General features: G+C 50.8%; 106 protein-coding genes, 1 tRNA gene and 4 pseudogenes (1 of these 111 only partly in view). 40 read left to right on the forward strand and 71 right to left on the reverse strand.

Annotation, left to right across the window (positions count from 1 at the left end; genetic code table 11):
* Positions 1–425: 425 nt before the first annotated feature.
* The 8 genes from K3T83_RS05605 to K3T83_RS05640 form a co-directional block, all read right to left on the reverse strand.
* Positions 426–1,361, reverse strand: a complete 936-nt coding sequence (locus K3T83_RS05605; protein WP_220201992.1) for a helix-turn-helix domain-containing protein — start codon at positions 1,359–1,361, stop codon at positions 426–428.
* Positions 1,362–1,533: 172 nt separating this feature from the next.
* Positions 1,534–2,406, reverse strand: a complete 873-nt coding sequence (locus K3T83_RS05610) for an RnfABCDGE type electron transport complex subunit D (RefSeq protein WP_220201993.1) — start codon at positions 2,404–2,406, stop codon at positions 1,534–1,536.
* A 5-nt stretch (positions 2,407–2,411) separates the two neighbouring features.
* On the reverse strand, positions 2,412–3,440 hold the full coding sequence (locus tag K3T83_RS05615; RefSeq protein WP_220201994.1) for a hypothetical protein: 1,029 nt from the start codon (positions 3,438–3,440) through the stop codon (positions 2,412–2,414).
* Entirely contained in the window at positions 3,437–5,239 is a 1,803-nt protein-coding gene (locus K3T83_RS05620) for a CRTAC1 family protein (RefSeq protein ID WP_220201995.1), read from the reverse strand. The genes K3T83_RS05615 and K3T83_RS05620 overlap by 4 nt, the downstream gene beginning before the upstream one ends.
* 15 nt (positions 5,240–5,254) lie before the next feature.
* Entirely contained in the window at positions 5,255–5,677 is a 423-nt protein-coding gene (locus K3T83_RS05625) for an acyl-CoA thioesterase (RefSeq protein ID WP_220201996.1), read from the reverse strand.
* A 5-nt stretch (positions 5,678–5,682) separates the two neighbouring features.
* Positions 5,683–7,794, reverse strand: a complete 2,112-nt coding sequence (locus K3T83_RS05630) for an SDR family oxidoreductase (protein WP_220201997.1) — start codon at positions 7,792–7,794, stop codon at positions 5,683–5,685.
* A gap of 74 nt (positions 7,795–7,868) precedes the next feature.
* Positions 7,869–11,372 carry a type I polyketide synthase gene (locus K3T83_RS05635; RefSeq protein ID WP_220201998.1) on the reverse strand — a complete coding sequence of 1,168 codons (3,504 nt, stop codon included), beginning with the start codon at positions 11,370–11,372 and terminating at the stop codon, positions 7,869–7,871.
* Between the two features lie 181 nt (positions 11,373–11,553).
* Entirely contained in the window at positions 11,554–12,516 is a 963-nt protein-coding gene (locus tag K3T83_RS05640; RefSeq protein ID WP_220201999.1) for a DUF1702 family protein, read from the reverse strand.
* Between the two features lie 357 nt (positions 12,517–12,873).
* Here K3T83_RS05640 and K3T83_RS05645 point away from each other — a divergent pair, with 357 nt between their 5' ends.
* The 3 genes from K3T83_RS05645 (at position 12,874) to K3T83_RS05655 (ending at position 15,576) form a co-directional block, all read left to right on the forward strand.
* Entirely contained in the window at positions 12,874–13,230 is a 357-nt protein-coding gene (locus tag K3T83_RS05645; RefSeq protein ID WP_220202000.1) for a hypothetical protein, read from the forward strand.
* Between the two features lie 244 nt (positions 13,231–13,474).
* The gene (locus K3T83_RS05650) at positions 13,475–13,714 is read left to right on the forward strand and encodes an acyl carrier protein (RefSeq protein WP_220202001.1); all 240 of its coding nucleotides are present in this window, start codon (positions 13,475–13,477) and stop codon (positions 13,712–13,714) included.
* A gap of 80 nt (positions 13,715–13,794) precedes the next feature.
* On the forward strand, positions 13,795–15,576 hold the full coding sequence (locus tag K3T83_RS05655; RefSeq protein ID WP_220202002.1) for an HAD-IIIC family phosphatase: 1,782 nt from the start codon (positions 13,795–13,797) through the stop codon (positions 15,574–15,576).
* Here K3T83_RS05655 and K3T83_RS05660 read toward each other — a convergent pair.
* Entirely contained in the window at positions 15,568–16,056 is a 489-nt protein-coding gene (locus K3T83_RS05660) for a cupin domain-containing protein (protein WP_220202003.1), read from the reverse strand. The two genes, K3T83_RS05655 and K3T83_RS05660, sit on opposite strands and share 9 nt — an antisense overlap.
* 256 nt (positions 16,057–16,312) lie before the next feature.
* On the opposite strand from K3T83_RS05660, the gene K3T83_RS05665 reads away from it, so the two are divergent.
* On the forward strand, positions 16,313–17,554 hold the full coding sequence (locus K3T83_RS05665) for an NAD(P)-binding domain-containing protein (protein WP_220202004.1): 1,242 nt from the start codon (positions 16,313–16,315) through the stop codon (positions 17,552–17,554).
* Positions 17,555–17,595: 41 nt separating this feature from the next.
* Entirely contained in the window at positions 17,596–19,011 is a 1,416-nt protein-coding gene (locus K3T83_RS05670) for an NAD(P)/FAD-dependent oxidoreductase (protein WP_220202005.1), read from the forward strand.
* 64 nt (positions 19,012–19,075) lie between these two features.
* Here K3T83_RS05670 and K3T83_RS05675 read toward each other — a convergent pair whose 3' ends face one another.
* From K3T83_RS05675 to K3T83_RS05700, 6 genes are all read right to left on the reverse strand, one after another.
* Positions 19,076–19,558 (reverse strand): pentapeptide repeat-containing protein, encoded by a 483-nt coding sequence (locus K3T83_RS05675; protein ID WP_220202006.1) that lies wholly within the window; start codon positions 19,556–19,558, stop codon positions 19,076–19,078.
* 21 nt (positions 19,559–19,579) lie between these two features.
* On the reverse strand, positions 19,580–20,800 hold the full coding sequence (locus K3T83_RS05680) for an MFS transporter (RefSeq protein WP_220202007.1): 1,221 nt from the start codon (positions 20,798–20,800) through the stop codon (positions 19,580–19,582).
* A 16-nt stretch (positions 20,801–20,816) separates the two neighbouring features.
* A complete protein-coding gene (locus K3T83_RS05685) occupies positions 20,817–21,863 on the reverse strand; it encodes a methyltransferase (protein ID WP_220202008.1) in 1,047 nt (348 codons plus the stop codon).
* An 89-nt stretch (positions 21,864–21,952) separates the two neighbouring features.
* On the reverse strand, positions 21,953–23,185 hold the full coding sequence (locus K3T83_RS05690; RefSeq protein WP_220202009.1) for a cytochrome P450: 1,233 nt from the start codon (positions 23,183–23,185) through the stop codon (positions 21,953–21,955).
* 33 nt (positions 23,186–23,218) lie between these two features.
* Positions 23,219–24,802 carry a pentapeptide repeat-containing protein gene (locus K3T83_RS05695; protein ID WP_220202010.1) on the reverse strand — a complete coding sequence of 528 codons (1,584 nt, stop codon included), beginning with the start codon at positions 24,800–24,802 and terminating at the stop codon, positions 23,219–23,221.
* Positions 24,803–24,829: 27 nt separating this feature from the next.
* Positions 24,830–25,261, reverse strand: coding sequence for an iron-sulfur cluster assembly scaffold protein (locus K3T83_RS05700; RefSeq protein ID WP_220202011.1), 432 nt, complete (start codon positions 25,259–25,261; stop codon positions 24,830–24,832).
* Between the two features lie 273 nt (positions 25,262–25,534).
* On the opposite strand from K3T83_RS05700, the gene K3T83_RS05705 reads away from it, so the two are divergent.
* Positions 25,535–26,023, forward strand: a complete 489-nt coding sequence (locus K3T83_RS05705; protein ID WP_220202012.1) for a hypothetical protein — start codon at positions 25,535–25,537, stop codon at positions 26,021–26,023.
* A gap of 32 nt (positions 26,024–26,055) precedes the next feature.
* On the opposite strand, the gene K3T83_RS05710 is transcribed toward K3T83_RS05705, so the two are convergent.
* From K3T83_RS05710 to K3T83_RS05720, 3 genes are read right to left on the reverse strand one after another with little or no spacing between them, the layout of a single operon-like run.
* Positions 26,056–26,940 (reverse strand): SCP2 sterol-binding domain-containing protein, encoded by an 885-nt coding sequence (locus K3T83_RS05710; RefSeq protein ID WP_220202013.1) that lies wholly within the window; start codon positions 26,938–26,940, stop codon positions 26,056–26,058.
* A gap of 47 nt (positions 26,941–26,987) precedes the next feature.
* Positions 26,988–28,205 (reverse strand): cytochrome P450 family protein, encoded by a 1,218-nt coding sequence (locus K3T83_RS05715; protein WP_220202014.1) that lies wholly within the window; start codon positions 28,203–28,205, stop codon positions 26,988–26,990.
* Between the two features lie 29 nt (positions 28,206–28,234).
* Complete coding sequence (locus K3T83_RS05720) at positions 28,235–29,407, reverse strand: aminotransferase class V-fold PLP-dependent enzyme (RefSeq protein WP_220202015.1); 1,173 nt, start codon at positions 29,405–29,407, stop codon at positions 28,235–28,237.
* 296 nt (positions 29,408–29,703) lie between these two features.
* On the opposite strand from K3T83_RS05720, the gene K3T83_RS05725 reads away from it, so the two are divergent.
* The 6 genes from K3T83_RS05725 to K3T83_RS57820 all read left to right on the forward strand — a co-directional run bounded on the left by K3T83_RS05725 (position 29,704) and on the right by K3T83_RS57820 (position 33,165).
* A complete protein-coding gene (locus tag K3T83_RS05725; RefSeq protein ID WP_220202016.1) occupies positions 29,704–30,453 on the forward strand; it encodes a thioesterase II family protein in 750 nt (249 codons plus the stop codon).
* Between the two features lie 508 nt (positions 30,454–30,961).
* Entirely contained in the window at positions 30,962–31,567 is a 606-nt protein-coding gene (locus tag K3T83_RS05730) for a DUF6073 family protein (protein ID WP_220202017.1), read from the forward strand.
* Positions 31,568–31,605: 38 nt separating this feature from the next.
* Positions 31,606–31,962: a VOC family protein gene (locus K3T83_RS05735; RefSeq protein ID WP_220202018.1), complete on the forward strand. Its 357-nt coding sequence runs from the start codon at positions 31,606–31,608 to the stop codon at positions 31,960–31,962.
* Positions 31,963–32,288: 326 nt separating this feature from the next.
* Entirely contained in the window at positions 32,289–32,645 is a 357-nt protein-coding gene (locus K3T83_RS05740; RefSeq protein WP_220202019.1) for a carboxymuconolactone decarboxylase family protein, read from the forward strand.
* Positions 32,626–32,829: a carboxymuconolactone decarboxylase family protein gene (locus K3T83_RS57815; protein WP_236064828.1), complete on the forward strand. Its 204-nt coding sequence runs from the start codon at positions 32,626–32,628 to the stop codon at positions 32,827–32,829. Before K3T83_RS05740 ends, K3T83_RS57815 begins: the two co-directional genes overlap by 20 nt.
* A gap of 57 nt (positions 32,830–32,886) precedes the next feature.
* A complete protein-coding gene (locus tag K3T83_RS57820; protein WP_236064829.1) occupies positions 32,887–33,165 on the forward strand; it encodes a carboxymuconolactone decarboxylase family protein in 279 nt (92 codons plus the stop codon).
* A gap of 177 nt (positions 33,166–33,342) precedes the next feature.
* Here the strand turns inward: K3T83_RS57820 and K3T83_RS05750 are convergent, their stop codons facing one another.
* From K3T83_RS05750 to K3T83_RS05760, 3 genes are all read right to left on the reverse strand, one after another.
* Positions 33,343–33,759: an ester cyclase gene (locus K3T83_RS05750; RefSeq protein ID WP_220202021.1), complete on the reverse strand. Its 417-nt coding sequence runs from the start codon at positions 33,757–33,759 to the stop codon at positions 33,343–33,345.
* Positions 33,760–33,859: 100 nt separating this feature from the next.
* Complete coding sequence (locus K3T83_RS05755) at positions 33,860–34,570, reverse strand: hypothetical protein (RefSeq protein ID WP_220202022.1); 711 nt, start codon at positions 34,568–34,570, stop codon at positions 33,860–33,862.
* Between the two features lie 435 nt (positions 34,571–35,005).
* Complete coding sequence (locus K3T83_RS05760) at positions 35,006–35,776, reverse strand: alpha/beta fold hydrolase (RefSeq protein WP_220202023.1); 771 nt, start codon at positions 35,774–35,776, stop codon at positions 35,006–35,008.
* Positions 35,777–36,007: 231 nt separating this feature from the next.
* Between K3T83_RS05760 and K3T83_RS05765 the strand changes: the two genes are divergently transcribed.
* A complete protein-coding gene (locus K3T83_RS05765) occupies positions 36,008–36,622 on the forward strand; it encodes a TetR/AcrR family transcriptional regulator (protein WP_220202024.1) in 615 nt (204 codons plus the stop codon).
* A 184-nt stretch (positions 36,623–36,806) separates the two neighbouring features.
* Here K3T83_RS05765 and K3T83_RS05770 read toward each other — a convergent pair whose 3' ends face one another.
* The 4 genes from K3T83_RS05770 to K3T83_RS05785 form a co-directional block, all read right to left on the reverse strand.
* Complete coding sequence (locus tag K3T83_RS05770; RefSeq protein ID WP_220202025.1) at positions 36,807–36,962, reverse strand: hypothetical protein; 156 nt, start codon at positions 36,960–36,962, stop codon at positions 36,807–36,809.
* A gap of 193 nt (positions 36,963–37,155) precedes the next feature.
* Complete coding sequence (locus K3T83_RS05775; protein ID WP_220202026.1) at positions 37,156–37,650, reverse strand: hypothetical protein; 495 nt, start codon at positions 37,648–37,650, stop codon at positions 37,156–37,158.
* 17 nt (positions 37,651–37,667) lie between these two features.
* Entirely contained in the window at positions 37,668–38,288 is a 621-nt protein-coding gene (locus tag K3T83_RS05780; RefSeq protein ID WP_220202027.1) for a hypothetical protein, read from the reverse strand.
* Positions 38,289–38,294: 6 nt separating this feature from the next.
* A complete protein-coding gene (locus tag K3T83_RS05785; RefSeq protein ID WP_236064830.1) occupies positions 38,295–38,645 on the reverse strand; it encodes a VOC family protein in 351 nt (116 codons plus the stop codon).
* Positions 38,646–38,929: 284 nt separating this feature from the next.
* Here K3T83_RS05785 and K3T83_RS05790 point away from each other — a divergent pair, with 284 nt between their 5' ends.
* The gene (locus K3T83_RS05790; protein WP_220202029.1) at positions 38,930–39,409 is read left to right on the forward strand and encodes a MarR family winged helix-turn-helix transcriptional regulator; all 480 of its coding nucleotides are present in this window, start codon (positions 38,930–38,932) and stop codon (positions 39,407–39,409) included.
* 173 nt (positions 39,410–39,582) lie between these two features.
* On the opposite strand, the gene K3T83_RS05795 is transcribed toward K3T83_RS05790, so the two are convergent.
* The 6 genes and pseudogenes from K3T83_RS05795 to K3T83_RS05820 form a co-directional block, all read right to left on the reverse strand.
* Positions 39,583–40,023 carry a hypothetical protein gene (locus K3T83_RS05795; RefSeq protein ID WP_220202030.1) on the reverse strand — a complete coding sequence of 147 codons (441 nt, stop codon included), beginning with the start codon at positions 40,021–40,023 and terminating at the stop codon, positions 39,583–39,585.
* Positions 40,024–40,167: 144 nt separating this feature from the next.
* Complete coding sequence (locus K3T83_RS05800; RefSeq protein WP_220202031.1) at positions 40,168–41,154, reverse strand: NAD(P)-dependent alcohol dehydrogenase; 987 nt, start codon at positions 41,152–41,154, stop codon at positions 40,168–40,170.
* A 48-nt stretch (positions 41,155–41,202) separates the two neighbouring features.
* On the reverse strand, positions 41,203–41,895 hold the full coding sequence (locus tag K3T83_RS05805) for a DUF4386 domain-containing protein (RefSeq protein WP_220202032.1): 693 nt from the start codon (positions 41,893–41,895) through the stop codon (positions 41,203–41,205).
* Between the two features lie 246 nt (positions 41,896–42,141).
* On the reverse strand, positions 42,142–42,522 hold the full coding sequence (locus K3T83_RS57825) for a helix-turn-helix transcriptional regulator (protein ID WP_373324583.1): 381 nt from the start codon (positions 42,520–42,522) through the stop codon (positions 42,142–42,144).
* Positions 42,508–44,759, reverse strand: a pseudogene (locus K3T83_RS05815) (winged helix-turn-helix domain-containing protein); the annotation flags it as partial. The gene K3T83_RS57825 and the pseudogene K3T83_RS05815, both read right to left, overlap by 15 nt.
* A 26-nt stretch (positions 44,760–44,785) precedes the next feature.
* Positions 44,786–46,339 carry a COG3415 family protein gene (locus K3T83_RS05820; RefSeq protein WP_220202035.1) on the reverse strand — a complete coding sequence of 518 codons (1,554 nt, stop codon included), beginning with the start codon at positions 46,337–46,339 and terminating at the stop codon, positions 44,786–44,788.
* Between the two features lie 305 nt (positions 46,340–46,644).
* On the opposite strand from K3T83_RS05820, the gene K3T83_RS57135 reads away from it, so the two are divergent.
* On the forward strand, positions 46,645–46,770 hold the full coding sequence (locus K3T83_RS57135; RefSeq protein ID WP_268963440.1) for a hypothetical protein: 126 nt from the start codon (positions 46,645–46,647) through the stop codon (positions 46,768–46,770).
* Here the strand turns inward: K3T83_RS57135 and K3T83_RS05825 are convergent.
* Entirely contained in the window at positions 46,755–46,892 is a 138-nt protein-coding gene (locus K3T83_RS05825) for a hypothetical protein (protein ID WP_220202036.1), read from the reverse strand. The two genes, K3T83_RS57135 and K3T83_RS05825, sit on opposite strands and share 16 nt — an antisense overlap.
* 396 nt (positions 46,893–47,288) lie before the next feature.
* Complete coding sequence (locus tag K3T83_RS05830) at positions 47,289–47,501, reverse strand: helix-turn-helix domain-containing protein (RefSeq protein WP_220202037.1); 213 nt, start codon at positions 47,499–47,501, stop codon at positions 47,289–47,291.
* Between the two features lie 727 nt (positions 47,502–48,228).
* Here K3T83_RS05830 and K3T83_RS05835 point away from each other — a divergent pair.
* Positions 48,229–49,938, forward strand: coding sequence for an XRE family transcriptional regulator (locus tag K3T83_RS05835; RefSeq protein ID WP_220202038.1), 1,710 nt, complete (start codon positions 48,229–48,231; stop codon positions 49,936–49,938).
* Positions 49,939–49,983: 45 nt separating this feature from the next.
* Here the strand turns inward: K3T83_RS05835 and K3T83_RS05840 are convergent, their stop codons facing one another.
* The 8 genes from K3T83_RS05840 to K3T83_RS05875 all read right to left on the reverse strand — a co-directional run bounded on the left by K3T83_RS05840 (position 49,984) and on the right by K3T83_RS05875 (position 56,305).
* Complete coding sequence (locus K3T83_RS05840) at positions 49,984–51,840, reverse strand: ABC transporter ATP-binding protein (protein WP_220202039.1); 1,857 nt, start codon at positions 51,838–51,840, stop codon at positions 49,984–49,986.
* Position 51,841: 1 nt separating this feature from the next.
* A complete protein-coding gene (lepB, locus tag K3T83_RS05845) occupies positions 51,842–52,828 on the reverse strand; it encodes a signal peptidase I (protein ID WP_220202040.1) in 987 nt (328 codons plus the stop codon).
* Positions 52,829–53,283: 455 nt separating this feature from the next.
* Positions 53,284–53,877, reverse strand: a complete 594-nt coding sequence (locus K3T83_RS05850; RefSeq protein WP_220202041.1) for a peroxiredoxin family protein — start codon at positions 53,875–53,877, stop codon at positions 53,284–53,286.
* A 35-nt stretch (positions 53,878–53,912) separates the two neighbouring features.
* Entirely contained in the window at positions 53,913–54,443 is a 531-nt protein-coding gene (locus K3T83_RS05855; protein ID WP_220202042.1) for a MauE/DoxX family redox-associated membrane protein, read from the reverse strand.
* 119 nt (positions 54,444–54,562) lie between these two features.
* A complete protein-coding gene (locus tag K3T83_RS05860; protein ID WP_220202043.1) occupies positions 54,563–55,105 on the reverse strand; it encodes a hypothetical protein in 543 nt (180 codons plus the stop codon).
* Positions 55,102–55,377, reverse strand: coding sequence for a hypothetical protein (locus tag K3T83_RS05865; RefSeq protein ID WP_220202044.1), 276 nt, complete (start codon positions 55,375–55,377; stop codon positions 55,102–55,104). The genes K3T83_RS05860 and K3T83_RS05865 overlap by 4 nt, the downstream gene beginning before the upstream one ends.
* A 252-nt stretch (positions 55,378–55,629) precedes the next feature.
* Positions 55,630–55,788 (reverse strand): hypothetical protein, encoded by a 159-nt coding sequence (locus tag K3T83_RS05870; RefSeq protein ID WP_220202045.1) that lies wholly within the window; start codon positions 55,786–55,788, stop codon positions 55,630–55,632.
* Between the two features lie 130 nt (positions 55,789–55,918).
* Positions 55,919–56,305: a hypothetical protein gene (locus tag K3T83_RS05875; protein ID WP_220202046.1), complete on the reverse strand. Its 387-nt coding sequence runs from the start codon at positions 56,303–56,305 to the stop codon at positions 55,919–55,921.
* A gap of 166 nt (positions 56,306–56,471) precedes the next feature.
* Between K3T83_RS05875 and K3T83_RS57830 the strand changes: the two genes are divergently transcribed.
* On the forward strand, positions 56,472–56,594 hold the full coding sequence (locus K3T83_RS57830; protein WP_220208173.1) for a helix-turn-helix domain-containing protein: 123 nt from the start codon (positions 56,472–56,474) through the stop codon (positions 56,592–56,594).
* Here K3T83_RS57830 and K3T83_RS57835 read toward each other — a convergent pair.
* On the reverse strand, positions 56,591–56,893 hold the full coding sequence (locus tag K3T83_RS57835; RefSeq protein WP_220202047.1) for a TIR domain-containing protein: 303 nt from the start codon (positions 56,891–56,893) through the stop codon (positions 56,591–56,593). The genes K3T83_RS57830 and K3T83_RS57835 overlap by 4 nt on opposite strands.
* Positions 56,894–56,987: 94 nt before the next feature.
* On the opposite strand from K3T83_RS57835, the gene K3T83_RS05890 reads away from it, so the two are divergent.
* The 6 genes from K3T83_RS05890 to K3T83_RS05915 all read left to right on the forward strand — a co-directional run bounded on the left by K3T83_RS05890 (position 56,988) and on the right by K3T83_RS05915 (position 65,111).
* A complete protein-coding gene (locus K3T83_RS05890; protein WP_220202048.1) occupies positions 56,988–60,179 on the forward strand; it encodes a winged helix-turn-helix domain-containing protein in 3,192 nt (1,063 codons plus the stop codon).
* Between the two features lie 208 nt (positions 60,180–60,387).
* Entirely contained in the window at positions 60,388–61,425 is a 1,038-nt protein-coding gene (locus K3T83_RS05895; protein ID WP_220202049.1) for a WD40/YVTN/BNR-like repeat-containing protein, read from the forward strand.
* Positions 61,426–61,455: 30 nt separating this feature from the next.
* A complete protein-coding gene (locus K3T83_RS05900; RefSeq protein WP_220202050.1) occupies positions 61,456–61,857 on the forward strand; it encodes a nitroreductase family deazaflavin-dependent oxidoreductase in 402 nt (133 codons plus the stop codon).
* Positions 61,858–62,008: 151 nt separating this feature from the next.
* Positions 62,009–62,755 (forward strand): SDR family NAD(P)-dependent oxidoreductase, encoded by a 747-nt coding sequence (locus tag K3T83_RS05905; RefSeq protein ID WP_373324585.1) that lies wholly within the window; start codon positions 62,009–62,011, stop codon positions 62,753–62,755.
* Positions 62,756–63,332: 577 nt separating this feature from the next.
* Positions 63,333–64,685, forward strand: a complete 1,353-nt coding sequence (locus tag K3T83_RS05910; protein ID WP_220202052.1) for an alkaline phosphatase family protein — start codon at positions 63,333–63,335, stop codon at positions 64,683–64,685.
* Positions 64,686–64,895: 210 nt separating this feature from the next.
* Complete coding sequence (locus tag K3T83_RS05915; protein WP_220202053.1) at positions 64,896–65,111, forward strand: hypothetical protein; 216 nt, start codon at positions 64,896–64,898, stop codon at positions 65,109–65,111.
* 8 nt (positions 65,112–65,119) lie between these two features.
* Here the strand turns inward: K3T83_RS05915 and K3T83_RS05920 are convergent, their stop codons facing one another.
* The gene (locus tag K3T83_RS05920; protein WP_220202054.1) at positions 65,120–66,316 is read right to left on the reverse strand and encodes a substrate-binding domain-containing protein; all 1,197 of its coding nucleotides are present in this window, start codon (positions 66,314–66,316) and stop codon (positions 65,120–65,122) included.
* Positions 66,317–66,492: 176 nt separating this feature from the next.
* Between K3T83_RS05920 and K3T83_RS57840 the strand changes: the two are divergent.
* The 3 genes and pseudogenes from K3T83_RS57840 to K3T83_RS05935 all read left to right on the forward strand — a co-directional run.
* A pseudogene (locus K3T83_RS57840) lies at positions 66,493–66,579 on the forward strand (helix-turn-helix domain-containing protein); the annotation flags it as partial.
* Between the two features lie 86 nt (positions 66,580–66,665).
* On the forward strand, positions 66,666–67,007 hold the full coding sequence (locus K3T83_RS05930) for an ArsR/SmtB family transcription factor (protein WP_220202056.1): 342 nt from the start codon (positions 66,666–66,668) through the stop codon (positions 67,005–67,007).
* The gene (locus K3T83_RS05935; protein ID WP_220202057.1) at positions 67,004–67,867 is read left to right on the forward strand and encodes a PhzF family phenazine biosynthesis protein; all 864 of its coding nucleotides are present in this window, start codon (positions 67,004–67,006) and stop codon (positions 67,865–67,867) included. Before K3T83_RS05930 ends, K3T83_RS05935 begins: the two co-directional genes overlap by 4 nt.
* 134 nt (positions 67,868–68,001) lie before the next feature.
* On the opposite strand, the gene K3T83_RS05940 is transcribed toward K3T83_RS05935, so the two are convergent.
* From K3T83_RS05940 to K3T83_RS05955, 4 genes are all read right to left on the reverse strand, one after another.
* Entirely contained in the window at positions 68,002–69,510 is a 1,509-nt protein-coding gene (locus K3T83_RS05940) for an alpha/beta hydrolase family protein (protein ID WP_220202058.1), read from the reverse strand.
* 249 nt (positions 69,511–69,759) lie between these two features.
* Positions 69,760–71,187 (reverse strand): LuxR C-terminal-related transcriptional regulator, encoded by a 1,428-nt coding sequence (locus tag K3T83_RS05945; RefSeq protein WP_220202059.1) that lies wholly within the window; start codon positions 71,185–71,187, stop codon positions 69,760–69,762.
* Positions 71,188–71,219: 32 nt separating this feature from the next.
* Positions 71,220–72,506, reverse strand: a complete 1,287-nt coding sequence (locus tag K3T83_RS05950) for an ATP-binding protein (RefSeq protein WP_220202060.1) — start codon at positions 72,504–72,506, stop codon at positions 71,220–71,222.
* A gap of 98 nt (positions 72,507–72,604) precedes the next feature.
* A complete protein-coding gene (locus tag K3T83_RS05955; protein ID WP_220202061.1) occupies positions 72,605–73,897 on the reverse strand; it encodes an MFS transporter in 1,293 nt (430 codons plus the stop codon).
* 393 nt (positions 73,898–74,290) lie between these two features.
* Here K3T83_RS05955 and K3T83_RS05960 point away from each other — a divergent pair, with 393 nt between their 5' ends.
* Both K3T83_RS05960 and K3T83_RS05965 read left to right on the forward strand, forming a co-directional pair.
* Complete coding sequence (locus K3T83_RS05960) at positions 74,291–75,445, forward strand: TDT family transporter (protein WP_220202062.1); 1,155 nt, start codon at positions 74,291–74,293, stop codon at positions 75,443–75,445.
* Between the two features lie 119 nt (positions 75,446–75,564).
* A tRNA-Thr gene (locus K3T83_RS05965) sits at positions 75,565–75,636 on the forward strand.
* A gap of 61 nt (positions 75,637–75,697) precedes the next feature.
* On the opposite strand, the pseudogene K3T83_RS57845 reads toward K3T83_RS05965, so the two are convergent.
* The 4 genes and pseudogenes from K3T83_RS57845 to K3T83_RS05990 all read right to left on the reverse strand — a co-directional run bounded on the left by K3T83_RS57845 (position 75,698) and on the right by K3T83_RS05990 (position 77,703).
* Positions 75,698–76,147 (reverse strand): annotated as a pseudogene (locus K3T83_RS57845) (group I intron-associated PD-(D/E)XK endonuclease).
* Positions 76,147–76,578, reverse strand: coding sequence for a group I intron-associated PD-(D/E)XK endonuclease (locus K3T83_RS05980; protein WP_220202065.1), 432 nt, complete (start codon positions 76,576–76,578; stop codon positions 76,147–76,149). The pseudogene K3T83_RS57845 and the gene K3T83_RS05980 overlap by 1 nt, the downstream one beginning before the upstream one ends.
* A 341-nt stretch (positions 76,579–76,919) precedes the next feature.
* Positions 76,920–77,081, reverse strand: coding sequence for a hypothetical protein (locus K3T83_RS05985; protein ID WP_220202066.1), 162 nt, complete (start codon positions 77,079–77,081; stop codon positions 76,920–76,922).
* 13 nt (positions 77,082–77,094) lie between these two features.
* Positions 77,095–77,703, reverse strand: coding sequence for an aminoglycoside adenylyltransferase domain-containing protein (locus tag K3T83_RS05990; protein WP_220202067.1), 609 nt, complete (start codon positions 77,701–77,703; stop codon positions 77,095–77,097).
* Positions 77,704–77,944: 241 nt separating this feature from the next.
* Here K3T83_RS05990 and K3T83_RS05995 point away from each other — a divergent pair, with 241 nt between their 5' ends.
* Both K3T83_RS05995 and K3T83_RS06000 read left to right on the forward strand, forming a co-directional pair.
* Positions 77,945–78,460 carry a DinB family protein gene (locus K3T83_RS05995; protein ID WP_220202068.1) on the forward strand — a complete coding sequence of 172 codons (516 nt, stop codon included), beginning with the start codon at positions 77,945–77,947 and terminating at the stop codon, positions 78,458–78,460.
* Between the two features lie 108 nt (positions 78,461–78,568).
* Positions 78,569–80,335, forward strand: a complete 1,767-nt coding sequence (locus K3T83_RS06000; protein WP_220202069.1) for a CocE/NonD family hydrolase — start codon at positions 78,569–78,571, stop codon at positions 80,333–80,335.
* Here the strand turns inward: K3T83_RS06000 and K3T83_RS06005 are convergent.
* The 10 genes from K3T83_RS06005 to extP form a co-directional block, all read right to left on the reverse strand.
* Positions 80,302–80,901 carry a DnaJ family domain-containing protein gene (locus K3T83_RS06005; protein WP_220202070.1) on the reverse strand — a complete coding sequence of 200 codons (600 nt, stop codon included), beginning with the start codon at positions 80,899–80,901 and terminating at the stop codon, positions 80,302–80,304. The genes K3T83_RS06000 and K3T83_RS06005 overlap by 34 nt on opposite strands.
* A 41-nt stretch (positions 80,902–80,942) precedes the next feature.
* Positions 80,943–82,136 carry a nickel pincer cofactor biosynthesis protein LarC2 gene (gene larC2 / locus K3T83_RS06010; protein ID WP_220202071.1) on the reverse strand — a complete coding sequence of 398 codons (1,194 nt, stop codon included), beginning with the start codon at positions 82,134–82,136 and terminating at the stop codon, positions 80,943–80,945.
* 47 nt (positions 82,137–82,183) lie between these two features.
* Positions 82,184–82,846: a hypothetical protein gene (locus K3T83_RS06015; protein WP_220202072.1), complete on the reverse strand. Its 663-nt coding sequence runs from the start codon at positions 82,844–82,846 to the stop codon at positions 82,184–82,186.
* 6 nt (positions 82,847–82,852) lie between these two features.
* On the reverse strand, positions 82,853–83,650 hold the full coding sequence (locus K3T83_RS06020; RefSeq protein WP_220202073.1) for an RNA polymerase sigma factor: 798 nt from the start codon (positions 83,648–83,650) through the stop codon (positions 82,853–82,855).
* 204 nt (positions 83,651–83,854) lie between these two features.
* The gene (gene glgA / locus K3T83_RS06025) at positions 83,855–85,375 is read right to left on the reverse strand and encodes a glycogen synthase GlgA (RefSeq protein WP_220202074.1); all 1,521 of its coding nucleotides are present in this window, start codon (positions 85,373–85,375) and stop codon (positions 83,855–83,857) included.
* Between the two features lie 307 nt (positions 85,376–85,682).
* Positions 85,683–87,188 (reverse strand): hypothetical protein, encoded by a 1,506-nt coding sequence (locus tag K3T83_RS06030; protein WP_220202075.1) that lies wholly within the window; start codon positions 87,186–87,188, stop codon positions 85,683–85,685.
* Between the two features lie 111 nt (positions 87,189–87,299).
* Positions 87,300–88,307 (reverse strand): cupredoxin domain-containing protein, encoded by a 1,008-nt coding sequence (locus tag K3T83_RS06035; RefSeq protein WP_220202076.1) that lies wholly within the window; start codon positions 88,305–88,307, stop codon positions 87,300–87,302.
* Positions 88,308–88,527: 220 nt separating this feature from the next.
* Positions 88,528–89,223 carry a QcrA and Rieske domain-containing protein gene (locus K3T83_RS06040; protein WP_220202077.1) on the reverse strand — a complete coding sequence of 232 codons (696 nt, stop codon included), beginning with the start codon at positions 89,221–89,223 and terminating at the stop codon, positions 88,528–88,530.
* 50 nt (positions 89,224–89,273) lie between these two features.
* Positions 89,274–89,816 carry a cytochrome b family protein gene (locus K3T83_RS06045; RefSeq protein WP_220202078.1) on the reverse strand — a complete coding sequence of 181 codons (543 nt, stop codon included), beginning with the start codon at positions 89,814–89,816 and terminating at the stop codon, positions 89,274–89,276.
* A 56-nt stretch (positions 89,817–89,872) separates the two neighbouring features.
* Complete coding sequence (gene extP, locus K3T83_RS06050) at positions 89,873–90,676, reverse strand: selenite/tellurite reduction operon b-type cytochrome ExtP (protein WP_220202079.1); 804 nt, start codon at positions 90,674–90,676, stop codon at positions 89,873–89,875.
* 459 nt (positions 90,677–91,135) lie between these two features.
* On the opposite strand from extP, the gene K3T83_RS06055 reads away from it, so the two are divergent.
* Positions 91,136–92,233 carry a sensor histidine kinase gene (locus tag K3T83_RS06055; protein WP_220202080.1) on the forward strand — a complete coding sequence of 366 codons (1,098 nt, stop codon included), beginning with the start codon at positions 91,136–91,138 and terminating at the stop codon, positions 92,231–92,233.
* Entirely contained in the window at positions 92,230–92,937 is a 708-nt protein-coding gene (locus K3T83_RS06060) for a response regulator (protein WP_236064832.1), read from the forward strand. Before K3T83_RS06055 ends, K3T83_RS06060 begins: the two co-directional genes overlap by 4 nt.
* Positions 92,938–92,963: 26 nt before the next feature.
* On the opposite strand, the gene K3T83_RS06065 is transcribed toward K3T83_RS06060, so the two are convergent.
* The 8 genes and pseudogenes from K3T83_RS06065 to K3T83_RS06095 all read right to left on the reverse strand — a co-directional run bounded on the left by K3T83_RS06065 (position 92,964) and on the right by K3T83_RS06095 (position 103,565).
* A complete protein-coding gene (locus K3T83_RS06065; protein WP_220202081.1) occupies positions 92,964–93,314 on the reverse strand; it encodes a hypothetical protein in 351 nt (116 codons plus the stop codon).
* 652 nt (positions 93,315–93,966) lie between these two features.
* Positions 93,967–95,586 carry a hypothetical protein gene (locus tag K3T83_RS06070; protein ID WP_236064833.1) on the reverse strand — a complete coding sequence of 540 codons (1,620 nt, stop codon included), beginning with the start codon at positions 95,584–95,586 and terminating at the stop codon, positions 93,967–93,969.
* Between the two features lie 108 nt (positions 95,587–95,694).
* Positions 95,695–95,760: pseudogene (locus K3T83_RS57850) on the reverse strand (zinc ribbon domain-containing protein); the annotation flags it as partial.
* 181 nt (positions 95,761–95,941) lie between these two features.
* Positions 95,942–97,177, reverse strand: coding sequence for an NAD(P)/FAD-dependent oxidoreductase (locus K3T83_RS06075; protein ID WP_220202083.1), 1,236 nt, complete (start codon positions 97,175–97,177; stop codon positions 95,942–95,944).
* Between the two features lie 134 nt (positions 97,178–97,311).
* A complete protein-coding gene (locus tag K3T83_RS06080) occupies positions 97,312–98,025 on the reverse strand; it encodes a metal-dependent transcriptional regulator (protein ID WP_220202084.1) in 714 nt (237 codons plus the stop codon).
* 162 nt (positions 98,026–98,187) lie between these two features.
* The gene (locus K3T83_RS06085) at positions 98,188–99,693 is read right to left on the reverse strand and encodes an MFS transporter (protein ID WP_220202085.1); all 1,506 of its coding nucleotides are present in this window, start codon (positions 99,691–99,693) and stop codon (positions 98,188–98,190) included.
* Between the two features lie 261 nt (positions 99,694–99,954).
* Positions 99,955–101,790, reverse strand: a complete 1,836-nt coding sequence (locus K3T83_RS06090) for an ArnT family glycosyltransferase (RefSeq protein WP_220202086.1) — start codon at positions 101,788–101,790, stop codon at positions 99,955–99,957.
* Positions 101,791–101,804: 14 nt separating this feature from the next.
* The gene (locus tag K3T83_RS06095; RefSeq protein ID WP_220202087.1) at positions 101,805–103,565 is read right to left on the reverse strand and encodes a hypothetical protein; all 1,761 of its coding nucleotides are present in this window, start codon (positions 103,563–103,565) and stop codon (positions 101,805–101,807) included.
* 373 nt (positions 103,566–103,938) lie between these two features.
* Here K3T83_RS06095 and K3T83_RS06100 point away from each other — a divergent pair, with 373 nt between their 5' ends.
* The 8 genes from K3T83_RS06100 to leuA all read left to right on the forward strand — a co-directional run bounded on the left by K3T83_RS06100 (position 103,939) and on the right by leuA (position 113,556).
* On the forward strand, positions 103,939–106,020 hold the full coding sequence (locus tag K3T83_RS06100; protein ID WP_220202088.1) for an arginine--tRNA ligase: 2,082 nt from the start codon (positions 103,939–103,941) through the stop codon (positions 106,018–106,020).
* 18 nt (positions 106,021–106,038) lie between these two features.
* Positions 106,039–106,623, forward strand: coding sequence for a putative glycolipid-binding domain-containing protein (locus tag K3T83_RS06105; protein WP_220202089.1), 585 nt, complete (start codon positions 106,039–106,041; stop codon positions 106,621–106,623).
* Between the two features lie 6 nt (positions 106,624–106,629).
* A complete protein-coding gene (locus tag K3T83_RS06110; RefSeq protein ID WP_220202090.1) occupies positions 106,630–107,502 on the forward strand; it encodes an LLM class F420-dependent oxidoreductase in 873 nt (290 codons plus the stop codon).
* A 39-nt stretch (positions 107,503–107,541) separates the two neighbouring features.
* The gene (locus K3T83_RS06115; RefSeq protein WP_220202091.1) at positions 107,542–107,898 is read left to right on the forward strand and encodes a MazG nucleotide pyrophosphohydrolase domain-containing protein; all 357 of its coding nucleotides are present in this window, start codon (positions 107,542–107,544) and stop codon (positions 107,896–107,898) included.
* Between the two features lie 98 nt (positions 107,899–107,996).
* The gene (locus K3T83_RS06120; RefSeq protein WP_220202092.1) at positions 107,997–108,800 is read left to right on the forward strand and encodes a cyclase family protein; all 804 of its coding nucleotides are present in this window, start codon (positions 107,997–107,999) and stop codon (positions 108,798–108,800) included.
* A 316-nt stretch (positions 108,801–109,116) separates the two neighbouring features.
* Positions 109,117–110,913, forward strand: coding sequence for a M23 family metallopeptidase (locus K3T83_RS06125; protein WP_220202093.1), 1,797 nt, complete (start codon positions 109,117–109,119; stop codon positions 110,911–110,913).
* A 135-nt stretch (positions 110,914–111,048) separates the two neighbouring features.
* A complete protein-coding gene (locus tag K3T83_RS06130; protein ID WP_220202094.1) occupies positions 111,049–111,789 on the forward strand; it encodes a FadR/GntR family transcriptional regulator in 741 nt (246 codons plus the stop codon).
* Positions 111,790–111,825: 36 nt separating this feature from the next.
* A complete protein-coding gene (gene leuA, locus K3T83_RS06135; protein ID WP_220202095.1) occupies positions 111,826–113,556 on the forward strand; it encodes a 2-isopropylmalate synthase in 1,731 nt (576 codons plus the stop codon).
* A 61-nt stretch (positions 113,557–113,617) separates the two neighbouring features.
* Here the strand turns inward: leuA and K3T83_RS06140 are convergent, their stop codons facing one another.
* Positions 113,618–114,544, reverse strand: a complete 927-nt coding sequence (locus K3T83_RS06140) for an acyltransferase domain-containing protein (RefSeq protein ID WP_220202096.1) — start codon at positions 114,542–114,544, stop codon at positions 113,618–113,620.
* Positions 114,545–114,772: 228 nt separating this feature from the next.
* Positions 114,773–115,343: the 3' portion of a dihydroorotate dehydrogenase gene (locus tag K3T83_RS06145; protein WP_220202097.1), read on the reverse strand. 383 nt of this gene lie beyond the right edge of the window; the window shows 571 of its 954 coding nt (coding positions 384–954); its start codon lies off the right edge, out of view; it ends in the stop codon at positions 114,773–114,775.

Here is a 115,343-nt window from a genome sequence, read left to right on the forward strand (position 1 = left end):
CCGGGGCCTGGGGCGTCCCCAGTTTCCTTCCCTCCTTCGCGCGCCGCCTGCGGTGGCGCGCAAAAGAGAAGAAAAAAGGTTTTTGCGGGGACACCCCGCACCCCGGCAAAGGGCTGCCGCCCTCTGCACTCCTGCTAGATGGGAGAATTGGAAAGCCCTGCGCGACAGCGGCTCCCGGCGCTTCTCAAGAAGGTTGCCTTTCTGACCCCCTTTGTAAAAGAGTTCAAAGGAGTTCGGAAAAATTCAAAGAATGACGCCAAAACGTGTGTCAACACTGATGTCAACTACGAACGCGTCAATCGTCTCTAGAGGCTGCTGCTAGAGAATGTAATCGGGTTTGTTGATAAGCAAGGCCGAGGAATGGAAGGAGAATTATTCCTCGGCCTTAATTTGCACGAGCGCTTTAATCAAGCCTACCAAGGTTTCTACCAACCATAGCTGTTCTTCCCTACTGCTGCAACTTCTTGATAACCCGAAGGCACCTGAGAAAACTTCGCGAATCGCGAAATAAGGAGCCAGGGCAACGCGATAAGGATAGGAGCATCCGTCCAGTGCATGGGTTTGAGTACCAGATCAATAGACTTTCGCGTACCCTCATGCTGAAGAGAAAGCGGTTGTTGGGCGGTGCAGCGCAAAGAAGACCTGGCCTCAAGCATTCCAATAAAGTCGTCTGTCCTTGGGAGGGCAGCCGCGAAGAGATAATATTTCCCTTCGGGAATTGACGTAAGATAATAGTCTCCAGGTTCTGTTAAAACTGTGCAACTGACAGGAGGTCCCTGAGGAATGGGATCGGTAAACACACCAATAAAAATCAGGCCCTCGAAGGGTTGAGAAACACTAATCTTCCCCTCAATCGTGCTTTTCTCCAGACGCTGCCCAAGCAGGGCGAGGCTATCTTTGAGTAGCTCCCAATCTTGAAGTAAGGAATGCAGTCCTTTATCCTGACTGATCTGTCGTAATTGTGTAGGAGTTGCTCCAACAAACTGAGTAAAACGGGTAGTAAATGTTCCAAGGCTGTTATACCCAACGTCGAAACAGATGCAGGTCACGCTGAGATCGGTCTTCATGAGCAATTTTTTGGCCTGTTCAATACGCAAAGCCGCCAGGTAAACACTCGGGGGAATGCCTGTAATACTGCGGAAAACACGATTAAAGTGAAAAGGGCTGAGTTGTGCTGAATCAGCTATTTCCTGTAGTGTGAGTGGATTCTGAAAATGAGAGCGCATCATGGCAATAGCCTGTCTTACAGCATGGTGGCGGGATCTCTCTGTGCCTATCTTGCGGCTACCGCTATTAAAAAGATGAGAAGGCACTTCTACGCTCTGATCGTAGATAGAAAGCGACGTTATAACTTTTGACAATGTTATCACTCTCTTTCTCTATAGTTCTCTCTACGTAGTCATGTACCTACAAAGTTTACTATATTCCTATGTTTATGTACCAGAGAAGATTTACATAGAACCTATACTTACAGGTCTATTCTTATGAGAAACCTTCTCTCCCACACAATATCATCAAAATCTCACTATCGTTTTACAATAAAATCTGTTCTTTCTCACTTTCTTTAATTACTTTTCCTGTATAATATCTCTTTGCCCGTATAGCATCAAACACTGTCTGATACAAGGGGAAACAGGCGGCAACAATAAAGAGAGCAATAAACGGCGAATACTGGTTATTTACCAGGCGCAACAGACCATCAATCACGGCAATACTTAAGCCAAAAATAATGCGTTGGCCTCGTGTAGCCGGGGTTGTTTTGGGATCGGTGATCATGCTCAAGATGAATAGCTGGAGACCTGCCCCCAGCAACGGACCGTAGGCGAGCGCAAAACCATTGTGCCGGATCATCTCTTCGATGAAGGCCATCACGCAAAATCCTCCAATGAACGAGAAGACCAGGTCCAGGCGAGAAACGCGATACGCTGAGAAGCTTCCGACCAGGAAGATGATCGCAACCATTACAAGCGATCCAGTCCACTGTGTCGAAGTAGTCGTGACCTCAGTAGGAAAGAGCAATAGGAGAACAGTGAGGCCAAAATTGGAAGGGTTAAAAATGTGTCGCCCTTTTACTTGAATGAATGGTTTGGAGAGAATCGCCAGAATCGGTGCTACGACATACGGCCACAGCAAAGTGGGCGATGTGGACTCGACCAGCAACCCGAGTCCGAGTCCAGTAATCACGCCGCTGATTGGTAAAATGATCTGCCGCGTCTTCCAGTAGTTCAGAAGCATATCTGTTGCACAAGCAACGAACAGTGAAAGGAGAATCTGGAACCATCCATGATCAAAGGTCAGTATAGTTTGCCCGACGATTGTATACACAATCAACACGCAGCTCATAAAGACGCGTGGATCGCGCAGCTTGAAACCAACAATAGTCAGTCCGTGGAAATTCCAAATCATAAAAGCTATCCTTTCATCCAGAAGAGAGAGAGATCGGTATTGACGTACACACCAAGGCCGCGCAATTGCTGATTTTCCATCGAGGTCAGTTGATCTTGCGGTATGGCGAGTCGCTGTTGTAATGGTGTCTGTTCTCGTGTTGAGACAGCATTTAAGCCGTTCAGCCAGACATTGCGAGCTACTTTGATGTCGCCAGCTTTGCCAAAAACATCGCCGAGCGCTATATAAGCTTGAGGAGCAAAACCCGGACTGATCTTCATCTGGAAGCGACTCAGCGCGACGGCATACTGGAGGTCTTCCTGCGCGTTTGGCAAATGTCTCATTTGGGTCGGCCAGTAGATGTGATTCAATCCACGAACATAGCGGGCGACAATATTGTACGGATTTTTCTCAAGCAGCCCATTGAGGATACCAATAGAACTGTACGAATCTTGAGCCTGGCAAACAAGGCCGTCAGGGGGCTTTGGGCAGGAACGCATGAGATCGACGTAGGCCAATGCATACTGGATAGTCGTATTGGGAGTCTGCAATTTGCGGGCCAGCGCCATGAAAAAGGCCAGCTCGTCCTGATAAAGCTGATGGTCACGGAGAGCTAAGCGGTAGTCATTACTATAGCGAAGGTTGTCAGGCACTGCCAGAGCAGCAGCTTTCAGGTAAGCCAGGCCACGCGTGAGATCTCCTTGCTTTATGAAAGCCTGACCCGCTGCATCTTCCAGCGAAGCCAATCCTGGCGTAACCTGGGGTCTGGCTGGCAGAGAGGGGTTACTCAGAGGATGAGCGGGAAGTGGCAGTTGATACTCTTGCCATTGCGCCAGGCCGATTTGATCGTCAGATAGGTTGGCTGGCAGCATTGGAAGCTTCAAAGGCGTAACCTGAGTACCTAACAGTACATAAGCAACGACGGCTCCAATGATAATGAGGACGCCTGCACAGGCTCCAATCAACCAGCGTTTGCGACTTTTATGCTTTGGCACACTCTTTTTGGGCAATACAGGGAGACTGGTGTCAGTTCTCGGCGAGGATGTGCTGCTCATGCGACTGATTCTCCTTCGGTGATAGTGTGATAATGGTCAATGGGAAGAGATGGGAGATGCTCTACACGCCCATCAGGCCAGCGAATCTCTATTGCCTCAACTGCTCGCAGTGGACCCAGGCCAAAGATAAGACGACGATCTGACTGGGAGGCAAATCCACTGCCTGGATCAACCCATTTGACGAAGCGGCGGCTGCCAGCGGTGAGCGTCACACGAGCACCAATAGCGTCGCGATTGCTCTTTCCTGTTCCAATCAGTCGCAATCCAATCCAGTGGTTTCGATGCGCAGGATAATTCTTGTAGAGGAGGAAAGGAGCACCCTGGTTGGCGACAAATAACTCAGGAAGACCGTCATTATCGAAGTCGGCAACGCACACCCCCCGCCCATCGTACAGATCGGTTATACCGGCATCTTGAGCAATCTCGATATAGCGATTACCGTCTTTGACAAAGAGGCGCGATGGTTGGTAGCCAGAAATGCTCATATTGCCAATGGGGGGCCAGTTGCGTGCATCTGCGACAATAATGCCAGGAGTTGTCGCCATTGTGCCGAGATAGTACCAGTAGTCTTCTTTGCCAGCCGAAACGAAGCCATTGAGGGCGACGATTTCCATCTCTCCATCGTTATCTAAATCCACAAACTTTGCTCCCCAGCCCCAACCACCATCGGCCACGCCGAGTTTAGGAGCAACATCAGTAAAGGTTCCATCGCGGTTGTTATGCCAGAGGAAATTTCCTTCGACCAGATAGCCAGGCTGTGTCACGTTCGCTACGTAGATATCAGGATAACCATCACCATCCAGATCAGCGAAGTCAACGTTCATCCCCTTTCTCGTGTCAATTGGGAGAGCCTGCTTGGTGATATTGGTGAAGGTGCCATTGCCGTTGTTTTTGTAGATAATATCCTGACCGAAGTCGTTGGCAAGATAGAGATCCATGTGCCCTGTATTGAAAAGATCACAGGCACCAACATCAAGGGTCCAGCCAGTATCATCGACCCCCAGTTCATGCGCAACATTGGTGAAGGTGCCGTTACCATTGTTGCGAAACAGCACATTCGGCCCGGCATTGCGGGCATTCTCAAAGTCATTATGCATAATCAGCGTTGTATGAAGATCCCAGAGATTATCCTCTGGACGGAAATAATTTCCTATATAGAGGTCCAGGAGTCCATCACCATTGTAATCGAGCCAGATGGCCGCATTCCCATTCGAGGCCTCACCCGTTCCCGATGAGACAGTCACATCCGTAAATGTCCCATCGTGGTTATTACGGAAAAGGCGATTTGGTGCACTCCATTTGACAATGTAGAGGTCCGGCCAGCCATCGTTGTCAAAATCTCCCCATACTGCATCCATGACACCACCCCTTTCGTTCAGATTGGCAATGCCTGCCTCTTCTGCAACGTCAGTGAAGGTGCCGTCACCGTTGTTGCGAAAGAGATGACAGGGGGTATTATGGCCTGATGAAGAGACGAATATGTCGATCAAACCATCATTATTGTAGTCGGCAGCGGCAGCAGCAGCGCCAACAGATGCCATCCACGGCATGATATTGCTCAGCTTCTCATCAAGAAAAACCTTATGGTGTACAACGTGGACTCCAGCCTGCCTGGAAATATCGCGCAGTTGAAACATTGGGTAGTTACTTCTACTTTTTCCGCCGGATTGTGTAGAGGTGGCGAAGACCCCTGTCTCGCGTGCCACCCAGAGCGCACCAACCGTTGCAACACCGATGCTTGCCTGTGCAGCCCGCGAGAGGAATTGTCTGCGAGTAAATGGATAAAAAAGTTGTTTCATTACTACAATCCTTTCTCATTCATATCGCTTCAAAGCTTCGCGCAACTCCTGGGGAACAGGAGCCGGTTCCATCCGTTCACTTCTTCGCCTCATACAGGCAACCTGTTGCTCTCCTCGTGCAATCAATTCTTCTCCTTCTAGCGTTTTGCGCCAGTACTCAAAGAGTAGAGAGATACGGCTCTGCGTAAGCTCTCCCAGACTCATGCGGAGAATAAGTCGATCAAAAGCGTATAACTCAGCGAAGTAGTCGCATGAACAGCGAGTCGTGACAAGGGCGAGTCCCTCCTGGAACTGAGCAACAACTGTCGGAGCATGGTCTAAAAGGAACATTTCTCGACAGCGACCTTGCCAACGAATGTGGTTCGCGTAGTAGACGTTGCCAACCAGGTTTGTGTCTTCAAATGAAACAATGTAATGATACTCATAAACACGTTTCAAAATCTTTATCCTCTCTGGGCATCAACGACAAGGTTGAGCCGCTCAACGTCTGTCATGCTCTGATGACAGAAGATGAAAGCAAGTGGCTGAAGCTGAGATCGCACGTGTGTAACAAACGTCAGAAGCACATATGGTCCTGCTTCTAGAATCTGCCAGCCGTCATGTTCAGTCTTGACAAGAACAAGTGAAATATCGAGCGGTAACGCAACTTTTTTCAGAACTTCGCTCGCCGCTAGAACGCGCGTTGCGGCACTATCGAAGTCTTCTAGACTTTCCTCTGCAAGTTGTTCTGCAAGCTCATACTGCTGTGCATTGAGAATATTGTTCCAGTCATCCTTTGATCGTGGCACGACTATGTCGATGCGAACACTCTCCTGATCTGAATTGTTCAGATTCACGGTCAGAGAAGCATTTGCAGCCCTGTGAAGCGCGAGATAAAGCTGCATCTGAGGGTAGAATTCAGGTATGCGGCGCTCAAAGTACGGTCCAAGCAGAACCTCAGCCCATCGTTTGTGAGGGAGGAGCGCACCTACAAGTTGCAAATGTAGACCACTCCATTGCTCAAGCAATTGCCCATCGCTATTTCTAGCTTCTACATCGTAGATAAAGGAGTCTCCCTGTCTTTCGCGTTCACGTGCGTAAACTCTTATCTTTTCTCCTGGTACAAAGGGCTGTTCCGCAAAGGAAAGAGACTCCACGCGCACAGGCAGAAGAGTAGCCTGGGGGATACAAGCCTGGATGGCATGGATGATGGCATCTCTACTTGCTGGATCTCCCAGAATGAACTCTGATGGAAGATAGCGTGCAAACCAGGCTCCACTCGTGTATGGGGCAATCTCGGCGATACATTCCCTGGCATGAAGGTAGGTATAGCGCAGAATCCTCTGGAAACGACCGCGATGAAAGAGAAGTTGCCCGTAGAGGTCATCTGGTAGCTGCAACTGCACGATAGTCTCTCCCGATGCAGGCCATTGGAGGGATCTTTGTTCCACGCATTGCTGCGAGAAGTGGCAAACAGCCTGGAAGTGGTTGGTTTGATAGGTCGTTTCTGAACAACGAATGGCAACTTCTACAGAACCGTCGTGTTGAACCAGAGCCATCATGCGCAACGTCACAGATCTTTGCTCTGGAATCACAAGAGGCCTGACAAACCGTACGTCGGTGAACGACGGTCTGACCTGCTTCCCGGTCACAGCCATAGCGATCTGCGCCATCGCTTCCAGACCAATCACAGCTGGAACGAGTCGTTCATCCTCCAACTGATGATCATTGAGATAAAGGTCTGTCGTTGTGGACATCTCCACATCGACAACTAGCTCAACACCTGGATAAAAGATCAAAGGTTTCTCCAGAAAACGTAAGAAAGGAAGCTGCCAGGTCGCCATTTTCAAGGTAGGAACGGTGCTAAAACGTCCACTGACAACGATCCTGGCTGTTGTTTGACGTTGTGAGAGCAACTGGCGGAAGAGGGCAATACCTGCCTCGACAGGAATGGGCATAATGCCCTCTGCACGTAAAGCTTCAACGCGGCCAAGGCGTTCCCCCATTCCTACTCCCGACCAGACAGACCATTCAATACAGAGGCAGAAGCAAGCAGGATAGGCACGCTGGAACGCTTCTGTGATGTGTCCCAGCCATTCGTTTGCAAGAGCGTAGTGTGCCTCTCCTTGCATACCAGTGCGCGCAATGATAGAGCCGAAAGCAATCAAGTATTTGATCCGCTGGGGCGAGATCGCAGAAAGAATATTCTCTAGCCCTCTTACTTTGGGCGCAAGTGTCTTCTTAAACGTCTCTTCATTGAGCGTACTTAAGAGGGCGGGATCATTAACACCAGCCCCGTGGAGGATCGCAGTGATTGGACCAAGACGCGCCTCAATCTCATGGATCGCCTGCGCAACTCCGAGCGCGTCCTGCACATCGATAGATACATAGTGGTAATGAATGCCAGCGATTTCCAGCTTCGTGAGATGTTCCGCCAGGATGGGGTCGTACTGTGGATGCGATCTTCCCAGGAGAGCAAGTGTAACACCAGTCTCCTGAGCCAGCGCAAAGGCACACTCGGCAGCGATACCTTTCCCACCACCTGTAACGAGCAAAACATCGTTCGAGTCAAGCATTAAAGGTTCACTTTTAACTATTGATGCACACGGGACGAGGACCGGCTCTGTTCGCTTTCCCTGCATGTCATAGCTCACCTCAACGAAGCTCGTGGCTGCTCGCACTTCGGCGGCAACATATGTAATGAGAGACGGGAGATCGGGGGCAGATGAATGATGCAAACCGTCAGGCGTGGATGTTCGAGATAGAGGGTCCGGGCGAAGGCCGCGCCGACGCTCCCATGTTGAATAAGAACAAAATGTGTTGCCTCCTGTCGCGCAATCGTAGCTTGTGCTCCCTGTAACAGCAGGTCCACAGAATGAACTTCCAGGTCAGCAGGAAGGCAGACCACAGAACCGACCCCTTTGAGCGATGCAAAGACGCGTGTAAAGTCCTGTGTGAACCGATAGTTTCGTGGCGCGAAAATCTGCCAGTCTCCTGGCTTCTGATCGATCAGAGGGGCTGAAAGCGCTTTCTCTTGCTCGACGACAGAGAAACATCGTATCCATGGAGAAAGGCCATCCGGCTCCTTTTTCTGCTCTTGCTCGTCTGCTGATGAGATGGACTGCTGTTGTAAATCTTCAAGCAGCTGAACAATTTCACCTAATCGAGCATCCGCATACTGCAGGAGGGAACCTGAACGTGCGATGCCAAGCGCTCGACTGGCCTCAGCGAGAATTTGCCCAACAGTGATGGAATTGAGATGTAAATCACTGAGCATTCTACTCTCAAGGTCAAGCAGCTCCAATGAAAGCTCTGTACGAGTGGCGATAATCTGTCGCACTAGCTCAAGGGTTGTCCCTGTGGAGGAATACATGACTTCCTGTCGCATGGATGTGTTCTCTTGAGTATTTGTAGTATGTTCGATGTCAGAGAGCGCTACTTGCTCACAGGGATTGATGAGAAATGAAGGATTCCAGTTGAGGTCGATTGGACGGGTGAAACGGTGCGCGAAGAGACCTGAAGTATCTATAGGAGTTCCGAGGACAAAAGCTGCCGCACTCGCTGAAAGTATACCACTGATTGACGGACTACCAGCATCTGTAGCCACACCTGGCTTTTGAGTAATGTCAAGCAGGAGTTTAGTCAATGCTTTTCCTGGACCTACCTCAATGAAGAGATCCGTATTGCTCTGTATGCGCTCCACTGCTTCAAGAAAGCGTACTGGTGCTGTTACCTGCGTGCAGAGCAACTCTTCAATGCGGTCATTTTTCACAAAATCGCCGGTCACCGTTGAGACAATGCTACGGCAAGCAGGAGCAAAATATTCCTGCCGCAAGCTGGCTGCTAGCATGTCTACCGCTGGGGCAACAAGCGGCGAGTGAAAAGCGTGAGAGACCGCGAGGCGCACACACGGGAATCCCATGGCATGAGCTCGTGCGGCAATTTTATTGACTGAGAGCACATCCCCAGCAACAACGGTCTGGCGAGGCGAATTCAAGCCTGCGAGCACAACAGGAGCGTTACGTATAAGTTCTCTCACCGTCTGTGCGTCGGCCTGCACGCTGAGCATCGCTCCCTCTTGTGTTCTCACCTGTGCCATAGCCGCTCCTCTCGCTCGCGCCAGGCGCAAGAGGGCTGGAGCATCAATGACCCCTGCCCATTGTAAAGCGGTGAGTTCTCCCAAGCTATGGCCGAGTCCGATGTCTGCTTGCACTCCCAGCTTTTCCAGGACTATGAGACCGGCTAATGAAGCGGTAGTGATCGCAGGTTGTGCAATTTCCGTGCGCTTTCCATCGGCATGCTCAGGAAGATCAGCCTGAAGGTAGAGGGCATCAACCTCACGGAAACAGGATCGTAAGATGCCACCGCTCAGGTAAGATGGAGCGCCCTGACCTGGAAAGAGAAATGTAATGCGGGGTGTGGCAGTTCCATGGCCCAAATACACATGTGACTTTGGATCGATATGTGTAAGAGCACCTGCGGATATAATCTCTTGAAGTTGTTTGAGGCGTTGCTCGAATTCGCGGGGCTTTGAGACAACGAGAGCGGCACGCACTGATCCAGGTTGGAGGTGGTTAGCGAGAAATGCTGCGAGATCCGTCAATTCCGCATAGGAAAGGCGAGGTGCCAGCGCTAAAAGTTGAGCAATCTGCTCTTGCAGGGCTTCGGCGTCTGGGGCACGCAGCAGCAGAAGTTCCGCATCCTGAAAAGAAGTGAGGAGTCTCTGTTCGGGGGGAGTAAGTGTGTGCCGTCGCTCCTGAGCAACACCTTCCAGAACAACATGTGTATTGATCCCTCCAAAGCCCATTGAACTGATTCCAGCTCGAAGGGGTGCCTCAGCAGGCCAGAGCTTCCCCTGCTGAAGCGCCTGAAGCTTGGCATGAGGGCGAGTCAGTTCTCGATGAGGTTCAACCATTCCGGTTGTAGGCGGAATGATCTGATTAGAAACTGCCATAGTCGCTTTGATCAATCCAGCGATCCCCGCTGCGGCTTTTGTATGACCAATGTTTGCTTTAATGGAACTGATATATGCTTTCTTCGTCGGAGAGAGATCTGATACCTGATCCCAGGTAAAGGCAAGCGCCTGCAACTCTGTTGCGTCACCAACCTCGGTTCCCGTACCATGTCCCTCAAAGTAAGGAACGGTATCAATGCTCAATCCGCTGCGCTGATAGGCACGTTTCAGAGCCAGATGTTGCCCCCCCACCTCTGGACGCGTGATACCACCACTTCCATCAGATGATATGCCCCATCCACGAATCACCGCATAAATACGGCAATTCTGGGCTATGGCATCTTCATAGCGCATCAGAACAATAAAACCGCACCCCTCGCCGGGAAGAAATCCACGGGAATGAAGGTCGTAGACACGCATCTCCTCAGCCGCCAGAGCCGATGTTTTGGCAAAACCAATAATCTCAAAAGGATCAATGCTCAGATCAACCCCGCCAGCAAGCGCAACATCGAGATCAAAGGATTCGAGAGCTTTGCAAGCATGGACGAGAGCAAGTAAAGAGGAAGAACAGGCACCATCAACAGTATACCCTCCTCCTTTCAAGTTAAAGTAGTTACATATTCTTCCCGCAATAGTATTGGAGAGGCCGCCCGCCAACGTTTCCTCTCCTACCGGGGCAAAGGGTCTCTTATACTCCTGCTCAAGCTGGACGAGAAAGTCTTGTATAGCATTGGATTGCCAACCTTGCTTGAGGAGCGCATGTGTGACCACGCGTGCAACATAGGGCCAGCGCAGGCGAAGCAACTGAGCACGGGAGAACTCACCAGTAAGAGTATTGCCAACGAGCACTCCTGTTGAGGTAGCCGGAAGCATACGTTCTTTGGAAAAACCCGCATCGGCAATGGCTTGCTCTGCTATATCGAGAGCTAACCAGTGCGTCAGATCACTTGAGCGATACGTTTTCCCGGCGATGCGGAAATGTTCACGGTCAAAAATATAATCAGTCAGAAAAGCGCCCTGTGAGGAATAAGTGCGGTCAGGCATATTTCGATCAGGATGATAGTAATCATCGAGATTCAGGCGTTCTGATGGAATCTTGCGAAACGCTCTACGCTGTGCGAGTGCATTTTCCCAGAGTTCTTGCGGTGAGCGTGCATCAGGATAACGACATGCCATTCCAACAATAGCTATAGCCTGCATAAGAATGTTTCCCCTCTCGTTGCCCGCGCTTATCAAAGGATTTGGAACGGGCAAGACACTTTTGCAACAAGAAAGTATTTTCTTAGAAAGACTCTCCCTGCTAATGTTTCTTCAGGAGAATATGATTTCTGTAAAACAGAAAGATATGATGAGCAAGCCCGTGGCCGGTTGGCTCCAGGAGTCACCTAGAGGCCACTGGAATGTCAAAAGAAGCTCGGATGCGCTGACGCCACAGTTCAAACGCAGGTTCAAGACGACCAGGAGGCAGATTATTGAGAGACGAATCCACAAGGTGAACGATCTCTTCGGTAGGAAGTCCACAGATGATATCGCTCGCGAGTCTCGTATGTGCTCCCAGGTTACCCGCTCGCTGCCGGGCTTTTGTCGCGAAAGCAGCTCCTTGTGCCAGATGTGAGTGGAATGAAGCAGAGACCTCACAGAGTTGCTGTATCTTTTCAGCAGTGACTCCCCCTGCATAAGTGCAAGCAAGCCCCACGCCGCTCCATAAATCTGGTTGCCGAATAGATGAAAAAGCACGAATACAGTCGGCAATGTAGGAGATATCCCCACCTCCAACAAACCATAAGCTTCGACCGAGTCCTTGATCGAAAGCGCGACGAGCATATCCTTGTGGAAGGGTAAACGGCCAGCGCTGCCGGAGAAGCGTCTGTTTCCAGGAGAAATAGCCCTCATGAAAGCCGTAGCCGTCGTAGGCTAACCAGCTGAGAAGAGGGTCATAAGGAGTTCGTTTTGTAGTTTTTATGTGTTTCCGTGGAAGACGTCCCATAGTCCACCCCCATCCCACATACAACATATAAATGTGAGCATTGCCTTCCAGCCGGGTAAATGGCAAAAAACGTTTCTTCCAGGGGAAAAGGAAATCGAGTAAGGCAAGACCCATTCCAGCCCCCTCGTAGGCGAAGCCCCTCAATTCACGATCTATTTGCTCAAGTTGAACGGCCAGCATCTTATTGCTGTCACTTGAGAGGGCAGTGTGATACCCAAGGATAAATGTGGAGGCACTGCGTTCCAGTTGTTCTTGCGTAGAGAAGGCACCTGTGTGAAAACCACGTCTGGTGAAATCAGTTTCTTCTGGCGGTATTTTAAGAAATTTTTCGAGTAATCCCTTCGTAGAGAACAACATGCTTTCTTCCTTTATATATACTTCTATGTATCGCACTACATCTAAAGCTCTCCATTAAGGGTACATCTACAAACAAACATGAACAGGAATAGAAAAAGCTCTGACGTTAATAGCAGAGTTTTTCTATTTCACGGTCTTCGCTTTTTTGGATTATCACATCTACCAATTAGCAGTATAAACTGCACTTCCTGAATCATGCTTCTCCGATATTGCTAAATCTTGAATTTCTGTTAGAGAGAATAAAGGTAGTCTCAGTAAATCTTGACAATATTTATAAAATGATGTTACTATCGTAACACATAATTTAAGGACATGATTGGATCATGCTTGTGATCATAGTAAAAGAAAAGATAGAATATGTCACAGGAGAATCCACAGGTAGAAGAAGAAAATATCGAGAATCTTAGAAAACAGCTAATTTCTTTTCTCGGTGAGCAAGTAGCAACTCGTTCTATCGAACAGCGAGACATGTTAATCCTTTCGCTTCGTCTCGGCCTAAAAGATGAAAAGTGCTACACACTGGTCGAATCTGGTCGAATCCTACATACTTCGCCTGAGTGCATTCGCCGCAGACAACACTTGCTTTTACATAAGCACATCAAGGATCCTTCCTTCTTCAAGCTTCTGCAAACTTATGCTCTGATCAAACGATTACCTCGTGGGTTTGATTTGTATTATCCTTCAGCAAACACATTTGATAGTATATCTTTATGAGACGGCAAAATCACCTTGCAACGTGAAGCCGTGCGTTCCTGGCACCAGATGCCTCATCATGCGTTCTCACTAATAATCGTTACCTTCCTCACAATTGACCATCACAACCAGCTATGGGTAGATGCGGAAGAAAACTTATTCCCCCAAAAAAGCAATCTGCAAGAAGCTTTCTCGCCAAATAGCCGGTATGCTCTGATTAACATACTGTTCGTTCTCTAGAAGCAGTTGAGAATAGTGGTGATTTATGGAAAGTCTCATAAAAGTAGAAGAGCTGGTTGCAACCGTAATGAACGTCCCGTTATCGCTGATAACCGATTCTACGGGACCGACCACATTGCAGACCTGGAATAGCCTAAAACATCTGGAACTGATAGCGGCTCTTGAAGAGATCTATAGCATTAAATTGACGACACATGAGATGCATACGCTAACTTGTGTGGCCGACATACACCGTATATTACAGCAGAGATCGTTAAGCACATAAGCATTTAATTATTTAATTATAGCTGAGATAACATAATAGCTGTGTATAATACAAATGCTATTTATATAAAAGGGGAAAACATGAGTTTGTGGCAGAAACGTCAGCGTTGGCAAACGCTTGCCTACTCCAAGCGCATGCTTCGAGAACGCATAGCCGTCTTGAGTACTTTCACCGCGAATCCGATAATTCCATATCTGGGCCTTGCTCTAAATGACGCAGGCTTGCCTGCAGATGTCTGGATAGGGCCGTATAATCAGATGGCACAACAGTGTCTGGATGAGAGGAGCGAGACTGCCGGTTTCAAGCCAACGATCCTTATTGGCTGGGCACGATTGGAGGAACTGTGGAGTGGACGACCTCTTCCCTTACTTGAGCCAGAGACGAATTTTGTTCATGAAGCCCTCGAACTAGCTGATATTCTCCTGAACGCAGCGCGCCACTGGCAGGCAACACTCATATTTGTCTTGCCTGCTATCCCTGAAGAACGCCCCCTGGGCATTGGCGATGCATGTAATGTGACAGGAGTCTTTGCCATCGCTACCTCGATCCGCGAAGCACTCCGCCATCGACTTGCCGGACAGCCAGAAGTGCTACTCTTCGATTTGGAGGAAGTAATCCGCTCGATTGGTAGTGCATCTTCTTACAATCAACGTTTGCTTGCTCTGGCTCACATTCCTTTTACAGAAGAGCTATTTCACCTGATGAGTGAGCACCTAGCACGCCTGATCCTGTTAAGCAGACGGCCAGCCCGGAAGGTTATTGTACTTGATGGAGATAATACACTGTGGGGTGGCATTGTAGGTGAAGATGGAGCATTGGGGGTTGATTTAAATGCCAACGGGCCAGGGGCAAGCTATAGAGAATTTCAGTCTTTTTTACTTGAACTACGGCGAGCAGGTGTACTTCTCACATTATGTAGTAAAAATGAAGAGGCAGATGTCTGGGAGGTCTTCGCTCGCCCGGAAATGCGTTTGAAGCCAGAGATGCTCTCTGCATGGCGAATCGGCTGGCAGCCAAAGCCAGCCAGCATCCGGGAACTTGCTGACGATCTCAAGCTTGGGATCGAGAGTTTTGTGCTTATAGATGATAATGCCGCCGAAATTGCTGAGGTACGGGCCGCATTTCCCCAAATCGCCTGTATACAGATGCCTGCTGATCCGGCTGGTTGGTTAACAGTACTTACATCAGCAGGACTATTAGACAGATTGCCACCGCTTCCTGAAGATCTCGAACGAGCAGTCTACTATCAGCAAGAGCAGCAGCGTGCTGCTTCTGGCAAGGGGATCACGTCACCAGAAGTCTATCTGGGGCAACTGAATATCGAGGTTGCAATGTTTTCACCAACTGTAACTGATATGCCCCGATTAACTCAGCTTGTTGCAAAGACAAATCAGTTTAACCTCAATTGTCGCCGTCGCTCTGCTCCCGATTTATCTCAGCTTTGTGCTGATGAACACTATATTGTGCGCCTGACACGCGCCAGTGATCGCTTTGGAGACTACGGCATTGTTGGAGCCTGCATTGCCAGGCTCCATCCGGAATACGCGGAGTTAGATACTTTTATCATGAGTTGTAGAGTTATGGGTCGTGGCATTGAAAGGGCTATGCTCAACGATCTTTTTGCAGTTGCAGCCGAGCAAGACAGAACAAAACTTGTAGCAACTGTAGAAGAATGTCCACGCAATGAACCTGCGCGAACATTCTTCTACAGCCTGGGCTGCGAAACATTGGAGACCGGCTATAGCCTTCAACAGCCAGAGTGGCCGTCCTATATTGGGCAGCAGGAACAAGCAGTTGACAGGATTTTGCCAGGTCAAAGTATAGTTGGACCTGGCAAAGACGGTAACACCCGACTAAGATGAAGGAGGAGAGGGTGGCAGGGCAGGTTTGATGCCGTAGCGCTTCATGACCTCCATCATTTTGGCTCCATCGGGTGGCCCACCCGCTGCGGCAGAAATCACCGCAATTAGCTCGTGGAAGAACTCAGGCCCGATCTTTGCAGGGGTCACAATGGTCAGCACCTTAGCATCGACATCGCCGTGGTTACCAAATCCATGGACCGCGCCACGCGCAATACATAGTACCTGTCCTGGTCCCAACTCAACTGGTACACCATTGACTGTCCAGGTGGAAATGCCCTCCACTCCGTAGATTGTCTCTTCATAGGCATCATGGCTATGTGGAAGAGCAGGATTTTTTGCTCCAGCTGGGATGACCATTTCAAAGGTGGCCAGGCTGCCATTGGACTCGGCCCCCGTGACCAGAAACCGAAGCTGAGTCACACCAACCTGAATCGTTTCTTCAGCTGGATTCAGCTGAATATGCTCATTTTGCTGAACCATTAACTTCTCCTTCCTTAAAGCAATTAATATACTATTTTACATCGATAAAACAATTATACATGATAATCACACGTATATCAAGCTGTTCCTTTTGCACGTGAAGTATAATAGCCAAAATTTACTACGTTTTTGCTCGTCGCTGCATCATAGCCAGGAGTGCAACAATAAGGAAGCAAGGTAGAAGAAGCTTTTTTTATATGGAAAACTTTATACTGTAACAGTGCTTTCTGACGCATCTTTTGAAAAGGAGAGATATATGACGACCAAGCATATTGAAACTGTGATCATCGGAGGCGGACAAGCAGGACTTGCTCTTAGCTACTACTTAACCCAACAGGGACAGCCACATATTGTGCTTGAACGCGGGCAGGTGGGCGAAACATGGCGAAGTCAACGCTGGGATTCATTTACCCTTATCACACCGAACTGGACGATACAGCTTCCTGGCTTTGAATATCAAGGAGACGATCCTGGTGGCTTTCTTACGCGTAAGGATATTATAAAGTACCTGGAGCAGTATGCTCAGTCCTTCAATGCGCCTCTCCAGAGCGGAGTTCGGGTCACGGCACTGCGGCCACAATCTGGAAGCAATGGATACCTGGTAGAGACAGAGGAGACAACTTTCAAAGCTAACAATGTTGTGCTTGCAACCGGTGCTTATCAAAAGCCAAAACTTCCCAAAGGCAGCGATACACTACCCGCAGATATTTACCAGATTCATTCTAGCCAATATAAGGAGCCTGAATCACTGCCTTCTGGAGCAGTGCTGGTCGTGGGCACAGGTCAGTCAGGCTTTCAGATCGCCGAGGAGTTACATGAGAGTGGACGACAAGTCTATTTGTCCATCTCAAGTTGCGGCAAAACGCCTTTGAACTACCGAGGTAAGGATGTCGTCTGGTGGCTTACCAAAATGGGCTTTTTCGACAGAACTGTCGATCAACTTCCTTCACCGATGGCAAAATTCGCGTGTAGTCCGCATGCCTCAAACAAACATGGAGAGAGAGATGTCACCTTGCGACAATTTGCCAGACAGGGGATGATTCTACTTGGACATCTAGAAGCCATTGAGGGCAAAAAGCTCATCATTGCACCAGATGTAAAAGAAAACCTCGCCAAATCAGAAGCATTTACGGCACAAATTATGCAAATGATTGATGGCTACATCGCGAAGACTGGCATAGAGGCTACTGCTCGCAAGGAGACAGACGAACCAACCCCTACCGTGTTAATCAATGCGAAACCCATTCTAACGCTGGATCTGCCCTCGGCGAATATTAAAACAGTCATCTGGGCTACCGGCTATCAGCTCGATTTTGGCTGGGTCCAAATACCGGTCTTCGATAAGACAGGATATCCTGTTCACAGGCGCGGCGTTACTGACTCACCTGGACTGTATTTTCTGGGCCTACACTGGCTCTATAAGACGAAATCTGCGTTATTATCCGGTATTGGAGAAGACGCCGCGTTTATTGCCTCCGCAATCGCAGCACGAAATTAAAATGACAGGCATAGTCTCTCAAGAGGCAAGAGGAGAAATCAATGAGCTTTTCCCAATCCTGTCGTTCTCCGTCTCATCACGCCGTCGTCATAGGTGGAGGTATCGCCGGGCTGCTTGCAGCCCGCGTCCTGCTTAATTACTTTGACCAGGTGACTCTGATTGAACGAGATCACTATCCAGAAGAGCCAGTTGCTCGCTCTGGTATCCCTCAAGGAACACATGTCCATATTCTGTTTATGCGAGGTCAACAAATTCTGGAAGATTTTTTTCCAGGAATCAAGGATAAATTAGTGAAACGGGGGGCTATAGAAGCTGATTTCTCTAACGATTATCTGTACCGCTTTCAGTCGGGCTGGCTGCCCCGTGCGCCATCTCAATTGCAAGGATATGCCTGTACACGTCTGCTGTTGGAATGGCAGATACGCCAGGAGTTGCAAGCCTACCAGCGTGTACAGATCATTGAGGGGCATGAAGTCGTCGGCCTCCTCTCCAGCAACAATCGACAGGCGGTTACAGGAGTGCGTTTACGAGAGCGTCAGCCGGAGAGAGCAGGAGAGAGCCAGAGCAGACCGCTTCATGCCGACCTGGTGATAGATGCCAGCGGACGTTTTTCTCATGCGCCCCGCTGGCTGGAAGAACTTGGGTATCAGCCTCCTCTGGAGACCGTAGTCAATGCCTTTTTGGGATACGCAACTCGCGTCTATGCACCTCCCACCGATCATTCTCGAACATGGAAAGGAATGCTTATCCAGAGTAATCCGCCTGAAAACCTGCGGACTGGCTTTGTCTGGTCAGTTGAAGGCAACCGCTGGCAGGTGCTACTGGTGGGAGCTGGCAAAGACTATCCTCCTACACAGGAAGCTGACTTCCTCACCTTTGCCAAAGGCTTAATCGATCCTTTGCTCTACGAAGTCATCCGGGATGCGCAGCCTTTGTCGCCGATCTACAGCTACCGACGAACAGAAAATCGTCTGCGGCATTTTGAGCGACTTAAACGACAACCGGAAAAGTTTATAGTCCTGGGCGATGCTTGCTGCGCACTTAACCCTATTTATGGCCAGGGAATGACTGTGGCGGCGTTAGGAACTGTAGCGCTTGATACATGGCTCGGTGACAAACATTCTGACGGTAGTCAACGTGGACGATCTCAAGATTTCCAGAAAAAGCTAGCGCGAGTCAATGCACTCGCCTGGCAATTCGCAACGGGATCAGATTACCGCGTCCCTGGTAACGAGGGAAAAGCGTTAAACTGGGCATCCAGGCTGCAGCACCGTTATATGGACAGTCTTATGGAGATGTTGCCCACCGATAAGGAAGTACATGATGCCTTTATGGAAGTACTCCATCTGAAGCAGCCTCCTGGTATTCTTTTGCATCCAAACTTTCTCCTAAAAGTTTTGGGGCATCGGCAACGTCCACGAGATACAGAACCGACCTCTTCAGTAAAACACTCTTAATGGACAGGCTTCCTGGTAGATACGTCTGCCAGGAAGCCTGTCCATTAAGAGAACCTCTATTTCTTTAGGCATATTTTGAGCCATCAGGCATGGTCGCACCTGCAAGCGAATGAACTTCTTTGAGCTGCTCGTCAGTTATAATCGCCTCCGCCAGATTAGCTCTGCGGAAGTCGGCAGCCGTAAGATTAGCCTCGTCCAGGTTGGCTCTACTAAGATTAGCCCAGCGCAAATCAACCCGCAGGAGATTAGCCTTGCTCAGATTAGATGCTATCATCTCAGCACTGCTGAGATTGGCATCCATCAGTTCAGCACTGCTGAGATTAGCACCGTTGAGGTATGCCCTGCGAAAATCAGCCTTGCTCAGCTTAGCGCTACTGAGATTGACGTTACTGAGATCCGCATGGAAAAGATTAGCAGCGCTAAGATCACACTTGCTGAGATCTGCCCCGGCGAGATCAGGCTCAATATCTGGATTCTGGGATCTCCATATGTTCCAGGCGTTCGATCCCTGTAGTTTCAGTATGCTAAGCTGGTCCTGATTAGCCATCAAACGCTTCTCCTTCCCGTATTAATCTTCATTCCCCTGTAACAGAACCGCAGAACCCCTATCTGACGCTTGCTGATTAACACTGGCTACTTTGGACACGCTCACGAGAACAAGCCCCAGCGCCAGAGCTTCAATCACGCCGACAACTACACCCAGATATGCAATACTTCCTATCGTTAAAACCAGACCACCTATAATTCCTCCACCTGCAATACCCAGGTACAATGCCGTCATATTCAGAGAAAGCGCAACCGTGGCCGACTGTGGCGCGAGCGAAACGAGGTAGCTATTCAGTGCAGGAGCACCCAGCCATCCCACCAGCCCCCAGACAACGAAGGCCACCACAACCACAATATCGAGCAGAACAGATTTTGTGGCAAGCATCAAGAGGGAGAAGCATAATGCGTTGAGCATCATGAAAGTAAAAACTCTCACGAGAAGGCGTCTTGTCCCCCAACGATCAGACAGCAAACCCCCAAGGAGATTGCCAGCCACCGAAGCGACACCAGAAGCAAAGAGGACCAGGCTCAGCGCTACAGCCGTGAATGTTGTCAGTCGCAGTAACAGAGGCATAATATAGGTCAGGACACTATTTGCGCCGACCAGTGCCACAAAGCTAATAGCCAGGGCCAGCAAAACATTCCGCTGTGAGAGGAAGTTCACACGTTCTCGCCACGTAATCACATGGTCGGAGGGTGTAATACGCGGCAACACAAAGGCAATCAACAGTGTCACAATCACACCTATAGCGGCAACCATAGCAAACGCTGTGCGCCAACCAAACAGGTTACCAACCCAACTCCCAAGAGGTAATCCCAGAACAATGGCACCTGTTATTCCTGCCATAATTGCGGCGATAGCCTGTCCTTGCCGTTTGGGATCGAGCAGTTGCGTTGCCGTCGCCATCGCTGTCGGTGTATAGATGGAAGCTGCCAATGCAGCTACGAAGCGAGTGACGAAAAGCCAGCGCGCTGTAGGAACAAACACTGCGGCCAGATTTGCCAGTGCAAAAATCACGATAGCACTCAGCAGAAGGCGTTTCCTATCAACATGAGCCGTCGTCAGGGCTAGCACAGGTGAACCTACCGCGTAGGTGATACCAAACAATGTCACCAGTTGTCCAGCAACCCCCACTGGAACCCCCATGTCAGCGGCTACATTTGGTAAGAGTCCAGCAACAAGATATTCATCAGTTCCCACAGCAAAGGCACCCAGGGCCAGAATAAACAACGCAAAAGGCATAAATGCTTCTCTCCTCTCAACCTTTGACGCACTCGACAATGCTTAGTGGACTCCGTGTTGGGATAATCTGCTTCAATTTCAAGTTTGCAGCGCCCAACAATGCCTCAAATTCTGCGGCGGTTCGCTCACAGCCTCCGAAGGATACCAGCATATTGAGGTCCATAAACTTGCTGGGATCAGGCACATTAGCAGGAGCTATTACTTCCGAGATCAACAGGAGTTTGGCATGCGAAGGCATTGCATTGTAGCACTGTTTTAATAGCGCTAACGCCTGTTCGTCTTGCCAGTCGTGAATAACGGTCTTGGCAATGTAGGCGTCGCGTCCTGCGGGAATAGAGGCAAACATATCTCCACTGACAACTTCGCAGCGCTGCGCGACTCCTGCGGCCTTAAAAACTCCTTCCGCCTGTCTGACCACCTCTGGCAGTTCCAGGAGGGTGCCCCGCATCTCAGGATAGGCTTGTAGGATAGCAACCAGCAACTGGCCGTGCCCGCCAGCAATGTCAACAACGCTCTGAAGACCAGAAAAATCATAGGCTTGCAGAATGGCATGCGTCTCTGCTGCCGAAAAGCTGCTCATGGCATATTGGAAGATATCATGTTCCTCTGGATGACTCATATAGTATTCCCATAGAGTCATGCCAAAGTGATGATCGAAAGCGGGTTTGCCTGTCTGAATGCTGTAAAGAAGTTCTCCCAGTGCAGGCCATTGCAGCGTTGAGCCAAAAAGCAGCCCCGCAGCCGCCATCGAACCAGGAACATCTCTTCGCAATAGCTCACCCAGGGGAGTGAGTGTAAAACGGCCTTGTTCATCTTCGACGAACAAACCAGCTCCAGCCAGCGCACGGAGTAGCCGATACAACGAAGGTGCATGTGTCTCGGTGGCCTGGGCCAGTTCTGTTGAATTCTTTGGCCCATCCTTCAAGAGACCTGGAATATTTAGTTTCGTCGCAACGTGAATTGCCTGTGAAAGCAAGCATCCGCTGGTCATTCGCCAGAGGACCTCCTGCGGCATTTCCTTTGTTGCATGCTGTTCGACTGTAGTTACATGCTGATCTACCATTATTACTTTCCTTCCTTTAATATCAGTATAATGTGCCAAATACTGATTTTCTCGCTTTTCTCCGATCATTCAAATTTTTCTGCTTTTTCTCACCACTCTGCTTCAATCTTTTGGTAGCCACGGAACGCAAGCACAGGAGTGCGGGTTAACTTCTGTCCGGATTTCAACCGCAGATTAGGGATTCGCTGACTCAGCACCTCAAAAGCAATGCGCACTTCCATGCGAGCTAAGGGCGCTCCCGCGCAAAAATGCGGACCATAGCTGAATCCGAGATGATGATTAGGGTGGCGTTCCATCTCGAAGAGATGCGCGTTGGGAAATTGCTCTTCGTCCCGGTTTGCCGAACCAAAAAGGAGCAAGAGCCTTGCCCCCTGGGGCAATAGTACGTTTTCTATTTTCACTTCGCGCGTTGTGGTACGAAACAGCGCATGTACAGGTGAGTCGTAGCGCAGCACTTCCTCGATGGCGGGGCGAATCAGTTCAGGATGTGCACTCAACTTTTGCCAGCGCGTATTAGGCTGCAAGAGGAGAACCAGACCGTTGCCAATTAAATCTACTGTAGTGCGATGACCTGCCATAATGAAGCCACAAATAACGGCAATCAGCTCCTCAAGAGAGAGAGGATCAGCTCCCGGAGTTTGATGGGTAATATGGAACCCGATCAAGTCCTCCTTGGGATTTTTCCGCTGCTCGTTGACAAATTCGGCAATATAGTGCTGAAAGGCAACCACGCTTTTTGCGCATTCCACCTGGCGCTCTTCGGTTAAATTACCATAGAGGAGATCGACCAGATCCAGGCACCACTGCTTGGTCTCAGCCATGCGTTCTTGAGGGATATTAAACAGACGAAACATGACTTCGAGCGGCAACGGATAGGCAAACTGCTCAAGCAGTTCCGCCTGCCTGTCATCGATAAAGGTATCTATCAAGCGATTGACGAGTGCACGAATAAAATCTTCATATGGTGCTAGCCGCGCTGGAGCTAGACCTTGCAAATGGGGTTGACGAAAGCGCTGGTGATTAAGCCCATCACTATCGATGGAGATGGGAAGCATCGGGTATCCCCGCATAAGAACAGCCAACGCAGCCGGTGACAAGGCAGTCACAGGGTTTTTCACATCGCGTGACGAAAATATCTCCGGCTGCGAGAGTACAGAGCGCATATCCTTATAGCGCGTGATCAGCCAGGCTCCAAGTTCAGGGCTGAAGGTAATGGGTTCTTTTTCGCGCATCTGTCCATACAACCGATAAGGATTTTCTAGCTGCTCTTCCTGCAGAGGATGATACTCCTGACCAAGCTGATACTCATTTGTCTGCGTCACCGACTTGATTCCTTTCTCCTGAACAACAAACACTTACTGTTCTAAAAAGCGTCTGGTGAAAACGACGATGTAACAGATTTCGATCAGCAAGCCTACTACTGCCTCAAGGACAAGCAGGATTTCGGACGCACCTACAACAGCTCCGGCAGCGAAGAAACCGCGTCCGTGAAATCCTGCGAGGCTCAAGACCAGCGCATTTGGTAGCAACGCAACATGATCGAAAACAGCATAGGCGAGAGCAAAGACTATGATGATAAGCAGGTAAGTAATGACGCTGCGCCAGGGCTTGTAGCCATAGCCAGTAGCGAGGTGGAGAAATAACGAAGAGAGATATTTGCTCAGCTGCCAGAACCAGGAACTACCAGATTGGTCCCCTCGCTTCTTTGCATCTCGTTTTAATCCTATCTGACGCCGCAGAACTTCGCATTGCAGAACATGGGCGCGGTAGGAGAAATACGCGGCCTCTTCGTAGAGACCCTGCTCTTTCAGAGCAAGGGCAAGCTGGCGATATGCTCTGACAGCTTGCTTGAACATATTGAGCCGTGTAAGCGCATCTTTCTGCTCTCCATGCTCTTCCTTTTCCTCGTAAGCCACATGCTCATCATCGAGCTGCTTGACCTGCGACCAATCTACAGTCGAAAGATCTATCTTGCCCCATTGCACAGCTGCCAGGCGTGGGCCTATCCCATTCTCATCTACGAGGACAGCTTCGGCGAAATCACTTCCCTCTAAAGTACCGCTCAAGATGGCTCTCCCCAGCATGGCCCGGCGCAGATTAGTTCCCCCTAATTGAGCGCCAGTAAGGTTGGCTTCCTCTAATTGAGCGCCAACAAGATAGGCATCCTTGAGCTGCGTACCAAAGAGGGTGGCGCAAGCAAGACGTGCACCATGCAAATTGGCCTTTGCCAGTTCTGCTCCGGTGAGATAGGCTCTCTCTAACTGAGCTCCGGTGAGGTTAGCCCCCTCTAATTGAGCTCCGGTGAGGTTAGCCCCCTCTAATTGAGCTCCGGTGAGGTTAGCCCCCTCTAAACCTGCCAGGCGCAAATCTGCCTGATTTAAGTGTGCTGCTGTAAGACAGGCTCCTTCCAGGTGCGTACCAAAAAGGTCAGCCTCCTCCAAATCCACCGCTGCCTGATCGAGCAGTTCCTTATTTGTCTTTACCCACCCACTCCACTGCTCCCTGGACAATCCTCCCTGGAGACGAGAAAGCGGCAAGCCACGCAGATTGATTCCCCGACTTGAGTCGCCAGAAAGAACTGCGCCACGCAGATCAAGTCCTTGCCGCCGCTGCTGAGCCTGATCCCGCCAATCAATCGGCCCTTCGCCATTCTCATGTGTTGCCAGGAGCCATTCTACATCGGCGCGACCAAGTTTTATCCCTTTAAAAGGATAGATACTCTTCTGGGGATCAGGGGGCAGAGCGCGCCGGGCTTCCAGCAGTTCCTGGCGTGCACGATCAATCTCAGGCTCGGTTCGCCAGGGATATCCCAGACTGCGCCAATAAGCCTTCCAGGCAGCGGGCTGATCGTTACTGGGTCGCTCTCCGCACGAATCCTGCCCGTTATGCATGTGCTGGGCAACGCTACCATCGTGCGATGGCTGTTGTCTCTGTGTCATGAGGCATCTTCCCTTCCATGTTTATGCTCACTGATGAGCTGAAGCTCTATCCGGCATCTTTGAGGAAGATATGTCCGCTATAGATGTCGTCTGCACATCTGCCAGACATTGGTGCAATACGCGCAAAGAAAGGAAGGCGCATTTGGAGCGAGCAGGGCTAATAGGAATACCGAGAGCATCAAGAAGATCATCTTCACTAAGGTCAAGCACTTCTTGCAAAGGTCTACCTTCGACCATCTCCGTCAGTATCGAAGCAGAAGCCTGGCTAACAGCACAACCCTTGCCCTGAAAATAAATTGTAGCAATCTTTCCCTCATCGATCTGAAGGCCGATTTCTACTCGATCTCCACATAGCGGATTGATGTCCTCAGCCCGGACATGAGGATGCTCCAGAATATTCTGGTTACGTGGATTAGCACAGTGATCAAGGAAATACTCACGATCAAAGTTTAGCGACATATTCCTACTCTCCCTCAATACGATCTTTAATCCGGCTGGAGTGCCAGTAGATCTACCTGCTACTTGATATAGTGATAACAGTTTTTTCTGTTTAATGCTTCTCCTATCTTGCTCCGTCTCCCCACGTTAGATATGCGTGTCCTGAGGAGTCACTGAAAAGAGCAGCCTGGAAGAAGATCTTTCTCAGGAAACACTTTATACTTTATTGATGAATGCTCAGAGGATGCAGTCCCACCTGATCAAATAACGGAGCACTTTGAAAGGTAGAACTCTATGCAAAAACAACCGGTGACTATTAAAGTCTGGTGTCGAGAAGCAGACCTATACCGGACTGCTGACTTGCTTTCGTGGGCGGTTGGACATCGAGTTGAAATACCTCCTGTCTCAACTGGCATGATCAATACCTACTTTTTTATCATCACTGACATTAAGCAGTACGAGGATGAAGATACAATTCGTAAAACTATGGGATTCGATATCATTGGCAAGATATCAGGAGTGATTGATTGGGAAATTATGCTTAAAGAAAACGCTTCCGCCAGGCCTATCCTGCCTGAAAATGACAAAATAGATAGAACCCTGATGGCTGTGCTGGATGACCTACCAATACCCCTTTCAATTGTAGCGAGAAGCGATGGTTCGTATACATGGAAATGGCAGAACGCCAGCGGCCAGAACCCGACCTTTATGGGCGCAGTGAAAGCCGCTCTTACCCATGTGATGCATGCCTACACTTTCATTCGTAATGAACTCGTCCGGTAGATCTGGTCGCTTCACTCATTGCAGGAAGCGCCTCAAGTGGGCGAGAAAAGCTGTGAAAGTTTTGTCGCCAGAAGAAGATTACCTCTAACGACAAGTTTCCTGCGCAGCAAGGCCTGCCCAATACTGATCTGGTCAGTGAAGAGCAGGCAAAGAGCATCTGCGTTCGCGGCCCAAAGGGTCACCTGCGGTTTTAGCACTCTGCCCTCACCGGCTTGACCACCTCCAGGAGAGACGCTGACATACCACTCACCGCCGGCATCTCCAGCTACGAGAAATTGAAAGGTCGCGCGCAGGTTGCCGCCCCGTTCCGGCCAATAGGTCAGGCTGATTAAACGAAAGAAGCGTCCCAGCGTGCGATGCAGAGCAGGGGGATCATACCTCCGCCAGAGAGGTTCTTTGTTAGCTGGACGGGCAATCTGTGCCACATGAACCATGCTGGAGTGCATTATTTGTGTCTCCAGGAGTTCGATAACAGTGAGTGGTCGATTAAAGATAGGTACAGCAACAGGCCACGCGAACTGTTCTGGAGCAAGTTGCTGCGCAACCGCGAGAGTCTCTTCAAGTGCTTGTTGTAAGGCTGCGATAAGCTCTGGTGGTTGCTGATGATGACGGAGTTGAATCTCGCGCTGATTATATGCAGGTAGATCTCTCCGCTGCTGCAAATCAGGCACAGTCATCTTTTCACGCAATACTGCTCGCTGGAGTGCTGCGCGATAAAATTCAGCGCTTGCGGCCAGGTGTGCTACGGTTTGATGCAATGTCCACTCGCTTCTGCGCACATGCCGCCCACGTTGTTGCCACACTTCTGATGCTGTCTCCTCAAGGAAATTTAACAGAATCTTCGTATGTGTGGACAGATCCAGAATCACATCAGAGCAACGAATTGCTTGAGAGACTGGAACCAGATCCCTCGACATGAGTAGACTCCTCTTCCCTTTTCTGATGATTGCGATGAAAGCAGATGCTAGAAGACAACTGGCAGATGGCGCAGACCCTGGATCAACGATCCAGGCCTCCATTCCAGAGCCTCCGGCTCGACCTGTAAGCGCAGATTGGGCAGACGGCGCAGTAGTGTGCTAATCGCCACCTGCCCCTCCAGGCGCGCTAACGGCGCTCCCAGACAATAGTGAATGCCTTTGCCAAAGGCAATATGGGCATTTTCCAGGCGTGCAATATTGAGGGTATCAGGTTCGGCAAATACCTCTCCATCGCGATTCGCCGAGGCGGGTGAGACGAGCACCGAATCTCCGCGCTGAATCAGCACGCCGCCAAGCTCTACATCTTCGCTGGCCCAGCGCATAGTAGCGAGCATAAAAGGGCTACGATAGCGTAGCAACTCCTCCACAGCAGATTTGAGCAGTCCGGGATTTGCCTTGAGCAACGCCAATTGCTCAGGATGTGTCAGCAGTGCCAGCATGCCGTTACCAATCAGGTTGTCTGCCGTATCATGTCCGGCAGTAATTAACAGAAAGGTCATAGTCACGACCTCTCTTGCGGAGATCTGGTTATCTTCGGCCTCTGCATGAATCAACCTGCTTATCAGGGTTCCATCGGACATTTTGCGCTTGTCTTCGATCAATGCTAGCAGATATGCGTAAAAGTCCTGCAGGACACCACCAATTTGCTGGGAGGCAACGGGATCGCCTAACGAATCCGCCACGACCCTGGTCCACTCATGCAACATTGGACCATCTTCAGCCGGTACGCCCAGGATTTCCAGAATGATTCTGAGCGGAAGGATTGCAGCGAAGTCTTCGATCAGATCCATACTACGCTTTGTCTCAACTGAGTCAATCAGCTCATCAACAACCTCCTGAGCGCGGTTACGCCACCGTTCCATCTGACGAGGGGTAAAAAAAGGATTGACCAATGAGCGCAGGCGGGTATGATCAGGAGGATCGAAATCGACGATGCTCATATCCATGAGATCTGTAAATGAAGGAGGCGAGCTTGCAACATGCGGCAGCCTCGCCGAGGAGAACACATGTTGCCTGTCTTTGACGAAGCGTTCATCGCGCAATACTAACTCTGCCTCAGCATAGCGAGTAATCAGCCAGGTACGTTGTTGACCGAACGAAGTAAGCTGGTGAATCGGATCATAAGCACGTAAGCGAGCAAAGGCAGGATAGGGATTTGCCTTAAAAACCGACGAGGCAAGATTCAGTTCAGTTGATTGGCTCATAGCATTCTCCTTTGGCACGAAGCCGTCCGTCAGGCATTTTTCCACTCACACAACGCCTGAGCCAGACAGTCTATCTCTTCCTCTGTGTTATAAAATCCTGTCGAGATGCGCAAGGCATTATGTTCAAAAATAGCGCGAACATAGATATTGTGATTATGCTGGAGCCACGCTTCAATAAAACCCACGTCAGAGGCATCCAGGGTGAATGTAAGCAATCCACTTGCCCCAGGATGAGGTGTGAGCACGCTGACACCTGCAACATTTTTGATTGCCTCATAGGCATAGTTATTTAAATACGAAATGCGTTCAAAAACCCAGCGATACGTGGCAGTTTCTTCTAACCAGCGCAAACTTGCGATCTGTCCAGCAACGGCTGCCGTGTGCCGTCCTCCCAGTTCAAAGCGTCGAGCAGCGTTCTGAAAGCCCCATCCTCCCGATTCTTTGCGTAGCAGCGAGAACCATCCTCCCACATAGGAGAGTTGCAGATGTTCAAGAAACTTGCGCCTGACATAAAGCGCGCCAGTACCATCCGGTCCGCACAGCCATTTTTGCATGGGGAGCGCATAAAAATCGATATCCAGTTCTTTGACATCGATTGGAATAACTCCTGCTGATTGTGCTCCATCCACCAGGACTGGAATATCAGATCGATGGGCCAGTTCGGCGACAGCTCGTACATCCAGGACTACTCCTGTCATGAAGGAAACATGTGAAAGAACTATCAAACGTGTACGCGGGGTAATCAAACTGGCAATCGCTTCTTCCGCAGGCACCGTTGCTCCCGGCCCCAACTCAGCGACACGTATCGTGATCCCATAACGATCTCGAAGATAGTGAAGCAGGATAATCACGCTGACATGTTCATGATCTGTAATGATCACCTCGTCTCCTGGTAACCATTTGAGGCCCTGGCAGACGATATTCATCCCTTCTCCTGTATTGCCAGTCAGTGCGATTTCATCTGTTTCGGCATTCAGGAGACGTGCCAGATAATTACGCGCTTCGGCATATAGCACTCCAATGGTCTCAAATGTCGCCATACCAGGCCGTCCCTCACAGCACTCTTTCTGTAGCCATGTATTCATGGCCTGGGGAACACAACGGAGGAGGGGGCCAAAGGAGGCCGCATTCATATAAATATGAGATGTAACGCTCGGTAATTCCTGGCGAATGGATGTTATGTCCAGGGTGGATTCAAGCATGAAACCTCCTTAGTAAACGCGAGGATGTCAGTTAAAACGAGTATAAGCTCCAGGATGTTTCTGTGCTTCTTCTAGTTTGCCAAATTCTCTCATCCTGCTTTTGAAGACATATTGCTGCATTAAGATTTCAGCCAATAAAGCAATGTAAGAGAAGCAATAAAACTAATCTGTGGATTATAGTAGCAAAGAGAAGATGACTGAAAGGCAGTCTTCGCCAATCAGGCAATTGCTTTTCTTGTAATACATCATTTAGCTATTTAAATTGTGCTGTGAATATTTTGAATGGAGAATTTTTCATGTTCCTTTCACCTGACGGTTTGCTCCGTATCCCCCGCCCAAACGAAGAAGCACAGGTACGCCTTATCTGTTTTCCTCCTGGCGGAGCAGATGCTTGGATTTGGGATTCCTACTCTACATTTTTGCCAGAAAGCATTGAGCTATGCGCCATCCAACTACCCAATAGAGGACCAGATCTGTTACATTACAAGGATCGAGACCAAATTATCGAAGCAGTTGCTCAGTCGCTTCTCACTCATGCACGTGATGGGCAGAAGCTAGTTTTTCACGGATATTGTGTCGGAGCATTATGGGGCTATGAGGTGGCACTCTATTTGCGCGAGCGGACCAGTGTGCAACCTGACCATTTTATTATCGCTGGCTGTATGGCTCCCCATGAGCGAGCCTCACAGGTAGCATTCATGAAAACACCGGCCTTTATAGATATCATGACGAGCTTCTTTAAGCCCAACTCAGCCGAGTACAATTACATCCTCTCAACCATTCCAGCTGTCAAACATGATGCTGAAATGCTGGAACAGGAGATGCCTCCGCTGGAGAAGCCCTTTACATTCCCTCTCACAGTTTTTGGAACGGAGCATGATCAATTCGTTGCGGACCCTAAGAATCTCTGGGCCTGGCAAGGCTATACGGCAAACTCATTTCGCGTCCAGCTCTTTGAGGGGGATCACTTCTTCGGCCTGCATCACCCGGAATTCCTGATGAAGTTGCTCACAGAATGTATTCAGGCAGAACTTTTTCCGGTATAGCTTCCTGCACTTAGCTGGTTGGAGAGCCAAATGACGGAACACCTCCCATTTTAAAGGTAGAGATGGAGAAATTAACCATCTCATAGCTCAGCTACTAAATGCGGGGTGTTCCATGTTCCAGGTATCTCAGCATCAGCACCGCATCGACCCTTTTTTCGGGGAGCAGCACGAATCCAACATCACTAGACTGCTCTCATCCACTCACTCACTTCGTTCATCGTGCTCTCAAAAAATACCGCTCAATTTAACGGCTGTGACCATCGCTGCCTGATCTAGTATTCGCTCAAAAAAAGGTATTTTGCGATTGTAAGAAGGGCGCAAGGTATGAGAAGCGCATGGGGCTTCTCATACCTTATAGTATCATATGTAGGCACGAGAGAAGCTTACCGTGCATCACTTGAGTTATTTCCTGCAAGATTCGGGACAACTCTCACAGGAAGGCGAATGCGAGGCACGTTCTCATGATCGTTATGTTTGTTTGGTATTCGATACCCTCAAGGAGGTTTCCATGCTCGAACAGAAACAGGTCACCAAATCTCTTGTCCCCAGTCCCAAATCGCTTGCTGAACTTCAGCTCTTTACCATGCCTGAGGGCGGCACAGATCGCCTGAGCTTCATCACCTGGGATACTATCGAGATCATCGGCCAGGGCGAAGAAGTCATCGAGTTTCATGGTCACTACGCCATTGAGCGCGCGACCCCTACTTCCGCCGATTGGCACGATGCCTCCATTGACATCACAATGCGCGAACTGAGCGTTGATGGGGTAAGCGCTTATGTTGGGCGCGTTCATGCCAGCGTCAATCCCGATCTTGGTAAGCCATCTGGAGGTCAGGTGCGCACAGGCACTACCTATAATGCTCCTGATTCTCCCAAGTTGTGCCAGATGTACGGTTACATGCAGTTCGAACTATTGGACATGGGCATGACCGTATTTAACAAAGAGCCTATCGCTCTTGAGCACAATATCACCCACATTCCTCCTGTTGGTCAGGGTGGTGGGACGAAAGAGCGCGTCGATATTCTGCTGTATCGTAAAGATGCCCCCGATAGCGATCCGGTGGCGATTTTACATCGGGTGAAAACACACATCGGCGCATGGCTGGAGAGCTAGTCAACGTCTCAACATAACAAGGAAAAAGGAGTACTCTCATGTCTCAACACTCGATTGTACATGTTGAAATTCCAGCGCAAGACCCCGAAGCAGCTCATGCTTTTTACTCCAATCTTTTTGGCTGGAAGCATGAATATTACGGCAATCTTAATTATCACCGCTTCTACACCGAAGAAGGTCCCGGTGGTGGGTATGTTTCGGTGGGTGATCAGGCTGGTCATAAGATCAACCAGGTGCGGGTTTCCGTTTTAACCGACGATATTGATAGCACCCTGGCTAAAGTCGAAGAACTCGGCGGCCAAACAGTCACTCCAAAAACTGAAATCCCCGATATGGGTTGGTTTGCTGTCTTCAAAGACCCACAGGGCAATCTTATTGGTTTGTTCACCTACTAACTTGACATAAGATCCCCAAATTTTGATACTGATGGGGAATCACTTTAGCGAGTCAAATCAACAGCGCGAAAGCGGCGAGGCGTGCATCTCACGTCTCGCCGTCTTTTTATCGACCAAAGAGTATCGAGTCGAAGCAGATCGAGAGTTCCAGAATTATCTGCCAATGCAGTTCTGGCTAGCCCTTTTCCATACGGCTGGATGCTACATACATCAGGTTAAGATACAGCAAGATAAAAGAAGGATTACCAGCGCAAAAATGCTATGCTTTTATCAGATCACTGAGTGTTACAGAGATCATGTCAAGGGTAAAAGGATCATGAACGTTTATGGATGATCGACATGCAGAATATATGGACCAACTTGTGAAAGCGGTAGAGACGCAACCAGGAGAGACGCCAGAATCTCTCCGCAACAGAGTTATATTAGAAGCGGTGAGATTGCAGGAAGCCCCGCAAGGGTTATCGGATGAACTTCCCTCTGCTATACAGAGCTACATAACTAAGGTGGCATTACACGCCTATCGCGTCACGGACGAAGACGTTAAAGGGCTGCAAGAGATCGGCTACGGGGAAGACGCTATACTCGAGATCACGCTGAGTACTGCGCTAGGTGCGGGACTGGCACGATTGCAGCGAGGTCTCGCCGCACTACAAGGAGCGAACGATGCGCAACAAACGTATTGAGCAAATGATGCGTGACGAACAGGTCTCGGATATCAGACGTATATTTGCCTATCGACCAGAACTCTTTGGAGAACCATTCTCAATTTGTCTGCAAGATGTCATGCGAGGATCATCTGAATGGACTGTAGGAGAACGTGAACTGATCGCCACCTTCACCTCTTCCAAGAACAAATGTGTATTTTGAATAGGTGCTCACGGTGCAGTTGCATCGAAAGCACTTTCTACCGAATGCGTACAAAGCGTGCTGACAGACTGGAGAATTGCTCCCATTTCGGAAAAGTTACGTGCCATGCTCGGTTTTCTAGAAAAGCTGACGCTGGCGCCAGAGCAAATTGGAGTCGAAGATATAGCACCATTACATGCTGCAGGGATAAGTAATCAGGCTATCGAGGATGCGCTCTATATTTGTATGTACTTTCATTGTATCAACAGAATAGCAGACGCACTCAACGTAGATATTCCATCTGCTGAAATGTTCATCTCAGGTGCAGAGCGGCTGTTAAAAGATGGATACCTTTGAAAATTGTCAACAGTCTCCATCCATTTGATTGGCACTGGCGCATCAGTAAGAGCGATGGGAGCTTAACGGGCACAGGTAAATATACGATACGCCTACAATAATTCGGCTCATAGTGGGATAACTCGTCAAGGTTGCTCAAGCTGCCATTCTTCTAGCAGCTTGAGCAACCTTTCTGATCTAGCTCAAACGAAGGCCAAGTTGTCGAATGAAGGTAAGTCCGTCGTAGTAGGTGCGCACCTTAACAATCTTACCATTACTAATCTCGTAGATATTAACGAAATGCATGCTAATATTTTTATTTGTCGCTGGGAAAAAGCCAAATGCACCGGTCTGTGTCCCCGTACATGAGAACTCCAGAGTCACCTGCTGATCTGTGGCTTGCAAATTAGTCACTGTAATCTTGCTGTCAGGGAAGGCTACATGGAGATCTTCGGTGAATTGTCTAAAGCCCGCTGGCCCGTGCTGGGTTACGTTCCTTGGCAAATCCCGTACTTCAATGCTGTCTGCTGCGGCAGCAATAAATGGACCGTAATCTCTAGTGTTGAAACCGTCAACAATAGCCTCAATAAGCTTAACATTGTCTTGCGCGCTCATCGTTCACTTTGCCTTTTTGAATTATGTCCACAATCAGGTCATTCTTGACAACGCCAGCAATACTTATCCAAAACTACCAATACTCACTAAGAGGCACATCCTAACTAACAGTAAATTGAATTGCATTTGTTTGCAGTTCCTGTGTTGGCTTGAGTTTTCTCCGCTCTATAAAATAGATCATTAGAAGCATTACCTCTTCTAGGACAGCATAGAGAGCATGGAGGTCCGGGCGACTAATAGGAAGTCCGCCTCCAATCAGCCCTCCGTGTGCGAGCAAGCCAGGATCGCCTGCCATACCTGTTTTGATATACATAGCTACCATATAGATATGCTCTATCTCATGATAGATAGCAAAAATGAACAGGATCCACAACCATACATTGCTTCGATACGCAAACAACAACATGAATACAGCTACCAGCACCCAGGAATTCCAGATGAGGTGTACCCATTCAACATTGAGAAAACCAATGATCCCATTCGCTTGGGGGCCACGCAACCCCAATATATGCAGTTCGACCATCTGCGCGAGATGCTCTATCATATGTGCTGCCTGAGCTACTACCAACAAGTAGAGAAAGGCCAGCCAGCGGTGCTGATGATAAATTGCTTTCATCGTTGAGATAACGAGAGGCATCCAGGCTGCAATAATCAGAAATCCCAGAATCCAGATCGCCCACGCTTCCGTCCAGAAGACGAAAATGAGCAGGGCAGAAAGCAAGCAAGCGAACACAAGCAAATAGAAAAAAAAGGACTGAACATCAAAGATCTGCCTATACAATGGCTTCGTCCAAGGAATCTTTTGGCCCATTGCGTTCTCCTTACTGATCGTACAGCACACGCTTACTCAAATTCATTCGATCATATAATAGAATACCTGCAATCGAAACAAAATACTTCTTTTTACTTGCTTTTTTGCAATCAAAATACATTGTCGCTTTTGATATCTAGGAATGTAATAGCAGACTCATTATAATGGAGTCGGTTTTCTGGTTCATCGCCACTTTCAGATCTGTTGTGTATGCTTTTCTCGTCTCCATAGCCACTCTTTTCCCCTCTCTCGCGATCTTTTGGGGATGTAGTAAGTAATAGGGAAACATATGATGCTGCTGCTTTTTTTTCTGCAAGAAGTGATCCCCAAGAGAAGAAGTACGCCTTCTCAAGTCGGTGCTCTCCTGTGCCTCAGGCAATAGCGTGCTCAGATTGAACATGTCCCCTCTCCTGAGGCGGAGAGGGGACGTCTCGCTTACGAGGAGTGTTGCGCCCAAAATTGTTCTAAGCAGGTATTGAAGGGTTCCCCACTGGCCTGGGGAACATGGCCGTATCCTGGAAAGACCGCTCGTTGTGCTCCAAGGATCCCTGCCAGGATATCGCAGAGGTTCTCAAAAGCTTGACGATGTCCCCCGGAAATAACCAGAGAAGGGATACCGGCGGCAACAATCTGTTCGGCCAGTTGCCGCGAAGAAAGGCTGGGCGCGCCAGAAGTTGAGAGCTTTGGCAGATCTTCAGCCAATCTGCGATATGTCTCGGAAAGTGGGTCCTGCCATGTTTTGCTTATACCCACGGTTGTCGCAAAGGCTTCGAGCCTCTCGCGTGGATCTGCAATGGAGATGGCTTTGGCCATCTCTGCAAGCATCTTGCGGACCTCCGGGTCATCCTGCGCAATATCGAGCGTGGCTGGTTCAATGAGTGTGAGGGAGTGAACGGCTGCGGGTCTCCTAGCTGCTGCTGTCAAGGCTACGGCTCCGCCATAGGAATGCCCGACCAGATATGCCCCATCACCAAGCAACTCGGCAATGAGCACCGCATCGCGCTCGACATTCTTCGGCCCTTGTGCAGGGGATTGGCCATGCCCTGGGAGATCAGGCAAGATCAACGTAAACGTGTGCGCGAGCGGAAACTGAGGGGCGAAAGCAATCGAACCTCCCGCTTGCTCACCTCCATGGACAAAAACGACCCGTGGTCCACTCCCTTGTATCTCAACATGGAGTTGTGAGAGGGGATAGGTATCGGTCATGGTGGTTTCTCCTCCTTTTTACTCGAAAGACAGTATGCCCTCTGACCTTGAACGGAGAAGGCTAGGCAACTGCTTTTTGTCATCATTGAATAGTATTCAATGCCAAGATGGTAACATAGCATTGAATAAAAGTCAATCTATTGAATAAAGGTCAATCATACGTTATACTCTCTCAAAAGAGGGTCTCTGGCTCACCCATGAGGTTGCCAGAAAGGAAAAGGAGCGTCTGTTATGCGTCCATCGTCCTCTGCCAAGCCAAAGAAGCGAGAAGTGCTCTCACGCGATGCTCGGATACAATCTATTCTGGAGGCCAGCCAGAGAGTGTTTGCGAGATGTCCTTATGACGAAATTTCGATTGATGACATTGCGCTGGAGGCGTCGATGTCCAAGGGGCTACTCTATCATTATTTTGTCAGTAAACGCGATCTTTATCTGGAAACCTTACGTAGTGTATTAACGACAATGAGCCAAATCCCCGAGGACTTTCCCGATCTGCACGCCTGCTTAAATGCCTTCCTGGCTCGTTTTGAGGCGTCTCCAGCTCTGACAAGAATGGTTTTTCGTGGAGGGATCGGCTCGGATGCTGAGGCCGAAGCTCTGCTTACGGACTATCGGCAACGCCAATTTACGCTCTTCTGCCAGAGTCTTGGCAGCAATGAGGCAGATCCTCTGGTACGACTTGCTCTTCAGAGTTGGATCAGCTTTTTTCAAGAGGTGTGTCTCCAATGGCTCGAGCATCGAGATATCCCACGCGAACAGATTCTTGTCCTTCTTGAACAAAGTTTGCAAGCGATCCTTTCCAGCACAAAGCGGCGGATACCTCCAACTGAGGAAACATCTGGATGAGGAGAAGCGAGGCGAAGGCGCGGGCAGACACCATTTCACACACCCTGGAGTTCAAGATTCGCTTTTTTACAGGCTCTCACGGAAAACCTGGGCACCTCAGACGAACGGGCGTTGTGTGCCAGCCGCTGCTCCCAGGAAAGACGCCAATGTGCACGCCTAGCTCGGCTCAGAATTTCTTCAACAGCTAGGGGGATAGGTGGTGATGCTGGTGTGGCGTCGAAGTGAAGATAATTGTTTCGCGGCGAATGACTTTCAGCCACTGCCGGCGGATGTAACAGCGCGGCCAGTCTTTCCACAGCACCGGGGCAAGAGGCAGTGATGCTGGCGTATCTGTATGCATGGGAGAACCATCCGAACGAGAGGATTCGAGTGGCCAAAACACCGCACTCACTCGTCGAGGTTTGATCGTGTCACTGCATTCTTGACACTGCGCACGCACGGGACAAGAGCGACAATGGCCAATGCGAGCAGCATACAGAACCCGCAGGGAGCCATCACGCTCCGAGCGCCGTTCTTGTGGATAGAGCGGATGATCAGCGGGGCAACGCAGCATCCCATCCGGTTGTGGGATAAAAGCAGAGCCTGGAAAGCCCCCGTGAAAGAGGGGCCGCCCATTGAGGCGAACCATATTGAATCTGCGGAGTCGGTTTCTCAGGAGGCATAGGTTCCACGGCAGGAGTAGATTCGACAACACTGGCTCCGGCAAACTCCATCGTGCGCAGCTCGGACGAAGAGAGATGTTGCCCCAGTTCCAGACGGAGGTTCCAGACCCATTGGCAAAGTATTTGCCAGAATTCCTGCCCATTGGGAGTATGGGAACACCATCGGTCGGAATCTTGCTCGTGATCTTCATCGGCCAACACCGTTTCAAACGAGCCGCGATGCAGATACAGATCAAGGACCTCCGAGGCGGTGAAGGCAGGGGAGGGCAGGGTACTGACAAACAACTCATAGATCGTCCCGTCCCGCTCTATGCCGACAGCGGGAGAAGAGGACGTGGCGGGATGGGTGGCCACCACTAGGCGCACATCTGGTCCGGTTGGGGTCAAGGGGATGACACGAGCACTGTATGTACGATTGCTCGTGTCATCCCGCTTTCTGGATGGGTGCTGAATTGAACGGGGACACGAGCCTGGGCCTGTTTGACCACCTCCAGATCCAACAAATGATAGGCACGACTTCTGGCAAGCACGCCCAAGCCAGCCGTAAGCACATCGAGAAGAGGAGCCGCGTCGCCATACAAGCCGTCCAAACGAAGAAGCACAGAGGCGGGGAGAAGCTTGAGATTGGCAGCATAGCTCGTAATCACCTGGGTAGCCCGTCGCAAGTCGCCGCGGTAGTCCCCGTTGCCAGGCGCTCCAAACGTGCCGAGAAATTGTTGCGTATGCGCCTGGAGGATCACAGTGCGGGTGCGTGCGGACAACTTCTCCCCGCTTGCGGCCCTGATAGCCCGGCGCGCAGACCTGCTCAAGCCGGCGATGGAGAGCAGGCAGGGCATCCGTTTGCGGTAATGCTCGTTGGCGAGCCGCTTGTCGAGTCCTATCCACGTCGATGACCACCCACTGCACACCTCTTCTCCCAGAAAGGTCGGCATAGAGGGAACTGACGTGGGAGTAATCTGGATGGTGACGGCGGATGGTGTCATAATCGCCAGTTCGCAGTGCATAGGCACCTAGGACTGAACCACCAGCCACCGGTTGCCATCGGGATCTGTGATCTCAAACCACTTGATGCCAGAGCCTGGGCCATACAGGTCATCCTTCACTTCGTTGACCGCAACGCCCTTTGCTTTGAGCTCCTGGTACGCGGCTTCAATATGTGAAGTCGAGAGATAGAGCTTCATCGTCCCCGGTTTCATGTTTTCACGCATCGTCGTCAAAGTCAGCGAGGCACCTCCTCCTGGGAGTTCAAGACCAACCCAATGCCGATCTCCCTGCCCGACGTCATTGGTGACAGACCAGCCCAATTGCTCCGCGTAGAACGCTTTGGCCTTCGCCATCTCGGTGACGGCCATTGACAACATCAGAAGTTTTTCATCAGCCATGGTCATAACCTACCTTTCATCTGTAGTAAAATAGCGTGTTGTGTGTCCTTTTCGCGCGGATTGAGCAGTCGGCGCGGTTTCGCCTGACTCTGGTGTCGCGCGTCACTCCGTCTTTCAGAAGAAATCCTCCCGCGCTGGCCCGAGAGCTGCGAGAAAAGAGCTTCCTTTCTATGCTATACTGAAGATAGACAAAAATTTTGTCCATCTCATATGCATATAGTAAAAAAATTTGTCTAATTTGTCAAGGGAGGGGAAGATATCAGATGCAGACTCAGGGTGAGGATTTTCTCCTTGGTTCACTGCTCAGCATTCCAGCTGATATTCTTGAGCACGAAGTGTTTGAACAGTACGCCAAGGCCGGATATAGTGAGGTGCGACTCATGCATAGTGCTATCCTTCGCTACCTGCCACCAGAGGGATGCCGCGTCACGGAGCTCGCTCGTCAGGCACGCATGACGAAGCAGGCCGCCGGATATCTTGTCGATTCCCTGGTGCAGTCCGGGTATTTAGAACGCATTCCTGATCCAACAGATGGCCGTGCTCAGATCGTGCGCCGAACAGCAAAAGGATGGGAGATTCATCGGCTCGCGCGACACACTGTTCAGCAGGTCCAGGAGGAGTGGACGCGTATCTATGGTGAGGAAAACATGCAGCAATTGCTCTCGCTCCTCCGAGATCTGGTCCATCGCGTGCTGGGTCTCTCCTATCGGAGGAGCATTTCCGCGCGGAACCTTGAGGAGTAGCCCGAAGATCCAGCAGAGGAGCGCTCATCTGAGAGCCTAGACCATTGACCTGTGGCCTTTTCATGAGGCTCGGGGTGTCAGGCCATAGAGCGATCCAGTTTATTAGGCATAAGATTAACAACCCATTTCCTTTCCAGAGAGGCACAGTTTTTCTCTGTTCGCCAGTGTCTCTATTATTGCTCAGCTTTACAACCTCGTTGCGCAACCCGTAGGATTGTCCAGTTGGGCAGTCGCTTCTTTCCCATAAGCAGCATCGAGAAGCTGATGGGAGCCTGCGTGTGGTGTATGGGGCCAGTATTCGCAGTTGCCGCCCTTGTCCATTCCGCAACCAGTGTCAATGGAATGGCACCCAGACCGCGAAGCCGCGCCAGGTGAGTGTGCTCCTGCATCCTCTCCGCATCGGGAGTGAACCGCTCTTCTGGCAGGACTGGAGCCGTCGCGTGCATCGGTGCGCGTGCATACAACTGCTTCAGCATCAACGTGTCGAGGTGAGCATACCACCTCCCGCCGTCACTTTGCCCGCTCGGCAGACACGATCCTCTCTCGTGCCGAGCGGGCACACTCGCGCCTTGCGTGGGATACTCCTTTCTACCACCGTCTTCGGGGTTTTTCAACAGGCTGCGCTCTTTTTTGAGAAAGGGAATCAGCACCGAATCTGGTTTGCCCTCCGCTCTCTCGCGATCCGCATGGAGGTATCCATGAGACCGCAGAGACGGGAAAGGCGGACCAGCGCTCGCAGCCTGAGCCATAGAGTGTTGTCAAATGTGATTGCTCTGTTGCACTGTGATGACGACATCTCCTTTTTTGTGCCCCTGGTCAACATACCTGTGAGCCTCGACGATCTGCTCCAAGGGATAGCGTCGATCAATGACCGGTTTGATCTTGCCTGCTTCAACCAGTTCTTTCAGGAAGATGAGATCCTCCGTCTTTGGAGTTGCTTCTCCACCTATGAGCGTCTTGCTGCTTGTCACTCCCGCAAGACGCATGCGCAGACTGAGTGCCGGCGCAGCGAGCGGTTGCAGATAGACTCCTTCTTTCTTCAGCACTTTCAGACAGTCTGGAAAGGACGTCTTGCCGACCGCGTCAAACAGCACATCATAGGTCTCACCGCGGCGGGTCCAATCCTCTTGTGTGTAATCGATGACCTGATCAGCTCCCAACGATTTCACCAAGGCGACATTGCTCGTACTGCACACTCCAGTAACACGAGCACCAAAGTGCTTAGCAAGCTGGACGGCAAACGTCCCGACGCTACCAGAAGCGCCATAGATCAGCACATGTTGTCCGGCTTCGATCTTGCCTTGTTTGAGGAAGTGCAAGGCGGTGATGCCTCCATAAGGAATGGCGGCGGCCTCCTCATAGGTGACAGCCGATGGTTTGAGTGCGATCGCGCTGTTTTCTGGCAGACAGGTATATTCGGCATACGTCCTGAATCTGGTAATGTCATAGGCAAACACCTGATCCCCACGTTGAAAGCGCGTGACCGAATTCCCGACCGCTTCCACTTCTCCGGCTGCGACCATCCCCAGGATCGCTTTTCTGGGTTTACTCCAGCCAATCGCGAGTCGAGCAAGGAGCCAATACGAGAGAGGCACCGCGAAACGTCGTACCAGGGATTCCCCTGCGGTGACGGTGGTCGCAGAGACTTTCACTAATATTTCATTGTCGCTGGGGACAGGTTTGGCAACCTCCTGGAGTTGAAGAACCTCGGGTGGTCCGTATTTGGTACAGATGACGGCTTTCATGTGATGATCCTTTCTTCGCGTGAAGACGCTCATGTTATCCTGTTACTGCTATTTTGCCGACAGTGAAGCGATGGCCGAGGGGTTGAAGCCCTTGAAAATGAGCCAGCCCTCCAGAACGATTTCTTGGAAGAAGATGGGAAGAATCAGTACGGTGAAGAAGGGCGAAAGAGGCTTGAGGCCGAACATCACGAGGAAAGCCGAGGCGCCTGAGAGGGTAGCGGCAATCAAACCCCACACTGAGAGCCAGCGAGGAATGAGTCGTGATTGATAGAAGACGACATAATACATCAGAGCACCCAGGCTAAAAGTGCTGACCCCAAACGCATAGCTTGCATACGCTCGCGCGGCCTGGATGACCGCGCCGACGATTTGATAGGTAGAAGCGGCTGGTGCTCCTGCTCTGACAAAGTCCTGGCTTATCGTCACGAGCGAGAGGATGCCTATGATATTCACGATATAGAAGACGGGCTCAAGCAGCCGGAAACCAACCGCTCCCAGAGCCAGAGCTTCATTATATTTCTTCAAGACGGGATACAACGAAATGGCAATACTCCCAGAGAACACCGCCGCGAGAAAACCCAGAAGCGCTCCGATGAGCACCTGGGTACTGTTTGCAGCAATGCCCGTGAGATAGTTTGGAGCATTCACAATCGATTCGGTGAAAGACATAGGGAGAGCCGTCACCGTCCCGGCGAGAAACAAGAGTCCCGCAATTCTTGCCGTATTTCTGTTTGAATTCATTTCTTTCTCCTCTTTGTTGATGTTGATCACTTTTGTGTGTTTATTTCTTGTTATGTGCCACGTACATCATATATCTTCATGTAAGGAGTATAGCTTCTCGGGAGCAGGAACAGAGAGAGACGAAAGTGCTGTTCGGAGTAATGTTCTCTCTTCTCTGCAGGAGGAACAGAGCACTACTAAAGTCATGTTTGGAAAGTGTGGTGGGGGACGAACCGTTCCATGCGGGGAAAACGACAATCGATCGGCTTAGAGCAGCCCCAGCTCACGGGCTCGTGCGATCGCTTCGGTGCGCCGCTGGACTCCTAGCTTGCCAAAGATTTTCAGATTGTGGCCTTTCACGGTCCCCAGAGCCAGAAAAAGCCGCTCGCTAATCTCCTGATTGGAGAGTCCGGTAGCAACAAGACGCAGGACTTCCAACTCACGCTCTGAGAGTGGCTCGAGAAGGGACTGGGCAGGAGGGGGCGGAGACGAGGTGTTTTCGCTCTGCTGCTTCTCGGCCTCCCATGCAGCGAGCAGCTTCCTGAGATAGTCGGGCATGCTCCCAAGAGCCATCGCTTCGGACAAGAGGGAAGCCATAGGGAGACCTTCGTCGAGAAAGAGACGGATGAAACCGGCAGGCTCGGCCATCGCCAGAGCATCAACGAGCAGGTGCAGCGCCTGATCCTTTTCGCCCTGAGCGCGAGCCGCGACCGCCTGGAGGACCATCACCTTGAGTTGCTCATCCTTCCAATCCTTCGCCTCCACCAGCTCTCGCTGGCGAGCGAGCACCGCCAGTGCTGTAGATGGGTCGCCCTGAGCCAGATGGACCCGGGCCTGGCTAAGAGGGAGTTGGTGTGCTTGAGCCAGATGGGCTGCCGCTGAAAGACTCCCCTGGCGAAGGAAGATGAGCACTTGCGCGGCGGCAATCTCAGGCATGCGAGACACAACGTTGTGCTGCTGCGCGGACTGACTGGCCTCTGCGAGCAAAGCAGCAGCATCGGACACCTCTCCCCGGGCAAGAGAGAGGCGGGCCAGAAAGACCTCACAGGCAATGGAGTACTCCACTGCATGACCAGACTGCCGCGACAGGTGGAAGCTCTGTCGCCTGTGCTGCTCGGCGGCCTCCAGATCGTTCCATTCGTAGAGGACACGGGCCAGGCCCAGATGCGCTTCGCAGAAATGAGGAAGTGGCTGATCCCCTGCTAATTGCAGAACGCGCTGGTAGGTCTGGACCGAAAGATGGAGCTGGTTGTCTGCTTCCTGGAGGATGCCCAGGCACATCGTCGCCAGGATGGTGGTGAAAATATCCTTGGAGGCCTGGCTGTTCTCGACGACTTCGGTATAGGCCCCCTCGCCGCAGCACGATCTCCCTGGAGTTGGTAGGCCGCCCCCAGCGTCCAGTGAGCAGTCGCGCGGGAAAACAGATTCTCGGGGTCCAGATACTCCAAGGCGCGGCGTGACTGGGCAAGCACCGTTTCTGGCTGGTAGGGAGTGAGAGCCAACGTCGCCCTGACAGCGGCGATTTGCCCGATCAGGTCGCGGGTCCTGTCATCCAGATTGGCACCTTGCAGTGCGGATTCAGCCGCCTGGAGTTTCTCTTCCACACTGCTCATCTCGGCACTCACCAGCAGCAACGTGGCATACCTCACCCACAGCGAGGGCCTGGCATCCAGGATCGTCTTTGGCAGCGAGCCCAACCAGGAGAGGACAGTGGTCACCGCGCCAGGAAAATGCCGGGGAATCTCCTTTTCTTCAATCAAACGCTCGGCGCGCTCCACATCGTTAGCGGCCGCCGCATGGTGAAAGGCTTCCATCGTGAGGCCCTGGTCTTCATACCAGCTACTTGCCCGCAGGTGCAACTCGTGTATCTGGCTTTGCGCAATGGCTGGAGAGGAGGAAATGCTCTGGGGGAGGCGCAGCCTGAGCATTTCTGCAAAGAGATGGTGATAGCGATACCAGCGCCGCTCGTTGTCCAGGGGGATAAGGAACAGATTGGCGCGTTCGAGGTCTTGCAGGGTGGCTTGCCCTGGAGTAGTGGAGTCGAGCACCACGGCATCACACAAGGGTCCTGACATCCGGTCGAGGATGGAGGTGTGCAGCAAGAACGTCTGGATGCGTTCGGACTGCTGCCCGAGGACTTCTGCCATCAAGTAGTCCAGCACGAAATGGTGGCTGCCGGTGAACGATGCGATGAGCCTGGTGGTATCTTCCTGTCCCTGGAGGGAAAGCGCAGCCAATTGCAGACCGGCAATCCAGCCTTCGGTGCGCCTTTCCAGGGCAGCGATATCTCCGGCTGAGAGGGTCAGGCCCATCATCTGGTTGAGAAAGGCTGCGGATTCGGAGGCTGTAAAACGCAAGTCGGCGGCGCGCAGTTCGGTCACGTGGTCCCGGGCGCGCAGACGGGCCAGGGGCAGGCGTGGGTCTTCACGAGTAACGATAACCAGGTGCATCTGTGGCGGCAGGTGCTCGACCAGAAAGGTGAGGGCCTGGTCAACTGCCTGCGCCTCAATCAGATGATAATCGTCCAGAACGAGGACGATCTGATCGGGAAGGGTGGTCAGCTCATTGAGCAGGGTCGTCAAAATCGAATCGGGTGGCGGTGGCTGAGGAGATTGAAGTGCTCCCCATACCCCTTTCCCAAGCTTGGGCGCAATCGTCTGCAAAGCTGCGACGAGGTAGGTCAGAAAGCGGGTGGAATCGTTTTCCCCTTCGTCCAGGGACAGCCAGGCAGCCGGTCGCTCGATGCCCTGGACCCATTCACTCACCAGCGTGGTTTTGCCAAAGCCAGCGGGGGCCGAGATGAGAGTCAATTTGCGATGCAGCCCCGCGCTCAGCCGCTCGATCAGGCGCGAGCGGCTGACCATGTTTGGCCGAAGCCGAGGCATATACAGTTTCGTGGCGAGAAGAGGTGTCACTTGTTCTCTCCTCCGACAACGTTCCAGATCGTTTCACGCATGGCCCACTGCTCTGCGGTATGGGAAGTCGCCGTTTTGCGTTTGTCGTGAGACTTGAAGCGCACCACTCCACCGCGTGGAGAAAGCATCCAGGTTCTCCCACAATCGGGACATTCCACCAGTGAGACGCCACTCTCCGCAAAAGGCTTGATGTCAATGGGAACCACCCCCAAAAACGTGCATTTGATCGATGCGGTGGTCGGGATCGCGACCTCCTCCCTAGATCGAGGCTGATCCGCCTGTTCACGTATGACCACGACTTCCGGCTCCATCTTCAGACGATTGACCTCCGTGCGCACCTGTTTGTAGGAGGGAAGTTTGACCGTTGTGCCTGTTTGCGCGGAGAGGCGCGCTGCCACCTGATGCATCTCGGTATGTTCCTGGATGGCCGCCATGGTCAGGCGCGTTAGGAGCGCATACAATTGGCAGATACACTCCTGGAAAGCCGGATGGAGTTGTGGCGCACGACGATACTTGCCATGAGGCCGACATCCAATCTGGCCTACCTCGCGCGTCCGTTTCACGAGGCGTGAAAGCGTCGAGCGGTCAATTCCTGACTCCTTTGCAATCTTCGTTTGTTGTGCCCCGGCCAGCACCTGCTCCACAGCTCGCAGATTCCGATGGAAGCGATCTCGTTGCTCCTCGTCGAGCGTAGAAGCATCGAAGGTCGAACCAGGAACCTGCCAACTTTGAGCAAGCGAGATGGTCGGAAGCCTTGACGCAGCGTCAGGTACGGTTTCCAGTATCTCAGGAAGAGGGTCAGGGACACGAGGGGAAGCGTCCGGTGGGAGCAGGGCGAGAAGCAGCTTGCGGTCAAGTGTGTGCTGCTTGAGATCAACGAGCAAATGCCCTGCGGCCATGCTATCTCCTACGCGTTTCCAGATCGCCGCTTCAATCAGATGAGCAGGCCATCGCCCGTCGAGACGGTCTTCAATCTCTTCGACGCTGGCGACTTCTCCCCAGGGCCAACTCTCTTGCACGGCCATCACCATTTCTGCATAGGCAGGAAACACCTTGCGCCTGGCATGCAAGAAGACCAGATTGTCGTGATAGGCACGGGTCAGCGTGTGCTCAGTCTCAATCCAGAAGGTGCCTTCCTGGATGTGTGCGAACCTTCGGGCAGCCTCTGCCTTAGCAAGGCTGCGATCACTTCGTTTGTCATCCTCCATTCCTGCTTCGGCGATGAACGGTTTCCCATTGGTCAACATCCCCACCACATCAGGCAGATACTCGTGAGGCTTATTCTCAAACATGTAGCCAATGGCAAACGGCGCGTGTTTAGGAATGGACAGTCGATAGGTTGCAGCAAACTGAGGCCCAATATCACCACGTGCGTAGGAGGCAACCTGGGGGTGGTAGTCAAGCCAGAGCAAGAGGCGCTCTTCGAGCTGGCTACAAAATGGCGGCTTCACCGGGGAAGTTGCACCCATCTTGAAGCTGGGGACCCATCCTGAAATGGAGCGGCCCGCAACTTTGAACAGATTGATGCCTTCGACTGCCGGGGCAACCATCGGTTTTCCTCCCTCTCGCAAAGCGGTAAATGACGTGTTTCAATGGTCAGTCAGTCCAAGAGGGGTAGATAGCACTTACAATACTCAGGAACAGTATACCAGATGGCAAGCGGATTTTCTAGGAAACATTGTCCCAATGTGCAGAATTGAGAGCATATGTGCTGGTTTCACCAAAGCCGTGACCGCTATCCTAAAGGCCGTCGGGTTCCTCTGGAGATGGTGGTAGACGTGACCACCCAGATTGCCTCCGCCTTATAATATGCCCATGACCGCCATGTGGTGCATAGCGACGTGAAGCCGAGAATATGCTCTGCCGCCCAGATGGCACCGTGTCACTCAGCGATTTTGGCATTGCTTCGGTGGCCCACTCCTCCAGTTCAGTCAGTGCCTACCAATCCTTCGGGGGAACGCTGCCCTACCCAGAACACTGAGCAAGCGTCCACTCTTCACCTTCGGCCTGGTGCTCCTTGTCATCCTCAGCGGGAGTAGCCTGTGGTATTTTACGTCTGGAGGGCAAGGGCGACTCCACTTTCTCCAGTTCAAGCCAGGACACCGACGCTTTCCTCGTCTCAAGCTGGAGCCGCAACTGCTACAGCAGCGGCACAGACCTATGCAACTGGGACAGCCTGGCAAGGGGTCATATTCGGCTTCGATGCAGCCCACACGCACCACAATCCCATGGAATGCCTGGAGAGAGCAGCATCCAGCTCTCGACACACCTGACCTCAGAGAAATCAACCTCGCAGGTGTTTGGTTCTCTGGAAGAAAAGAGATGGAGAACGACTCCATGTTGATGGAGGAGAGAAGACAACAGGAAATTTGAGGAGATACGTGCGTAAGACAGGCTCAGAGCACAACCACGATGACTGATGCGCTCGTGGTTGTGCTCTGAGCTTGGCCGTCTGCTCACCAACCCTTCAGAGCACAACGGCCTGAACTGGTGTTCGCTTCAGTCTTGTGCTGACGGAGCCGTCGCTGCAAGGGATGGTTGCCCAAGCACTCGATCCAAGGTCGCCCGTTTGATGCGATAGGCTTGACGAGAGTTCACATGGGGAAGCACCACCGCCTCAAGCACTCCTTGCTTCACCCAACGGCGCACCGTGGTATCATCAACACGCAAGAGACGAGCCACCTCTGAAACAGTGAGCAGATCAGTATTCATGTATTATTTCCTCTCTTGACAGATACATTGAGAAATATCGACACTTTACTCTTGATAGTAACTACTATAGCAATGAAGGATCTACCCGTCAAGTGGCCTATCAAAGAAAGAGAGAAGTTTCTCAGGCAGATGCATATGGATTTTGTACCAAAGAGAAAACTTGAATGACGAGAGCGGCATTGTCCCACGGGTTGTGCAACGAGATATCGAGAGAAGAAGCAGCGAGACCTTTGTGGGCTGGCTGTACAGCTCAAATAAATGATCGTGGCTACCCCCCCCACTGTTGTTGTGGCAATGGGTGGCTTCGCGACCGAGCGGATGCGAGCGCTCCTTTTCCAACAAAGAGAGCATAGCAGCCGGAAGAGCCTAACACCAAAACAACATACGACCACTAAGCGGCCACTTTCCTTGTTCTAGAGGTCGAAAACCAGCGCTGCCATGCGAGAAATCGGGTATGGTAGGAAAAGTGACCGCTAGATGGCCGCATCCTGTCCTGGTGTTGGACACTTCCGGCTGCTATGATGCAGAAGAGAGGGGCTGTAATACAACCATCCTGGAATACGTACGAGAGGAAAAGAAACTTGCTTTTCCCCCAATGCAATGAATGGAGTGCGGTTCATCCCTCCCTCGTAGTCACTGACCATTTTCTGACGCAACCGAGAACCCCTCCTCATGCCAGCAAAACATATCATCAGCACTACAGGAAAGTGAGATATTACCTTTGCCCATGAAGAAGGAGAAAGCAACGGCTAACCAGTTTCTACGACGAGAAAGAGAACTCAGAGGCTGGTCACAGTGCTACGTGGCAGAACAGATTGACGCTCCTACCTCCTCCTATATCCATCGATGGGAAAAGGGATTGGTCCTCCCTAGCCCTTATTATCGTGAGAGGCTCTGCGTCTTATTTCAGAAGAATGCGGCTGAATTGGGATTCTTGATCGCGCCTGCGTCTGATCTCTCCTCAGTGGTACAAGCAGATTTCGCTCTGGCATCGAGAACGTCAGCACCACCCTGGCAGGTCCCCTACCGGCGCAATCCTTTCTTCACGGATCGAGACGAGATACTCAACGATCTCTATACAACCTTTTTTGGAGGAAAGAGATCGGTACTCTCGCAGGTTCAGGCGCTAAGTGGGTTGGGTGGTATTGGTAAGACACAGACTGCTATAGAATACGCTTATCGCTATCGTGATACCTATAGCACTGTTTTGTGGCTTCAGGCGCAGACACAGGATGATCTCAATTCTAGTTGTATAGCCCTCAAGGATCTTTTGAACCTTTCCCGTTGTGAAGAATACGTGGAGAATGCTATTGATCTCCTCAGGATCTGGCTGAGCAATCATGAAAACTGGCTTCTGATCCTGGATAATATCGAAGATCTTACGCTGCTATACACTGTGCTACCGGTTGATTGCTATGGGCATACGCTGCTGACCACGCGTACCCAGTTTACCGGAGGCTTCGCTCGTTGTATTCAGCTCGACAAAATGAAAGGCCCCGAAGGAACTCTCCTCCTCTTGAGACGGGCTAAGCAGATTGAGCTGGACCTGGCTCTGGAACAGATAGATCTTGCGAGGTATCCTGCTGCTCAAGAACTCGCCTCACTCCTGGATGGCCTTCCCCTGGCACTTGACCAGGCAGGCTCTTATATTGAGGAGACTGGTTGTAGTACTGAAGAGTACCTCGACCATTACCGGAAGAGACGCCTGGAATTGCTTGACAGGCGAGGAGGAAGCGGTCTTGAACACCCTCACTCTGTGAATGCAATGTTTTCTCTGGCATTTGAGCGCCTGGAGCAGCAGCATACTTTTGCTGCTGAATTGCTGCGCCTCTGTGTATTTTTCTATCCACATGCTATTCCTCAAGAGCTTATTACTGGTGGAGGAAATTTGAATCCGAGACTGCAATCCATGACAACAGATGCGCTTTTACTTGATGAAGCTTTGCGAGTTCTTCGTTCACTTTCTCTCATTAGACGTAATGCAGAAAATATGTCATTTGATATTCATGTGATGATACAGATAATATTTAGAGAACGATATTCGCAAACGGAGCAGCGCCATGTTGCTAAACTAGTTGTACGCCTTGTCAGTCAAGCCTTCCCCAATCCAGAAGATGCTGATACCTGGCAGTGCTGCCAGCGGTACATACGGCAGGCCCTGACATGTGTCGTCTACATTGAGCAATGGAATATCGTTTCCCCCGAAGCCGCTCATTTGCTCTTCCGGGTAGCGATCTATGCATGGAAATACGGTTCTTCCAGGCTCGCTGAAAGGCTGCTAAAAAAATTTCTGGCTATTCGCATTTATCTCCAGGGTGTAGAGCATGGCACGGATGATCTGGACAAATCAACCCCCTGTTATTACCAGAGCTGGCATTGGCAAACAGAACGGCTTTTTCTACAAAGCATGCACAAGGAGCTGAAAATCCCCACGTAATCCTGTACATGACGGAGAAGAAGTTACTTATCATCAGGGTATGCATCAAACGTCCTTATAGCTTTCGGCTTGCATTGTGTAGAACTGCGCGTAGGTTTGCCCGTGCGCAAGCAGTTCTGTGTGTGTGCCAACTTCTGTGATACAGCCGTTCTCCAGGACAGCGATGCAATCGGCCATGCGGACTGTGCTGAAGCGGTGGGTGATCAAGAGACACGTATGACCTTGCATTAACCCCTTAAAGTGCTGGTAGAGGGCATATTCTGACTCGACATCCAGTGCCGCCGTTGGCTCATCGAGAATCAGCATCTCAGCATCCCTCATGAACATACGGGCCACGGCTAGCTTTTGCCATTCGCCCCCTGAAAAATCTATGCCCTCGTCCCTGGGGGCCAACCATTTGCTGAGGATGCTCTGATAGCCTCGTGGCAAGGCTTCGACGCGTTCATGGATTCCCGCCTTCATAGCCGCCTTCTGAATAGCGTTCAGGTCCTCGATCCGTTCTCTATCGCCCAGACCGATATTTTCCTGCACACTCAGGTCGTAACGCGAGAAGTCCTGGAATATTGCGCTCATGTGCCGACGTAACTCCGAAGGATCGAACTCGCGAATATCGATGCCATCCCAGAGAATCTGCCCCTCGGTTGGATCGTAAAGACGGGTAAGCAGTTTGACGAGTGTGGTCTTACCAGAACCATTAAGTCCCACAAGCGCCAGGCATTGATGTGCAGGCAGAAAGAAATTAATATGTCGCAAGACCCAGGAGTGTTGTTTGCTATAGCGAAAGGAAACGTCGCGCAGCGTGATACCGGATGTGAGTGGTCGCACTGCCCGTCGAGTCTTGCTCACAGCAAAGGGCTGCTCCAGGGAGAGTAATTTCGTGTACTGGCTGAAAAAGAGCACACTATCATTACTACGAGATAGAGCAAAAACAAGGTTGGTCAGAGCGGCTTGAACGCTGGCAATCGCGCTGGCGTAGAGGGCAACATCGCCCAAGCTAAGCCATCCTGAAAAGGTCTGCATGACCACGACGATAAAGGCCAGGGTGGAGACCACGCCTGCCAGCAGGGCAAGCAAGAGTTGCCAGCATAATGCATGCAGTTGTTCGCTGCGCTGTCCCCGATATATTTCTTCGGTTGTGGCTATAAACTTGCGCAGAAAATAGTCGCCCGCGTTGAAGAGACGCAGTTCTTTAATGTATTGTGTAAGGGAAAGTATCTGACTATAATAGGAGGCACGGCGCTCTTCTGGACTATTCATCATAACGAGGTCGAAGCGTTTATTACTGAGTTTAAACTGCACATACAACTGAGGAATGACGGCAAACATAATAATGCCAGTCAACAAGGGGTTGAATGCAATGAGCACACCCAGGAAGGAGAGGAGCGTAATCGTTCCTTGCACCAATGAGGTAAAGGTGCCTAGTGCCTGAAGTGGGCCGATTTGAACGCTATTGGATGCCGCCTGGATTGTATCATGAAATTCAGGGTCCTCAAAGTACGCCAGACCGACAATACTGTTGATCTTACGATATATATCACATTTCATCGTCATAGTGAGTTTGCGTGTTAACTCCGCATTAAAATACTGGCTCGCAGGGCTGATGATCCCGCTACAGACAAGAACCAGGGCCTGAATAGCGAGAACTACCCACAGGTGCTGCATAAGGACAGGGGAAACATGGCCTTGCAAGCTCTGTCCGAGTAGATCAAATAAGGTCTTCATTACCCAGGCAGTGGCTAGTGGAAATACACCCTGAAGACATTGCAGTAGCATAAGGGCAAAAAAGCAAAGAGGCTGCGCACGCAGAGCCAGGACGCTCATCTGTCCCATTGCTTTCACCGTATCTTGCTTACTGCTTATCCAACGCCTGATCTTAGCCTTCTTTTTGACTTGCAGGAACATATTATTGCTCCTTTGCCCCGTCCAACATGAGAGTATTGGATATCCTCTCAGACGTGAAGCCCATATAGTGGGCAACATTCGCAACATTTGAGAAAAGGGCCAGAGATGCAGGGCCAGTAGCACGCACAAGCCCCTTCTCATCAATGAGACAATACGCGGGCACAATATCTATCTGGTAATCCTTGAAGAAAGGATTCCGCTTGCCAGGAGCGATAAGGAAAGGCCGAGTAACCTGCATTTCGATAGAAAATGGTAGTATATCTTCTTTATCAGCGTTACAAACAAAGACTCCCTTTATACCCAGAGGACTCAAGTTGTTAAAGAAGGTTTGATAGGTAGGCATACTCCTGCGTGATGCATAATCTCTTCCAATAAAAATCAGCAGTATGGCCTCTCCGCGATACGTATGCTGAGTGACACAGGTATCGTTCATGGTGTGTGCCTGAAACGGTGGTGCCTGTTTTCCGCGTTGTGGCCCCTGTTGAGGAAGAGCCTTAACGTGATTTGAGGGTGGGGAAAGGGTCCGGCCTGGGAGTTTCATCAAGACAATTCCCAGAATACGCCGTCTGGGTAGTGGTCCCCATATACGTGAATCAATGCTGCTTGCCTGGTCATCTCCACAGACAAAGACGTGGCCTGGAGGAATATGCCAGGTTTTTTCCTTGAAACCTCCATTGGTCGGTTCATCTGTTTCTCTTTCTGCGCAAGGGCTGGTGGTGCATATCTCGCCCTCAAGTGCGATGATGCGCTTGATATAGGGAACAGTTCGAGCCTGTCGTTCTTGCGCGACCAGAACAATTTGTCCTTCACGGAGTCGAAGCATGGGCAAGAATCGCCAGGCAAGCACACGTTCTCCTGACAATAGTGTAGGAGCCATGCTATCGCCCTGGACAGTAGCGACCAGCAAGCAGATGCGCATGAGAGTCAGTAAAGAGACGGCAGGGAGTAGGAACCAACATAGAGTCAACAGAGATGCAAGCATAACCATCAGTCCCTCTTTAAGTGCTGCGGAATGGTACGCTCAGTGGCAGAAGCTCGCTGCCACTGAGCGTACCATTATGTGAATGCAGGAAAAATGTACAGCAGTAATGGTCAACAAAGACAAGAAATAGATGTACACGAGATCTCGCCTGCCGCACATCGAGACGCTGTAGATGACCAATATTGATTGTAAGACATCACATGTTGGCATTTAAGCGAAGTACAGTCGGCGTAGCAAAGGTAGCCACTACATGCCTGCACAGCAGTATGAGGAAGCAAATGTTCAGTAACCACATCAACAAGAGAACTCAGTGGGCTAAGCCGATTGCAGACACGATCAATAGTATTCAGGATAGAATCGGTAAATGTATGCACTTTTTGTGCTCCTTTCACATATGTATGGATGAAGTAGAATGCGTGGCTTCGTTCAAAATGAGCATTTCAGGGAAAGGGCTATACGCTTTACCTCCTTTCACCGATAGTAGAAAGATCATCGCTAGTCCAGGTATTGACGACAGCCTTCCATACTTTGCGCTGATTGCTGGCAATGCCAGTAGCCTGAACCTCCCCTTGAGCATTGATGAGACAATAGGAAGGCGTTGCGGAGATCTTATAATCGGAGAAGAAACTATTCGTGTTACGTGGTGCAATTAATACCGGCCAATCGACCTGAAGTTCTTCTACCATAGCCTCGGTAGGCTCTCGTTCATCACCGCTAACGAAGACCAGTTCGGTTCCAGATGGAACAGCCGCTTTGGTGTCTTGCTCTTTGAGCATAGCCAGAACCTCGCGGCAGGGTTCACAGTGAGTAGAAATAAAGATGAATGCAACTTGCTTACCAGCGTCAGTAAATGTTGATAGATTGGCTCTATTACCATTGAGAGTCTCGGCGCTAAAATCGGGGGCCGGGGTATTTTGATCCAATCCCCCCGTAGCGAGCGCATTTGTTTTTGACCCATTGGTATTGACTCGCCTCACCAGAACTAGCGTCAGCAAGAGATTGCACAATACCACCAGCCAGAGCAAGACAGAACTCACGACCAGAACGGTTTCCACTGGTTTCTCCTTTTTTCTCTATCTGAAGCGATATTTCAATTTGGGCGAAAGAGTTGGACAATCTCTCCAAGCTCTATCCAGATCAATACGAACACGAGTGCTCCCAGCGAGGCCAGTAGCCATTCGACGCCCCCCAGTCTCACTGGCGTGCCTTGCGTCCAGATCAATGTCTCATAACCAAGAGATGCACAGAGAATAAAGCCTAGATTTCGCCAGAGATCTGCATACGAGACATTCTTCTCGCTCGACCCAAAGCAGTTACAGGCGGTTTGCATCCTCCTCACTAATACAGATACCAGCGCGCCGCAAAAGATGAGCAGCAGAAGCGTAGCCAGGGCAAAACCAGGGAGGAGGAGAGGGTCGCCAATTATGACGAAGAGAACCACAGCTAATTCTCCGCTCAGGAAGAGTACGGCTAACGGATAGCTCAGGTACGATGGAAGAAGTTGAAAATGAAGAATAGCCTGTTTGAATTTCTGGATGTTGCGCACTTTGCCGAAACTCGAAATCGCGAAGACCAGTCCAATCGTCACGCGACAGAACGCCAGAATATAGCAAATAACCAAGTTCTAAACCTACCTTCCAGGAGATGACGCCATGTGGGAAGTATATCTGTGAAGAGGGGAAAATGCCTATAACATGTTGTATACATCTATTCTACATATGGAATACATACTAAGATTGGTTAACTTCTGATGCATTGCGGCAGGTAGATCACCTCGATGAACAGAGCTAGCCAGAAACTGCCTATAATCCTTCTGCAAGCGTGCCTGGCAACCCTCGCGCCCAGCCGCATAAGCAGTGGCAGAACAAGAAGTGCCACGCTCACTACTAGCATTCCCCATAACAGTTGCACCTGAAAAGTTTCGACGAGGGATTTAGGGTAACAGATCAGCTGAGCCTGTTCATGCAGACAGATCTCCATCGAGGAAGTGATCCCTGGCCCTGCAATGTCAAAACCTGAAGCGCTGGCTGGAAAAAGGGGAAACGCCCCGGCGCATGAGCCTCGTTCGCAGCTAGTACTCGCGCCTAACCAGGACAGAAAAAACGCAAGCAAGAGGATGAGTCCAGCCGTCAGCGAAACACTGCCTATGAGCCGCCTTCTCAGGCGCACGGCGCGTCCAGCATCTGACAATGGACCCGTGATGAGCAGTGATGGTTCAGTCCCTTCCTGCTGTTCTAAAGCATCATGCAGAGACGAGTGGGATGGAGGAAGATCATCAGTCATGATTGAATTCCCTTTGGATAAAAACCTGGCGGCCCGAAAAACTGATAGTTTTTTAGTGGGAGACTGCTCCCATCGGGTTCGATCAGGCGAGCGACATCATTGTAGATATAGCCCACATGCTTGCCTGTCGTGTTGGTTTCTTTGAGATGCACCCGCACCACACTGCCCGTCTTTTCAAGACTGGTAATGGTGATTGCGATGCTTGAGTACGTCACGTTCAAGTTGAGGGCAGAGGTCGTCGCCGGGTCCGCCGCTGCTGTCGTAGTGCTCACGGCGCTGGTCACCTGCGATGGCGCCGAGTTTCCTGATGTCTGGTCTGTGGATGAGGTGCGCTGGGCACGACCCGTCATCCATACATAGCCACGTATGTCAGACCTCCACCGACCAGGAGAAGCAGCAGAATCAGGAGGAGCAATCTCCCCCCAAACGATCTCCGCGAAGGGGCAGGCCGAGGAGTAAAGGGTTTAGCTGAAAGATGCTTGAGAACAGATTCATAATGATCGCGATAATGGCCAGAATGGTCATCACGACTGCAACGACAAGTGACGAAGCACGTCGCTTGTCTGGAGGGTTGTATCAACCTGGAAATCCAAAAAAAGTACTGCCATGATGGGAAGACTCATAACGACGATGGGAACGCTGGCAAGCACCATAGATTCTATGAGCATCAGTGGAATAGGCATGGAAAACCTCTTTTCTCATACTTCAGATGGGAGTGAGACTTCCTCGAAATATTCCATATTTCGAGGAAAAGATGTAATTCAAGAGAACATCCCTTGTCCGTCTTGATGAAGGTCTAAAACACCTATCTCCTCAGCGTGCAATGCTTGCCTGTTCAGCATCGTGCCGATATGCCTTCCGCGCCGAGGGAAGCAACACGAGCACGATCAGCACAATACTTAAAACGACTCCTACCATCGCGGCAACCTTCAGCTCCATTGTCGGCGCAAACACGAGACCGGGAGCTGCCGAAAGAGCACTGAGTGCCGAGACGATAATGGTCAGAATCATGCCCCAGCGTTTGGCAAGCCAGAGACCCACCACCGCGATCAGCCCGATTACTCCCAGCACATAGGTTCCGTAGATGACGACTGGCGGAGGACCATCGGGGACCTCTGGCATGGGGATCAGGCTCAGCACGCTGAGGGTGGCAAGCAGGACAGCCGCCACAATGAGAACGACAGGACCCTTTGGTTTCATCGATTTTCTCCTTTTCTTTCTTTGCTTGCCTGGCTTTCCTTTATTGGAAAAGTAGGCTCGGTTCACCTGCCATCTCCCTGGCAGGTGCCAGACATGTGCATAAACTGAAGCAAGTATAGTTCCCCGCCTGCCTGGAAACCATGAATAACTCCCACATCTTTCCCACATCTTTCCTCCTTATGTAGCCAGTGAAACGGGCTTTTTTGATCAATCCCACTTCATTCAGCAGTTTAAGCGCCACTACCAGGTGACACCAGGAACCTATCGCAAAACCGCAAGATTTTCCTAGTTGGTCTTTCTGTATCCTATTATCAGGCTCGTGCGCAAGTTCGATGATTCTGAGAAGGAATGAGTGACCTTGTATAAGAGCCTGATAACATTGGAATTTACAGATGTGAGCCTGTAGGGGTTCGGAATAACCTGTGCCTCACCACTCTCGTGTCGCTTCATTGCCTGCGTCATTTCGGTACTATAACAATACTCAAAAGCCATAAAGTCAGGGCTGACAAGTAAAAGGATGACGTGAGAGGTGTTGAGACGGCGATGAATCTCTTTTTCCCATTCTGTTCCTGCATCAATGTCAGTCACTGTTGGGGAATATTTGCATGATGCTCTTGCCAGAGGGTATACTTTCTGAAGCGTTGTTGGGGAACGTATCTTTCTCTATACTTTTCAGGGAAACATGATGGCAAAAACAACACAAACTGCATTGATCTGGTTACAAGAAGAACAGAAGTATTTCTGGCGTGACGAGAAACACACGAGGTTGTGTATTTTGCGTGAGGAGACTGATACATGGAGAGAGTGGCTGGCTTCGCACACATCTTTCTCTTTTCGAGGAAGAGAAGGACATCTCACGCTGCTCAAAGAAACGCGAGCGCGTGGAGGAGACGGGTACTGGTACGCCTATCGACACCTGGGAAAACGCACGGTGAAGAAATATGTCGGGCGCCCGGCTGATCTGACCTTTGCACGTCTGGAGTGGACAGCGAGAGAGCTTCTCCGCACGCCTGAGCAGACAAGACAGGTTCGGCATGATGTGCCAGATGGAGAGGCCGGTCACGCAAGCGAACAAAGGGATTGGCAAGTGGCAGACCAATCCCACCAGAGTCCTAAAAATCTCTCATCTCCTCTTCATGCTCCCCTGCTCACCTCCAAGTTCCAATTGCCCACATTACACCCCTCGCTGGTCTCGCGGGAACGATTACTGGCTCTGCTTGATTGCGGATTAGAGCACAGACTCACGCTCGTGTCTGCCCCTGCGGGTTTTGGGAAAACCACACTGGTGCGCCAATGGGTGGCTGAGCGAGACAAGCAGCATGTTCCACCAGTTGCCTGGGTTTCTCTGGACGCGCGTGATAACGATCCAGTGCGCTTCTGGCGCTATTTGATGACTGCCTGTCAGGTTTTCCGTGACAACCTGGCACACGAGGCCCTGGCCTTGCTACATACCATCCCACAACCGCCTTTTGAGTCATCGCTCACTGAAACAGCTCTTGCAGCCTTTCTCAACGCACTGGCGCAGTGTGAAGAGGGAGGACTCCTCCTTTTGGATGATTACCATATGATCACTTCCCCACAGATTCAAGAAACGATGACCTTTTTTCTGGGTCATCTTCCCGCCGGTATCCATGTGATACTTCTCACGCGCAGTGATCCTCCTTTTCCCCTGGCACGGTTGCGTGCTCGCAACGAACTCTACGAGGTGCGTACCTCTGCATTGCGCTTTTCGCCGGAGGAGACGGCAGCCTTTCTCCAGCAAACGATGGCTGTTGCGTTGGTCCCGGAGATCACCCAACAGATCAACACCCACCTGGAAGGATGGGTAGCCGGACTGCGCATGCTATTGCTCACTTTTCAGGGAAGAACCGCTTCTACGGAGATTGAGCCTTTTCTCAGAGCATTCGCAGGCAATCAGCGTGCCCTGCAAGAATATTTCCTCGCGGAGGTGCTCGACATTCAGCCAGAGCCAGTGCAACGCTTCTTACTCCAGACAAGTGTGCTTGGTCGCCTGACGGGTTCACTTTGCGATGCTGTGACAGGAGCACACGACAGCGAGCACGTTCTTGAAAGGTTGGAACGTGCGAACCTTTTTTTGGAGCCGCTGGATAATGCCGGGGCTCATGCCTTCCGAATGGAGCGACAATGGTATCGCTACCATGGACTTTTTGCCGAAGCGATGCGAGCCGAAGCGCGGCGGCGCCTGGGAGAAGATGCGTTACGTGTCCTCTCCTCCCGCGCCAGCCACTGGTACGAGGTACAGAGCCTGCACGCGGAAGCGGTCGAGTTCGCTCTCCATGCGCAGGACTACGACCGAGCCGCGACCCTGATTGAACGCATTCTGGAGGAACCACACACGTACCCGCAGGCCAACGAATATCACACTCAGTATCACTGGTTGGAACAGATCCCTGAGCGTGTGCTCCAGCAGCATCCTGTCCTCTGTCTGGGATATGCAACAGCGCTCTTGTTCGTAGTTGTCACCTGGCGGCTGCCTCAAACCACGCAGACGCTGCTTGAGAAGTTCTTGCAGATGGCGGAAGAGCACTATCGCGCGGAGCACAATCTGCCGAGACTGGGGGAGGTCTTCGCCTTCCGCTCCCTGGTTTCTTGGAGACAAGATGAAGCCGTGCAGGCAGCCTCCTCTGCCAGACAAGCGCTTGTCTGGCTGTCAGCGGAACAACAGGCCTGGCGCGGCCTGAGTTTGAGCGTGGCGGGTAAGGCTGAGCTCCTCTATTATGGGCAGGTAGATGAAGCTCGCCGTCTGCTAGGGGAGGCCGCCGCATTGTGCGAGGAGATACACAACCAGTATTTTAAACATGCAACTACGAATATGCTGGCTACAGTATTTTTCGAGCAGGGAGAGTTGTACCGCGCCGCCGAATATTATCAGAGAGCGCTTGGCGAGGCCAGGGAGCGCATGAACCGTGATGATATGGGATATGCGTTGCTTGGTTTGGCACGCATCGCCTATGAACGTAATGAGCTAGAAGCGGCCCAACAGCAGGCAGAAGAGGTGCTGGCGATCGGCCAGTCTCTCGGACATGAGTTGCATGAAATCCACGCTACTTTCCTGCTGGCGCGGGCGCAACATGCACAAGGAGAAACGGCAACGGCCTGCCGGCGCTTGACCACGCTTCTTGCCAGAATACCTGCCACCTTGCCTGATCATGCGCAGCCGTTTTCCCGAGATATTTTGACCTTGCGGGCACGCCTCGCGCTGGCAAGCGGTGACCAGGCGTTTGTGCAGCGTTGGGTCGCTGATCTCGGTCCATCCAGAGGGTCGCAGTTCCCGTTCTCGTCTGAGCGGGAAGCGCTGATGATGGTCCGCTGGCATCTTGTCCAGGGTAGAGAAGAGGAGGCACTTCAACTCCTGCAACACGTGCGAGTCTGTGCAGAGGAAGCCGGACGCCGGCAGAGCATCTTTGAGGCGCAGGTACTCCTCGCGCTGGTCTATGCTGAACGGAAGCAGAGTGCGGAGGCTCGACATGTGCTCCAAGAACTACTGACACAGACCCGTGCCGAGGGCTATCTCCGCCTCTTTTTGGATGAAGGGGAAGCTATGGCGACCCTTCTGCGTTCCCTCCTTCCTTTTGCACACGAGAAGCTCTTGCTCGCTGATCTTCAGTCCATCCTGCATGCCTTTCCAGACTCTCCAGGAATGCCTGACACTCTCCTCCTTGAGCCGATAAGCCGGCAAGAGTTGCGCGTCCTCCGCCAACTTGTCTCTCGTCGCTCCAACGCCGATATTGCGCAAGAACTGGTCGTCTCTGTGAATACGGTGCGGACTCAGGTCCAGAGTATCTATCGCAAGCTTGGCGTCCATAGCCGCGCGGAGGCTTCCGAGGTTGCGCGCCGGCTCCGGTTGGTTTAGCGGTTCAGCTCAGTCTGCTTGCCTTCCCCAACACACGTGCTCCCCTTTCCGCAATCATGCATCCAATCATCTCCACGGATGATGCGGGTTCATCGAGGCTCACACTAAACTAGTGGCATGAACATACAAACATTTCTTTCAAACGTTTCTTTCCTCGCGCGAGGGGATTTTTCCCTCTGCGCAATTTCAGAAGGAGAAAAGGGTACACGTGACCATCCTTTATACTGCTTTCGACAAGGGTCTGGCCGTTGCGCGCCGGCGCAACGGTGAATGGGAGGTAAGCTTTCATCTGACCAAAAGCTATCCAGAATGTCTGGCGGTCGATCCGCTGCATCCACAATATGTCTACTGTGGCACCACCTATCAGGGGCTCTGGCAAAGCACTGATGCGGGTACAACCTGGGAAAAGACGGGTGAAGGCATTCCATCTGGGCAAGTGACCGCTGTGGCTGTCAGTGGACTCGATCAAGCAAACGGCTCGGGGATTGTCTATGCAGGGACGGAGCCGAGCACGCTGTTTCGTTCTGAGGATCAAGGGAAGTCCTGGCAAGAGCTTACAGCCCTGCTCGCACTTCCTTCAGCATCCACCTGGCGCTTCCCTCCACGTCCCTGGATCTCGCATATTCGCTGGATTGCCCCTGATCCGCTGGTCGCCGGTCGCGTCTTCGCTGCGATAGAAGCAGGTGCGTTGGTACGAAGCCTGGACTACGGTCAGACCTGGGAAGATCGCACGCCGAACGGGCCGCTTGATACTCACACTCTAGCGCTGCCCCAGCTCGCACCCAATCGTCTGTATTCAGCCTCGGGCGACGGATCTGACCAGCCTGGGACTGGTTTTGTGCAAAGCGATAATGCAGGAGAAACCTGGTTTCGACCCAACGGCGGACTTGCCCACCACTATCTCTGGAGTATCGCGGTTGATCCGGGGAATCCTGAGACGGTGGTAATCTCTGCGGCTCACGGCCCCCAGCAAGCCCATAATCTTTTCACGCCCGAAGCAGTCATTTATCGTCGTTCTAGTGGAAGTTCCTGGCACATGGTGAGCGATGGCTTGCCTCCAGCGCGTGGATCACTGGCATCGGTCCTGACCTCACATGAGGCAGAACCCGGTGTTTTTTACGCGGCCAATAATCACGGTGTTTTCCGCTCGACCGATAGTGGTTTGAGTTGGGAAGCACTCCCGATCCCCTGGCCTGCTGGTACGCACTTTGGGCGCGCACATGCCATTGTTGTCGTGCCAGAATAGCAGCATTTTCTTGAAAGGACAATCAGAGATATGAGCGATTGGAACACACCCATTATTGAAGAGTTTCGTACAAACGGAGGCAAGGTTGGCGGAATGTTTGAAGGCGCGCCGCTGCTCCTGCTTACCACAACTGGTGCGCAGAGCGGCCAGAGGCACACCACACCACTGACGTACCTGTCCGATGGCGATCGTCTGATCGTCTTCGCTTCTAACGCGGGCGCTACAACCAATCCTGCCTGGTATCATAATTTGGTGGCTCACCCACAAGCAACCGTTGAGGTCGGAACCGAGACCTTCAACGTGACCGCCACCGTCATCATGGATGAGGAGAGGGATCAGCTCTACGCCAGGCAAGTAGCGCTCTCCCCTGGGTACGCCGAATATGAGGCGAAGACGACTCGTCGGATTCCAGCGGTCGCTCTGCTCCGCTAAAAGGACAGGAGATCATGTTGAGCACTCCCAGGAGGCCAATCAGGTACACGGCCATCTGGTGTGCAAAAAACGACAAGGAAACTCCTGTTGTTTGTGCAGTAAGACGAATTTTTTGACAAGAAGCGTTTTTAGCATAAAGAGACGTATTACGATGGAAACACTTACAGGGAAGGTTGCGTTAGTCACAGGCGGATCACGCGGCATCGGCGCAGCAACAGCTCGTGCGCTCGCTGAAGAGGGCGCAGATGTCGCCATGAGCTACGTGAACTCGGGCGCGAAGGCTAGAGCGATTGTCTGCGAACTTGAAGGCAAGGGCGTCCGCACAGCGGCTTTCAGGGCTGATCAGGCTGATCCCTCTCAGGTTGAGGGCCTGATCAGGGCAGTCGTTGAACGCTTCGGCCATCTTGATATTCTGGTCAACAACGCAGGCATCGCCGTCTCTGGTCTGATCGACAATCCAGAGAACATTATCGACGATTTCAAGCGGCAACATGCCATCAACTTCGGCGGCGTGGTAGCTGCCATCCGCGCAGCAGTGAAGGTAATGGAAAACGGAGGCCGGATCATCACGGTTGGCTCCGTGATCGGCACACGTGTTGGTACCGTGGGCATGGCCGACTACGCTGCAACCAAAGCAGCCATTGTCGGCTATACCAAAGGAGCAGCGCGGGATCTTGGGCCGAGGAACATCACCGTTAACGTCCTACAGGCCGGTGCAATCGACACCGACATGAACCCGGCCACCAGTGACTTTGCACCTACAGCTACGGCGGGCGTGGCTCTCGGTCGCTATGGCCGACCCGAGGAGATCGCGGCTGGGATCATCTTCCTGGCGAGTCCGGCTGCCTCCTACATTACTGGTACGGTACTGAACGTCGATGGTGGCTACGGGGCGTAACCAACCGATGCCGCACGCAGCGCGGGGGAACCAGATCTCAACTCTCTGTGGCACCTCTCATCCTGCCTACCCTCCGGGGAAGCACCAGAGAAGAGATGAGCGTCTCCAGTTCGGTAAGGGAGAGTCCGAACAAGAGTAGTACGCAGAAGTATTGAGCGATGAATGATGTGGAGATCCGGCGAACCGGGTCTCCATGCTCTTAATCCTATGAACAATTCGTCATTTTTAGGTAAGGTGATATTCCCATGATTTCGCTTACTACTTGATGAGGTGATCTCGTTGCGCAACCCATGGGCAGTTAGGAGCCAACCATCCTGATACAGCGGGCACCCTCAACAATCTGGCGATGCTCTATAAGCATCAAGGCCGTTCCAGCGAGTCGGCACCATTTCTCATTTCCTTCTCTCCTCTTCTTCTGTTCTCCAACAGTTACCTCAGAGCACTTCACACAGCCGCTCAGGTCATACTCATTCCACAACTACTTGCCGGAAATATTGAACAAGTGCCATTCATGGAGCTGACGCAAACGACCGAATAGTAGTATTGAAAAAAAGGACAAAGAAAGGGTGTCGTGACTATGTCTACCAAACGTACAAGGCTTATACAGCCTCTCTGCAACGGTTTGCTTCTGAGTTCACTTCTGCTAGGACTCATAGGAGCCGAGCGGGAGGCAATAGCACATTCTGCACCAGCGAACCCATTATTTGATTGGAGTACGAAGATCAAGCATATTGTCTTTATAATCAAGGAGAACCATACCTTTGATTCGTATTTTGGGAGGTTTGAACCCTCTCCGTATGGAGCCACGAAGGGATTGATCTGCACGGATTACGACAACGCGGGCCACACGTGCAACAAGAGCAAATCGATTGCCCTGGACAAGGCTCCTGACAACCCTCCCAATTTCAAGCATGAGAGGGACGCTGCAGTCATCGATTACGACAACGGGAAAATGGACGCTTTCAATATCGGGTCAAAAAGCCCAAACTGTGATAGCTCGTCCCATCCATGTTATATAGCGGCGCGCTCATCGCTGATTCCAGGGTATTGGGAACTCGCAAAGAACTTTGTTCTCAACGATAACGGTTTCTCATCGTTCATGGGGCCAAGTTTCCCTAATCACCTCTACACCGTCGCAGCGGCTTCAGGGCCAGATATCAAGCATAGTGCGATTGCGAACCCGCAGTTCCAGAAAGGGTTACTGAGTTGGGGATGCGATGCGGACCCTGCCACAAGGGTAGAACTCTTCGACGCTCCCTCGGTCTTTCCTTGCTTTAAGTTCAAGACGCTTGCAGATAGGATGGATGAGCGGCACATCACCTGGAACTACTTCACTCCCGCGAAAGGAGATCCGGGCTATACGTTGAACGCATTAGACGCGTTTAAGAAGGATTACCTCTCACCCAACATTATCGCAGACACAAGCTTCAACCAGTTCGATATGACAGCAAAAAGCGGAACCCTTCCCCAATTCTCCTGGGTGGTTCCTCCTAATGCTAAAACCGAACACCCAGGAAGCAAGAGCGGGAATGGTTCCTGTGAGGGCCAGAACTGGACCATGGATAGAATCAAAGCCATAGCAAGCAATCCTACCCAATGGTCGCAGACACTCATTGTCGTCGCATGGGATGATTTTGGCGGATTGTATGATCATGTTCGACCACCCACAGTCGATAAACTTGGGGAAGGGTTTCGTGTGCCGTTCCTCATCATTTCCCCCTTTGCCAAGGCAACAGATAATACGGGTCATCCCCACATCAGCCATGTGCGATTGGAATTCTCCAGCGTTCTCCAGTTTGCCGAGCATATTTTCGGGCTTGGAGTCGGGTCACTTGGGGGAAGAGATACTCTCTCAAGCATTGATAACCTCGCCGAAGAACTGGACCCTGCCACAAACAACCCGCCGCCGACATTGAAATATTGCCCATAAACTGGAACAGGACGTTTCACCTCACCAATGTAAGAGCACCGACCATATCTTGAAGCGCTATGTGGCACTCGGAGGCATTGAAGGCGATCCTCGGATTTAGCAAAGACGCTCCTGGCACGAACAGAACAGAAGATCGCCTGATGCCTCTGCCTCTCTCTACGACACGGCGAGCAGTTCCCTAAGACGAGGCAGCATTCATGGATCTCCTCGATGGGCAACGATGTGACTTTCTCCGCTGTGGGACAGGGAACACGGTTCGCACTTACTTTGGGCCATACCAATCTCAGCACAGTGATCACACATATCACCACGTTTTCTCGTCGAGAGGTGGTAAAAGAGTTACGTGCCCGGGGCAAACTCACCGCCCACGTCTCTATTCATGCCCTGTGTTTCTTGGCTCTCCTCCAATGGGTCCAGACTGGTTGAGTATGTGCTCACCAATTGGACGATCCCCGTATGATACACAAACCCTTTACCACTTCAGAGCTATAGGAGATTTGATCGGGATGATCCAACGCCAACTGAAGCTTTTCGTATGCCAATCGACCGATGATATCAAGTTGAGCTTCCACTGATGTTAAGTCAAGCCATTCAGCTATCTCAGTATTGTCAACACCGGCAACTCTAAACTTGCGTTCCAATGCACTTAATCCACTTCTTTGACACGCGAGTAAAAAACCCACTGCTGTAATATCGGCAAGAAAGATAAAAGCTGTGTTCGGCGGCACAAAATCTGGCAACTTCTCAAAAAGAAGAAAGCCATCTTGTGACCTATAGTGGTCAACCTCCACAATATAAGCATTCCCAGGGCATATATCAAGCTTCTCATCTATCGCATCAAGTTTCACTATCGGTTGAACGGTCAATCCTGCTTTTACCGCTATGTGAGTAAATAAATCCCGTTTTCCTTTGCGATAAGCATCTACTTTCACACCTTTAAAAGGGTTCGCTAGCCCCTTTGTAATCAAAATTGCAGAAACACTCTTCTTCTCTAGAAGGATGTGTTTGAATACATCTTCAAGTCCTGTAGGGTCATGCACAATGCTACATACGGATGGCAATTTGTTATCTTCATGAGCAATATTGATAATAGGAATCCCCGCATCACAGAAGCTTTGCTTGACTGGTTGACTCATTTTCATGTTAATCGAGATGAGTCCACTAATATCCTTTATAAGGATATCAGTCATAATTTCTTCCACATCATTAAATTCTTCGTGCGGTACATCTAAAATTATTATTTTTCGCCGTATGTGCTGTTGCTCTCGTTCAGCCGCATCTCGTATAGCTTTTATTATATCGACATAATATTCTGTTGACCAATACGAAATTGGTGCAACCACTCCAATGATACGAGAGCGGCGACCCATCAATACATGAGAGGTTTGATGGATTTTACGTCTCAGTTGCAATTCTCTCTGGAATTGATAATTGACAAGGGAGAAAAGAACAGAAAAGAATAATACTGAACTGATATATAGCGTAAGAAGAAAGATCATTGGACTACCAGAAACACCCGCAACCTGAAGTATTGTTGATGTTAATGTAAAAATAGCAGCGCCAGCGGCTAGAGCCATTCCAAGATTACCATAGCGCCATTCTTGAATCTTATGGAATACTCTCTCTAGCATGATGTTCTCCTCATTTTATTATCTCAAAACGTCACTTGAAATTACCTTTTTATCTTTAAAGCTCTTACCTTATTATAAACGAGTTTATCTCAAGAGTTCCTTTTTCACAAGAGATATTCTTCATAAGAAAGTGCATGAGTCAGTTGCAATTAATATGAGTTTTGAATAAGCAACTCCCTCCGATGACGCGCATCATTCATAGGTTGGAGGAGGAATTGGGGGTACGATTGTTTGATCGCAGCAAGCGCCAAATCACCCTCACCCCTGGGGATAGTTGTCCTGTGTCCAGTTGTTCGCTCATCGGAGAATTTCCTTGACACGTGCAATCTAGATATGGTATTTAGTCATTATGCTAAATAGCGAAACAAAAAATCGGGAACAGGTGCGTCTGCTTAAAACACTCGCCAGCGAAACACGGCTCACGATCCTCGAGTGGCTCAAAGACCCCGTCGCGCATTTTCCGCCGCAAATCGATGGTGATCTTGTCCAGGACGGGGTCTGCGCCGATTTCATTCGGGAGAAACTGAGTATTAGCGCGGCTACCGCTTCACGCCATCTCACCCTTTTGACTGACGCTGGACTGCTCTCGGCGACACGCAAGAAAGGCTGGACATTCTATCGCCGCAACGAGCAAGCTCTTGAGAACTGCTTGCAGCAACTCCAATCACACCTGTTGAAGGAGATCCCATGAGCCTTGAGTACTTTCACGTGGACGTGTTTAGTCGCACTCCATACGGTGGCAATAGCCTACCCGTCTTCCCAGATGCTTCCGGATTAACAGCTGAACAGATGCTCCGTCTGACCCAAGAGCTGCGCCATTTTGAAGCCATTTTTCTTGAGCCGACGCATCAAGCGAACAGGGTGCGCGCTCGTGTTTTCGATGCGTTTGAAGAGTTACCATTCGCAGGACACCCTGTGATTGGTGCAGGGGCTACCCTGCACGCTACTTCAGGATGTGCGGAACCACAGACCTGGCAGATCGAACTGCCTGGAAAGGTCGTGAGTGTTACCACCGAGCAGGCCGAGTACGGATTTACTGGTTGGCTCGATCAAGGCACACCTGACTTCCTGGGCATGGTCACTGAACGCGACCTCTTCGCCCGTACGTTTGACCTGCGCTCAGACGATCTCCACCCAGATCTCCCACTTGAGATCGTCAGCACGGGATTGCGTTACCTGATTCTCCCTGTCAAGGAAGGCGCGCTTGAAGGTGCCCGCATCCGCAACGACATCACCGACCTCTTGCACAGGGTGAACGCCCAGTTCGCGGTCCTGTTCGACGCAGCAACGCTTGAAATACGGCATTGGAACAATGATGGTCTTATCGAAGATATAGCGACCGGCAGTGCGGCTGGCACTATTGGCGCCTATTGTCTCAAACACGGATTGGTGCAAGGTAGTGAACTTTTCATCTTAAATCAAGGGCGTTTCACTGGTCGCCCGAGTACCTTGCGTGTGCAGCCAGTGGGCACACATCACATCGTCCAAAGCGTCAAAGTCGGCGGTGACGTTGTTCTCATCGGGCGTGGCACACTCCAGGTCGTACCATAATCTTCATGCAAGAGAAATAGCCTCAAATGGAAAGTTCGCCATGAAGATTGCATTGATCATCTCAACTGAGAATGCTCGTTCTCTCACCTATGATGTGCGGTGAGAGAACGAAGAAGACAAACGACGGAAGCAGATTATGGCCTACGCTTTTCAAAGATGACTTCAGAATAGTGTACCGATGATCCTTCAAGCAGCACTTCCGATTTCCCCTTGAGATGTTTGTCAAAGAACGCAAGCGAATAGGCATTGATGATCTCATGTGCCCGCTGGCTCCCAATTGGTCCTCCCAAGCCAACGGCCGGGGATAGTGGTGAGAGTAGGTCAAGATCAGTGCAATCAATGTGAAACATCCCGGGCACCTGCACAAAGTAGCCATCGCCTGTCAACTGGTTATACACTGCACGCATAGTGGTCTGGGTTTGCTCGATCTCCTGCCCTTGCCAGCCACCAGTTTTTTGTCTTTCGAGCAGCATTGTGCTGGCCGGGCGGGTAATCCACATGCCGGGTTGTCGTAAGCCATTTTTGACCACGTTGGCGGGCATCGCAACATCCATCATCAGGCAAGCTGTCAGGCGTGAGTCTGCTTCACATGCCTGGGAGGCAACCATGCCACCGAATGAAACGCCAAAGATCCCGGCATGCTCCAGATCCAGTTTCCCGGTCAGTAGACCCTGTGGGTCTCTCCTATTGAGAGCAGCAAGCTGATCGAGGGTGAAACTGACATCCTGGGCAAAGTAGGAGATAATTCCGTCCTTGAAAGTCTGGCCTTCCCATTGCGGGACATCTTTGGCTGGATCGAGGCTCTGATTGTATAGAGGCTGCATCTGTTTTTTTGGGAGTCCGGCTACCTGATGTCCATCTGGGAACACCACCGATGCAGCTACCCCTGGTTGATCAAGGCCCACGACGATGTAGCCATGCGAGACCAGTTCCTCAACCTGAAAAGTGTTCATCTGGCGAAATCCAGTGAGTCCCTCAAGGAAGATGAGCACCGGGTAATGGGGGCTATTGTCGGCTACAGGGACGGTCACAGCGGCATGTGTGGGCACATATTTGAGGTGGTCGAGAAAGAAGTCTGGAAAACGTTGCAGCCGCGCGATTGCTGTCGTCACAGTATCGGCATCTGACATATAAGGTGCAGGCGCGGATGATACGTCTTTCCTGGCTGGATACCACACCTGCACCATTAACTCACGATGCCTGTTTTTGTCGGAGCTAAACACCTCGCGCCGACTGGTGTCCGTCCAATGGTAGGTGACGGTCCCGATGCCGTATGGGCCGGAGGGGCGAGGAAAAGAATAAACAGGTAGCAGTATGGGAAGAGCTACAGAGAGCGCCATGCCAATGATTGCCAGGACGGACACCAAGCCCGCAACTATTCTCCACATTCGTTCCTGTTTGACACCTTTGCCCAGCGACGTAAAGCGCTGCACTACCCACACAAGCGCGAAGAGAGCCGTCAACACATACGCTGGAACCATCTGCCATCGTGGCCCCTCCAACGGAACCTGGACCCCTGCCAGAACGAACGTGATAAGTATTACATACCCGCTCCAGCGAGCAGCGCGCAGCCGTGGCACTGCCACTACCAGAAATGCGATAAGATTGGCACATATCGTCAACAGGATTTCAAGAGGTCTCATCCTATTCTCCTTTATTTTCGCTCCATTTCCATTACATCAGGAATAGAGGTGCCGAGAAGTTTGAGAAGTTCCACACGGCACACTTGAAACGATCTTTTGTCTTCATCAGAGATGCTAAGAATCTAGCAGAATAAGCATGGAGAGACATCGGCAATCGAACGTATTCTGCGACAGCTATGGCAATGTTGGAGGCACAAGTTATCCAGCGAAGTTGCCATGAGGTCTGGCGGGAAAGAGAAAGCAACACCTCTAGATCAGATCATGTTCAAGCGCAAAATAGGTTGCAGCGTTGCGCGAGGAAATCTGTAGTTTTCTGTAGATGGAACGCAGATGAGCATTGACCGTGCGTGGACTGATGACGAGTGCTGCTGCTACCTGGGCATCGCTCAGTCCTCGTGCGACCAGCCGCAGCACGTCTTCCTCGCGCGCGGTCAGCTCATGCAAGGGAGGCTGCTGTTGAGGCTGGCTGGAAGATGTTATGTGTTCCATTGAGGCTCTGGCCTGTTCCAGGGTCATGGCCTGCCCCTCGGCCCACGCTGCGGCGAACATTTCCTCTCCAAGTTCGGCACGCACGGCTGGACGCGCGCGCGTTACCAGGGCGCGCTCTTCCGGTAGCAGAGGGCAGATGGACTCGGCTGCCCCCCACAACTTAACAGCTTCTATCAGTCGCCCGTGCATTGCGAGGGTCACACCGATCCCCTGGAGGTTCGTCCCTACGGCAAGCTGCAAGCTCTCGTCCACCTCGTCCAGAAGCGCCAGACTCTCGGTGAACAACCTTTGGGCCTGCTCCAATTTCCCCTCTTCAAGGGCGAAGCGGGCGAGAAAGCTAAGTGCACTGATGATACCAGGCCGGTAGCCTATTGCTCTGGAGAGAGCGAGATGCTCCTGGGTATATGTCTGTGCTTCGGCCCGTTCGCCCAGAGCCAGGAGCGCCCGCCCCAGGAAGAAGAGAGCATTGAGAGCGCCAAGTCTGTCACCCCCCTCACGGTGAAGTAGAAGCCCTTCTTCCAGCAGCGTCCGTGCTCTTATGTCCTCACCCTGATCAAGGGCGATCTGTCCGCTAAGATCGGTCAGATAGGCAAGAGTGATTTGCTCAGCCGCATCCCTCGCCTGCATCAATCCTTCCTCAGTGTACATATGAGCTGTGGCGAAGTCACCAATAATCCAAGCGATCATCCCAAGCAAATAGAGTAATCTGGCGAGGCGACCGGCCTCTCCTCTGCCGCTTTGCTTACAATCTCCCTGTGCGCGTGCCAGGGCTACAGAGGTGAAGCGCGCCTCGACCGGATTTTCCATCGAGGCACCTTGCTCAGATAACCGAGAGTGCGTAAGGCGGTGACGCCCCTCCCAGAAGCGAAACAGGGCGCGCTCCAGGCGTAGGGCCATCTCGCTTGCAGGTTGCTCGCGCGCCCACTGCAAGGCGGCACGCAGATTAGCATGCTCGCATTCCAGTTGCCTCAGCCAGGCGGACAGTTCTCCTCCTCTCAGGTGGAGCTCCGTCAGTCCCAGATAATACTCCGCGTGGACCTGTCGCGCTCTTTCAAGTTCCTGATGGGCGGCGAGTGCTTCCAGGGCATACTCGCGAATTGTTTCATGCAACAACAAACGCTGGGGATGATGACCTTGTTCACTCTGGTAGAGCAAGTGCTTATCGAGCAGCGACGTTACTTCGTCCAAAACCTGTGTGCGCTCGCCTCCTAGCCCGCCATCTATCGCCTCCAACGCTTCGAGCGTACAGCCGCCCGCAAAGACGGCCAGCAGGCGAAAGAGGCGCTTCTGCGCATCCGAGAGCGGATCGTAGCTCCAGGCGATAGTCTGGCGCAGGGTCTGCTGGCGAGCAGGGAGATCGCGCGCCCCCCCGTTAAGATATGGAGCCGATGTGGAAGCCGCTCCAGGAGAGCCTGAAGCGAGAGCACTTTGAGTCGAGCCGCCGCTAATTCCAGCGCCAGAGGTATACCATCCAGGTGCCGACAGATCTCTGTCATCTGCTTGATTGTGAGCGCGTTCAACTCCATAGTGGGCCGGACCTCCCGCGCCCGCTCCAGGAAGAGCGCGAGCGCGCTGGAGTGGACAAGTGCATCAGTATCAGACAACCACTCTGACGCGGGCAAAGCCAGTGGCTGCACAACAAACTCGTGTTCGCCCCGCACGTGCAGCGCCTCCCGGCTCGTGACAAGTAGCCTGAGATGCCGGCTGGTCTCTAGCAAATGCACCAGGCTCGGAGCAGCCTCCATCACATGCTCGAAGTTATCAAGCACGAGCAGGCAGCGTTTCTCCCACAGCGTCGCCTGTAGCGAGAGGGCCAGAGATTGGCTACCCGTGCATTGCAGCCCCTGGGCTTGCGCAATGGTGAGCAGAACCAGGCTCGCATCGCGAAGATCTGCCAGCGAGACAAAGCTGACTCCATCAGGGAACACGTTGTACATCCTGGCTGCGATAGCAAGTGCCAGACGCGTCTTGCCCACGCCACCAGTGCCGGTCAGGGTGAGCAGTCGCACCTGAGGGTAAGTGAGCAGGGCAGAAGCGGCGGCAATCTCAGGCTCTCGACCAATGAAAGAGGTGAGCGGAGAGGGAAGCGTGGAGGGAAAAGACTGGCTGGGCACCGGGGATAGGACATCTCTCGTCGGCTGCTTCACGATTCCTGTTGCAGAGTGGCAAGCCTGCTCTGAATCGGGTATGCACAATGCAGCGAGGTGAGCGGCGCTGTCCTTGAGCCGTTCGAGCGTGAGATCCTGTGCTTTGCCCATGTAGATCTGGTAAAGCTTCCCCTTGTGTTTGCGGTAGGCTCGCCAGTACCAACCTCCACGTTTGTGTCCAGCCTGTTCGCGACGCGCCGTAAAGGTGCCTATTGTACTACGGAAGGCGAAGGCTGGGGCTGTGTTCAACCAGGTATACCAAGCAGGGGTGCCCACCGTGAGTTGACTGACTTGCCCATCTTTCTGGGAGAACAGGATGTTTTCTTGGACTACTGGCAGTGCCTGCTTCTGGTTGCTCATGCATCTTTCCCAATTAGTAGTCTGTTAGCCTCAAACAGGTTACAGGACAGTATACCATATGTCCTGTAACTGCTATCGGAACAAGAGCATCCTTGTATCTATGGCTGCATTGCATGTGAGCCTCCTCTTTCCTCTTGCTCTACCCCTTTCGGCGTCTGCACCAGCCAGAGTGGGGAGAACCAGCTCAAGAAGAGGCTTAATGCCACGCCAGAAGCCATAATCAGCAGCGAGATGCGCACTGTGGTTTGCTCAGCCAGTATCCCGCCAAGCGCTGCCCCGAGAGGATTGGCCGCCACCATCACCATGCGCGCGCTAGCGTTGACCCTACTCTGCAAATGATCGGGCGTCACGATCTGGCGCAGTGAGATTCCGTTGATATTCACCAGATGATTGCAACCCAGCCAGAGTCCATAGCAGAGCATTCCTGTGAGAAAGGTGGGAGCCAACGCCACCGCAACAAGCAACAGCAAGTTCAAGAGGAGTCCAACCATCGTAATGCGCCCGACCGCCACATTCTTAACCAATACAGGCAACAACAGGTTTGAGACCAACGCTCCTGTCGCCCCAGCCCCAAAGAGGAGTCCAATACGGGGATCGGTCGTAGTAAGACCTAACGCGTGGATACCATACACGACCAACAGGCCCTGGACTGCCCCTGCGGTCAGTGCGCAGCCTATCCCCAACAAGGTCAAGGTTCGTACCAGTGCATGCTGCCACAGAAAATGAAGTCCTTCACGGATATCACTCATGGAGGATCTGAGCCAGGACCTGGTTCCCTCCCTGTGGCGCAATTGGTTAAAGGCACGCGGGATCAACGCCAGCGAAAGTGCCGAGAGGAGATAACTTGCAGAATCCGCACTGATGGTGATGGCAGGTCCAACCAACACTATGCACAGTCCGGCCAGAGAGGGGCCGACAATATCGGTCATCGTTGATGCAGTCCAAAGAGCACTGTTCGCGGCAATCAGACGTCTGCGCCCAACCAGAGCGGGGACGGCCCCGAAATTAGCGGCATCAAACCAGACAAAGGCTGTAGCCGAAAGCAAGCCAACGATATAGATCTGCGCAAGAGTCAGGGCATGCAAGAGAGAAGAGAGGGGAATGCTGCCCAGCAACAGTGCATTCACCAGATCGCAGGTAATCATGAGGCGACGGCGGTTCACCCGGTCAGCCAGCGTCCCGGCAAAGAGAGCAAAAACGGGGTAAGGAGCAATATCACAGACAGAGATGAGCGCCGTCAGCAAAGGGGAGTGTGTCATGCGATAAACAAGCAGAGGAAAGACGACCGCCGTCATAGCCGTACCTAGCAAGGAAATGGACCGCCCACACCAAAAGAGAAGAAAAGCACGATCTCGCCACAAGCTCCGGGAAGCGATTTCTCTGCTCTTCATCACATATTCCTTTCGTTCCACAGCTCAGCTCATCCAAAAGCCGCAATACACCCCACGCGCATTTGAGTCTATCTTCCCAACCGGCTTCCGCTGTTCTCTCACACAACATAAATCTTCAATCAGTCTATCACTGCTTCGCAGAGATAAGCAACCATTCGAAGAAATGCACAAAGATTCAGAACGTTCAGAGCTTTCTATCAAGCCTACTACTAGCTGACGGGTCAATCTCATTAGAGCGTGTCGCTCTTAGACGAAAGCAGATGCCACGCTTTTTGGATGCCTCAGTATACTTTATGGTAATAGTGTAGTATCACAAGCATACTATTGATAGTATGCTTGGCCCTCATGTGTTATCCAGATGCTTTGGCAACACAAAAGGAGATTCTGGCTTTGATGGGAGAGAGGCGCAACTATCATTCTACTTTGCCATTGGTGCAAAAGCTATTGAGACGGCTTCGTAGGTTCCCCTATTGGTTGAGTGTCAGTATACATAATATGAATCCGAGTTGGTTTTCGTGTGTGATGGGCACTGGTATTCTGGCAATCTGCATCGTGTCTTCCCCCTTAGATCTTCCCTGGCTTGAAAACTTCGCTATCTGCCTCTGGATAACGGCTGTTGTTTTGCTGGCCGCCCTGCTGTTGCTCTGGGGCTTGCAGAGCGTTTGTTATCCAGCTCGCATACAGGATAGTCTGCGCCACTTTTCCCATGCTCAAAACTGGGGCACGCCCCCTATGGCCTGTTTCACGGTGGCAAGCGGATTTGTGCTAATCGGCACCCAGTTGATCGATCCTTCGCTCTGCATGCTCTACGCGCGCATCCTCTGGTTAAGTGGTGTGGCTGGAAGCCTGTTCTCAGCCGTAGCCATCCCTTACTTTATGTTTACGCACTATGAATTGAGCGCGGAGCATACCTACGGCAACTGGCTTTTGCCGGTCGCGCCATTGATCGGGGCAGCTGTTCCCGGCTCGCTGCTGATCCCGTACTGGCCCGATGCGCTGCATAAAGAGATGCTGGTACTCAATTATGCGCTGCTGGGAACAGGTATGATGCTGGCCGCGATTGTGATTGTCCTTTTCTACTCACGGCTGACCTACCATAACGTTCCTCATGGATCGTTTGTCCCCACGTTCTGGATCGTGATCGGCTCATTAGGACAATCGGCAACGGCCACTATCGCTCTTGGCAATGCTGCTAGAGGGCATTTCCTCTTATTAGGCGATGTATTGCACAAAGCTGGTATTGCTTACGGCATGCTCTCCTGGGGATTTGGGATTTACTGGCTTGTCCTGGCGATACTGGTGACGCTACGTGCCGCGCGCAAGCACCTGCCGTTTAACCTGGGCTGGTGGTCGTTCATCTATCCGGTGGGAGTGATGACGACCGGCACCTATTCGCTGCACCAGCACGTCCCGACACAACTGTTCCTGATTGCAGGCGGTGCCCTCCTGCTACTGTTAGCGAGTCTGTGGGCGCTGGTCACTATCACCACTACCCGCCATCTCCTGCACACCGTTCGCAATCAAACGTACGTTCCCCACCCGTTGTAGGCCGTCCCGTCTTCACGCCGTTGGCACTGAACAAATTCCAACGCAAAAGTGCTTGACAGAAAGCAACGCAACAAGTATAATCGTAGTCGTTAAGGGATGTGACGAAAGCCACAAACCAAGCCGGTATAGCTCAGTGGTAGAGCAGCTGTTTCGTAAACAGCAGGCCATCGGTTCAAACCCGATTACCGGCTTTTTTTATGTTCTCTTTCCTCTACATTCCTCATTCATTTCATTTGTCTTTATTGTAATTAATCACAATTCATAACATTTTGCCCACAATATACCCTGTTGTTGATTATTCTTGGGAATTCGCAGGCGTAATTTAGCTTTTGAACCATCAGGCACATCATCAATAGGGGCAAAGTAGATTTTGCCATTGTCAGGACAATAAACGGCGAAATATTCTACATCTCCTCGATATCCCCTACGAACATGGCCTCTTCCTGGCTTTACAAGTACACTCATCGTATTGAACTCGATACCGGCTCCATCATCATAAAACTACCCAACCTTGCACTGAACACGTATTAATTTACCTATCCCAGTTGTATCATTTGTTTCACAATATGCAAGATCATAGCGAAGATGGTCGCCCCAGGGAAGTAGCACCTCCTTGCCTAGCTCAACCAATTTAGCAAGAATCATCGTCTGACCAACCAGACCACGACATGCAGTGTTTTCTCCATTACGCATTACAGCCATTATTCCCTCTCTATCACTTTTCTCATCTCAAAATCCTCCGCCCAGCGCACTCCTTTTGTCTGATTATTAGCAGGTGGTTCAACTCGTAATGTTCCACCAACGCCGCCTACCTCCTCCACAGGCACCAAATAAACCTTCTCGGTATACTCACAATACACTGCGAAGTAATCTATCTCTTCGCGAGTATATCGTTTCCTCGTTTTGTTATACCAATTAGAACTGCATGTATTAAAATTAATCCCTCCATTACTGTATCGCCCCGCCTTACATTGCAGCCGCAAGAATTTTCCCCCTTTTTCAACAACCATATCATAGCGGTGTGCTTCCCCAAAAGGAATGAGGACTGTGTATCCGTACTTTACTACCTCAGCAACTATTGCCCCTTGCGCTCTCTCCCCTATCATGTTAAGAGTGAGTTTTACATCAGTCATTATCTACCTCTATCACCTTTCTATCTGCAAATTCAGCAAACCCATACCACATAATTTAGTTTTACCCATCACATAAGCAGTAAAAATCGTTTGTTACTTCCACATCCTATCATACCAGAATAAAATTTCAATACAACAATTTTAGGTTACTATTCGTTCATGATATAAATTCATATTTCTTCGAATGTTTCTATTATCATTTCCAGCACATGTTATATGTAAAATTACAAATGTTTTTTGGGGCAAGAAATCAGGGCCAGAGCCAATTAGATATGAACCTAATTAGTTAAACATCTTATTAGATGGAAGCCTTTTTCCAGAAGAGGATCGAGTGCAGAAATTCAGGGGATGTTCTCGCAGAGAGCGAGGACGGCATGGGCAAAGAGGTGGGTTTCTGGAAGGGTCGCAGCGTGATCGACATCCTCGTCGTGGAGGGTTGCGCGCCACACAAGCGCGGATTGAATGAAAGAAGACCATTCGGGTAGCTCTTGTGTCGCCCACACAGCGGCTCGCTTTTTAGGATACACTCTCACCATTGCTTAACGTGTAGAGCGCTCGGCAGGCCGTCAAGATGGCATACGCTTGCACTTTTCGGGAACCTGCACGTTGCACCCATTCGCGCCACGCTATGACATGCTCCCGTACAGCTTGCAGCAATTCATCCTTTGTAATAGGCTCGATAAGTTCATGAGTCGAGGGACCGAAGAGGACAACACCATTCTCACGCACCACATACCAGTTCATCAACCAATCTTTGCCTGCTTCCTTGAAGTGGAGCGGCTCGCCGGGGCTGATAACAGCAATTTTGCTTACCTGAGTGCGAAACATCTTTAACGCAGCAACGGAGAGATACGCAACCTCAATCCGATCATCCCACGCCCCGTGCCTAGCTGCAAAATCGTGATGCATTGTTTGTAAGACTGCGAATTCATCATCATTGATATCGAACGCGGTAGCCGCCAGCAAATCAATATCGCTCACCTCATGGTCAAAATCGCCAGTCACAAGCGAACCATAAAGATAAAGAGCCACCAGCTTCGTACCGAGTATCGCCTGCATTCCCGCTAGCAGCTCTGTCAGCAAGCTATTTATATCAGCGTATGGTGTTGGTTTACTTTGCGTCATCGCACGGTCTCCAATCAACAGCCAGCCCCACTATGCACCACTATTGTATGCCATCGCAACTAGCCACAACAACACATTCCTGTAATCCTCCAAAAAATGGTGAAACTGGCAGTGTTTGGCAGCACTTTTCATGGTAATGGCACCGTCCTACGCCTATGATGAGAGCATCAAATGAACGCGAACCAGTGATTGAGTAATACAGATGCTTCAGAGGTTCGCTAGCAAGAAAGGTTCTTTACATATGAGCATTACAAAATTCCTTCGTGAACAGATACAGCAGGCACATGGACTTCTAGAGGCAACAATGGAAGGCGTGACAAACGAGCAGGCACACTGGGCACCTCCTGGCATCGCAAATCCCCTATCGGCAACCTACGTCCATACCATCGCCAGCGAAGACATTGCTATTAATATGGTCCTCAAAGGTGGCGCACCACTCTATGCTACTGAATGGGCTGAGAAGACCGGCATCAGCGAGATCCAGCCCTTGACAACAGCGGAATGGGCGCGACGAGTTCGCATCGATGTACCAACCACACGCAGTTACGCTAAAGCGGTCCACGCAGCGACCGACGCCTATCTCGCCGATCTGCCAGAAGAAGAGTTGAACCACATTCTCGACCTGAGCAACTTTGGCCTTGGACAGATGAGTGTTGGCGCAGTGTTGAGCCGCCTGGTTCTCGGGCACATCGACAATATGAGCGGCGAGATCTCAGTTCTCAAAGGACTCCAGGGTTCGCGCGGCTATCCTATTTGACCCTGCTCAATAAGAGGTGATAAGAATAGAGGGTCGGGACAATTGAGAAGCTACTCAAAGGTCTCGACTCTCTATTCTTAAAACCCATCAGATATAAGGAATAGTGTTATGACTACACAGGAAACAGTGCCAGTTAGCGTCGAACTCAATGTGCCGGCAACCATGCGTGATGGCACAATCTTGCGCGCCAACATCTATCGACCAGCACAGGGCCAATGGCCGGTATTGCTTATGCGAACTCCCTATGGCAAAGATCTACCTATGGCCGCACTACCACTAGACCCCGTGCAGGTCGCAAACCGCGGCTACATCGTCATTGTGCAGGACTGCCGAGGGCGCATGGCCTCTCAAGGGGATTGGTCGCCCTATCGCAACGAAGCCCTGGACGGCGTTGACACCATTACCTGGGCAGCACAACTTCCCTACAGCAATGGTGATGTGGGCATGTTCGGCATGTCCTATATGGGCGCGGATCAGTGGCTCACAGCCCTTCATCAACCGGCTACTCTCAAAGTCATCGCCCCCCTTCTCGCCTGGAACAATCCGCTGAACGGAAGCAATTTCCGCGCAGGAGCATTTGAACTGGGCAGAATGGCATCATGGAACCTGATGATGGGTATGGGCGTCCTGATGCGTCGGCACAACGGAGATCCTGTTGAGCTGGGACGCAGCATCGCAGCCCTTATCCAAAAAGGTGATAAACTGGGAACAGAAGGATACTGGTCCCTCCCACTCAAACAGTTCTCTTCATTGATAAATCTAGATGTAGCACCGTCGTTTTTCGATGCGCTGGAACATCCGATGGATCGTGAGTTTTATGAGGAGATAACTATGCGAGGCAAACAGGAGCGCGTCACAGTTCCCTCATTCAACATTAGCGGCTGGTATGATGTGTTTCTGCAAGACACGCTTGACAACTTCAGTCAGGCACGCCAGCGTGGAAGTACACCCGAAGCCCGCCAGAGCAACCTGCTGGTTGGTCCCTGGTCACACGGCAACTTCTCCAATCCCATCGGTGAAATCAACTTCGGCTTTGCGGCAAGCGCAGCATTGATCAATCTCCAGAGCGATCTGACGAGCATGCAGATGCGCTGGTTTGATCACTGGCTCAAAGGCACTGACACAGGTATCACCAGCGAAGCTCCGATCAAACTATTCATTATGGGAGCCAACATCTGGCGCGATGAATACGAATGGCCGCTGGCTCGCACCGTCGAGACACGCTTCTATCTGCATAGTAATGGACAGGCGAACAGCCTGAATGGAGATGGTAGGCTCAGCACCGAACCGCCCGCAGAGGAAGAAGCGGACCGCTATATCTATGATCCCGCCCATCCGGTGATGACACGTGGCGGCAATCTACTCATGGCGCTCGAATTTCCTGGCGGCCCCTTTGACCAGCGCCCAACCGAGAGTCGTACTGATGTGTTGGTATACAGTACGCCACCGCTTGAGCAAGATATAGAGGTTACAGGTCGCATCCGCGTGTATCTATGGGCAATTTCAAGCGCGCCAGACACGGACTTTGTGGCACGCTTGGTCGATGTACATCCCGATGGATACGCGCGCAACCTGGCAGATGGCATCATTCGCGCTCGCTATCGCAACATCGAGAGAGGCGAAGCGCCAACGTTGATCGAACCAGAGAAAGCATACGAATACGAGATAGATCTCTGGTCCACCAGTAACCTCTTCAAAGCCGGGCATCGCGTTCGTCTGGACATCACCAGCAGCAATTTCCCGCGCTGGGACCGCAATCCCAACACGGGACATCCTTTAGGGAACGATGCTGAACTGGTCGAAGCCAAGCAGACCATCTTACACGACCAGGAACACCCCTCTTACATCGTACTTCCAGTCGTGCCTAATCCATAAGGAGAAGCTTTCGTCTCAAAAAGTGGGCAGGCGTCGCGGAAATTTTGAACCAGCTGCTCCACTTCGATGAAAGGCTGATGCATTGTCGTGGGAACGATCAAATTCAGCGTCAGGATTTTGCGGTTCAACTCACGAAGCGTGCTTTCATATTCGGCAGCGGTCTTTGTCACAGCAGCATTGAAAGCACGCCTCTCGCTGGGAAAAGGTGAGACGCGGCGAGAGCGTAACGTCTCACCCTTATGAATAACTTTGGCAAGTTTCGCCTCGGCCCGTTCACGCTCGACACGAATCTCTTTCGCAAGCTCCAATTCGGCCGGGAGATACTCGTTATTCTTGAGCAAGTGGTAGCCAAGCGCGTTATCGCCAGCAAGCGACTCATCACTCAGATTGAGCGGTTTGCCTGTGCCAGCCAGATTATCAAAATCCCCGCGTTCCTGGGCCTCGTGAATAATCTCTTCAATATAATCGTGGAACTTGCGACCACGACGTCTTCTCGCCCTGACCTCCTCCTCAGTTGACTCCAGATGTATCGTTTCGGGCGATTTGCGCCAATCAATAAAATCCATATACGCCCCGATTTCTAGCTATCTATCTATTTTGATCTCAGTTATATTATAAGGGAACGGGCCGCATCCCGCGCAACCTCATAGACCTCAGCTAGAGGGAGGGCATGTTGCTTCGCCACCCGTTGACATTCCTCATACTCCGGTGACACACTGATCACACGCTCACCCAGACGTTTTACTTTGACTAGCATCGGCCCCAGAGCAGTCTCTATCCGCTGTTGAGATCGTTGCGCCTTGAGTCGTTGCATCTGTTGAATGCGCACGCCCAGCGTGCTAGTTTCACGCAGCAAAATCAGCGCCAGCGCATCGCCCTGCTCAGGAGAGCTAATGATTGTGATCAGCGTTGCTGGACGATTCTTTTTCATCTGAATAGGGGTATAACTTACATCTAAAGCGCCAGCACCGAAAAGCCGTTCCATCAAGCCACCCAATAGCTCACCACTCATATTGTCAATATGCGACTCTATCACCGTCACCCAATCGGTATCGGCCTCGGCACTAGCAGTATTGGCGGCTCCCTGAAGTTGACCAAGGCAAAACCGTACACAACCAGACCAGGGCAACTGTTTTGTACCAAAGCCATAGCCAATCTGCTCAATGACTATTGGAGGAGTCTCGAAGTGTGCCAGCGTCGCCAGGATTGCTGCGCCGACAGGAGTTACCAATTCCTCGCTCACGGCACAGGAGCGCCAGGGAGCTGCGACCCGACGCAATATCTCTAATGTGACGGGAGCTGGTATCATCTCGTGAGCGGCCTCTGTATATCCCCCGGTCAACGGAAGAGGAGAAGCATATAATTGAGTAATACCCAGAGCCTCGATACCTAGAGCGGCACCAACGAAAGAGATGAGCATATGCAGGGTATCTGTGCCGTCAAAATGCACCTCCTCAAGCCTGATTCCCTGTACGTGTGCCTCAGCCGTAGCCAGGCAACGAAACATCGCCAGAGATGTCTCTCGCACCTGAGCAGAGAGAGATGATGCCTGCAACAGGGCTGTGATTTCAGACAAGCGACGATCTGGCTGCTTTTGTTCATTCTGCCCTATCTGAAAACACGTTCCCCTCACACCCTTATCAACAAAAGTGCCAGTATTGATACTCCATCCTTCCACAGGAAGAGCGGCGAGAGGAAACTTCAGAGCATCAGATGATAAACCACTGTCAATGAGAGCGGCCAGAAACATCTCTCCACTGATGCCTGCATGACAATCAAGATATGCTATTTTTTGTGCCATTACCTATCAAAACACTCCACCGATTGCATTTATGCCTATCTATTGTCTCACAAATTTTCCAGTGTGAGAATAGCTTCCCAGGCTTCTCTCTGCTCAGGAGAGAGCCACAGGCTTTCTGCAACAATATGGCGGAAGCTTTGTTCTAAAGAGGTCTGTTCGCCTGACACATGATAATAGGCTGGCTTTTCGGCCACTTTCATCAAAGGTTGCTTTTCTCTTGCAGGACGAGAACGTTGTGGTGTCCGCGAAAGATATGCTTGAATGCTACTGATAGGCTGATGCAGGGCAAGAGCAATGCGACGATACAGCTCAAACGGGAGTGTGGCAGGATCAATAGCCCGCTGCTCCAGCAGAGCCACGATATCCACGCTCAAATCAAGCTTCCTGGCTAGCTCAGACAAAGTAAAATGCTGCTGTTCTGTTGCCAGCAAAGTTGTGACGGTTGTAGTAGAGAGTGGCTCAACATGCATTTGCGCATCGGAGCATGGCAGGTCCACTTGCGAGAAAGGAGAGAGCAATGTGTGGACATTTGATGCAATGGGAATAGTAGCTTCAAAGCCATGATAATAAGCAACAAAATCAGCAATAGAATCGGCATATTGAGGATAACGTGCGATATACTCGCTAAGAACTGGCTCGTGGCCAGCCTGCACCTCAGCGACATAACGAGCGGTAATACGAAAGATAGCATCCTGTTGTTCATTGTTCATAAAATATTACCCACCCTCTATCTGATCTAGAAAAAAACCACGCAGTAGCTTGAGAGCCGCTTGTATCCGATTGCGAACCGTGCGATCAGAAATATTCAGGACACGAGCAATATCCTTCTCGGAACGCTCCTCCCAATACAACAAAAGCACCACAGCTTTTAAATGTTCGGGAAGAAGGAGTACAAACTTGAGCAAGTCGCCAGCATCAACCGCCTGCAACATCTCTTGAGCATGCTCATCTTCTAGATCCAACAAATAAGGTTCACCCTCAGCCTGAGAGATCGGTTGATCGAGACGCTGTAAAAGTCCACGCGGTACACGTTCGCTTTTCATAACACGTGCATCATGCCAGCGTCCTTCACGCGTCATAAAAGAACGATACACATGCCTGCGCTCAAAATACAAACAATGAAGAAAGTTTTCCTCCCAGAAAAGCTTGCTGGGATCAAGCAAAGCGCGAAGCATATGTTCATAGAGATCTGCACATAAATCGCAGACAAAGGTTGCCCGTTCATCTGCATGCAGAGCAACAGATTTCAAAACATTGCCAGCCCAATACTCATTCATTATTTGCGTACGCTGGACAATGATATGTAATATACGTTGACGATGTTGATTATTGGTAAGATTACGCAGACAAATCACTAGTACTTCGAGTGGAATATCAGCTTTTTCCACAACATTCCAGAAGATGGGAGAGGCACTATCTGGCAATGAGCGGTACATACGAGCCAACTTCCGATGATGCGCACTACCCTCCACATCCAGGTCATCCTTATCAGAGGAAATATCCACAATTTCCACGACGCCCAATACCTCCGAACAAACATCTACATCATTACCCCCACTTTCAAGTATAGGCCAGGAGAAGAAAAACGTCAATTTCCTATGCGTTAAATAAGTACTTTCTAGTATTTCAGCCCTGTACTAGCAAGAAAAGCAGAAGCATATGCGGCTTACTGCTTTTCTTCACTCATCATCAAGGGTATAGAAATTATGTGCCTGCGATCATCTACCAGCTCGATGGAACGCCAGAGCATTGCGATAAATCTCGACATAGCGAGCGGCTGAAGCATGCCAGGAATGATCGAGCGTCATACCACGAATTTGCAAAGTGCGCCAGGTATCCTTAAAACGATAGACGGTCAGGGCACGAACAATAGCGGCAAACAATTCCCAGGGATCATAATTGGTAAAAGAGAAGCCGTAACCCTCGCCCGTCTGCGAATCGTAGTTCTGTACGGTATCAGCCAAACCACCAACGCTACGCACGATGGGTACGCAACCATAACGCATTGCTATCAATTGACTGGTGCCACAGGGTTCAAAGCGAGAAGGCATCAGAAACATATCGCTACCAGCATAAATGCGCCTGGCCAACTCAGAATTAAACGTGAGGAAGATCGCAACCTGCTCAGGATAACGCGCCGCCAGACCTTGCAGCATTTCGTGATAATGCTGATCGCCGATCCCCAACACGATAAACTGAACCCCCTGGCCTAGGATAGGCTGAATAATCTGCGTCAGGAGATCAAGTCCTTTTTGATCGGTCAAACGGCTGATCATCGCCAGTAAGGGAATATCCTCACGGACAGGTAAATGAGCATACTCTTGCAGAGCAGCTTTGTTGGCAACCCGCTGCTCAAGCGACTCGGTATCGAAGCAACTATGAATATAGCGATCAGCAGATGGGTTATACTCCTGATAATCGATGCCGTTAAGGATTCCAAACACACGATCACGGCGAGAGCGCAAAAGATGATCAAGGCGCTCACCAAAGGTAGGCGTCAGAATCTCCTGTGCATAGCGCTCACTGACCGTTGTAATGGAATCGGCAAACAGAATGCCACGCCCCATAATATCAACAACATTTGCCAGCTCCGCGATCTGAGGATAGAGAAACCCATTAGCGGCAACGCCAGCAACCTCAAGGATGCGATAGCCAAATATGCCCTGATACGCAAGATTATGGATGGTATACACAGTGGTTGTGTGGGCAAAAAATGGATCATTCTGATAGATTGTATGCATCCAGTTTGGCACGATGCCTGTGTGCCAATCATTGCAATGCACAACATCGGGCGACCACTGCATAGTACGCACGGCTTCCAGGGCGGCCCGACAGAAAAGAATAAAACGCTCGCCATCATCGGTGTAGCCATAAATATTTTCGCGATCAAAGAAACGAGGAGCATCGATCATATAAACAGGAATATTTTCCCCTATATGCCCCTCGCACACGCTGATCTGGACGTTGAAACCGCCCATAGTAACAGCCACAGAGTCGGAGACAGTGGTAAGGTGAAAACGTTCGCGATCAACCTGTCGATAACGAGGCATGACCAGGCGAACATCATGACCAAGAGCCTGTAAAGCTTTTGGCAAGGCACCGACAACCTCAGCCAGACCTCCGACTTTGGCAAATGGCTCAATTTCTGCCGCAAGAATCAAAATCTTGAGAGGTTGTTCATTTTGCATAAAATTTCTGGCGGGAAAATCCTCGGCAACAGCAAGCCGGGGAGGAAACACCACCTCTCCTTTCAACAACAATAGCTCTTATTTCTGTTCTGTTCTGTTCTGTTAAATTATGCCATAGCACAAGTTAAGACTCTATTCCGTATCCTTAAAAGGGCCATAGCACAAGTTGAGACTCTGTTCCGTGTTCTCAAAGAACAACGGATGTAGGTATTTTATCACAGGCTATCGCTCAGGATACCCATCTTTTAGTTGAGAGTGACCGATTATATAATCGCATACCACTTATGAAGAAAAGGGACGAAGAGGTGAGCAATCCGGTCTCATCTCTTCGTCCCTCATCATAGGTAGACAATACCTCTTAGACCTTATAGCGGTTACGGGTCAAGAAGAAAAACTGTATCGCGGCCAACACCCCAAGCAGAACGAACATAATCATGGCATCAGCTTGCGGAAGCGTCGCGGTAGCCTCTGCCCCGGCTGCCGGAGGGCCAATTGCCAGGCCAGCTACAAACGGAATGTTCTGCTCAGTCTCGGGCGGCCAGACAGGGAAAGAGAAGAAGGCAAAGGCCGCCAGATAAATGAACAGACAAGTTCCCAGAACGAGCCATTGACCGAGGCAACCAAGATTATTCTCGCCAACCACAGCGAACTCACGGCGCGACACGCTGGTCCAGATGACAGCCAGGAGCAACATGCCAGCACAGAGCATCATCGCCACCAGAATCTTATCAGGAGCGGTATGCGCCAGGAAAGTGACAGCAGCTATCGCAGCTGTCGTAACGACGCTACCGACTACCACCAGACTACGATTAGACTTCCATGCCCAGATAGCACCAGCTAGAAGAACAAAGAAGTTCATCGTAATGATTGCAGTAACGATATAGCCAGCCTGCGGAGAGAACGTGCAGCTTGCAGGAATATCAGACTTTTTCGCACAGACCGTCAGATAATCATTCAGGCCAATGAAGGTCCAGGTATGCATCCAGTAGATGAGAGGATACACAAAAGCCCAGATGAGCAAGAAAACAGCACCGATTTGAGCGAGGCCAAGAGCACCAATCGCATAGAGAGCCGACATAGTGCGCTTGCGTACGGGGCGCATCAAGTAATGGAGGCGCAAGGCAAATGCACCCAGGGTCAGGAAGACCGAAGCTCCCAGTATTAGACCCCAGACCAGATTTACTATTTTCAGGCCCAGAAAGGGATGACCAGGGGCGATAGCATTACCCAATCCCTGTGGATCGAACAGTGTGTAAAGCAACATAAAGACGATCAGCAGGAAGACTGCGATCACAATCATCCAGCGAATGGCAGGGGTCGTTCCCAGATCACGGCGATCAGGGTTCCGCTGCTCACGGATCGCCAGCTGGCTATAGAAGATCATAGCCACACCAATTGCCAGAATCGTCAAACCCAGGGTCACGAAATCCAGCGCATTGGGCTGAAACCAGAGAACCTTGCCATTGAGCAGAGAAGCCCAATTGGAATGAGCGGTGGGAAAATACTGATTGCACGTTGTCTGATTTGGAGCACAGCCAGTTGCAGTGGCCCAGATGCACAGAGCCAGGCCGATCAAGGATAAAGGAATCCCCAGCACGGTCAGAATAGCAGGAGGAATCACTGGCTTGGGATCAAACAGCAACACTATCACCTGAACGATGACGAAGCCGCCTAAACCAACCGCAGCCAGAGCAAAACAGCCCTGCTCCAGACCTTCAAGGGAGGAGGCAGTAAGTTGTAGGTGAATATAACCAGGCAATTGTCCAATGAGAATGGCAGAGAGGAAGAAAAAGCCAACGGCAAAAATCAACGCCCTCGCCCAGGACATCTGTTCTGGCAACTCACGTTGTCGTACTTGTTGCATGGATCGCAATCCCTTTCAACATGCCGTTCACAGCCGTTATAACGACATGACCAGCAGCGATCAAAACAGAAACCTGATCGTGTCTCTCGCACGAGAGACACGATTGGATGATTACTTCACAATAGTTAGTTGAGCCAACATTTGCGGATGGATAATACAGTAGTACACGACTGTATGCTTATCCGGGTCAAGATTATAAGCAGCATCGGTAACTGTGTACTTAAAGGTTCCATTCGTCTGAATGGGGGTACTGACGCCCGAATCAAAGATTTGAGGAGCATCAGCGCCAGACTTATCCTTCGCAGTCACTGTATGAGGCTGATCGGACTTATTGACCCAGGTAATCTCCGTGCCAACCTTCACCTTCACATTGAGGTACTGGAAGCACTGAGGGGTGCAGGTTGCACCAGCAGGAGGCTGGGTAATATCAATCGTGATCGCCTGTTGCCCCGTCATATCCACTGCTGCCCCAAACTGGCCGCTGGCCGCGAAAACCTGCGCAGCTTTATACTGATTGGGCAGATTCGCCTGCAAATAATCCGGCAGCAGTTTCAACCCATTCTCAGCAGCCGCGCCAGTAAAGCCTTGCTGCTTGATGTAGGTGGGATCAGTCGAGCGAATAAAGGCAAACAGGTAATCGATGTAATTCGATTGCAACTGACCACCAAACTGATCGCTACGAGGAATAGAATTGATATTAGAGGGCTTCGCCGGAACCCCAGCAGCAGGAGTGGGATTATAGAAGCCGCCAGTGATGATGCTCTTCAACTCATCATCGCTCATCTTGTTTAAATCAGTGAACGAATAGCCCAGATAAGTTGGATTGACAACATTCCCTTTGGAGTCTATGCCATAGCATCTATCGACACACAGCGAAGCATATTGCTGCATACCTCGCTCGATGGCCAGCGCATGCTGTTGAGTCTGGGCCTGGGCCTGTGCGCCACTCTCCATAATCCAGAAAACCGGGATTAAGAGTGAGATAACTGCCAACCCGATGAGAGCTCCATAGCCCGTCTTCTCGACTGCATTCGTACGAGAATAGAATATGTACAGCAAGCCGCCCACAACGACGAGTAGCAGGATAAGGCCAACAACGGCTTGTCCTAAATTTACCATAACACACAACCTTTTGATTGACGCCTCCTCCCCCCTTATATCAGAAAGGGAAGCAGAGGCTAGATCAACCCACGACGTGTAGTGTATAAAGACGCACATACTCAACAGTATGCTGCCTCTTCAAAATGCAGCAAGCAAAATCTTCAGAGACAGCACCTATTGAAGAAGAAGCGTTATTGATAATCAATCTAAGAATTATCCTGAAATCAATCAGACAGTATTAGCCACCAGCACTGCACGCAACAGTCGGAGCAGGGATCAAAAGCGTTGTCGCATCAGGATGAGGCACTTTATCATTAATAGCGCCCGTATTCACCACCACCTGATCCCCATTAAAGGACATCTGGAAACGGTCCAGGCTTCTAGGAGCAGGACCATCGATGAACTCTCCATCAACATTATAGTGAGAACCGTGACAGGGGCATTTAAAGCTCGCACAGTCATCGCGGAACGGAACCGTACAACCCAGGTGGACGCAGCGCTGATACAGGGCAACCCAATAGGTGCCATCCTTATCACGCACAAACGTTTCAGCATCCAACTGATCGGCGAGATTCTGTTCGTTAAGCAGGAACTTCGTATCCTTAGACAGGTGAACGATATAGGCTCTGGCAGCCGGGACACGGAAAACGCCCTTCTCGTTCAGCTTGGACTGAGCGGGTATCTCCGCTGGGAAATCGGCTTTCGATCCAACTGTCTGCTGACCTCCGAACCCGGTAGAGAGACCGGGATACAGCATATACAAAGCTCCACCAACGCTAGCGGCGGTAGACAAGCCCCAGATGGCCAGCATAGAACGGCGGAGGAAGCGGCGTCGAGAAAGACGTTGCCGCGCAATCTCAGCCGCCTCTGCACCGCCACCATGAAGCACCTCATACTGTTGCGGAGTAATAGGTGGTCTATCAATAGTACTCATAGTAATCTTTTCGTAATCCTTCCTGGTTCATCTCGCAGTTTGCGCGGTGTTTAGAGATCGAAGTACAAGCCTTGCCAGGGCCAGACCCACAACCAACCTGGACCCCGGAAGAAACTACCGGCCAGCGTAATCACGGCCCAGAACACAACAAAAAAGGTAAAGGTAACAATAGCAACCTTACGATCAGCGTATGCGCGGCTCGGATTGCGATCCACATAAGGCAAAACAGCAAGACCAAGCAGCGTCAGGCCAGGGACCAACACGCCAGCCACATTGGGCGGAAAGTAGTGCAACAACTCCTGCAAGCCCAGGAAGTACCAGGGAGCCTTTGCAGGGTTCGGCGTCACACTGGGGTCGGCAGGCTCGCGCAAAGGAGCATCAATCACCACTCCAAGCAACGTGGTCATGATCGTGACCAGAATCGCGGCAAAAAACTCGCGGACCAGAAGATGAGGCCAGACAAAGACGGAATCTTCAAGCGGCTTTTCCACACGAGTAATAGCTTCCTGCCGGACGACAGCCAGGGTACGATAACGTCGTTGGGTAGCTGCCGACTGGGTTTGTACTTTTGGTTCTTTCTGTTCAATCGACATAGTAGAGGTATCCTCTCAATAGCATCGTAGCAACGATACGGAACGGACGCCCCTGGCTAACGAGCGGAGCCAACAGCAGCCGGTTCGCTGGTTTCCTGCTCACGACGGGAAGGAGGCGGAGGACCAGCTGCGCCACCATCCTTACGGATGCGCCAGAAGTGAACTGCCATGAGCAAAGCTCCTGCCAATGGGAGCAAGATTACGTGACCGACATAGAACCGGATCAGCGTTGCCTGTGCCACCGCTCCACCACCAACGAGGACTTTGTACACGGGATCGCCAAGCAAAGGAGTGTACGGAGCCAGGTTGGTACCGACGGTGATAGCCCAGATAGCAATCTGGTCCCAGGGTAGCAGATAGCCAGTAAAGCTCAAGAACAGCGTTACGAAGAACAACAGTACGCCAACCACCCAGTTAAACTCACGTGGTGGCTTATAGGCACCATGATAAAAGACGCGAATCATATGCAACGTGACCGACACAACCATCAAGTGAGCGGCCCAGCGATGCATATTGCGCACCAGGTGTCCGAAAGAGACAGCACTATTCAATTGATTGATGTTTTGATACGCGACATTGGTGTCAGGGATGTAGTAGAACATCAAAAAGACACCGGTGATCGTCAGCAGCAGGAAAAGGAAGAAAGAGATACCTCCCATGCACCAGGTATAGGTAATCTTCATCGCCTGGCGGCTGACCTTCACAGGATGGAGATGCAGAAATACGTTGCCCATCATCACCAAAGACTGGTTTAATGGGGTATCGGGGTAGCCGTGACGAAATATCGAACGCCAAAGCTGACTCTCGACCATTTTCTGCGTCGCCAAATCGAGCAAGCTTTTCTTAGCAGTAGAACCCACTGTGCCTCCTCAAAGGATCATGACTTGATCATAGATATCATGGCAAAAGTTCCTGGGAACTGTGTGGCAGATTATATCATAACCAACGCCACAACGAACACCCTCCTACCTAAAGCACATGACCCCACCGATGTAAGAGATCTAAACATCGAGAACTTTCGCCTCTTTTTGATTATAATGAAATGTGCTGGCAAAGAGAAAGAGTAAGAAATCTTCCAGGGAATCAGCCAACCAAAACTTGTACTTGGCTTGTACTGGTAAAATGACCCTTTAAAATTTAGCTTACAGCGGCCTTCATGAGGAGGCATCAGGTAATTGCCTGATTTTTCTCTACAGGACACCTGATTCTACCCTTAGTCATCACCCCCAATTTGTCATTGTTTGACAGGTTAGATGGATAACCGATACAATTATCATAGCAGAAATAAAATATCACTCTACTGATGAAGAGAACGCAAAATGACAGATGCCAGTACAAAATTTGGGGAAATGGTACGCAATAATCGGCTGCTGCGGCCATTACTGAGCCTTCCCATTTTTTATAGAGTGTTGATAGCCAACAGCCTGATCATCTTTGCAGGCGCAACTGGAGGAACGTGGCTGGCCTCACAACTCAATACCAACAGCCTCTATCCCACGGCCCTAGTCGTTTTTGTGGCCGTCGGCTGGCTCGTGAGTGTAGCCCTGAACTTTGTACTGCTGCAATTCGCCTTCCGTCCTTTAATGGATCTGGGCAAAGTGATGAGCCGCGTCCAGGCAGGAGAACGTTCTCAGCGCGCTCCATTGACGGGATATGATCGAGACGCAGATCAGCTTGCCCTGACCTTTAACATGATGCTGGAGGCGATAAATGAAGCGAACCGCCAGCGGGCAACGCAGATCATGAATGCAATGGAAGAAGAACGCAAACGTATTGCTCGCGAGTTACACGATGAAACCTCTCAGGTGCTCACTTCTCTGCTCATCAGCCTGGCAATTTTAGAAGAATCAATTACCACGCAGGAAGCAAGGGATCGCATCGCAGAAACGCGCACGCTTGCCCATAGGACCCTGCGCGCAATCCGTAACTTGAGCATAGACCTGCGACCAAGCGCCCTTGACGATCTGGGATTATTGCCCGCCTTACGCTGGTATATAAAAGAATATCAACAGAAGTTTACAATAGTGGTAGATTTTCAGGCAGAGGGCTTCAAGGAACGTCTCTCAACGGAGATGGAAACTGCACTTTATAGAATCATTCAGGAATCTTTAACCAATGTTGCCAGGCATGCGCAAGCCCACCACGTCAACATTGCCCTGAAAGAAGACACTGACGCTGTCTATGCCACTATTACTGATGATGGTCGTGGTTTCGACCTGGAACAGGTACAAAAACTTCCCAGTTCAGGACAAGAGCGCGGCTGGGGACTGATGGGCATGAATGAGCGAGCGCATCTCCTTGATGGAGATTTGACGATCGATTCCAGCCCTGGCAAAGGAACCACAGTGCGGGCGTGTCTGCCACTTCAGGAAACGGCATCATCTGATAAAGCAATACAATCGGAAGTTTCGGTATGAATAAAGCAGAGAAAGAGATTGCGATCAAAGAGAGGCACAACCATAAAACGATGAAAACTATACGCATCTTACTGGCAGACGACCATACCATACTCAGAGCAGGATTAAAAATGATGTTAAACGCCCAGCCTGATATGGAGGTCATCGGAGAAGCACAGGATGGACGCCAATCGATCCAGGAAGCCCAGAGGTTGCAACCAGATATCATTTTGATGGATATCACTATGCCCGATATGAATGGAATCGAAGCCACACGACAGATCAAAAAACTGATGCCCGAGGTCAAGGTTCTCATGCTCACTATGCACGAGCATGATGAATACGTGTTTCAGGCTTTACGAGCCGGTGCATCGGGCTATATGCTTAAAGAGGCCGCCGATACAGATTTGATTACGGCTCTGCACGTGATACAAAGCGGACAATTTTATCTATCGCCAACGGCCCAATCGATTGTCGTGGGAGATTATCTGCAACGTGTTCGTACTGGAGAGGAAAAGGATAGTTATAGCACACTCACGGAAAGAGAACGAGAGATTTTGAAGTTAGTCGCAGAGGGCTATACCAACAATCAAATCGCAGAACAGCTGGTTATCAGTCCAAAAACGGTGGATACCCATCGCACGCATATCATGGATAAGCTTAATCTACATAGCCGCGCCGAACTGGTAAAATATGCGATGCGACGCGGCCTGCTCGAAGATTAGGACAGAGAAGGCAAGGAAACAGATGGCTAACGCTCATCCTCATCATCGTCAAAATCGGCGCTGCTGTTCCCCTCTTCAGCAAAATACTCGTCACTGTAAAATCCGAAATCTCTCCCGACATAGACGCTGACCAGGAAATCATCACGCGGCATATCGGCGGAAAGAACCAGATCTTCATCAATCTGCTCGATAAGTTTGGTAAGGTCCGCCTCTTCCAGTTCTCGTTCGAGAATAAGTGTGCCATGTACGGCAGTGGTAGTGAAATGGATATCGATGGTGCCGAGGCGATTATTGCTTTGCGGACCATTGCCCTGCATGATGTAATAGCCCTCTGAATAGGGGGTACGAAAATGTCGGTCAAAATGAATATCGTCCATAAGCCTCCTACTTTAATATAAAGAAGTCAAATAATATGCAGCCAGCCTTTGCTGCCATACTTCTTTCTCTCTAACCCGAACCTGATCAGCCTCTACAATCAATGGAGCTGACCTTGCGCTCAAAAACACCTAATAGCGACCAGCCTAACAAGTTACAGAGCAGTATATTTAGCGTACTGGGCAATGATACAGCGGTGAGACATAGCATTGCACAATACGAATAGCATCTCGTTTTCATACAAGATTCCAGCACATTATATCATACCTCTTTGCTCAAAAACGGGCTGGGGTTCCTGCACAGCAGCTAACATCTCTCAATAGAACATCAAAAAATAGCAAGCAAATTTTAGAAACTGAAGCTATGCTTCATACAACACATATACTGGAGAGAACATAAAGCCACGAGCAGTCCCGCGAAAACACAAGCGAGTTTCCTGACCTTTCTGGAAACGCACTCGATGCTCTTGAGGTATTCCATGCTGCCTGGACTGCGGAGCGGAGCTAGATCGAGATCACAACGCCGCCCGCAATATCCTGCATTGCTATCAGCAGAACAAACCAATCGGGGCAGGAAGTGTCCCACAGGAACTGGTCTCCTTGCGTCAAGAGGAACCCATCCTGTAGAAGCCCCTGCATTCCTGCATGGGGTGCTTCACAGAAAGCTCCACGAAGCGCGCAGATGTGAGAAATTCACTTTCTCCTGATCGGCATAATTGCTGGTGGGAGCAAGAAACCCAATGGTAAACAAACGAGAATTATGAACAGTAGCAAGCAGGGTCGTCGTGTAGTTGGCACCACCTTGCAGAGTAGATCCCTGTATCTGAGTCCAGGAGGCATGGGCAAAAGAAACGGGAGTGCCTGATTTAGCATCGGCAATCTGCATTTGCTTGGCCTGCTGGGAGAGATATTGGGCAACATCGCCACCAGGAGCTTTAGCAACTATTATATTGACCTGAGCGGTATTGCTACTATCGTGTACATGCAAGGTTGATTTAGCATAGTCTGCCTGGGTCTGCCATCCGCTAGGATAAGCAAAAGCGATACCAAGCTTTTCGTCGTGAAGCTGCTGCCAGGGCTGAGTCACGGCCAGATCGTTCATGCGCTGCGTCTGTACAATCCCAAATGCCAGGCCACCCAGGAGCACTATAGGGATCAGAATGATAGCAGCGATAATAGGGAGACGGGGCCTGCTGCGACGAGACAATGCCATAGGAACCGCTTGCTGTCTACCAGGTAGAGGCGCTGCGGACACATTTTGTTGCACATTGGGGCGAGGCTCCTGTGGGGAAAGACCCGGCGAGGAGATATCATGCTGTGCTGGTAGAGGAGTAATTCCTGGCATCGAAATTTGTTGATGCGCCGGCAGAGGGGTAATCCCCGGTTGCGAAAGTGGACGTTGGACTGATGGTAATGGAGTAATTCCTGGTAGCGATGGCGGACGCTGTGCTGGTCGCGCAGTGATCCCTGGCATTGACGCTTGTTGATTTGCTGGTTGAGCCACATTATTCTGCGTCTGACCTGTAAGGGAGGGAGGGTTAGCGGTAGCAGGACCGGGCTTTGGATATGCCGTAACCTGAACAGTATCAACCTCTTCTATTTGCTCACGGACTGGCTCACTGGGCATCTGAACGGTATCCAACTGCTCTACTTGCTCACGTGCTAGTTTGCCCGGCATAGGAACTGGTTGGGAGGCGGCGTTGAGGAGATCAGGAATCACTGAAGAAGTGGTTATAATCTGAGTGGGCAGATCTTCTACATCATCGGATGAAGTTTCAGAGGCATCTTCTTCCGGCTCCCACACTTTCACACGCAACTCGCGCCCCGCAAACTGAGGGGAAGGCGGGGAAATATCCTCTTGAGGCCGCTCCTCTAAGGAAGGGGAGGATTGAGCAGTCTCCGGCACGTTTTTTGCCTGCTCGTCTGTCTCAGCGGTGAAATTTTCAGGCTCCGCAGCTATGACAGCCATTGGCCCCTCTGAAACAGTTGGCTGTTGAGCAAGCGCTGCTTTTTCCAGTGGAGTGGGCGCGGGATCAGTTATCTCATCAGGCTGCGGTTCTACCAGAGGAAGTGGTTCCTCTTCCAGTCCATGAGCAGAAATAGTCTCTGCTTCCCTCGCTTGCCACCCACCAGATAATAACGTTTGATTACTGGCATTTGTGCCACTACTTATACCAGGCAAAGACTTTTTTGGATCGTTGCGATCTAATTTTCTGAGCCAGGAAGGTGTCTCATCAGACGCAGGAGGCTGCTGAGCAACCTGTTCGCGCAACACAGGTTTTTGCTCTTCCTGACGTGGTGTAGAAGACGCTTCCTGAGAAGAAGAGCCATTGTCAGATATTATACTGAATGACGACCTTTGTTGCTGGATAGAAATAGAAGAGCCGCAATGATTACAGAACCGAGCATCATCTCTCGGCAACATTGCTCCACAATGGGGACACTGCATAGCCACAAAACGTCTCCTACATCTAGCTCACAGAGAGCTTATAATAATATTTCCATTATCTTATAAAATTCTTGTCCGTCAAGCAGTGAGATTCCAGCAAACCATAGAGCTATATTATACATAGTAACAACGAACGCCTGGCACTCTTTATGTGCCAGGCAGTAGAATGAGCCATAAAAGCTTATTTGAGCGTTAGAACGGCCTCACGTTCAGCAGTTGTCGCAAAAATCTGCTGATTTTTCACGAGTTCCACCAGCTTCTTGCGACCTTTGGGGCTTCCGATCATCAATACTCCGACCAGCTTATTATCGCGGAAGAAGAGTTTGCGATAATTCTCATTGCCCTTTTCGCCCGGTTCACGCAGAGTAGCAACCTCCAACTCAGGATTATTGGACTCGGCGGTACCAACGACGGCGATATTGACATCAAAGAGCGGACTGGTATAAGTGGGCACATCGACGTAGGCTTGATGACCACCAGCCATATTCACCCCAGCAATGCGACCATGACCCAGCGCGTTATCCCAGGTTCCCATTGTATGGTGGCGGCTAATAATAGGATCATAGAATTCGGCCACATCGCCAGCTGCATAGACGCCAGGAACGTTCGTCTCTAAAAACTCATTGACCACCACACCGGAACGAACCTCCACAGGAGTACCGGCCAGATAGCTTGTATTGAGCTTAATACCAAGACCGATACCGATCATATCGGCCTGAATCTCGCGTCCCTTCTTCGTTTTTACATAACTTGGTACACCATTTTTCGGGACAACCGATTCGATCTCATCGCCATGAATGACCTCTACGCCAAATTTTTTAGCGATATTGTCAACAACCTCTCCACCTTCGGGATCAAGAGCCGTACGCAGCCAATAAGGGCCACGCATCAACCAGGTCGTATTGAGCTTACGAATCGCAAAGCCATCGCACAGCTCATAGGCGATAAAGCTACCACCATATGCAAGAGCCGTCTTTGACTCTAGCATTCTGGCGATAATCGTTTTTGTGTCATCCAGCGTCACAAAATTATAAATATGTCTGGTACCATCTGCTCCTGGCACACACAGCGGGTTTGCCCAACCACCGCTTGCCACCAACAAGGCATCATAAGGTAAATGCTGGCCCTTATCGGTCACGACAACACGCGCATCAGTATGAACGCTTGTCACCAGGGTCTCGGTCAAAAATTGAATATTTCTTTGCTCATGCCAGGCAAAGTCGCGTATCATCACCTTCTTTTCGACTATGACACCTTGTAAGAATCGTGGTAGCGAAACGCGGTTATACAAAGGATATGGTTCATTGGTAATCAGATGAATGCTGCAATTCGGGTCGTTTTTGCGCAGCGTTTCGGCGGCGGTTGTCCCTGCGACACCATTACCAATGATAACGTATCGTTTCTCGTGTGTTGCCAAGTACTCTCTCCTTGTTCGCGGATTTATCCTCCTGGACCATCAGGTGCATAGAATAGGTCCAGATTTGAAAGAATCTTAGCATAGTTTGACGTAGAACGCTACACCTCAACAGGAGAGATAATCAATCAAACGGGTTATACAGATTGTTTCTCTTGCGTGGCCTCACGGGGGACAGTCACCTGGATTTGACTGGCTAATTCAGCACCCAACATATGCTCCACCTGGTTTGGTGCCTCACCGACGCGAACAAGCAGAGGACCACCAAAGGGGGCCCGGCTCACTAGCTGAACATGCGCCTCTGGATAGAGCCCCAACTCCCCCAGATAGCACAATTTTTCGGGGTCCTGGTCACTGACACGCAAAACCTGTGCGGATTGCCCCTCCTGTAGTTGAGAAAGCAGCAGCCCTTTGCGCGCCGTCACAACGCCATCTTTGCTGGGGATAGGATCACCGTGAGGATCAACTGTGGGGTAGCCAAGAAGGGCATCAAGCCGATCTTCAAACTCTTCGGAGATCACATGCTCCAGGCGATCAGCCTCCTCATGCACCTTATCCCAGGTATAGCCTAATTCACGAGCGAGGTAGAGTTCTAAGAGGCGATGATGCCGTATCACTTCCACCGCCTTCTGCTCACCCAGAGCAGTGAGTCGCACACCACGATAGGGAACGTGCTCAACCCAACCAGCCGCAGCAAAATCTTTAAACATCATGGTCACAGTAGCATCGCTCACGCCCAGTTGTTCACGCACTGCCGAAGTGGAGACTTTCTGACCTTGCTCCTGCATAGAATAGATAAGTTTAAGACAATCGCTGATGCGGGGTGCTAACTCCTGGATAGGCTTATGCACTGCTTCCCTCCCGTGAAATCGATCATTTTTTACCAAGCCAAAATCACGATACCACAGGAATAAAATATTTGCAAGCGAAAAACCATCGGAGAAGAGCAGCGAAAACCCGGATGGCGAGAATATAGGAAGAAACCAACCATCCGGGCATAAAAAATCAACTCATCAGTGAGCAGGACGAAGAGCAGCGACGATCATAGCAACTATACTCAGCGCAAAAGATGCGAGGAGAGCAGTATGTAAACCATTCATAAACAGGTTCAAGGCGCTGGGGAATTTACTCATACCACCGCCATATATAAAGACCTGCATCATAGCATCCTGGGGAACATCTTTGAGCGCCAATGGAAAGACAATCGCAATACTGAGCATCTGACCAGTATTGTTGAGCATATTCAAAATGCCAGCAGCTGCACCACGCGTATGAGGCTCAACCGAACCCATAATAGCATTCGTATTAGGAGAGACAAAGAAACCAGAGCCACCACCCATTAACGCCATATAGACAGCAAGTAACCAGAACGGTGTAGAAGCAGTAACAGTCGAGAGCGCAAGCAGTCCCACAGCCGAAATAGCCAGCCCGATGGGGGCAAGCAGCCGAGAGCCAACGCGATCCGAAAGACGGCCACTGAGAGGGCCGATCACCAGAAAAGCGGCTCCAAAGGGGGTCAGCATCAAGCCAGCGGTGAGGGGATCTTGCCCATATGGACCTTGCAAGAAGAAGATCAGCAGGAACAGGACAGCACCACGAGCAATGCCGTTGAGCAAACCGCTTAAATTCGCCAGCGTAAAGAGGCGGTTCGTAAAGAGCCGTAGCTGCACAATGGGTTCAGCGATACGTGGCTCAAAGATGCCGAACAACACCAATCCAATGATCCCAACCCCAAGAATAGCGATGATAACCGGCTCAGGCAGCATCGGAAAAGCTAGCATCGTTAATGCCAGCAGCACACCGGTTAGTCCGATCATCAGCGTCACGCTACCCAACCAATCGATATGACTATGTGCCATCCCCCCAACAGGTTCCCGCAGCCGTTTGATAGCCCAGATTGCACCAAAGACACCAATTGGCACGTTAAACAGAAATACCCAGCGCCAGGATACCTCTGTCAACAGGCCGCCCACAATGGGACCAAGCAGAAAACCAGCGGCACCCGCAATCTGATTAATACCCAATCCCAGGCCAATCTGTCCTTTCCGAAAGGCATCTGTGACAATGACGGTGCTATTTGTCACCAGAAGAGCTGCCCCCAACCCTTGAATCAAGCGCCCGATAATCATATCAGCACCATGAAACGATGGTTGAGCAATACCTGCAAGCAGTGAACCAATGGTAAAGATGACAAAGCCGCTGTTGTAGAGTCGCTTTCGCCCCCATATATCGGCCAGACGCCCGATCACAGGAGTCAGGACCGTTAATACTAACAGGTAACCCATCAGCACCCACATGATTGTGAAAAACGATGCATGCAACTCCGCCATAATATCGGGAAGCGCGATAAGCAAGGCCGATCCCTGCATAGAGGCAAGCAAAGCACCTACGGTCGTGACAGAGAGAGCAACCCATTGATAATTCCCTTGCGGCTTATCCTGTGATTGCTCAATAGCCTGGTCTGAAGCAACATTTTCGGCAAACAGATCACCAGAAGAGGATGAACGAGATGAACGCATGGCAACCCTTCTCAATGGATAAATTCACACGTTACAATACACAGCACGAGGCACACCGCTCTAGAAGCGATGCAAAAGTTGGGACCGATAGCAAGCAACGCTGGTGTGAGGACTTCATTATCCGCCAAACGTTGTCGAGGTGTGACCCCTCCCTAACACTTTCACTATCTAATTATATGATATGCACAGTATTTGCAGCAAGTAGAGTTCATTGTCTCCGATTGCGCTTTTTCTCAACTATATGAAAAGCTTGCAGAGCCATCAAGATGAACAATGCCAATCGTTGGAGAGCGCCTGCTTGGGTCGAATAACGACGTAGCCATTGAAAGAATAGCGATCATAGAGATTGGTGGCAGCTCGGAATCTTCGCTCCATATATGCAGCTTCCGGGGAACCGACAGAAAAGACATAGGCCGCTCGCAGATCTTTTTTGACGATATCACAGTAAGGCGGATAACGATTCTGACCTGTACGTAATTTGCTTTTGAGATAACGTGCTGCACTACAGATAATCTGCTCCTGGCTACGGAACATGACACGATCGCAGGTCCAATAATCGGAATAGATATGCGTCGTTCCCAGGCGCAACAGATTTTGAATGAGATCATGCTCCTCTTGATTGTATGCTCTCGTCTGAGGAACGCCCAGATATTTATAGACACCCACTATTGCAAACATATCCTGGCGTGGAGGAATAGGAGAGGTAGCAGGCGCACCAAAAAACACATTGAGTGTGCCTATAAGAAACACAAGACCCACAACCATAAGAATAACGCGCTTGACCAGGGTAAAATTGATCGCTATCACAGCACTGGAAAGCTTCATCAGCAGGGGCTTCATATGACTTGAGCCAACCCACAGAGGCCAGAGCAGAGCAGGGGTCGTGACGAGCATCCCCACCAGATAACGCATATCAGGAACCGGGAAATAGGCCGCAGCCGGGCTAAAAAGGAAGGGCAGCAAAACAAATATCGCGTTCAGAAGCAGAGCCAAACGACCAGCATAACGAACAAGCTTCTGCCGTAGTTCAAGAGAGGCAAAAGGGGCTGATGAACGAAAAAGACGCCAGATGGCACTCGCTGCGAAAAAGACGGCTACGATCCACAAAAGGACAATCCCAATAGACCAACCAGTGTGCATCAGTGTGCAACGAATTTGATGCACGCCTCCCAATTGTACTATCTGAATATCTCCAACATAATTGTAACAAAGAGGAGTTGCCCCTGTTGCACCGGGCAAACTAATGAATAATGCCCCTTGCAACTGGAGCGGGAATAGTTCCGCAAAAGAGAGATGTTTGATCCCTTCAGCAGCCTGGATATTTCTAATATATGTCAGTGTATCCTGCCCAGGAGGAGCCGTCAGATTGTAAGCGATCATAGGCGAGACCCCAATCAATGTGCCAAGCACAAGAAAGAGGGAAGCCCAGCCCAGTAAATCGCGCCAGCAAAATACCAGCAGGAGCAAACCGCCTGTGATAATAAAAGGCAAGATAAGCACATCAGTCCAGAGAGCGACGCCGGCGATCACTCCCCAAGCGGCATAGCCTGTCAAGCGCTTCCAATGATGACGATTTGAGAAGTCAGGAGTTGAAGAGAAGGCCAGCCAGACAGATAAAACAAGCAGGCAGACACCAAAGAGCAAGGTTTCGGCATACCCTCCGATAGCTACCAGTTGTCTGGCTAAGATGGGAGCCGACCCAAGCGATAGAAACGCTAGCGTCACCAGCGCCCAGGGTCGGGTATATAAACGGCTTGTGAGCAGATACATACCAACAAGAAAAAGAGCAAAGAAGACGACAAGGCCGATTCTGAGCGTAAAGGTCGAAACGCCAAAGAGAGCAAAGAAAGCGGCAGCGACATATGCTTCGAGCGCTCCCATATAGCCTTGAGCGTAGAAAAAAACGGGATGTTCTCCCTGAGAAAGAATATGCATCCCCATAATGCCCATCGTGCCTTCGTCGCTATCCAGCTGCGGCCATCCCAAAGCAATCAGAGCGACACGCAGAGCCACTGCCAGAACGATCAAGGCTCCCGCCCACAGCCCATAAGAGTTAGCATGGAGATACTTAGCACGTATCTCACCCCAGCGTAACATACGCATTACTCCACTCATATCTTGTTGATACTATACACCGCATATCCATCTAAAGCCAAACGATGGTATCGTTTAAATGTGTGAAACTTCTCATCAGAAGACGCCATACGTTGAGCAAAGGTTGTGTCTGGCTGAGATCCTGCGTGAAAGACATACGCCGCAGCAGGATCAGCCTTGACAATAGAACTATACGGCGCATAACGATTATGACCCGGTGCCAATGTATCCTGTACAACGCTACAAACAATCCGTTCCTTGCTCTGAAAGATCAGGCGATCACAGGTCCAGTAATCGGAATAAACATGCCTGGCTCCGAGCTGCAAGAGATCGCGAATCAGGGCTGCCTCTTGCCGATTCAGAGCTTGCACAGCGGGAACGTCGAGATGTTGTGTACTGACCTGAGTATAGTAGACATCTTCATGGCGGTCAACCGCCGGAGGAGTGAGAAGGCCAGTAAACGTGCTGAAAACGCCCAGCACAAACACCAGACCAACAACGATTAGTACGCCTCTCCTCAGCACAACGCTCAATCGAGCCAATCTGAGAGCGAGAGTAACGCGAGAGGTGAGGCGCAAAGCCAGCGGCTTCACCACATTGCTCCCACTCACAAGCGGTGCCAGCAGAGCGGGTGTTGAAACCAGGCATCCCGTCAGATAGCGCGAAGTAGCAACGGGATAAAACGCAGAGTTAGGACTCAACATATAGAGAAGCACAGGGAGCGCGCCACTAATGAGAAGGGCAAGATGGAGACTAGAACGGATAGCTTCTCGGCGCTCGGCAACAGACCATCCTTTATTGACGAATTGTGAGCGCAAAGCCCAGAGGGTACGCAGGGTCAATCCAAAAGCAAAGAGCCAGAGTAGGATCACGCCTAGAGGCCAGACAGTATGCACGAGAGTACAGCGAACATCATGAATGTTTCCCATGTGCAGGAGAGGTAACGTATACACTGATCCGTAACAGAGAGGATTTGCGCCCGTCACTGTTGGTAAGCTAATGAACAAAACACCTTTCAACTGCATGGGCAATAACACCTGCAACGGCAATTGCGGACTATCACCGGCCTCCATAGCGTGAACCGCATAAAACAGCGTATCCTTGCCAGGGGGGGCAGTCAGGTTGTAATAAATCAGTGGAAAGGAGCCAATCAGCAGGCCCAGTAACAAGCAAAGAGGGGCAAAGCTGAGTAGTTCACGCCAGCAGAAAACCAGCAGAACGATCCCGCTTACCAGAATAAAGGGGAGGATAAGCATGTGGCTCCAGAGGCCGAAGCCAGCAGCTCCTCCCCAGACAAAATATGCAGCCAGGCGCGGCCAGTGATTGCGCATAGAACCATCGGCGCTGGAAGAGAGAGCGAGCCATGCGGTCAAGAGCAACAGACAGGTGCCAGCTAACCATGTTTCGGGCACACCTCCAACCGCGATTAGCTCACGCATGAGCATAGGATTTGAGCCTAAAGCTAGCAGGGCCAAGGTCAGTAAAGCGACTTTCCTGTTATAGAGCAAACTGGTCAGGAGGTACATTCCCAACAGGAAGAGCGCAAAAATAAGAATTAAACCGAGACGTAATGTAAAGGAAGAGACGCCAAATAGACGAAACATGATGGCAGCTAGATAGGCTTCGGTTGCGCCCATGTAGCCCTGAGCATAAAAAAAGATAGGACGCTCGCCACGAAAGGCAATATGCATACCCATCAGCCCCATCGTCCCCTCGTCGCTATCGAGGAGAGGCCATCCCTTTGCCGCAAGGATGGCACGTAGCGCGATAGCCAGCAAAACAAGCGCCGCAGCCCAGATGATAGAGCTATTTAGCCAGGGAAAGCGACTATGCCCCCCTTTCGCAACAACATCCTGTATTCACTCCTTCATAACCAATTTGTCCTATTTCAGTCTATCATGAGAATATATTTCACAGACAGCAGAAATATCTCCACACATCCACTTTACTATAAATGATAGAGCGTCTCCATAGCTGCATCTTGCGCAAGCCAGTAGGAGATACATCATAAACATGGTCTGGACGCAGTATAATAGAGAGGACGTGATTTGTCGAGTCATGGTGAAATGTGTCGTCCTCTCCGATACTTGACCGTATACCAAAGCTACGTTATAGTAGATTGCACTAATTGGATTGCAGAGAGGAATATAAATGAACGTAACCAGTGAGGCATATGATATGGCAGAGAATACAGCAAAAGATCTTTATGAGTATCTTACTGCTGTTATAAAGCAGGCAGTAGCCACCTACCTTGCACAAGAAAATATCCAATTTGATATAGAACAGCTTCCGCTGGACCTGCGTTTCTCGGCTCAATCCAGCTTTGGCGACTATTCAATGCCCGTGATGTCATGGCAGGGGAAGAACAGATTAGGGCGACCAGCGCTCCCAATAGCAGAAGCTCTCGTCAGCATCCTACGAGATATGCATATTCCTATTATTCAGGAAATCACTCCCACCCGACCAGGATATATTAATTTTCGCCTGAATCGCCCTGAAGTTGGCAAAGAGATTATGGAGCGGGTGCTGGAGGCTGGACCTGATTTTGGGCAGAGCGATATGGGGACGGGAACCAGAGTTATCGTAGAACATACCAACATCAACAGCAACAAAGCCGCCCACGTTGGACACCTGCGCAACGCTTGCATTGGAGATACTGTTGTACGCATGCTGCGCTCACAGGGCTATCAAGTTGAAGCCGATAACTACATTGACGATTCTGGCGTCCAGGTGGCAGATGTCGTTGTAGGATTTACGTTGCTCCAGAGAGGGCAACTCCAACTGGCTGAGGGGAACGAACAACTGCCTGGAGAGTCTTTCGACTACTATTGTTCGCGCGTGTACGTGGCGGTACAAAAAGTCTATGAAGAAGGCTCAGAGCAAAGTCAGGCGGCCACAACCTTGCGCCGGGAAGTGATGCGAGCAATTGAACATGGTGGTGAGCCAGAGAACGGTCCAGATTATCCAACACTAGCACACGACCTCTCACAACAGATCGTCCAGGCGCATCTCAAAACGATGTCGCGCCTCAACATCTCCTACGATCTGCTCCCCTGGGAGTCTGTTATTCTCAAGGCAGGACTTTGGAAGCGCACCTTTGAAGTACTTCAGAAACGCAACCTGTTGGAAAAACCTGAAACGGGTCCGGCGGCAGGCTGCTGGATTCTCCCATTTGGCGATGGCGAGTCTCAGACCAACGAAGGAGATCGCACCAGCGATAAGATTCTGGTCCGCAGCGATGGTACGGCGACCTATACGGCAAAAGACATCGCCTATCAACTCTGGAAGCTCGGTATTACTGACGAACTGGGCATCGATGTTCAGTTTACATTTGTCCCCTGGGGCATTCAACATGATGGACGTAAATTGTGGAGCATGCGAGCAGCGACAGATGCATCGCAAAATGCGGAAGAGGCCGATCCCAAACGCTTTGGGCATGCAAAACGCGCCATCAACGTGATCGATGTGCGCCAGTCGTATTTGCAACAGGTCGTGTACGAAAGCGTGCGTCGCCTGGGATTTGCAGAGCAGGCCGACAACTCGCGGCACCTCGCCTATGAAGTGGTCACGCTCTCAGCCGCTACCGCCGCGCAACTGGGCATTGATACCTCTGATGGGCGCGAGTCTTACGCTATGTCTGGTCGCAAAGGCATCGAAATTAAAGCCGATGACCTGATCAATGCAGCAATCAAGCGTATGCTCGAAGTGCGCCGACAGGATGATAAACCTGAAACGAATGAAACGACGGCTGCTGTCCTTGCAGCGTCCGCGATTCGCTACTTCATGATTCGCTTTAATCTGCAACAAATCATTGCTCTCGACATGGATGAGGTATTGCGCTCAAAAGGCGACACAGGCGTCTATCTCCAATACGCCTATGCGCGGGCCAACAGCATCCTGCGTCGTCTACAAGAAACGGGCTACGAGATACCAACCGGCCTGGCACAATTACCAGACCAACTCGACCAGAGCGAATGGGAGCTGCTGCGCCACATCGATGCCTATCCACGCCGCCTGGCAGAAGCAACCGAGCAACTCGCACCGCCGACGCTCGCATCCTATGCCTACGATCTGGCCGCACACTTCAGCGACTTTTTCGAGCATACCCCGCCTATTGTGCGCGAAACTGATGAGCAAATCAAGGCATTCCGCACATGGCTGGTCAGAGCGACAGTTCAAACCATGAACAACGTACTTCGCACGCTCGGATTTGAACCGCTGGAGCGCATTTAGCAGTAGAGAAGAACACATATGAAGCGAAACGTTCTATTCTCCCGTTGTGACGGGCCTGGGCTAGAACATCTGCGTCTCTTTGAGCAAAATGGGGAGATCATCGCTGATAGCTTGCTCATCGCCATCGAGGAGGATACAGCGTTTCGCGCCCATTATACAATTCGCTGTGATGCGACATGGTATGTTCGTGCCGTATCGCTTGAGCTACTCGACCATCCAGCCCGTCAACTCCATTTGCTGGCAGATGGTACCGGGCAATGGCACACTGCTAATGGCACACCTCTACCCTCTCTTTCAGGTTGTATCGACGTTGATATTACCGTGACACCTTTCACCAATACCCTACCAATCCGCCGCCTTCATCTCATGCCGGGTCAAGCAACAGAAATCACGGTTGTCTATTTCAGCTTGCCCGAACTTCAGTTTCAACCGGTCAGACAGCGTTACACCTGCTTGAGTACAAGCGCACGTGGTAACATGTATAAATATGAAGGATTGGAGAGTGGTTTCACAGCAGAACTACAGACCGATCACGATGGACTGATCCTGGACTATCCTGATCTTTGGAGGAGAGTCTGGTCTGAGAGAGATGAAGAGAGGTAACAGACTATGGCAACCAGGAAGACATTGAACTTTGGTATCAAGACGGCACCACAGAACACGACCTATGAAGATATGCTCCGCGTCTGGAAGGAAGCGGACGAGATACCAGTGATCGAACATGCATGGCTGTTCGATCATTTTATGCCGCTGGGCAACGATCCGACCGGTCCGTGTCTTGAGGGCTGGACGCTTTTAGGAGCGTTCGCGGCACAAACCAGCCGCCTGCGTCTTGGCCTTATGGTTACAGGCAATACGTATCGCCATCCGGCAGTGCTTGCCAATATCGCAACGACGGTCGATGTTATTTCACACGGTCGGCTGGATTTCGGCATTGGAGCTGGCTGGAACGAGCTGGAACATAACGCCTATGGCATTCCCCTCTATGCTCCAGGCGAACGTCTCAAGCGCTTGCGTGAAGCCTGCGAAGTCATTCGTCTCCTATGGACGGAAACGACACCATCTTTCGAGGGGAAATATTACCAGTTGAAAGATGCCTATTGCGAACCCAAGCCCGTGCAAAAGCCGTATCCACCCATCGTCATTGGGGGCAGCGGAGAGAAGCTCACCTTGCGTATCACCGCCGAGTACGCCAGCATCTGGAACTATGTGGGGCAATCCGTAGAGGAGTTTCGACACAAAAATGAGGTGCTGGATGGTCATTGCGCGGCCATTCAACGAGATCCGGCAACAATCCAGCGCTCGGTACAACTGGTGATGAACCCGGATGATATGGAGGGGAACCGCAAGAGGGTACAGGACTTTATCGAAGCGGGAGCAACCCATCTAATCTTGAACCTTAGAGCGCCCTATCCACAGCATATTGTCCAACGTCTGGCGAAAGAAGTGGCCGAACCGCTTAAAGCGCAGTACGAAGGATAAGCAGGTTGAGAGCAGTGTTATGTTGAAGGAGGACAAACTATGTTTCCAAATGAGATGCGCACCTTGCAAGATTTTCAGGAATTTCATCGCTGGCTGGATGAACAAAAAGGCTTCAGCGATGATGTCTTTCTCAACATGATGCTGCTTAGCGGCGAGGTTGGAGAGGTGGCACAGGTTCTCAAAAAAGTCCACCACATGCAAGATCCACGACGCACCGAAGGCGAGGCACAAACGCTCGAAGAGGCGCTGGCCGCACATCGGGACGATATTGGACAGGAACTCGCCGATTGTCTCGCCTATATTTTCAAGCTCGCGAATTATACCGGTGTTGATTTACAACGAGCATATCTGGCAAAGATGGAGAAAAATCTAGATCGCACCTGGAAATATAAGTAAGCAGACAGCGATGTGATTAGATTAGCTTGATATTATAATGAACGTGGCAATAATGCGATATAGCGTAATAGTATCCAATAGCGGAAACGAGGTACTTTATGGCTATCTGGGATGAGCTTCAACACTTACAAATCATCGATCTCTCCGTCACAGTCTCCCCTGATCTCCCTGGCTCATGGCCCACACATATGGCCCATACCACGAAAGTTTGGAACTACTATGCAGCACTGGATGAGCGCCAGGGCCATGTGGCAAGCACAGGACCATATCAAACGCGTTTCTGGATCATTGATGAGCATTGCGGCACGCATTTTGACGCCCCAACGCATTTTATCCCTCCCCCTGATTCTCAACTTCCCTGGGCCAACGAGCTTGGTTTACAGACAGGAGAAAAAGTTCCCCTGCGTGATCTCGGAGGACCAGCGGCAGTTGTCAATGTTACTCACCTCACCGGTCAAGGCGATCCGGGCAAAAGTCCCTGGATCACTGCTGAGCACATACAGTCGTGGGAACAAGAACATGGTCCCCTACAAGCTGGCGAAGTCGTCTTGCTTCATACAGGTTGGGATAAATATTATGTAGCTGGTCCACAGGGAGACGCTTACTGTAAAGGACCGTTATTATTCAAGCAAGGACCAGGCTGGCCCGCCCCTGATGTAGGAGCAGTACTTTATCTGTATGAGCGAGGCGTACGCTGCCTGGGGATTGATGCACCTAGTATCGGGGCCACCCACGATGGAGCGCCTGCCCACCATGAGGGATTGAGTCGAGGTATGCGTTACGTGGAGTTGTTAACGGGCCTTGCACAATTACCGGCGCGGGGTGCTTATTTTCTCTTTCTTCCAGTCAAGGTCGCTGGAGCTACAGGAGGACCAGGGAGAGCTATCGCTTTTCTCTCCTGAGCACAAAGATAAAACTTCGTAATCTCTCCATTCAATAGAACAGAAGGAGCAGATAAAAGGGATCGTGTCTCCCTTTTATCTGCTCCTTTTCTTACTTCTGATATTGTCTTGAAAGAGACTTCTACCTTTGTGACATCATCTAAGCAAAGAAGCAGAAATAATTTTACAGAATATCTTGTGCTATTGATAAACGTTAATAACTTTTATTTATTCACAACCACTTATCAACCTTTATTTAACAGAATCATCCCCTTTCTGAGAGATTATAAATACAGAATGTTTTTCATGATGTTGTAGCAAGAGGTGGCAGAAAACTATGTCTAAGAGATACTCAGGTATTGGAGCTGGTGTCCTTCCCATTCTCATCGTCGTTAGCTCTCTACTGATATCAGCATCCATACAATTACATCAAGCAGTACATGCAGCTATTGGGCCTGCTCCATCATGGGCACTCCCATATCCAACAAATACACGCATCAGCATCGGCTCATTTGGTCTTCATGGCGACAATTTTCAGGCGATTACTGACGACACTCCCGGCGCTACATCCTACACACTGATGAAACAGACAGATTCAGATGCGCTTGACCTCGTTTTAGAGCCGGAGGTTTCCAGCGGAACCGCATCGACACCAACTTTGCCTTTAGCAGCAGGCAAAGTGCTCGCTGTACAAAAGGCATGTCACGTCGTCCTGGTCGATCACGGCGATGACTGGTGGAGCGTGTACGTTCATCTGGCCAACATTGCGGTCCATGCCGGACAGGTTGTAAGAGCAAATACAGTGCTGGGTTATGCAAATACGCTCAACCCGGGATGCGGTGAGCAAACAGACGTTGAGCATACCCATATCTCCATCATCAATGGCAGCGGACACACAGGAACTTATGTATCGTTCCTTGCGCAATCTCTCTGCGGTCATCAGGTTCTTGAGAACAAACCTGGAGATCCCAAAAGCGTCTATCTGGACGGTCTGGTAAAGGGTGTACAGCAACCATTCCCTGTACCGCAATGCCAGCCAAAGAGTGCCACCTGCGCGTGGACGATCGCATCCAGTCCAAATGTGGGATCACAGAGCGTTCTCCACAAAATCGCGGCCGTAACAGCCAACGATATATGGGCCGTTGGTAGCGGCTTCGACGACACAACAGGGCATACGACAGCGCTGACCGAGCACTGGAATGGTTCCACATGGAGCGTTATTCCCAGCCCCAATAGCAGCACCAATAACAATGCACTGTTTAGTGTTGTAGTCACCGCTAAAAATAATGTGTTTGCCGTTGGCAGCAGCAATGATCAGACGGGCAATACTCGCACATTGATTGAGCATTGGAATGGCTCCACATGGAATATCCTTCCCAGTCCGAATCGCGATACGAATAATACGCTCGTAGGGGTGACGGCCATTTCTCAAAACAATATATGGGCCGTCGGCTCCTATTTTAGCGGCGGCCTGGGCCACACTCAGACACTCATCGAACACTGGAACGGGATCACATGGAGCATCATCACCAGCCCGAATGTGAATAATACAGATGCAACTCTTTCGGATATCCATGCTGTTTCGGCAAACGATATCTGGGCTGTCGGTTACACCGGTCCAAATGTTGCCTTTACGGAGCATAGCGCCTTAATTGAGCACTGGAATGGACATAAATGGAGCATCATTGCTCATCCCGCCTCACAGCTTAATGGTAGCCTGGTTGCTCTTTCTGCGACCTCAGCAAGCAACGTCTGGGCAGTGGGCCAATACCTGCCCTCTGGTAGCAATTCCACATCCCAAACACTAATGGAACACTGGAACGGAACGCAATGGAGCGTCGTTCCTGCTGCTGAAGTTGCAGGATATAACGATTCCCTTACTGATATCAGTACTATCTCAGTGAACGATATCTGGGCTGTGGGAGCAAGCCAGAGCAAAACGTATCAGTCCTCACAAACGCTTATCGAACACTGGAACGGAACAAAATGGAATATCGTTACCAGTCCCAACCCTGATCCAGCTAATAACTTCCTTCTGGCCGTCGCGCACGTTCCCAGCTCAACGAGCCTCTGGACAGTAGGTAATACCGGGAAGGGAAGCTCGACCAGGACACTTGCCGCATATTACTGCTAGCAAATCCTCGCGCCATATGTAAGCGCTATTGAGGGGCAATCCAGGATGCTAGTGTGTGGTTGACAAACGACACATTTACTATTATGCTAGAAACATCTGATGATCGGATGTTTCTAGCATAATAGGATTGTGTTTATGGACTCAACGCAACATTCTCCCTCGGCGCCGGTTCGACGACAGCCGCTCGTCGATCAGGTGTTGAGTTATCTTCAGCAACAAATTGCCAATGGAAGTTTTCCTGTGGGCAGCAAGCTACCAACCGAGCCGGAACTGATGGCTCAACTTGCGGTGGGACGCTCAACATTGCGCGAAGCAATGCGCGTGCTGTCACATATGGGCCTTGTCGATGTACGGGCAGGCGACGGGACATATGTTTGTACGCCGCCGCCGGGCGCTGAACCGCTTGGACAAAGGCTGCAACGAGCAAAGGTCTTTGAGGTTTTTGAAGTTCGCCATACATTGGAGCTGGAATGTGTGCGCCTGGCAGCTCAGCGCCGAGACGAACAAGATCTCGCCCGACTTCAAGAGGCGCTCCAAAAGAGGCGAGCATTTCTGGCTCCCGAACACGAGCAAGCTTTTATCGATGCCGATCTCACATTTCATATCGCGATTGCCGATGCGACAAAGAACGCTGTGCTGGCAGATCTGTATCGCGCCTTCGTTGATGTACATCGTGAGGCATGGATGCAAGCGAACAAAGTTCCAGGTCTGAATGAGCAAGGACAGATCCTTCACGAGAAGATAGCGGAAGCAATCGCTCAACAAGATCCTCAGAGGGCACAACATCTCATGGCAAAGATGCTGGGTGCATCAACCGATCGATTTCAGGAAATTGTTGAAAATGAGCAATCAAAAGATATACATTCTTCCAAATAAAAGCATAACCTTACGAAGAGAGGAGCAAAACAGGCTATGACTACACCTGTCAAAAATCGATTGGAAGCAGCAAAGGGAATGCAGAAGGGGCGAATTACGAAATATCGACCATATCCTCCCATTGAGTTAGAAGAACGACGCTGGCCGTCACAGGTGCTCACGACCGCACCGATATGGTGTAGCGTCGATCTGCGCGACGGCAACCAGGCTCTTCCCACGCCAATGGGCGTAGCCGAGAAGATGGAGATGTTCAAGCTGCTGGTAGAGATTGGCTTCAAAGAAATTGAGGTTGGTTTTCCTTCAGCATCTCAAATCGAATTCGACTTCATCCGCCGTTTAATCGAGGAAGAACTTATTCCAGAAGATGTGACCATTCAGGTATTGACGCAGGCCCGCGAGGATTTGATTCGCCGTACCGTCGATGCGGTCAAGGGTGCAAAGAAAGTAATTTTGCATCTCTACAACTCGACATCCCCACAACAGCGCAAGATTGTCTTTGGCCTGGAGAAGCCAGAAATTATCGGTCTGGCAATACGCGCCACACGTTTGATCAAAGAACTGGCGCCCACGCTTTCTGAAAGTCAGGTCATCTTTGAATACACACCTGAAAGTTTTGCCCTCACTGAAATGGATTTTGCCCTGGAAATCAGCGAGGCCGTCATCGATGTGTGGCAGCCAACACCCGAGAACAAGATGATTCTTAACTTGCCAAAGACCGTTGAAATTGCCATGCCAAATGTGCATGCAGATCAGATCGAATGGATCTGTCGTCATTTGCGCAATAGAGAAGCGGTCATCATCAGTTTGCATACACATAACGACCGGGGAACAGGTGTTGCTTCGGCTGAACTGGGATTGCTGGCAGGTGGAGAGCGCATCGAGGGAACACTATTTGGCAACGGTGAACGCACCGGAAATGTTGATCTGGTAACGCTCGCTCTCAACATGTATATGGAAGGGATTGATCCGGGCCTGGATTTCAGCAATCTCGATAGGATACGAGCTATTCATGAAAAATGCACACATATGGAAGTGCCGGTTCGCCATCCCTATGCTGGCGATCTCGTCTTTACAGCCTTCTCAGGCTCACATCAAGATGCTATTCGCAAAGGGATGGCAGCTCAGGATACAACACCGGGAGCGCTCTGGGAAGTTCCGTATCTGCCAATTGATCCGGCAGATCTGGGCCGCACCTACGAAGCCATTATTCGTATTAATGCGCAATCGGGAAAAGGCGGCATAGCCTATGTGCTGGAGCAAGAATTTGGCTTGCAGTTACCAAAGGCAATGCACGCCGAATTTGGCCGCATCATCCAGTCATTGGCAGACACCAGTGGAGCAGAGCTTTCCAGCGCGCAGATTTTCCAGGCATTCGAGCATGAATATTTCCAGAGCGAAGGACCATATCAATTGGAGAATCTTTCGATTGAGCAGAGCAACCATGCCTCCGATACAGTCTCATGCACGGCCCAGATACGTGTTGATGGAGTAGTGCGCAAGGTGCAAGCGATGGGAAATAATCCAGCACAGGCTTTTGTGGGGGCATTAAATCAGGGAGATCTGGCGAATTGCAAGCTTCTTTCATATCAGGCACATCCATATACACAAGGCTCAGACCAGCAAGCTACAGCCTATGTTCAGGTACAAACGGCAGCAGGAAAAACATTATTTGGTGCTGCTCTCGATGCTGATGCTAACGGAGCAGCGGCCAAAGCAGTGATATGTGCGTTGAATCGATCTGAACAGATCCATCAACACGTCATTTAATAGAAAGAGCATCTCAACAACGGCAGCATTTTGAGCTGCCGTTGTAAAAGAAAATCAGCGCCTACAAGGTGAGCCAACCAGAGCGAACTTGCCAATGCTCCCCCGCTCGTAGGTGGGCGACCACAGCACGTTCGAGCGCGGTGCGCTGTGGGAGGTCATCAAGTGAGAAGGCAGCACGTCTAAAGACAAAGCGTATGATAGATAGATCATCATCCACTCCACCTGGAACCAGATGAAATCGTCGCTGGAAACGGACGATGTTGGAGGTAGATGGCAAATAGTCGGCAAGTTGGGGATCGAGCAACCAGGACGAACACCGCGCAAAGTTGTACGTTTCCTCTGGGAAGTGATGGGCGAAAAAAGAGCGTGCCTGCTCAAACGACTCGGAGCATATATCTGGCGAGAGTGGCCCACCCGACTCTGGAATGTGGACAGAAAGCGCTGGAGCACCAGGTCTCAATGTGACTCCATTGTCGCTGCCTTCGTTGCTGTAGATCGCCCATCGAGGAGAGAGTCGCCAACGTTCGAACTGCAATCGAGCAAGCCGATAGAGTTTGCCCCCAAAGTGGAGCGTGAGCCATTGCGGAACATCAAGGCCCGCCACTCCAAACATACGCCGATGGATGGCAAGGTTTTCACCGAGATCAGCGAGGGTGGCCCAGGACACATCGTCAGGAATGCCGCGCTGGTGGTGCCATTGCCGTATCGCAGGAAGCGTTGCAAGGAACACATATACGTAAAACAGCCTTCCTAAAGACCCCAAATGCTGTGGAAGTGGTCGCCATTGCGGGGGATGTGCTGTGAACGGTTTATCCATCAGAGCTACGAGTTGCAGATGGCAGTGGTGCAACAACCACCACCACTCAGGAGATTGATCCAGGGCCGGCCATGCATCCAGAATCTCGGCTGCATCCGCAGGTTGCACACCCAGGCGAGTAAACAAACCGCTGACCTGGTGCTTATCAGGTAGATGGACGGACGGTGTCACTGACCCAATTGCTTCCAGTTCAACAAGCCAGGAGCTAAAATCCTCGCCCAACCCCAACTGCGCAGCAAGTTCATTGCCTGAAGGCTCCTTTCAAACATAGCTACTCCTCTTAATGGTGAGATATCAATATCTCATCTCTTGACCTTGTATGATCTTCACATGCTTAATGAGCGAGGAGAGACATCTCCGCCGTCTGCTTTCTCACACTATTTCTTTACATACAGAGCACTACAATGCTGCTCCCACAATATCGTGAATATCGCTTATTTCTTCCTGGCGGAGAAATGCCTCGATGCCCTCAACAATCTCAATACAGGCACGAGGATTGATAAGATTCATGGTGCCAACTTGAATAGCAGAGGCACCAGCCATCAAGAACTCCAGGGCATCCTGGGCAGAAGAGATACCACCGATGCCGATAACTGGTATATGGGGATGGGATGCACGCAGTTCACCAGCAACTTCATAGACCATTCGTAGCGCAATTGGCTTGATGGCTGGACCAGAAAAACCACCAGTTCCGTTGTCCAATCGCAAACGACGAGCATGAATATCAATGCTGATGCTGGTGATTGTATTAATGAGGGACACGGCATCTGCTCCTGCTGATGCAGCAGCCAGGGCAGCAGGGCGAACTTCGCCGGCATTGGGTGAAAGCTTGACAATCAGCGGCAATGTGGTTGCATTGCGCACCGCCATCGTCACATCTGCAATAATCTGCGGACTGGCACCAAAGACAATGCCGCCCTGGTGTACGTTGGGACAAGAGACGTTCAGTTCAAGGGCTGCAATGCCAGCT

The sequence above is a fragment of the Reticulibacter mediterranei genome, from assembly GCF_016587455.1.

Excerpts from the sequence above, each read along its gene's own strand:
- K3T83_RS05615 (WP_220201994.1), bottom strand. The coding sequence starts at position 3,440 with ATGAGCAGCACATCCTCGCCGAGAACTGACACCAGTCTCCCTGTATTG.
- K3T83_RS06115 (WP_220202091.1), top strand. The coding sequence starts at position 107,542 with ATGTTTCCAAATGAGATGCGCACCTTGCAAGATTTTCAGGAATTTCAT.
- K3T83_RS05755 (WP_220202022.1), bottom strand. The coding sequence starts at position 34,570 with ATGGGCCAAAAGATTCCTTGGACGAAGCCATTGTATAGGCAGATCTTT.
- K3T83_RS05730 (WP_220202017.1), top strand. The coding sequence starts at position 30,962 with ATGCTCGAACAGAAACAGGTCACCAAATCTCTTGTCCCCAGTCCCAAA.
- K3T83_RS05640 (WP_220201999.1), bottom strand. The coding sequence starts at position 12,516 with ATGTTGTTCTCTACGAAGGGATTACTCGAAAAATTTCTTAAAATACCG.
- K3T83_RS05910 (WP_220202052.1), top strand. The coding sequence starts at position 63,333 with ATGTCTACCAAACGTACAAGGCTTATACAGCCTCTCTGCAACGGTTTG.
- K3T83_RS05990 (WP_220202067.1), bottom strand. The coding sequence starts at position 77,703 with ATGACGCAAAGTAAACCAACACCATACGCTGATATAAATAGCTTGCTG.
- leuA (WP_220202095.1), top strand. The coding sequence starts at position 111,826 with ATGACTACACCTGTCAAAAATCGATTGGAAGCAGCAAAGGGAATGCAG.
- K3T83_RS05720 (WP_220202015.1), bottom strand. The coding sequence starts at position 29,407 with ATGCTTGAATCCACCCTGGACATAACATCCATTCGCCAGGAATTACCG.
- K3T83_RS06130 (WP_220202094.1), top strand. The coding sequence starts at position 111,049 with ATGGACTCAACGCAACATTCTCCCTCGGCGCCGGTTCGACGACAGCCG.
- K3T83_RS06085 (WP_220202085.1), bottom strand. The coding sequence starts at position 99,693 with ATGCGTTCATCTCGTTCATCCTCTTCTGGTGATCTGTTTGCCGAAAAT.
- K3T83_RS57135 (WP_268963440.1), top strand. The coding sequence starts at position 46,645 with ATGCTCTGCCGCCCAGATGGCACCGTGTCACTCAGCGATTTTGGCATT.
- K3T83_RS06005 (WP_220202070.1), bottom strand. The coding sequence starts at position 80,901 with ATGGATTTTATTGATTGGCGCAAATCGCCCGAAACGATACATCTGGAG.
- K3T83_RS06055 (WP_220202080.1), top strand. The coding sequence starts at position 91,136 with ATGACAGATGCCAGTACAAAATTTGGGGAAATGGTACGCAATAATCGG.
- K3T83_RS06035 (WP_220202076.1), bottom strand. The coding sequence starts at position 88,307 with ATGGTAAATTTAGGACAAGCCGTTGTTGGCCTTATCCTGCTACTCGTC.
- K3T83_RS05995 (WP_220202068.1), top strand. The coding sequence starts at position 77,945 with ATGAGCATTACAAAATTCCTTCGTGAACAGATACAGCAGGCACATGGA.
- K3T83_RS05700 (WP_220202011.1), bottom strand. The coding sequence starts at position 25,261 with ATGTCGCTAAACTTTGATCGTGAGTATTTCCTTGATCACTGTGCTAAT.
- K3T83_RS06060 (WP_236064832.1), top strand. The coding sequence starts at position 92,230 with ATGAATAAAGCAGAGAAAGAGATTGCGATCAAAGAGAGGCACAACCAT.
- K3T83_RS05695 (WP_220202010.1), bottom strand. The coding sequence starts at position 24,802 with ATGACACAGAGACAACAGCCATCGCACGATGGTAGCGTTGCCCAGCAC.
- K3T83_RS05680 (WP_220202007.1), bottom strand. The coding sequence starts at position 20,800 with ATGCCTTTTGCGTTGTTTATTCTGGCCCTGGGTGCCTTTGCTGTGGGA.
- K3T83_RS05650 (WP_220202001.1), top strand. The coding sequence starts at position 13,475 with ATGGAAAGTCTCATAAAAGTAGAAGAGCTGGTTGCAACCGTAATGAAC.
- K3T83_RS06125 (WP_220202093.1), top strand. The coding sequence starts at position 109,117 with ATGTCTAAGAGATACTCAGGTATTGGAGCTGGTGTCCTTCCCATTCTC.
- K3T83_RS05870 (WP_220202045.1), bottom strand. The coding sequence starts at position 55,788 with ATGCCTATTCCACTGATGCTCATAGAATCTATGGTGCTTGCCAGCGTT.
- K3T83_RS05760 (WP_220202023.1), bottom strand. The coding sequence starts at position 35,776 with ATGACCGATACCTATCCCCTCTCACAACTCCATGTTGAGATACAAGGG.
- K3T83_RS05705 (WP_220202012.1), top strand. The coding sequence starts at position 25,535 with ATGCAAAAACAACCGGTGACTATTAAAGTCTGGTGTCGAGAAGCAGAC.
- K3T83_RS05980 (WP_220202065.1), bottom strand. The coding sequence starts at position 76,578 with ATGACTGATGTAAAACTCACTCTTAACATGATAGGGGAGAGAGCGCAA.
- K3T83_RS05665 (WP_220202004.1), top strand. The coding sequence starts at position 16,313 with ATGACGACCAAGCATATTGAAACTGTGATCATCGGAGGCGGACAAGCA.
- K3T83_RS05790 (WP_220202029.1), top strand. The coding sequence starts at position 38,930 with ATGCAGACTCAGGGTGAGGATTTTCTCCTTGGTTCACTGCTCAGCATT.
- K3T83_RS05780 (WP_220202027.1), bottom strand. The coding sequence starts at position 38,288 with ATGCACTGCGAACTGGCGATTATGACACCATCCGCCGTCACCATCCAG.
- K3T83_RS05770 (WP_220202025.1), bottom strand. The coding sequence starts at position 36,962 with ATGCATACAGATACGCCAGCATCACTGCCTCTTGCCCCGGTGCTGTGG.
- K3T83_RS05875 (WP_220202046.1), bottom strand. The coding sequence starts at position 56,305 with ATGAAACCAAAGGGTCCTGTCGTTCTCATTGTGGCGGCTGTCCTGCTT.
- K3T83_RS05610 (WP_220201993.1), bottom strand. The coding sequence starts at position 2,406 with ATGATTTGGAATTTCCACGGACTGACTATTGTTGGTTTCAAGCTGCGC.
- K3T83_RS05750 (WP_220202021.1), bottom strand. The coding sequence starts at position 33,759 with ATGAGCGCGCAAGACAATGTTAAGCTTATTGAGGCTATTGTTGACGGT.
- K3T83_RS05860 (WP_220202043.1), bottom strand. The coding sequence starts at position 55,105 with ATGACTGATGATCTTCCTCCATCCCACTCGTCTCTGCATGATGCTTTA.
- K3T83_RS05915 (WP_220202053.1), top strand. The coding sequence starts at position 64,896 with ATGGGCAACGATGTGACTTTCTCCGCTGTGGGACAGGGAACACGGTTC.
- K3T83_RS05900 (WP_220202050.1), top strand. The coding sequence starts at position 61,456 with ATGAGCGATTGGAACACACCCATTATTGAAGAGTTTCGTACAAACGGA.
- K3T83_RS57825 (WP_373324583.1), bottom strand. The coding sequence starts at position 42,522 with ATGGCCGAGCCTGCCGGTTTCATCCGTCTCTTTCTCGACGAAGGTCTC.
- K3T83_RS05735 (WP_220202018.1), top strand. The coding sequence starts at position 31,606 with ATGTCTCAACACTCGATTGTACATGTTGAAATTCCAGCGCAAGACCCC.
- K3T83_RS05905 (WP_373324585.1), top strand. The coding sequence starts at position 62,009 with ATGGAAACACTTACAGGGAAGGTTGCGTTAGTCACAGGCGGATCACGC.
- K3T83_RS05830 (WP_220202037.1), bottom strand. The coding sequence starts at position 47,501 with ATGAATACTGATCTGCTCACTGTTTCAGAGGTGGCTCGTCTCTTGCGT.
- lepB (WP_220202040.1), bottom strand. The coding sequence starts at position 52,828 with ATGGTTATGCTTGCATCTCTGTTGACTCTATGTTGGTTCCTACTCCCT.
- K3T83_RS05950 (WP_220202060.1), bottom strand. The coding sequence starts at position 72,506 with ATGAGCAACCAGAAGCAGGCACTGCCAGTAGTCCAAGAAAACATCCTG.
- K3T83_RS06090 (WP_220202086.1), bottom strand. The coding sequence starts at position 101,790 with ATGTTACGCTGGGGTGAGATACGTGCTAAGTATCTCCATGCTAACTCT.
- K3T83_RS05620 (WP_220201995.1), bottom strand. The coding sequence starts at position 5,239 with ATGAAACAACTTTTTTATCCATTTACTCGCAGACAATTCCTCTCGCGG.
- K3T83_RS05635 (WP_220201998.1), bottom strand. The coding sequence starts at position 11,372 with ATGCAGGCTATAGCTATTGTTGGAATGGCATGTCGTTATCCTGATGCA.
- K3T83_RS05920 (WP_220202054.1), bottom strand. The coding sequence starts at position 66,316 with ATGCTAGAGAGAGTATTCCATAAGATTCAAGAATGGCGCTATGGTAAT.
- K3T83_RS05930 (WP_220202056.1), top strand. The coding sequence starts at position 66,666 with ATGCTAAATAGCGAAACAAAAAATCGGGAACAGGTGCGTCTGCTTAAA.
- K3T83_RS05960 (WP_220202062.1), top strand. The coding sequence starts at position 74,291 with ATGGGAGAGAGGCGCAACTATCATTCTACTTTGCCATTGGTGCAAAAG.
- larC2 (WP_220202071.1), bottom strand. The coding sequence starts at position 82,136 with ATGGCACAAAAAATAGCATATCTTGATTGTCATGCAGGCATCAGTGGA.
- K3T83_RS06000 (WP_220202069.1), top strand. The coding sequence starts at position 78,569 with ATGACTACACAGGAAACAGTGCCAGTTAGCGTCGAACTCAATGTGCCG.
- K3T83_RS05645 (WP_220202000.1), top strand. The coding sequence starts at position 12,874 with ATGTCACAGGAGAATCCACAGGTAGAAGAAGAAAATATCGAGAATCTT.
- K3T83_RS05740 (WP_220202019.1), top strand. The coding sequence starts at position 32,289 with ATGGATGATCGACATGCAGAATATATGGACCAACTTGTGAAAGCGGTA.
- K3T83_RS05715 (WP_220202014.1), bottom strand. The coding sequence starts at position 28,205 with ATGAGCCAATCAACTGAACTGAATCTTGCCTCGTCGGTTTTTAAGGCA.
- K3T83_RS05685 (WP_220202008.1), bottom strand. The coding sequence starts at position 21,863 with ATGGTAGATCAGCATGTAACTACAGTCGAACAGCATGCAACAAAGGAA.
- K3T83_RS05835 (WP_220202038.1), top strand. The coding sequence starts at position 48,229 with ATGAAGAAGGAGAAAGCAACGGCTAACCAGTTTCTACGACGAGAAAGA.
- K3T83_RS06105 (WP_220202089.1), top strand. The coding sequence starts at position 106,039 with ATGAAGCGAAACGTTCTATTCTCCCGTTGTGACGGGCCTGGGCTAGAA.
- K3T83_RS05820 (WP_220202035.1), bottom strand. The coding sequence starts at position 46,339 with ATGGTTGCCCCGGCAGTCGAAGGCATCAATCTGTTCAAAGTTGCGGGC.
- K3T83_RS05670 (WP_220202005.1), top strand. The coding sequence starts at position 17,596 with ATGAGCTTTTCCCAATCCTGTCGTTCTCCGTCTCATCACGCCGTCGTC.
- K3T83_RS57815 (WP_236064828.1), top strand. The coding sequence starts at position 32,626 with ATGCGCAACAAACGTATTGAGCAAATGATGCGTGACGAACAGGTCTCG.
- K3T83_RS05710 (WP_220202013.1), bottom strand. The coding sequence starts at position 26,940 with ATGTCGAGGGATCTGGTTCCAGTCTCTCAAGCAATTCGTTGCTCTGAT.
- K3T83_RS06120 (WP_220202092.1), top strand. The coding sequence starts at position 107,997 with ATGGCTATCTGGGATGAGCTTCAACACTTACAAATCATCGATCTCTCC.
- K3T83_RS05655 (WP_220202002.1), top strand. The coding sequence starts at position 13,795 with ATGAGTTTGTGGCAGAAACGTCAGCGTTGGCAAACGCTTGCCTACTCC.
- K3T83_RS06110 (WP_220202090.1), top strand. The coding sequence starts at position 106,630 with ATGGCAACCAGGAAGACATTGAACTTTGGTATCAAGACGGCACCACAG.
- K3T83_RS05840 (WP_220202039.1), bottom strand. The coding sequence starts at position 51,840 with ATGTTCCTGCAAGTCAAAAAGAAGGCTAAGATCAGGCGTTGGATAAGC.
- K3T83_RS05630 (WP_220201997.1), bottom strand. The coding sequence starts at position 7,794 with ATGCTTGACTCGAACGATGTTTTGCTCGTTACAGGTGGTGGGAAAGGT.
- K3T83_RS05725 (WP_220202016.1), top strand. The coding sequence starts at position 29,704 with ATGTTCCTTTCACCTGACGGTTTGCTCCGTATCCCCCGCCCAAACGAA.
- K3T83_RS05955 (WP_220202061.1), bottom strand. The coding sequence starts at position 73,897 with ATGAAGAGCAGAGAAATCGCTTCCCGGAGCTTGTGGCGAGATCGTGCT.
- K3T83_RS05800 (WP_220202031.1), bottom strand. The coding sequence starts at position 41,154 with ATGAAAGCCGTCATCTGTACCAAATACGGACCACCCGAGGTTCTTCAA.
- K3T83_RS06040 (WP_220202077.1), bottom strand. The coding sequence starts at position 89,223 with ATGAGTACTATTGATAGACCACCTATTACTCCGCAACAGTATGAGGTG.
- K3T83_RS05935 (WP_220202057.1), top strand. The coding sequence starts at position 67,004 with ATGAGCCTTGAGTACTTTCACGTGGACGTGTTTAGTCGCACTCCATAC.
- K3T83_RS05785 (WP_236064830.1), bottom strand. The coding sequence starts at position 38,645 with ATGTTGTCAATGGCCGTCACCGAGATGGCGAAGGCCAAAGCGTTCTAC.
- K3T83_RS06100 (WP_220202088.1), top strand. The coding sequence starts at position 103,939 with ATGAACGTAACCAGTGAGGCATATGATATGGCAGAGAATACAGCAAAA.
- K3T83_RS06065 (WP_220202081.1), bottom strand. The coding sequence starts at position 93,314 with ATGGACGATATTCATTTTGACCGACATTTTCGTACCCCCTATTCAGAG.
- K3T83_RS05805 (WP_220202032.1), bottom strand. The coding sequence starts at position 41,895 with ATGAATTCAAACAGAAATACGGCAAGAATTGCGGGACTCTTGTTTCTC.
- K3T83_RS05765 (WP_220202024.1), top strand. The coding sequence starts at position 36,008 with ATGCGTCCATCGTCCTCTGCCAAGCCAAAGAAGCGAGAAGTGCTCTCA.
- K3T83_RS05675 (WP_220202006.1), bottom strand. The coding sequence starts at position 19,558 with ATGGCTAATCAGGACCAGCTTAGCATACTGAAACTACAGGGATCGAAC.
- K3T83_RS05660 (WP_220202003.1), bottom strand. The coding sequence starts at position 16,056 with ATGGTTCAGCAAAATGAGCATATTCAGCTGAATCCAGCTGAAGAAACG.
- K3T83_RS05940 (WP_220202058.1), bottom strand. The coding sequence starts at position 69,510 with ATGAGACCTCTTGAAATCCTGTTGACGATATGTGCCAATCTTATCGCA.
- K3T83_RS06015 (WP_220202072.1), bottom strand. The coding sequence starts at position 82,846 with ATGAACAATGAACAACAGGATGCTATCTTTCGTATTACCGCTCGTTAT.
- K3T83_RS06045 (WP_220202078.1), bottom strand. The coding sequence starts at position 89,816 with ATGTCGATTGAACAGAAAGAACCAAAAGTACAAACCCAGTCGGCAGCT.
- K3T83_RS06030 (WP_220202075.1), bottom strand. The coding sequence starts at position 87,188 with ATGCAACAAGTACGACAACGTGAGTTGCCAGAACAGATGTCCTGGGCG.
- K3T83_RS05890 (WP_220202048.1), top strand. The coding sequence starts at position 56,988 with ATGATGGCAAAAACAACACAAACTGCATTGATCTGGTTACAAGAAGAA.